Origin of the sequence: Clostridium sp. BJN0001 (assembly GCF_022869825.1) — a bacterium.
GTDB lineage: Bacteria > Bacillota > Clostridia > Clostridiales > Clostridiaceae > Clostridium.
Map to the genome: position 1 here is coordinate 359,404 of NZ_CP094971.1, position 115,343 is coordinate 474,746.

Genomic DNA, 115,343 nt, shown 5'->3' on the forward strand with positions numbered 1-115,343 from the left:
TATCTTCTTTTGAAATTAAGATTTGCACCTATAAATAATAAAGATGCAGAGGAATTTTCAAGCCATGTCCTTGATATATTTATTCAGTCTCAAAAAGAGAATAAAAAGGTTGAAGAACTTTTAAATACAGAAAATATTGATGTATTTGCAAATGAATTTATAGAGCAGAGTAGAAAGGATTATTCAATTTTTGAAAAAATATATTTTAAGATTAATTATATTCCGTTACTTCTTTTGATATTTACAGGAATTTTTGAAATGCTTGTTGGATATTTGATAAAAGCATGGATAAATAAAGAAACACTTTTTACTGTGCCAGTAACAGTTTCAAATATTTTAGATATTCTTATTGCATTTTTTGTATTAAACTTTTTCTTAAAGAATGCATATCATTTTTACAAAGTTTTTAATTCATCTGATAAGAAGAAAAATAAAATCTATACAGTAGGTTTATATGTTTTCTTTATAAGCCTTACAGGAATTTTTGTACTTAGTCAATTATTTTTAAATTATGTAGTATTTAAGCTTAATTATCTAATTTTTATGGGAGTTCTTATTGTAATTTGTATAATTCAGCATATATTTGAGAATAAAAATGATTAGGAGAGAGTGTTAAAATGAAAAATAAATCGCAGCTTCTTAAAGGATGTTTAGAAGGGTGTGTGCTTAAAGTAATTGAAAGCAAAAACGAGATATACGGATATGATATTTTAAAGATTTTAAATGAAAATGGGTTTAGTGATGTTACAGAGGGGACACTTTATCCAATGTATACAAGACTTCAAAAGCAGAAGTTTCTGTCTTTTAAAATAAAAAAATCCCCTCTTGGACCATCACGCAAATATTATAGCCTGACAGATGAGGGGAAAGAATATTTAAAAGAATTCACAGAAAACTGGAATTATATATCTAAAAAAGTAAATAAAATTTTAAAAAAGTAGAAATTATAATTTTTGAATAAGCTTGTCTAGCTTTAGATTTATAATCATTTCTTCGGAATATAATTCTCCACCCATGATTACTTTTATAACATCAGCTTTTCTGTAACCTTCCTTATGAAGTTTTAAATTTTTAGTTATACGCTTTAAAGTATTTTTTGGAATGTCAAGAATTGCAGAGAGTTCTTTAAAGCTGTAATACTCACTTTTTAAGATATCAAATAGATGATTTTGAAGATCTAATTTATATCTTAAATCGATTTCTTTAGAGTGGTGGGGACCATATTTTCCTCTGTGATGATACTTGCATAAATATTTATAATTCAATTTTATGTCAAATCCGCCCTCACTTCTATGGACAATGTGATGAATATCTGCTGGAGCATTACATATTTCACAAAAATACAAATTTAAAAGCCTCCTCTGTGTTATAGTTATGTTAATATTATAAAATAATATAACATAAATTTCAATTTGATGAATATAAATTTTAAAAAATGAGATAATTAAAGTTAGTTAGTAATATTCATCAGATTTTGAAAAACTATCTGCTTTAAATGGTAAATTTAAGGCTATTTACAGATTGAATAAATAGGGTGATTTACTATATAATAAAATATATACGATTAGACTAAGGAAGGTGAGTAAATTGAGAGAAAATTATAATTCATATTCATACTGGGAAGAAACTATAAGAAAAAACGAGAATAATGTTGCACATATTTTTATGGACAATGTACCAACTGAAAAAAGTTTATATCTTCATACACTTATCTTTACAAAAAACAAAGGTATAAAAAGCATATGGTGCTATTTTCCAAACATGAGAAGCCTCATAGGCTACTTGCAATACTCCTTTTTACGAGAAGCCTTTTATAAATGGTCTTTTTCAAGAGATTCAGAAGATTTTAAGATACCTTCAGAAACTTTAGACAAATTAATAAAAAAAGCTCTAAAGAAAAGAAAAATAGATAAAGAGACAGCAAGAAATATGGATGATGATTTTCAAATTCTTTCATCATTTTGGGAGATGTCATCATCAAAAATAAACATTCAGCTTAAAAAATTTGCTGCACTATTTAATAAAAAATGGATGGGAAACAATAGCGAATTTTTATATATAAAGTATTTTAGCACTGCAAAAGAACTTGGAGAATACGTAGTATCATCAAGTCTTATGACAAACACTGAAAGTGAACTTGAAAGAAAAATTGGAATGAGCATAGATGAATGGAACGACGTATGTACTAATGCAGCTAAAGATAGACTTAAAGGCGATAAATTTAGAGAAATATTAGTTAAAAATCTTACAGAAGTAATGTAATGTAAAATGACGTACTAAAGGACAAATGTTTAAAGGACAAAGGACAGTTACAAATGACAAATTGCTAAAGGACAAAGGACAAAGTAGGTGGAAATTCCGTAGGAATTTCATTTTATGTATTTTGCGATTCTCGCAAAATAATAAAGCTTTCGCTTGAAGCGAAAGCTAAATAAATTCAAAGTTTCTGCGACTTTGAGCAGAAACATCTTGATTTGTCATTTGTCCTTTGTGCTTTGTCCTTTGGTTTAAGTTCTACGTTTCTGCGATTTGAGCAGAAACAACCATAATTATCAATTATACATTAGCACATTATCAATTCTATTAATTTTTACAAAATATTAGAGCTTTTGCTTAAATGCGAAAGCTCTAGTATTTTCAGTTTCTGCGCCAAGCAGAAACCTCAAAATTTGTCCTTTGTTAATTAAAACGATCTATACACAGAACAGATACTTTGAGTTGACATGCCTTGTCCAACTCCTGTGAAACCTAGACCTTCCTCTGTAGTTGCTTTTATATTAATTTTATTAGTATCAATGTCAAGTGCGTCTGCGATATTTTTACGCATAGTTTCAATATAAGGTCTCATTTTAGGTGCTTGTGCTACTATTGTTGCATCAATATTATTTATTATATAACCATGGTTAAAAATAATATCTTTACTTTCCTTTAAAAGTTTAATACTTGAAATCCCTTTGTACTTATCATCTGTATCTGGGAAATGGCTTCCGATATCACAAAGTCCACATGCTCCAAAGATTGAATCTATTATTGCATGAATTAAAACATCAGCATCAGAATGACCTAAAAGACCTTTTTCATACGGAATATTTACACCGCCAATTACTAAATCTCTTCCTTCTACTAATTTATGAACATCATATCCTAATCCGACTCTCATAAAAAGCCCTCCTCTCATTAATTAAATTGTATCATGAACATGTTAAAAATCAATTAAAATCAATTTAAAAAATGTCGACACATCTAATATTATTCCCAATAGTAATAGAAATATACACCTATTAATAAATATATTGTTATTTATTATGATATAATGGTACAAAGCTTTTGTATTGGGGTGTTTTTATGTCGGAAAATAAATTTATAAAAAATAAATACAGTTTTTCATCACTGCCATCTGTTATATTAGTTGGGAAAAAGGCAGATGATATTCGTAAAAAACAGGTAATTTTATATATAAAAGAGTTATATTTTTTTAATATATTTGTAAAAGATCTTGTAAATGAAGACATAAATGTTTATAAGAGAAATTTAGCTATAAATGTTGCATATTTTATAATATCAGATGAAGATCTTGTAAAAGAAATATATAAAAAGAAAGAAATTCCTATTTTTAAGATTGCAAGAATGACAAATTTAAAGCCAATGGTTATAAGTGAATGTAAGGATTATATTACTGCATATTTTATTCTTATAAATAATCCTTTATATAAGGTAATTCAAGATTATGTAAGAGTTGTAGTTAATGAAAATGATACACAATCTTCTAATGAAGTAGAGATTATAAAAAAAGAAAAAAATAAGAATTTAAAAACAAGGGGACTTGTATTAAAAAGAAATTATTTTAGCACCTTTATGATTACATCATATGGTGAATTTATAAAAATCAAAAATGAAAAAAATTCTTTTAAAATTGGAACTCAAGCAGAGGGAAGAAAAAAGAAAAGTTTTAAACATTACAAAATAGTGATAAGTATCTTTTTGTGCGTAATATTGTTTGCAGGTGCTTATAAGATAGCAGATTATAAAAAGGTACAAAGCATAATAGTAATAGAAACTACATCTTCAATAAAGCTTCATGTAAACAGATATGGAAAAGTTATATATTTATATTCAGCAAGTCAAAAAGGAAAAGAACTTATATCAAAGGTGAAGTATCAGAAGAAAAATACTGATACTGTATTATCTGAGATATTTGATATTGCATATGAAAGCGATATGATAGATCTTTCAAAGAGGACTCTTATAACTGTATCAGGAACTCCTCTTGAATATGGACAACTTGAAAAGACTAATAAATTCGTAAAGGAAAATAAGATATCAATTATTATAAATAATGGTGGAAATAGACAGAGACTTCCAGATATTGTTAGTGAAGATGAGGAAAATTAGCAAATGATATAAGTTATCAACACTATCCACAACCTATTGTGGATAAGATGTTATTATTATGTTTATATCCATTTATTTACATGTTTATATAAAATAAATTGTTTGTATAATTTGAAATATAAGATAATATGTAGAAAATAAAAAGCACAATATATCCACAATATATATTAAAAATAAAATTTATGAACACATTATATTGTATTTTGTGCATAAACCACAGGCAAATAAAAGTTATTAACAGTTTATGCACAAATTATGTTATTAAAATTAAAAAAATCTAATTTCTGTGGATAAGCTGGGGAAAACTATTATTTTTTATCTCCTCTAAATCCAAAATTATCTGAGACAACCCTATTAAGCGTAAGGATCTTGCCGCTTATGCAATGACGACATTGTGAGGGTGTATCACCTGTGCATATTTTTCCTGGATATAGTGCATAAAGTTTTCTAAAATGTCCTTCTGTTACATTTGGCATTACAACATTTGCACCACTTAAAAGTGCTTTTTCACGTCCATTTTTCTGGAGTGATTCCATAGCAGTAGTTGCAGGAATATTTATATCAGGAAGCAGAAGCCTTATAATAGCTATCATTTTTAGAGACAGAGTTAAAGTCCCACCTTTAGCATCTTTAAGAGGGGTGTCCATATTAGGTATAAAAGGTCCTATTCCTATCATATCGGCATTAATTTCCTTAAAATATAATATATCATCAGCAATAGATTCAATTGTTTGACCTGGAAGTCCTACAAGAGTACCTGTACCCACTTCATATCCTAATATCTTTAAGTTTTCTATACATTTTTTCCTATTTTCAAAACTCATGCCGGGATCCATTTTTTCATAAAGATTTTTGTCAGTAGTTTCTATGCGTATTAAGTACCTATCTGCACCGGCTTCTTTAAAAGCTTTATATTCTTCAAAAGTTTTTTCGCCAAGGCTTAATGTGAGTGCAACATTTAACGATTTTATTTTTTTTATTATGCTTACCATTTTTTCTTTTGTAAAATAATCATCCTCACCACCTTGAAGCACGATTGTTCTATATCCATAACTTACAGCTTTTGATGCAAAATCAAAAATTTGATCTTCACTAAGTCTATATCTTTTAATTTTCTTATTTTCACGCCTAAGTCCACAATACATACAATTTCTTTTGCAGATATTTGTAAATTCAATTAGTCCTCTTAAATGGACAAAATTATTTAAATATTTTTCTCGCATATTATCAGCAGCTTTAAATAATTCTTCATTTATACTATCATCTTTCAAAATAGATATAATTTCACTCTTTGAAAGTAAATGGCTCTTCTGTGCTTTTAAAATTAATTTGTTCATTATACGCTCCTTATATTTAATTAAATTGATATAATAAGTATACTATCATAAAATAAGATTATAAAACAATTAAGAAATATATTTTAAAATGGACGTGAAATATAGTAAAATATAACTAATTAAATGAAATGGAGGGTTAATATGGATGCTTTTATGAATGATGCTGTACACAGCATTGTATTCGGAATAATAGGAATTGTTTTTCTTATTTTGGGATATGGCTTTTTTGATATAATACTTAAAAAAATAGATTTTAGTGAAGAACTTAAGAATAAAAATGTTGCGGTTGCTATAGTAATTGCAGGTTTTTTGATTGCTTTAGGAATTGTAATAGCAGCAGTTGTAGCGTAGGGAAAAGAACAAATCAATTGACAAAGAACAAAGGACAAAGGACGAATTAAATGACAAAGCACAAATGACAAATGACAAAGAGGGATGTTTCTGCTCAAAATCGCAGAAACTTTATATTGAGCTTTCGCTTTAGGCGAAAGCTTTAGTTTTTTGCGAGAAACGCAAAAAACCATATAATGAAATTCCTGCGGAATTTCCACCTCATTTGTCATTTGTCCTTTGAAAGTTTGTCATTTAGTACGTTATTTAGTTTAGTATCTCTTGTTTTTTATTTTAAATAAATGTTGGTAATAATTTAATAAAGTTTTATGAAGTTTACAAACAATATATAAATAACAACATTTAATTATAATAAAGTATTAAGACAAAAAATAGATACAAAATGTAAAGATAAAGTAGAAAAATTAAGAGCTTTCGCGTTTAAGCGAAAGCTCTTAGTATTTTGCAAAAACATTAGTCCAAATGACAAATCAATTGACAAAGCACAAATGACAAATGACAAAAGGGATGTTTCTGCTCAAAATCGCAGAAAACCATATAATGAAATTCCCACGGAATTTCCACCTACTTTGTCATTTGTCCTTTGAAAGTTTGTCATTTGCATTGTTCATTTTTACATGTTTTTTCTCTTATAATCTTAACAATTTGTATTATAACAGTTGGTATAAAGGCATTTAAATGAATCATCCAGAAATTTTGAGAAATAAGTGGAGTTATTTCAAAAAGATTCTGAAGAGCTGGAATTAAAAGTACAGAATCTACAAGAATAAGTCCTGCGAAAAATGCCATTATGCTATATTTATTTGTTAAAAGTCCTAATTTTGTAATAGGCTCTTTTCCTCTACAGTTAAATCCGTGGAAAAGCCTTGCTATACATAGTGTACTAAATGCCATTGTCATAGCAGTTCCATGTGATATATTAAGTCCTATATGATATGAAAGCATTGTAAATATTGCAATTATTATACCTTGTACTGATATATCTATTAAGAAATCTTTTGTAAGAATAGATTCTTTAGAAGATCTAGGCTTATCATTTAAAACATTTCTGTTTGATTTTTCCATTCCTATAGCTATTGCTGGAAGGCTGTCTGTTAAAAGGTTTATGAAAAGAAGATGAACTGCTGCAAATGGTATTGGAAGAGCGAGCAGTGATGCATATAATACTGATAAAATTCCTGAAATGTTTCCAGATAAAAGGAATTTTATTGAGTTTTTAATGTTAGAATATATGTTTCTTCCGTTTATTACTGCCTTTACGATAGTTGCAAAGTTATCATCTGTAAGAATCATTGATGCAGCATCTTTTGAAACATCAGTTCCTGTAATACCCATTGCAATTCCTATATCAGCTTGTTTTAATGCAGGAGCATCATTTACTCCATCACCTGTCATAGCAACTATATTATTTTTCTTCTGCCATGCTTTTACTATTCTTATTTTATGTTCTGGAGATACACGCGCATAAACTGAAATTTTTTCAAGATTTTCTGATAAGTATTCATCAGACATCTTATCAATTGAAGGACCATCAACTGCCATATCACCATCTTTAAATATTCCAATTTCTTTTGCTATTGCAGAAGCTGTAACTTTGTGGTCTCCTGTTATCATTACTGGTTTTATTGAAGCTTTTATACAGTCTGCAACTGCAAGTTTTGATTCTTCTCTTGGAGGATCTATCATTGCTATAAGACCTATAAATATAAAATCTTTTTCATCATCTAAAGAAATTTCTTCAGAATCATTTAAAATTTTATATCCAAAAGCTAGAACTCTTAAGCCTTTAGATGAAAGATTTTGATTCATATCAGCGATTTTTTCTTTATCATCTGATGTAATGTCACGTATTCCATCTTTAGTTAAGATTGATTTAAGTCTAAGTGATAAAACATCAACAGCACCTTTAGTAAACATTAAATTAGTTGAATCACATGCGTTTAATGTACTCATTAATTTTCTATCTGAATCAAATGGAATTTCAGATATTCTCTTAAATTTGTCACGCAAACTAATTTCATCAACATTAAAAATGTGTCCTACATTTACAAGAGCTGTTTCTGTAGGATCTCCTATTTCATTTCCACTTTGACAGGTTGAATCATTACATAAAATTGATGCTTCCATAAGAAGCTTTTGATTTTCATCATTTATATCAATCTTATCGGTATTAATAAGCGTGTCATTCACATAATATTTTTTTACTGTCATCTTGTTTTGAGTAAGTGTTCCTGTTTTATCTGAACATATTACAGAAACGCAGCCAAGTCCTTCAACAGCTTTTAATTTTTTAATTACTGCATGTTGTTTTGCCATTGATTGTGTTCCTATTGCAAGAACGATAGTAACAATTGAACTTAAAGCTTCAGGAATTGCAGCAACAGCAAGTGCAACAGCAAACATAAGTGCTTCAATTATAGGAGTTCCTCTATAGATAGTAAGAAGAAATACTACGATACATATTGCCATTATTGCTATTGCAAGCTTCTTTGAAAAATTATCAAGAGATACTTGAAGAGGGGTTTCCTTTTCCTTTGTATCTTCCATAAGTGATGCTATTTTTCCAAGTTCGCTATTCATACCAGTTTTAGTTATTAAGATAGTGGCACGTCCATAAGTAACGAGAGAACTTGAGAAAACCATATTTACCTGATCTCCTAAAGCTACACCTTCTTTATGTAATGTTTCTGAAGTCTTATCGACACTTTCAGATTCACCAGTAAGAGAAGACTCGTTTACTTTAAGTGAGAAGTTCTCTAAAATTCTTCCATCTGCTGGAACCATGTCTCCTGCTTCAAGAAGAAGTATATCTCCTGGAACTACGTATTTAGAATCAATTTCAATCTTTTCTCCATCTCTTATAACTTTTGCAGAAGGAGAAGAGAGAGCTTTAAGACTGTCTAAAGACTGTTCAGCTTTTACATATTGGACTGTTCCTAAAATAGAATTCATAGTTATTACGGCAATTATTACGATTGTGCTTTCAATATTTCCAGTTACAGCAGAAATTAAGGCAGCTATTATTAAGATAATAACAAGAAGATCTCTAAACTGATCTAAAAATATTGATAATATTGATTTTTTATTCCCTTCGTTTAAAACATTTTCCCCAACTTTGTCTAGAGTTTCTTTTGCCTCAGTAGAACTGAGACCTTTAGAAGAATTTACATTAAATTCTTTTAAAATTTCATCAGGGGATGTACTGTAATAAGATTTCAAAATAATCATCCTCTCTAAAATGTATTTATTATAAAAATTGTATTTGTTATAAATAGTGTCTGCATTAAATTTTAAGCTATACAAAAAATGAGACTTTTAATATAACTTTCTAAAAAAAATAAGAAAGCTATATTAAAAGTCTCATCACCACACGGGTATATAATACCAGACATAAAGCCGCGACTGTTGATATTATATTTAAGATTACTCCCCTTTAATATAAACACTACTAATTGATATAAATATATTATATTAAAGTAAAAAAGTCAATTACTATTTTGTAAAATATAAAAAAATAAAATAAAGTCTTGCAAAAAAATTATAAAAAGAATATTATTAATACAAACGGTTGCATAGAATAGAAAACCTTTTATTTTATGAATCCGTTAATATGTTTTTACGTAGGAGGAAATGAAATGAAAAAAATATTTTCGTTTGATTTTCTACAGAAATTAGGAAAAGTTTTGCTTGTAGTAGTAGCTGTAATGCCAGCTGCTGGACTTATGATAAGTCTTGGAAAAGTAGTAGAAATGCTAGGTGCAAACATAGCTTTAATCCTTACTGTAGGAAGTGTAATGGAGAATATAGGTTGGGCTGTTATTAATAATCTTCATATTTTATTTGCAGTTGCAATAGGAGGATCGTGGGCAAAAGAAAGAGCCGGTGGTGCTTTTGCAGCAGTAATAGCGTTTGTTTTAATAAATGTAATTACAGGTTCTATGTTTGGTGTTACAACACAGATGCTAAACACAGCAGGAGCTGTAACTCATACATTATTTGGTAGAGAAATAGCGGTAAATGGATACTTTACATCTATCTTAGGTGCTCCAGCACTTAACATGGGAGTATTTGTTGGTATTATTTCAGGTTTCGTTGGCGCAGTTATATACAATAAATACTATAATTTCAGAAAATTACCAGATGCGTTATCATTTTTTAATGGAAAACGTTTCGTTCCACTTGTTGTAATAGTATGGTCTGTAGTTGTTGGAGTTATTCTTTCAATAATATGGCCAGTAGTTCAGACAGGTATTAATAATTTTGGTATATGGATTGCAAATTCGTCAAGTACATCACCAATACTTGCACCATTTGTATTTGGAACACTTGAACGTCTTCTTCTTCCATTTGGACTTCACCATATGCTTACAATTCCAATAAACTATACTTCATTTGGTGGTACATATACAATAATGTCAGGTGTAAATGCAGGACAACAGGTATTTGGACAGGATCCATTATGGCTTGCATGGGTAACTGATCTTGCAAATTTCAAGGGTGCAGGAGATATGGCATCATATAATAATCTTTTAACTACAGTTACTCCAGCTCGTTTTAAGGTTGGACAGATGATTGGTTCTGCTGGACTTTTAATTGGTGTAGCAGTTGCAATGTACAAAAAAGTAGATAAAGATAAGAGAAAGAAATACAAATCAGTATTCTTCTCAGCAGGACTTGCAGTAATCTTAACAGGAGTTACAGAACCTCTTGAATTTATGTTCATGTTTGCTGCTCCACTTTTATATGGAGTTTATGCAGTTCTTCAAGGATGTGCATTTGCACTTTCAGGAATAATTCATTTAAGAGTTCACTCATTTGGTAGTATAGAATTTTTAACAAGACTTCCAATGACACTTCAAGCAGGACTTTTACCAGATGTAATTAATTTATTAATTTCATGTGTAGTATTCTTTGTGCTTGGATATTTTATTTCATGTTTTCTTATTGGAAAATTCAATCTTGCAACACCAGGAAGACTTGGAAACTATATAGATGATAATATAGATTCTGAAGATGCTTCTAAAAACACAAAAGCAAGCGGCAGTGAATTAGTAGAAAACATAATAAAATGTCTTGGTGGAAGAGATAATATAGTTGATGTAGATGCTTGTATGACAAGATTAAGAGTTACAGTAAAGAATCCTGAAATAGTTGGAGATAAGGATGAATGGAAATCATTAGGAGCATTAGGACTTATCAAAAAGGATAAAGGAATTCAAGCTGTATATGGACCTAAGGCAGATATATTAAAGTCAGATATTAATGATGCATTATAATAAAAGGTAAAGGTGAAAATAATGAAAATTATGACTCTTAATACTCATAGTTTAGTTGAAGGAAATGATAAAGAAACATTAATAGAATCTGCAGAAGCTATTATAAAGGAAGATTTTGATATAATTTCGCTTCAAGAGGTTAATCAGTCAATAAGCGCAAACCCTATATTAAAGGATGACGAAAGACTTAAATATTTTATATCAGCTGATGATACTGTAGTAATTAAAGAAGATAATTATGTATTAAGACTTGCTGAAGAATTATTAAAGCAGGGAAGAAAATACTACTGGTCATGGGTTCCATCACATATAGGATACGATAAATATGATGAAGGGATAGCTATTTTGAGTAAAACTCCAATATTAGAAGCAGATGGAATTTTTATCTCAAATATAAGAGAATACTCAAATTATAGAACAAGAAGAATTTTAAAAGTAAAGAGCAGAGTAAACGGAGAAATTAAAAACTTCTTTTCACTTCATTTTGGATGGTGGAATGATAAAGATGAACCATTTAAAAATCAGTGGGAAACATTCTATGAAAATGCTAAAAAGATAGAGAATGAACCTATTTATATAATGGGAGATTTTAATATTCCTGCAGACAACAAAAATGAAGGCTATGATCTCATAAAAAGTGAAAATTATTTTAAAGATACATATGTATTAGCTGAAAATCACGATGAAGGCTATACTGTAGAAGAAGAAATTGACGGATGGAGAAATTCTGACAAGAAGAGCAGAATGAGAATAGATTACATATTTAAAAATAGTGAAGACAGCGTAAAAGAATCCAGCGTCATATTCAATGACAAAAAGTATAAAAAAGTTTCTGATCATTTTGGTTTAATGATAGAAGAGTAAATAAAGTTCAAAAAATCCTCAAGCGGACGGTCAATGTCGTCAACTTAGTAGATTAAGCTATGCAAAAATAAATTGAAAGAAATCATTTTTGATGTCTATTTTAATTTATCTTAAAAAATGGTACACTAAATAAATCCACTGGATAAAGTGAATTTTAAATATGTATTTATTTATATTTAATATTAAAAACAGGATTTAATATTATGATGGTGCTTTTTTCTTGGATGTTTGTTTTTGCGCTCACAAGATCGGTTGCAACGTATTTGTGAGCGTATTTTTATAGCTTTTTCAAGTATTAATTCTAACAGCTTATTTCTTAATCTAGATTTAACTAATAAAGCTATAATTCGTTTGAATACCTGTCCCAAAATAAAATTCCTATTTGATTGATATATTGAATTTAAATCTTTATCCTTATTATCATTTGATATCGCAGCATCGGCATCTTTTTTTATAAGAGCTGCAATCATCGATAAATAAATAGAAACGTAAAAATCTTGCTTTATGGCAATTGGCTTAGTACCTGAAAATTCTTCGATTTTAAGACTGCATTTTAATTCTTTATATTTAGATTCAACGCCCCATCTTAAGAAATAGAGTTCTTTGAATTTTAAAGGCGTAATAGTATCATCATAGATGTTAGTCACTAAAGTTTCTGTCACCTCATCTGACAGCTTAACTTTTACTACTCTTATTTTTTTTATTTCACCTTTAACTTTATATTTTAAAATAAAGTCAGGGGAATCTATTGATTGTGCAAGTTTAAAAGATGTTGATACTCGCATTAAAAATAGTAATTCCTTGGAATTTAAATAATCAAACATATCATATGAAGGATAGCCTCTATCAAAAATAACAATGCTTTTTCGAGGACAGAATTTATCTCCTATTGACTCTATATGTTGTTTTGCAATATGTCTTTCACTTGTCTTATATTTAGTAATTCTAGAATCTACAATAATGTCATTTAATACATCATATAAGGCTGACGCCGTCGCAATAGCAGTTCTTGTCTTATTTTGATTACTGCTTAATCCAAAATATTCACCACATTCTTTTGTATCTGGCACTTGTAGACTAGTTCCATCTACAGCTAGAATATTAAAACCATTCCAAGTGTTTAAATTTTTATTTATACTATAAAATTTATCAACAAAAAGTCTGCATAATTCATTAAAGGCTTCTGGTGATATATTTTGTCTTGCCTTAGAAAATGCTTGTTTTGTTATTGACGGAAATTTTAAACATTTATGATCTTCAATAAAATTATCAATTTCAGAAGAGATGGATTTTCGCAATGCGGAGCAAATAAAATGAACCGTATTTGAAAAGGATAGTTTTCTATTCCTTGAGAATGAGTTACCTAAGCTGTATGCTTCTTTGTACTCACTTGAAGTAATTAAATCGTTTGTTTCTTTTAAAATTAAAGATAATAATCTAGTATTTTTCATAATGTAAAACCTCGCTATAAATTTATTTCTCTATAGCGAGGCTGCAAAATTTTCCACTATTGTCAAGTGTTTTTTTTATTAAATTATCATTTTCTCTTAAGTTGACGACATTGAGCGGACGGTTGCTTGGGGATTTTTTTAAAGGACAAAGCACAAATGACAAAGGACATATTAAATGACAAAGCAATTTGGTAATAGGTCAAGAGAAAAATGAAAATAATTTTGAATAATTTTTATAAAAAAAGTCAACACTAATAGACATACAGTCTGGCGGGAATGTATGTTCGCCAAATTATGTATTAAGTTATCTATCTACACTATCTGCAGAATAGAGTTGATTTTTAGCCAGCAATCCAAAAATCAAACGAATTAATTTACGAGATGTTAACGCAAGTGCTCGTTTATGTTGATGAGTAGTAACTTCAGCGTATTTCTTTTTATAGAATTTTTCATATTCCGGAATGTGTCTTATGACACTTGTAGTAGCTTCTATAAGATAATAACGCAAATATCTGTTACCAGCTTTGCTCATAGGTGTTTTTTCAGCTTTAAAACTACCGGATTGATTTTCCTTCCATACGATACCGGCATATTTTGCAACGGTATCATTGTTAGGAAAGTTTTTTATGCTACCTAGTTCGGCGATTATACCACTAGAGTATACAGGACCAAATCCAGGGATTGACATCAAGATTTGATATTCGTTAGCATTTAAACCCTTTACAGTTTTTTCGATAGCTCTGTTAATAGTTTTTAGTTGATTTTGAAATGCCTGAATACAGTTAAAAGAACAGGCAATAGAAGTTGTAAGGGGTTCATATAAACATTTATCAAGCCGATACGAGTTTCGCGCCGCTTGCTGCAGAATTTCAACAGTAAGTTCAGGATTAGAAATTTGTTTTCGGCTTTTTTTATTTACGAAATTCACAAGCTCCTCCATGGGAGTATTTGCGATATCTTCAGTAGACAAAAATTCTGTTAATATTGATGATGCAGTTGCTCCAAATTTGTCTGAAAAAGGATGCTTTTCATCATCTAATAAAGCAAATTCACTAAATTTGAGAAATACATTTGAAAGCATATAGGTTTTTTCTCTTGTTAAGGAATTTGCTATATGAAGCCTATGTCTTGTAAGTCTTTGCAAAGCAAGATATTGAGAGCCATGCCATGGTTCGATATGTATTCTCCCAACCCTTGCAAAATCAGCAATTACAAATGAATCTATACCATCATTTTTATTGAGGTCATTAAATGATTTTTTGTAGTTAGCAATCTCCTTTGGATTTAAACAATAAACATATGGTTTATATGGCATTAATATTTCACTTGTTGATAAAAAATTAGCGATGTGAACTCCGTAAAACGAAGTAGATTCTAATCCAATTATTACAGATTTATAAATATTATTTTTTAATACATCAACAAGCATAGTTTCAAGCTGCTTTGCACCGGTCTGCGTATTCGCGACCGCTTTCATTTTAATTAAAAAATCTTGATTGAAATTTAAAGCAGAAACAACATTTTCTCGTGAACTTATATCAATTCCTACAAATAGCGTTGATAAGTAATTTATATTCTTCATAAAATCACCACCTTTCAAATATAATAAGGAAGTTAAAAAGGAATTATCCTAATTCAGAATATTAACTGAACCCTCGCGTAATCAGCATTCATCCAAACCGAAATACCTTGCTGGCGGCTACGGTAGGAGATGCAACATTTGTGTAAGCAGAATTTGATATTCTGATTAGGCAGCAAGCTTTAAAGGCAATAACATAATGTTTTGCAGGACAAATGCGGCTGTAACCTTTGTTAATTTCCATTACGGATATTTTAACATTAGGATAATTCTTTATAAATATTTTTTTGAAATATAGATTTAGAAAGCAGATAAGAATGAGTAACAAAATATCGGGAGAACTCCCATAGGAAAAAAGACACTTTCTTTATTCTATATAATAAAAATAGGTTTATAATAAGAAAATTTCTTATTACAAACCTATTATACGAGGACAAAGGGGGATGTTTCTGCTCAAAATCGCAGAAACCCCAAATAAAAGGACAAAGAACAAATGACAAATGACAAATCAGGATGTTTCTGCTAGGCCGCAGAAACTAAAATATATGAGCTTTCGCTTCAGGCGAAAGCTTTAGTTTTTTGCGAGAAACGCAAAAAACCATATAATGAAATTCCTACGGAATTTCCACCTACTTTGTCATTTGTCCTTTGAAAGTTTGTCATTTGTACTGTTTGTTTTTTCTAAATATGGCAATACTAATACCTAACTTTATATTATAGGAGAAAATAAATTTTATGAAAGAAAACATTGCCGTATCGAAATCTTTTGATTTTGCTTTAAAAATCATTAAATCATCATATTATCTAAAGGAAAATGGTCATTATGTATTATCAAATCAGCTTTTACGATCTGGTACCAGTATAGGCGCTAATATAAAAGAATCAATAAACTCAATTAGCAAAGCTGAATTTAGAAATAAACTAAGCATTGCATTAAAAGAAGCAGATGAAACAGAATATTGGATAGAACTTATTGAATATAGCAATATATTAAGTAAAAACGAATGCGTTTTATTACTTAATGATTGTAGAGAACTTTGCAGGATACTAAGTTCTTCATTAAAAACACTTAGTAAATGACAAAAATAAATGACCAAAATAAATGACAAAGGACAAATGACAAATGACCAAAATAAAGGACAAAGGACAAAGGACAAATCAGGATGTTTCTGCTCAAATCGCAGAAACGTAGAACTTAAACCAAATGACAAAGCACAAATGACAAATGACAAAGATGGAAGTTTCTGCTCAAATCGCAGAAACATAGAATTTATTTAGCTTTCGCTTCAGGCGAAAGCTTTAGTTTTTTGCGAGAAACGCAAAAAACCATACAATGAAATTCCAACGGAATTTCCACCTAATTTGTCATTTGTCCTTTGAAAGTTTGTCCTTTGGTACTGGTTTCCACCTAATTTGTCATTTGTCCTTTGAAAGTTTGTCATTTGTACTGTCATTTGTCATTTGTATTCAGTATGGTATAATTAAAAAGATTGTTAATTTAAAATAAGGAGTGTAAATAAAAAATGGATGAAAGGATAATAATAGCAACGACCTTTGCATTGTATCTTGTTATGATGCTTTGGATAGGGCTACATTTTTATAAGAAAACGGAAAATATATCTGATTATACACTTGGAGGAAGAAAGCTTGGATTTTTAGGAAGTTCTATAAGTGCACAGGCATCAGATATGAGTGGATGGCTATTACTTGGACTTCCTGGAGCAGCGTTTGTATCAGGTCTTTCTGGCTCTGTGTGGATAGCAATAGGACTTGCTTTAGGAACGTATTTTAATTGGAAAATTTTAGCTAAGAAGTTTAGAATATATACTCAAAAGTATTCAGATTCAATAACAGTTCCATCATACCTTGAAAACAGATTTGATGATAAAAAAGGAATATTAAAATTAATTTCTTCATTCTTTATTATTCTATTTTTTGTACCATATACAGCATCAGGATTTGTATCAGGAGGAAAATTATTTACAACAATATTTGGAACTCCATATATACTTTCAGTAGTAATATGTGCAGTAGTTGTTGTTAGTTATACATTTTTAGGTGGATTTATGGCAGTATGCTATACAGATATTGTTCAAGGAAGTTTAATGTTTTTTACTCTTCTTATAATACCTATTATAGTAGTATTTAAGTGTGGAGGGATACAAAATGTTGTATCAGCTATTGATCCTGCACTTTTAGATCCGTTAAATCTTAAAATATTATGTGCAGATGGTTCAGGGAGCATTGCAGTTGCAGCTATAAGCATAATTTCATCACTTGCATGGGGACTAGGATACTTTGGACAGCCTCATATAATAACAAAATTTATGGCAATAGAGAACCCTGAAGAGATAAAGATATCAAGAAGAATAGCAGCAGTATGGGTTATTATTACACTTGCTGCATCTACAGCAATAGGACTTGTTGGACATTATTATTTCCCAAATCTTAATGGTGCAGATTCAGAAACAATATTCATACTTCTTGTACATAAATGTGTTCCAATACTTTTAACAGGAGTTCTTTTATCAGCAATACTTGCAGCAATAATGAGTACAGCAGATTCACAGCTTCTTATAATATCATCTACAGTATCGGAAGATTTATATAGATCGCTAATAAAGAAAGATGCTTCAGATAAACAGCTTGTAAAATTAAGCCGTATAACAATTTTAGTGGTTGCATTAGTTGCATTTAGTATTTCACTTAATCCTGATAGTTCTGTTCTTAAACTTGTATCATACGCATGGGCAGGTTTTGGATGTGCATTTGGACCAGTTATTCTTTTATCATTATTTTGGGAAAAGATGACACGTGAAGGTGCAATTGCAGGTATGGTTGCAGGAGGAATGATTTCGGCTCTATGGCCTATAATAAAAAATTATTCATCACTTCCTATATTTAAACTTTATGAAATAGTGCCTGGATTTTTTGGAGCATTAATAGTTGTATATGTTGTAAGCAAAATGACATACCAAATGACAAATGACAAAGGACAAATGACAAATTAGGATGTTTCTGCTCAAAATCGCAGAAACCTCAAATAAATGACAGAGAACAAATGAAAAATGACATACTAAATGACAAATGACAAAGGACAAAGGACAAATGTGGATGTTTCTGCGTAGGCGCAGAAACTAAAATATATGAGCTTTCGCTTCAGGCGAAAGCTTTTATATTTTGAGAGAATCTCAAAATACATAAAATGAAATTCCCACGGAATTTCCACCTCATTTGTCATTTGTCCTTTGAAAGTTTGTCATTTGTACTGTCCTTTGTCATTTAACAATTTGTCATTTTATATAAGTAGGCTATAATTAAAATAGGAATATTTAATTTTAAAAAAAGGTATTTTATATGAAAGAAAAGGTGATATTATGCAAGTTTATCAGTTAATGAACAAAGATACTTTAGTTTTAGAGTTTATAAAAGCAGATACATTAGAAGGACAATTTAAAGTAGTTAGTGAAAATACAAAGGCAAATTCACCATATCTTTTAAGAAATAATACTGGTGAGCTTGATACGTGGATTAATAATAGAGCAATACCAACAAATAGAGAACATATTGAAAAAGTTCTTTTAAGCCTTAATTTAGACAGCAGGGAAAGATTTAATTTATTAATTGTAAATCATGCTGCAAGTTTGAATGATACTTATTGGATAAAAGAAAAAAATGAACTTAATATTTATGGCGAAAAATTAGAGTGGAAAGATGTGAGCCTATATAGAGGTTTTAAAGAACAGTTGGGACTTATATCATTTTTTGGAAATACATCATCATTAGGAGGAAAAATTAAAACACCAGAGTTAACAACACAGGGAATGCTTAGAAAAGCATGGAGAATGGTAGGCACAGATATGTATTTATATAAAGCTAATACTTATGGATATGCTAATGCTGGTAATGAAATGTATTCAGAAATTGTTGCATGGCAGATAGCAGATATTTTAAACTTACCATATGTAAAATATGAGATTGAAAAATGGAATGATGTAGATTGTGTAAGAAGTAAACTTTTCACAAGTGAAGAAACAGGATACCTTACTATGACAGAATACCTAAGCAAACAGCTAGGAAGTAGAAAAAAATGGAGATATGGTGATGTATGTAGTGTACTACCTCAAAATTTCATAGAGGAGCTTAATGATATTATGGTATTTGATTTCATTATTGAGAACAAAGATAGGCATTTTAGTAATTTTGGATTTTTAATTGATAATGATAAAGGAAAATTAAAAAGCCTTGCTCCAATTTTTGATAATGGATATTCTCTTCTAAATTTTGAACTGGAGCAGGATTTGATTAATTACGATTATAATAAAAGCATGATTGGTACATTTGATATTGAAAATAAAATTCAAGCTAAAGAAATAATTAAGAAGAACCCACAAAAATATAAGAAATGGGCTAATATCTTAGCCAATAATATTAATAAAATTGATTTTTATGAAGTTTTGAAGTATAGAGCAGATGCGATGAAAAAACTTATTTTAAGTAGATGCAGAATGATACAGGAATTTTAAAAAATGATATACTAAATGACAAATGACAAATCAGGATGTTTCTGCTAGACCGCAGAAACTAAAATATATAAGCTTTCGCTTCATGCGAAAGCTTTAGTATTTTGCGCTAAAACGCAAAATACCATAAAATGAAATTCCGTAGGAATTTCTCAATGTCATTAAGTTAAGAAAAAAGTATATAAATTAACATTAAAACGAGATATTTATTATAATATCCCGTTTTTTTTACAAAAACTATTGACAAAGTAATAGAAAAATGCGGCGCAGCCCCTTAAATACCAGTATTTTTAAGGGGGAATATAAAATGAACAATTTTTCTAATAAAATGAAATCAGAATTGCTTTCGACAATAAAACAAATGGAGGAAAACAAAAAGTGTTTTGTAAAAAATTCATCAAAAGATTTTATCCGTAATCGAAAATTAAGTTTTTTTAATGTTTTAAAATTATTACTTTGCCTTGAGGGAAAAAATTCATTCATAACTATGGCTGAATATTTTAATTATAGTGAAAAAATGCCTTCGCAATCGGCTTTAATTCAACAAAGGAAGAAGTTAAATGAAATAGCAATGCCCTATTTATTTCATAAATTCACTTCATCTTATAATGCTTTAAAAAATATAAAAGGCTATAGATTGCTTGCCGTTGATGGAAGCAAACTAAACATACACCACAATCCTAACGATAAAGATACTCATGTAAAAACAGTCCCTGGATATAAAGGGCATAATAAGTTACACATTAATTGTATGTATGATTTATGTAATAAAATTTTTGTGGATACTTGTATTCAAGCGGTAAGAAAATGTAATGAATCTCGGGCATTAATAGATATGGTCAAGAGATTTGACAGCAATGAAAAAGCAATTATAATTGCCGACCGTGGATACGAATCTTATAACGTATTTGCAAATATTCAGGAGAAGGGTTTTAAATATTTAATTAGAGTAAAAGACATAACTAGTACTGGCATTAGCAGTACATTTAAATTCCCAGAAGCAGATGAATTTGATGCAACAAAAAGAGTAAACATAACAAAAAGAATGGGTAGAATTCCATTAGATAAGCGACATGAATATAAAAAGCTATGTAAAGTAAATCCCTTTGATTTCATCAAAGAAGGATCGTATGAAACCTACTCAATGGATATACGCTTTGTTAGATTTAAAATTTCAGATAGTAGTTACGAGACAATTGTAACTAATTTAGATGAAAGAGAGTTTGACTCAACAGAAATAAAAGAATTATACCAATTAAGATGGAAAATAGAAAATTCATTTAGAGAGTTAAAGTACTTGACCGGTCTTAACTCTCTAAACTCAAAAAAAGTGGAGCTCATAACCCAAGAAATCTATGCAAAACTCACGATGTATAACTTTTATTCAATTATCTCTACTAATGTTAAAATAAAAGATAAAAATAGAAAATATTCATATACAATCAATTTTTCAAAAGCAATAACTGTCTGTAAGAAATTTTTTAAATGTCCTGCTAATGAGAGACCACCTAACGTTGAAATACTAATCCAACGTTATATTTCACCCGTTAGGAATGGCAGAAAATATCCTCGTAATATAACTACTAAATCCTGGGTGAATTTTATGTATAGAATATCATAAAATATATCAAAAGTAAATTTTTTTTTGACGGCAATAATTCCGTCTTTTTTGCGTGCAGAAAAATAAGACTAGCACAATCAAAAATAGCATTAAAAATCATAAAATATAATTTTCAATGCTATTTTTATTTATGAGAATACTAACTTAATGACATTGAGGAATTTCTACCTCATTTGTCATTTGTCCTTTGAAAGTTTGTCATTTGAAAGGATTTCCACCACATTTGTCAATTGTCCTTTAACAATTTGTCCTTTGTACTGTCCTTTAACAATTTGTCCATTGAAAAAAAGCCCGCGCACAAAGCGCAGGCTTTTTTGGGTCAGAAATTGAAAATTGAAAATATAAAAGCAACAATAAAACTTTTATAAGTTATTTTATGTGTAGAGAGTTCTTGGAAAATTCAAAAATATACATTCAACTTTCAATCTATTTATATTATATCACAAGATAGTGAGAAAAGTCTCCTAATTTTTTTAAATAATTGATTTTTTTTGTAAAAAGCCGCAGAATAAGGAATATTTTTATGAGAGGCATATTGTTTTAATGTATTATTCTCAAAAAAGAGGATATAGACCATTTCTCTTTCTTCCTTTGTAAGAGAGAAGATTATTTTATGAATCTTCTTAATAGAAAGTCTTTTTATAAAATCATTTTCTAAATCTATTTCAGAAGTGAGCATTGTTTCGATTGATGGAGTAAAGAGAATACCTGTATCATCATTTCTAAATTTTTTACTTACATTAAATCTTCCTATATTATATACTTGATTTCTTATCGCATTTGTTGCGTAAGATACAAATCTGTGTTTCTTTGGATCGTAAAGTTTTACGGCATGAAAGAGTGCGCTGTAACATTCGTTTTTAAGATCATCAAAATCATAGCCGTGGATATGCATTTTACTTATTATACATATTATATTCTTTTCAAACTGCATCATAAGATCTATTTTTGCATCATTATCACCATTTTTTATTCTTTTTACAATTGATTCAATTTCATTATAATTCATAATATTAATCCCCCAATATATATTATTTTCATGATAATTTTTTACCATGATATGTAAAGTGGGCTGCCTGCTTTAAAAGAAAGCAGCCCTTTATTTTAAATGGAGTTAAAATATGAAAAAAAGATTTAAATGAATAAGGATAATGAAAAAAGAGTATTAAAAATTAATTATTTTACGTTAAGTTCAGTTGTTTCTTTCTGAGTAACTGCGGCTGATGAAATTGAAACAAGTGATCCTTTAGATGAATTAAAAACATTTTTGTCTATAATAAGCTGCATTAAAGATTTTACTTTCTCTGAAGTAACATCTTCCTTTACATCTGTAACAGATATTGTTGTTTTAAGCCCCTGAGTAGTTAAAAAAGTCATTGTTAAAGTATAGTGCATAATTTATATCCCCCTTTTTAAAAATTAAGCTCTTTGAATATTTGTTGTCTTGTTTATAAAGAAGTATCTAGTCTCCTTAGCTAAGACATCTTTAATTGCTTCTGCAATTTCATAGATATCTTCTGATGCTGCATCATTTTTGATGTTCTTAAAAGTCTTCTTTGCATAAGAGATCTTACCTGTTTGACCAACCTCTTTTACAAACTCAATTGATAAAGTAGTTTCATAAATACTTTCTTTTAATGATAAATCTGGCATAAAAAATTTCCCCCTAAAATTTTTTTGTAGCGCGTTACACTATTAATATACGGCAATTTCCAAAAAATTCAAGTAATTTTCTGAAAGTTACTAAAATAGCTATTTAGTAACACGTTCATTGACCAAAGTTGTAAGATTTGCGATTGATGTGTTTAATGATGAGAGCTGTTTTTCAAGCCTTATTAAGAGATATGTCGTTATTGCAGCAGGAAAACCAACATTCGCCATCATTGAAACAAACTCATTCATATCCATAAAGTCACCCCCGCTATTTATATATGGGATTTTATAAAAAAATTAAGTAATAAAATCAAAAAAATATATATGTGTTAGGAAAAAACGAGAAAACGTTAGAAAATAGAAGATAATTAGAGATATTTAAATTTAAAGGCTCTATTTAGAACTTGATAACGAATGCGTGAAAAGGTTAACATATAACCATACATTAAATTACATAAATGTAATTTAATACAATAACGAAACAATAAAATAAAAAGGTGATGGTGTGATGGACAAAGAAATGCTCAAAGAGATTTTAAAGAAAGATAATGCGTGGGCAGAATATATAAAGATGATAAAAGAGAAGAGCTTTGGAGAGAAACTTAAAATTTTAAGAGAACATCATAATATGACTCAAAGTGAATATGCTAAATTAGTTGATGCAGGGCAGAAGACAATATCGAACTGGGAGAAAAATCTTTCTTTCCCTAGAAAATATTATAGAGATATATTATTAGAAATATATGATAAAACATACGAATATCTAGTGTGGAATGAGATAACTACAAAAGAAAAAGATTAAATAATTAGAAAAATAAATAATTTTTTAAAAAAATTCTAAAAAAGGTACCCAAAAGAAATTTTAGATGTTGTATATTATAGCGTCTTAGGAAAGACAAGCAAAGTATCTTAATTTTATCTATTATAGCAAAAAGTATACTAAATATGGATAATAGAACTTTTTCTATTTACTTATTTGGACAAGCATGCTATAATTTATAAGAATTTAGAATTATTAGGAGGGAAAGAAAGATTATGTTAAAAAAAGCAAATAAAATCACAGCTTTATTAGTAGCTGCTGCCGCTGTTGTTTCAGTAGCACCTGCAACTGCAGTAAACGCTGCTACAAAATTAGGAACTAAAGATGGATATGTTGATAATGCAGTAGCATTCAACGGAAAGTATATCTATGATGGATATAAGACAGATAAAGACGGAGACGAAGAAGACAGAGCCGTATATTACAACAACGGAGAAAAAGAATCAGAAGTTGATGCATATGACGATGAAGATTATGACTTCACAAACGGAACTTATGGAGATAAATATGGTATCGCTAAAGATGGTAATGATGAATATTTAGTTGATTTATCATCAGGAAAAGTTACAGATGATACTGTAGAAGATAAGAAAGACGATACAGCTCATGCTTTAGAAAAAGCTATTAAAAACACTGATAAATTTGATGGAGCAGAAGTTGATGCTGATGAATTAAAAGACGTTCCTTCATATGGTTCATTCCAAGCTCCATACTATTATGTACAAAAAGATGGAAAGTACATCTTAACTGATGAAGATGGAAAATATGTAACAGCTGATAAGACAGCTAACCTTTACTACTATAGCACTAAGAGAGATAAAGTAGTAAAAATTGAAGAATTCAATAATGATGAAGACGATGATGATAAGATTGATGACAATAGTAAGTTAGGTGCTGCATTAAAAGACTTAACTCCAATTGCTCAAGATGATGATTATGTATATGCTATAGCTAATGTTGAAATTACTGATGAAGGTGCAGACCATGATTCAGCAAACGCAAAAGTAACAATTGATTTTGACAATGCTACAGTTGCTGATGATAAAGCTGCTAAATATACAATCGATTATACTACATCAGATGCAGCTGAAGGTTCTGAAGTAACTTATGATGGAAAGACTTATAAGGCTGGAACTGATAGCATAGTTACATTATATAATGCATTAAAAGACATGGATGGTTATGATGTAACAATTAAAGGAGACAACAAGATTGTTGCTGTAGCTAAGAAGACTGGAGAAGCTACTCAGTTAGTTAGTGGAAAAGGAGTTAGTTTCATACCTGGAACTAAGAGTGTTGCAACAGATAAATTTGTAGTTCATGGACAAAAATTTGTAAATGGTACTGACTATACAGATGTAGCTTCATTAAAGAATGCTGTTGCTTCTTATTTCATAAAGAATCCTATAGCTGGTTATACATTTGATGTTAGTGATTATTCATTCACAAAGACTGCAGTTGGAGACTTAACTGATGAAGAAAAAGCTGATTGGGCTACTTCAAATGTAGATATAGCTGATGGAGAAACTGCTGGAGCTGGAAAGACTGTAACAGTTAACTACTTACAGAAGATTTCTAAGGCTCAGGGAGACAAAGATGATAAAGCATATCTTCCAAAGAGCGTTGAATCTTACTTAATGGACACTAAGAAACTTTATGATAACGGAGACGTTAACGATGCATCTAACTGGTTAACTAGTGATAGCGAATATCCAGATATCGTAAATATACAGGTTGATGGAAATTCATTATATGTTTATAGAGCTAAATCTGACAAAGTTAAGGTTCTTAAGATTGACTTAAAGAGCATTAAAGAAAATCCAGCAGATAAATCTGTATATGGAGAAAAGAAATTAGACGGATACGTTGTAAAGAAAGACGGAGATACTGATCAAGATGCAGATACTTTTGATGTAGATTCAAACGGAGTTCTTTGGATATTACATGATGGTAATGTAATCAAGTTCAGCAAGAAGGACAAGACTACAGAATACAGAGTAGATTCAGGAATGAACAAATTAGATGTTTATGATGATGACAACTTAATCGCTTATACTGACGATGAAGATGCTAAAATCTACACAACTGTAACTGAAGGAAAGAAAGAAACTGTAGACGCTGGAAAAGAAATTGAACCAGCTAAACCAGTTGTAGTTGAAAACAAATGGGAACAACAAGCTGATGGAACTTGGAAGTACTTAGAAAACGGAACAGCTGTAGCTGGCTGGAAGTTTATCGGAAACGCTTGGTACTACATGGATCCTGCAACTACAGTAATGGTTAATGGATGGAAGAGCATCAATGGAACTTGGTACTACTTCAATGCAAGTGGTGCAATGGCAACTGGATGGCAGTTAATAGGTGGAAGCTGGTACTACATGGATCCAGTAAACTATAGCGGTGCTATGAAGACTGGTTGGTTCGTTGATACAACAGGTACTTGGTACTATGCTGATGGAAATGGCTGCATGTTATCAAACACAACTGTTGGTGGATATAAATTAGGAGCTTCAGGAGCTTGGGTTAGATAATCCATAACACTCTTGGGATTAAGGGATGGGGGTTTTTCCTCATCCTTTTTTTATAATATACTCAATTTAAAATATTTAAGGGGGAAGGAATATGAATAAGAGGATTAGAAATATTATAGCAATGACACTTACAATAGCTGCTGTTACTGCATTTGGACCAGTAGATTCAGCAAAAAATGTTTTAGGATCTTTTGGACCTAAAACTGTTTATGCTGATACTGTTTCAGATGTTACAGAGGTTTCTATTGAAACTTCATCTGGAGACAGCATGGATCTTTATACAGATGATGATTATGATGATGATGATGAATTTGATGGTAAGAATCCTACAGAGGGAAAAACATACTATGCTAAAACTTCAAAATCAGCAGTAAGAGTAAATATAGATGGAGCAGATGAAGACTGTGTAAGAATCTATAATGGAAGTGATGATTATGAAGAAGGAGATAAGATTTCAATCTCTGGAACAGATACTTTAAAAGTTAGAGTATATGATGAGGATTATGATGATTTAGATTCATCAGAAAGAAAAGATTCAGATAATTATGAGGAGTTTGAAATAAGGGTAAAATCAACTGCAGATAATGACGATGATGATGACGATGATGATGACGATGATGATGTATATTTATCAAGCATATCAGTAGATGGGTATTATGTTGACAATTTTGATGAAGACAAAAAATCATATAATTATAAAGTATCTGAAGACACAGATTCAATACTTGTAAAAGCAAGACCTAGCGATGAAGATGATGATACCGTTGAAATAAATGGTGAAGATGTTGATGAAGAGGATAAATGGAAGACTGATGTAGATCTTGAAAAAGGTAAGAATACAATAAAGATCGTTGTAGAAGACGATGATGATAATAAGAGAACTTATTATTTATATGTATATAGAGGAACATCAGATGAAGTAACTTCAACAGATGATACTGATAACGGAGTAAAAGAATCAAACGGTGGAATAGATAATTCTCAACATGAAGTTTATCTTGATTCATTAAATCTTGATGATGGAGATACTAAACTTACATTTAAGAAAAATATATCTGTATATAATGTAAAAGTAGATGAAAGTCAGGATGATATAGATATTTATGCACATCCAGAATATCGTGATTATACTGTAAAAGTAGATGATGAAGTTCTTGATGATGAAGGAGATGATAAATATGAATACACATATGAAGATCTCCATGATGGAATAAATACTATAAAGATAAAAGTATATCCTAATGATGATGAAGATGATGATGAATGCAGAGAATATACACTAAATGTATATAGAGATAAGAATATACCATCAAATTCTACTGCAGGAAATATTCAAAATACAACTTCACAGACAGGTGCACCATCAGCAGACGATGCTATTTTACAGTATAAAAATCAATGGACTAGAATTGGTGGCAGAGTTTGGGCTTACTATGATGAAAATGGAAACCTAGTTAAAAATCAGATTAAATATATAAATGGATCTTATTATATATTTGATCAAAATGGATATATGTTTGAAAACACATGGGTATTGTTTAATGGAACATATTATTATGCCCAAGTTGGCGGAGCTTTAAAGACAGGCTGGCTTCAGTATGGTGCAAACTGGTATTATTTAGATCCAAGTAATGCAGCAATGAGAACAGGCTGGATGAGAGATTCAAACGGAGTCTATTATTATCTATATTCTGATGGAAGCATGGCAGCTAACTGTATAATTGATGGAAAATTTCAGTTAAATGCAAGTGGAGCATACGTAAAATATATTGGATAATATTAGTGTTGAAAAAGGCTGATACCATTTCTGTTTGGTATCAGCCTTTTCTTTTAATGAGAATGTAAATTAGTTTGTGTAAACAAATATTTCTACATTCTCTTTTTTTTATGTTTATTGTCTAATTTGTTTTCTTATAACGTAGTTTATTGCTATTCCAGTTCCAAGTAGTACATAAAATATTGGTGCAACTGAAACTACTGAGTCATTAAATATTCCTGTAAATAGATATCCTACTATTCCAAGGAATGTTCCTATTCCATAAAGGGATTCTCTTGAATATTTTTCTTTAAAAGCATAGAGCTTAAAACTGTCTATTATATAAGTAAGCATAATAATTAAAAATGCAATTAATGCGATTACTCCACTATCTAGTGCTGTTTTTAAATAAAGGTTATGAGGCTTATCTACCATCATATTAGTTGTATTATAAGCTGCAAGCTTTCCTATAAGGTCATCTTGAGGGAACCTGTATATAAATGTATCAGCTCCTGAACCAAGCAAAATATTTTCCTTTAATAAAGGAAGAGATCTTGACCAAATGTATCCTCTTGCAGAACCTATTGTTTCTTTTCCTTTAAATCCTATATAAGGAGGATCTTTAAGCTCCATTTCAGTAAATGATGCCATATCAAAAAGTTTAAGAGTATCATCATCTTCATGTTTGAAATAGAAAGAATTTTGATTGTTATATAAAAGAACCAATCCTTGTGTCTCTTTATCTCCGTTTGTTAATGCACCATATTTAAATGAAATACTTTTAAATCGTTCATCTGTTGTTGAAATTACTCCATTTTTAGAATTAAAAATATATTCTACAGTTTTATCATTAGAATCTGTAAATGTACATTTTCCATCATTAAAAGCCATCTTTAAAATATCATTTTGAAGTGTTACTTCTATACCTGAATCTGTACTTTTAATATCTTTTATAGGCACTGTGTCTTTATAAGTTTTGTCTGAAGTTTTAAATAGCGATATAAAATCTGAACCCATCTGAGGTATTCTACTAAATATTTTTCCTTTAGATATAAAGTTAAGTCCTACAAGTAAAACTGCAATAACAGCAATAAATATTAAAAGACCTTTCCACTTTTTCTTTATCTGTTTAAAGAAAACTATTACTGCAAAAAGAATTGACATAAATACTCCGATAAGTCCACCTCTTGAACTACTACCTAATAATATAAGAGGACATAATATAACTGCAAATAAAAGAGCGAATTTATATCCTGCTTTATAGCCTTCTTTAAGTTCATATATAAATGCAAATATAAGAACTGGAATAATAAGTGCAATAAGACTTCCTATGTAGTTGTAATTTGAAGTCGTACCATATAGCTTTCCAGATTCAAATAGAAGATTCATTTTCATGTTTGGATTATAATCTTTAAGTGGTATAGTTAAAAGAATTCCTAATTTTGTTTTTATTAAATCTTCTCCAAGATATTGGAATAATCCTAAAAATGAATCTATAAAAACAATTATAATAAGCGGAACAGTAATATATTTAAAATCATCTGTCTTTTTAAAAGCATATATAGAGTAAATAAGAAGTATAAAATAACAGCATATTGTAATAAATCCTTCAGATCTATTGTAGAATCCAAAAAATGCTTCACCTTTATATGATGAAAATATAGCTGAAAGAAGAGTTAATAATAAAAATACAAATGATGATATTAATATTATATTTACTATCTTATCTTTCTTTGAGAATATTTTCTTGAAAAATACTGCAATAAGTAAAAGTAGTATTACAGAAAATATTAATAAAAATAAAGCTTTCTTTTGCGAAAATAAATCTGTTTTCGTAGCTACACCGTTAAGTTTTTCAGCAGCAGGTGTGAGTTTTATAGTCGTTTGTCTTACTATAAGTGGAACTATTGTAATAATAAATGCGATAGGAAAGAAAAAATCAATAGATTTATCTTTACATAATTTTTTAAGCTTGTCCAAGTTTATACACATCCTAACTAAAAATTTTTGCAAATTAACCTTACAAATATCTAATATTATAACATAATGAATGAGAATACTAAAGAGAATTGACAAATGGGAATTACTCAATTAAGAATTGATAATTTTGGTGGAAATCCAGTCAAATGGACAATTGACAATGGACAATTTAGGTGGAAATCCAGTCCAATGGACAATTGACAATGGACAATTTAGGTGGAAATTCTTTCAGAATTTCATTTTATGGTATTTTGAGATTTTCTCAAAATACTAAAGCTTTCGCCTGAAGCGAAAGCTAAATAAATTCTATGTTTCTGCGATTTGAGCAGAAACAACCATAATTATCAATTATCAATTAGTTCATTATCAATTTCAAGTTTCTGCGTAGCCAGAAACCTCCAAATTTGTCATTTATCATTTGTCATTTTTCCTTTAACAATTGTTTCGTTATTCCTAAACCCTTTAAATGCTGTTTTAAATAGTATCTCTATGTCCATTAGTAGTGACCAATTTTCTATATAATATATATCGAATTCAATTCTTTTCTTTATCGATGTGTCACCTCTGTAGCCTTTAATTTGAGCTAGTCCTGTTATTCCTGGCTTTACTTGGTGTTTGACCATATATAAGGGTATTTCATCTTTAAATTCATCTACGAAATGAGGTATTTCAGGTCTTGGACCTATAAGGCTCATATCTCCTTTTAGAACGTTAAAGAACTGAGGTGTTTCGTCTATTGAATATTTTCGTATAAAAGAACCAAATTTTGTTTTTCTGTTGTCATTATTGGTTGTCCAACCTGTAGTTTCTTCATTATTTACTCTCATGGATCTGAATTTATACATAGTAAATAACTTTTTATTAAGTCCAACTCTTTGCTGCTTAAAGAATATAGGACCTTTAGATGTCAATTTTATAAGCACTGCTGTACATATGTAAATTGGAGAGCAAAGAATTATAAGACATAAAGAACCTAAAATATCTATAATTCGTTTTAATATTGCATTACCAAAGTTATCAAGAGGTATTCTTCTAACGTTTATAAGAGGAATGTTTCCTATCTGATCTATGTAAGGATGAGCTGGTATATATTCATAGCAGAATGGAATTATTGATACTTTTGTACCTGTTTTTTCGCAATCTGAAATAACACTTTTAAGTATTTCAGATTCATTTGTTTCAAGAGCACAAATAACTTCATCAGGTTTTGTTTTATTTAAAACATTTAAAAGATTTTTATAATTTCCTAACTTTTTGCCTGTAAAATTATCTGAATCTGAAATATATCCAGAATATGCATATCCATAGCTTCTGTTTTTTATTATCGTATTTAAATATGACCTTGCAATATTGCCTGAACCTACTATAACTACATGCTTTAAGTTAAAACCTTTTGCTCTTAACGAAGAAAGCATTTTTCTTAAAGAAAATCTTTTAATTGAAATCAACAATATATTTATAAAATAAAAGAAGATTAAAACCCATCTTGATATATCAACTAATTTTAATATATATAATAATGAAAAAACAACACCAGTTAAGACTGTATTAGCTAGTACTATTTTTGAAAATTCTGCACTAAAGAGTGAAGTTCTAAAAGAATTATATAGGCTGCAGAAATGAAAAATCACTAAGTTAAAAGGCACTATAATAAAACAAAATTTAAAATATGTATTGAGTTTTACAAAATCTGCTGCATCTGATGAAAATATGTAAAATCTTACAAAATAGGCAACTGCCATTGAAAGAAATAGAAATATAATATCAGTAAATGCGTTTAGTTTATTTAAGAAATCTTGATTCTCTTTTATCATAATATACCCATCCTTTAATCTTGCTCATAAGTACATATATAATATCATTCAGCATAGAAAAAATCAACGTTATAAAGGTAGTAGAATAATTTGACTAAAGATAGCAAATAAATTATGATATAGATAGTTATATGTAATAGAATGTAAGAGAGGTGGAAAAAATTGACAAAAGGGATAGTTTTAGCAGGAGGAAATGGAACTAGATTATATCCACTTACAATGGTAACATCTAAACAGCTTCTTCCAGTATATGATAAACCTATGATTTATTATCCAATAGCAACACTTATGCTTGCAGGGATAAGAGATATTTTGATAATTTCAACTCCTAATGATTTACCGAATTTTAAAAATCTTTTAGGTGATGGAAGTTCATATGGAATACATCTTTCATATAAAGTTCAAGAAAAACCAAATGGTCTTGCAGAAGCCTTCATATTAGGAGAAGATTTCATAGCAGGAGATAGCTGTGCAATGATACTTGGAGATAATATTTTTCATGGAAACGGTCTTACAGAGCTTTTAAAAAAAGCAGTTAATGATACAGAAAATGCAACTGTATTTGGATATTATGTAGATGATCCTGAACGTTTTGGAGTTGTTGAATTTGATAAAGAGGCAAGAGCTGTATCTATTGAAGAAAAACCAGATAAGCCAAAATCTAATTATGCAGTAACAGGTCTTTATTTTTATGATAAAAATGTTTCAGAATATGCAAAAAGCATTAAACCTTCAAAAAGAGGAGAACTTGAGATAACAGATTTAAATAAAATCTATTTAGAAAAAGGAAAGTTAGATGTAATAACTCTTGGAAGAGGGTATGGATGGCTTGATACTGGAACAATGGACAGTTTAAGTGAAGCTTCTGAATACGTAAAAGTAATTGAAAAAGGACAAGGACTTATAATAGCATGTCTTGAAGAAATAGCTTATAGGAATAAATGGATTGATAAAAATACTCTGCTTATTAATGCGAAAAAATATGGTAAAAGCCCTTACGGACAGCATTTAAAAAAAGTAGCAGAGGGAAAGATAATATATTAATAATGGACAATTGACAATGGACAATGGACAATTAATAATTCACAATTGACAATTGACAATTGAGGTAGAAAATCCTTCGGATTTTCGATTTTATAATCTTTAAAATGTAGATTATCAATTTTAATATTTTTAATGATTTGAATTTTGAATGAAAGGTCGATTTTATGAAATTAACAGAAACAGAAATAAAAGGTGTTTATATAGTAGAACCACAGGTATTTGGAGATAACAGAGGATGGTTTATGGAAACTTATTCAAAGATAAAGACTCCTGAAATTGCACTTGATTATGTTCAGGATAATCAGTCTTACTCTAAAGAAAAAGGAATACTTCGTGGAATTCATTTTCAAAATGGAGAACATTCACAGGCAAAGCTTGTAAGAGTAGTAAGAGGAAAAGTTTTAGATGTTGCTGTGGATTTAAGAAAAGGCTCACCTACATACAAGAAATGGGTAAGCGTTGAACTTTCAGAAGAAAATAAAAAACAGTTTTTTATTCCAAGAGGTTTTGGGCATGGATTTGTAACTTTAAGTGATGATGTTGAATTTGTTTACAAAACAGATAATTATTACAACAAAGAAAGCGATAGAAGCATAAAGTTCGATGATCCTGAAATTGGTGTAGATTGGGGAATAAAAAATCCGATTTTATCAGAAAAAGATAAAAAAGCACCGAGATTAAGGGATAGTGATTGTAGTTTTATATATAGGGAGTAGAAATTGACAATTGACAATGAACAATTGACAATTGAGGTGGAAAAGATTTCATCTTTTCTGTGATTAGAAATATTTATTTTGGAAAATATTATAATGTTTGAATTAATAATATAAGGAGAATGTTATGAAAGAAAATAATATAATAATCAAAAAATCATTTGGCTTTGCATTATCAATTATAAAATTTACAGAGTATCTTAAAAGTGAAAAGAAACAGTATGTAATAGCAGATCAGTTATTACGTTCGGGAACAAGTATTGGAGCTAATGTTAAAGAATCAATTAATGCAATAAGCAGAGCTGACTTTAGACATAAAATGAGTATAGCATTAAAAGAAGCAGACGAAACAGAATATTGGTTAAGTTTAATATTATATAGCAATATACTTAATGAAGATAAATTACAAATTATGATAAATGAGTGCAAAGAAATTTGCAGAGTACTAAATAGCATAGTAAAAAATAGCAGGTAGTAAGGAGGAAACATGAAACAATGTATAATTTATAATGCAATTAAAAACATTCTTTTTAATTGTCAATTGTCCATTGTCCATTGAATTGATTATGAAGATAGTAGTAACAGGCGGAGCCGGCTTTATAGGTGGAAATTTTGTTCATTATATGCTAAACAAATACAAAGATTATAAAATAATCGTAGTAGACTGTTTAACTTATGCAGGAAATATGGAAACTCTTTCTGATGTTAAAGATAATCCTAATTTCTCGTTTTATAAAATAGATATTGCAGATAGGCAAGCTATCTATGATATGTTTTCTAAAGAGAAACCAGATATGGTGGTAAACTTTGCAGCAGAGAGCCATGTTGATAGATCTATAGTAAATCCTGAAATCTTTTTAAGAACTAATATTTTAGGAACATCAGTACTTATGGACGCATGTAGAAAATATGGAATAAAGAGATACCATCAGGTTTCTACAGATGAGGTATATGGAGATCTTCCACTTGATAGAAAAGATCTCTTCTTTACAGAAGAAACTCCTATACATACATCAAGCCCATATTCTTCAAGTAAGGCATCAGCTGATCTTTTAGTAGGTGCATATTTTAGAACTTATAATCTTCCAGTAACAATTTCAAGATGTTCAAATAATTATGGACCATATCATTTCCCAGAAAAGCTTATACCTCTTATAATAACTAATGCATTAGAGGATAAAGATATTCCTGTATATGGAACAGGTGAAAATGTACGTGACTGGCTTTATGTTGAAGATCATTGCAGAGCAATTGATTTAATAATCCATAAAGGTACTATTGGTGAAATTTACAACATAGGTGGACATAATGAAAAAAGCAATATTGAAGTTGTAAAAACAGTTCTAAGAGAGCTTAAAAAACCAGAATCACTTATAAAATATGTAACAGATAGAAAAGGCCATGATAGAAGATACGCAATAGATCCTACAAAGATTCATAATGCGTTAGGATGGCTTCCTGAAACTAAATTTGATGATGGAATTAAAAAGACTGTAAAGTGGTATTTAGATAATAAAAAGTGGCTTCAAAACGTAATTAGTGGAGATTATCAAAAATACTATGAGAAGATGTATTTTAGAAGATAGGAGGAAATTGATAATGAAAAATTGATAATTGATAATTATGGTGGAAAAGCTAAATGCTTTTCTTTGAATTTGTTATTGTATGTTTCTTTGCGTTTTCAAAGAAATTGCGAAGCAATTTCATTATGCATTATCAATTATACATTATCAATTATCAATTTATGATTAATAAACAAGTATCAATTCTATTAGCAGTATATAATCCTAATTATGACTGGTTTAGAAAGCAACTTATATCATTAAATAATCAGAGCTATAAAAATATTAATTTATATGTTTATGATGACTGCCCTGAAAATCCTTTTGATGAAGAGTATTTAAAAAAGTATATAACTAATTTTAAATATAAATTAATAAGAGGAAAAGAAAATAAAGGCTCAAATAAAGCTTTTGAATATCTCACAAAAATTGCAGATGGTGATTATTTTGCTTACTGTGATCAGGATGATATATGGGAAACTGAAAAAATAGAAAAGATGGTAGATGCGTTTAAAGATAAAGACGTTACTTTAGCGTATTGTGATCTTTCTATAATTGATAAAGATGATAAAAAAATAGCAGATAGCTTTACTGATATAAGAAAAAGAATTGTTTACTTGTCAGGTTTTAATCAGGCACAAAACATACTGTTTTCAAATTTTGTTACAGGGTGTGCAATGATGGTTAGAAGCGATATGGCAAAAAAAGCTGTTCCATTTCATGAAATGATTGTTCATGATCAGTGGATAGCAATAATTGCAGCATTAAATGGAAAAATAGAATTTATAAAAACGCCACTTATAAGGTATAGACAGCATAATAATAATCAAACAGGGATTTTAAAAGATGTATATGATAAGAAGTCATATTATAAAAGAAGAATAGATGATTATCTTGAATGTTATTATATATATAAAAAAAGATTATCTTCTTATAAAGAGATAAAAAAAACTATTGATGATACTATTTTGTGGATTGAGTCACGAAAGAGGTATTCAAAAAGAGTATCATTTAGTGATTTAAAAACAATAATTAAGTATAGAAAATTTCATAAAATATCAGCGATATTAGATATAGTATTACCATTTATACCTGATATTTTATTTAAAATAATTTTAAAATTGGCTAAGAAAGGAATCATATAGAGATGGTTTTAGTAACTGGAGTTAATGGACAACTTGGATATGATGTTATAAGAGAATTAAAAAAAAGAAATATTGAATTTACTGCTGCAGGCAGAGATGAATTTGATATTACAGATGCTAAAAAGACAGATGAATTTATAGAAAAACTCAAACCAGAATGTGTAATTCATTGTGCAGCATATACAGCTGTTGATAGAGCTGAAGATGAAAAAGAATTATGCGCAAAGGTAAATGTATCTGGAACGGAAAATATAGCAAAAGCTTGCAAAAAAATAGATGCAAAGATTGTATATATTTCAACAGATTATGTTTATGATGGAAAAGGCGATAAACCATTTGAAGTTGATGGAAATATAAATCCACTTTCAGTATATGGAAAGACTAAATATGAAGGCGAACTTAAAGTAAAAGAATATTTAGATAAATATTTTATAGTAAGAATTTCATGGGTGTTTGGCATTAATGGAAATAACTTTATAAAGACAATGTTAAGACTTGGAAAAGAAAAAGAAGAGATAAATGTAGTGTCTGACCAAATTGGAAGCCCTACATATACTAAGGATTTAGCGTATCTTTTATGTGATATGGTGCAAACTGAAAAGTATGGAATATATAATGCTACTAATGAGGGCTTCTGCTCATGGGCAGAGTTTGCTAGTGAGATTATGAATCAGGCAGGTTTAAAATGCAAAGTTAATTTTATTACTACAAGTGAGTATCCTTCAAAGGCTGTAAGACCTATGAATTCTAGAATGAGTAAGAAGAAACTTTTAGATAATGGCTTTAAGGTTCTTCCTGATTGGAAAGATGCACTAAAAAATTATTTGGGAGAGATAAAATGAGAAAAAAAAGAGCTCTTAAATTATTAATCATACTTGTAATGGCGATAATATCAAATATTTTAATAATTAAATACTGTAATCTAGGTAATGCAAATATAACTTTAACTTATAAAATAGTTGATGATTATTCAGATACTTTTCAATTATTTTATAGTAAAGATGGTCAATGGAATGAAAATGAAGTAGATAGTCAAAATTACAAAATATCGAATGAAAAACAGAAAATAAAATTTTCATTTCCACAAAATATAAAATACTTACGATTAGATCTTGGAAGCAAAACTTCAAATATTAAAATATCAGATGTAGAGATGAGTTTGTTTGGTAAAAACGTAGAGTTAGATCTTCAAGAAGTGTTTTCTAATCAAAATGAGCAAATAGAAAATGTGAGTATAGAGGATAATTCTCTTGATATAATTACGAATGGAGTTGATCCATATTGTATATATGAAATTAGTGCTGATACAATGAATAAAGTAATGCAAAATATGCTTTTGATAAATAAGCTTTTAAAGATATTTTTATGTATAATAGTTGATATTCTATGTTTTTTTATTGCAAAAAAAGCATACAGTATTTATACATTAATGAATGAATTAAATACAAGTAAAAGATTGATATGGAATTTAGCTAAAAATGATTTTAAAACTAAATATGCAGGATCATATTTAGGAATTACTTGGGCGTTTGTACAACCAGTGGTTACTATAGTTCTTTATTGGATTGTATTTGAATTTGGATTGAAAGCAGGATCTCCGACAAAAAATGTTCCATATATTTTATGGTTAATGACTGGATTAATTCCATGGTTCTTTTTTCAAGAGTCATTACTCAATGCAACTAATTGTTTGATGGAATATAGTTATTTAGTAAAAAAAGTAGTATTTAAAGTAAGTATTTTGCCTATTGTAAAAATAATATCAGCATTATTTATACATTTAGCATTTATAGTATTTATATTTTTAGTTAGTAGTATATACAAAATATATCCAACAAAATATATTATTCAATTGATATATTATTCATTTTGTACATTTTTTATTTCGCTTGCATTTTCATATATTACTTCATCAATCATAGTGTTTTTTAAAGATTTAGGACAGATAATTAGTATTTTATTACAGATAGGAATGTGGGCTACACCTTTAATGTGGAGTTATACGATTGTTCCTAAAAAATTTCAGTGGATTGTAAAATTAAATCCTATGTTCTATATAGCTGAAGGCTATAGAGATACATTTATTAATAAAATATGGTTTATTGATAAATATTTTCAAACAATATATTTTTGGGTAATAGTTACTGTAGTATTTATTATAGGAACAACAATTTTTAAGAAATTAAAGCCACATTTTGCTGATGTACTATGATAAATTGGAGGTTATGAATAATTATGGAGCAAATTAGTGCTATAAAAGTACAAAATCTTAATAAAGTTTATAGATTGTATAATAAGCCAATAGATAGAATGAAAGAAGCATTAAGTTTAACTAAAAAGAAATATGGAAAAGATCATTATGCTTTAAAAAATATAAATTTTGAAGTAAAAAAGGGAGATACGGTAGGAATTGTAGGAACAAATGGCTCTGGGAAATCTACGATTTTAAAAATAATAACTGGGGTTTTAACACCTACATTTGGAACAGTTGAAGTTAATGGTAGAATATCAGCTTTACTCGAATTAGGAGCTGGTTTTAATCCAGAATATACGGGAATCGAAAACATTTATTTGAATGGGACAATGATGGGATATACAAAAGAAGAAATGAAAAAAAGAGTACAACCGATAATGGATTTTGCAGATATTGGAGAATTTATAAATCAACCAGTAAAAACATATTCAAGTGGTATGTTTGCAAGACTTGCATTTGCAGTTGCTATAAATGTTGAACCAGAGATACTTATAGTAGATGAAGCTCTAGCTGTTGGTGATGTGAGATTTCAGATAAAATGCATGGATAGAATGAAGCATATGATGGAAGGTGGAACAACAGTACTTTTTGTATCACATGATATTACTTCTATAAAAAAGTTTTGCAAAAAAGCCGTTTGGTTAGATAGAGGAATTTTGAAATCTTATGGTGATGTTGATAGAGTGTGTGATCAATATTTGGATTTCTTAAAGTGTATAGAAAATAAGGATATTAATAAAGAGGTAACAAAAGAAATCCCTAAAAAAGTAAATGAAGAAAAGATAGAAAAAAAGCAAGTAAAAAATAATAATATTATTGCTGAAATAATAGATTTTCAAATATTAAATAAAGATAATAAAATAATAACGGAAACAAAATATAATGAGTTTACAAAAATAAGAGTTAAATATAATGTATATGATGAAAAAATAAAAAAACCAGTTTTAGGAATAGCATTAAAGAGAATTGATGATGAATATACATGTGGATTAAATACTTTATTAGATAATGTTGATATATCATGGCATAAAGGAATAAATATGTTTGAATTAGAATATGAAAAAGGAATTCTTGCTATTAGTGGTAAATATTATTTTGATGTTGCTTTATTTGAACAGACTGCAGTAGTACCAATTCAATATATTAGTAAAATAAAAACAATATTAGTTACTTCAAAATATATAGGTGAAGGTAGATATATAATCCCACATAAATGGAGGAATGTAGATTGAGTAAATATGATTTTGATCTTGATTTAGATAGTTCGAATACAATGTCAATTATTATAAAAATTATAAAACCAAAATCTAAAATATTAGAATTTGGACCTGCAAATGGAAGATTAACAAAGTATTTAAAAAATAGTATGAACTGTTGCGTTGATATTGTAGAGATAGATAACAATGCAGGTAAGGAAGCTTCACAGTATAGTAATAAAAGTTTTATTGGTTTGGAAAATGGAGATATTGAAAAATACATTTGGCTTGATTCTTTAAAGAATGAAAAATATGATTATATAATTTTTGCCGATGTTTTAGAACATTTAAGAAATCCTCAAAAAGTTTTATTTAAATGTAAAAAAGTATTAAATGATAATGGAGCTATTTTAATGTCTGTACCTAATATAGCACATAATTCTGTAATTATAGATTTACTTAACAATGAATTTAAATATAATAAATTAGGTTTATTAGATAATACTCATATAAGATTTTTTACTATTAAATCATTACTGAGAATGATTGATGAAGCTGGATATATAGCTACAATTCAAAAAGCATTATATTCAGGTGTTGGAACTAATGAGATTGTAAATACCTATAATGATGTTGATCGCCAAATATCAAAAGAATTAAAGAAAAGAAAATATGGAGAGTTATATCAGTTTGTATTTGAAATTAGAAAAAAAGAAATAATACAGAAAGAAAATATAAATATTGATATTAACTTAGAAAATAGATATTCATATAAAACAATGTGTTATATTATGGAAGACAATGATGAACAGTATTCAGATGATAAATCTAAAACCATATTAATAAATCCTAAAAACAGTAATGAGTTATGTTTCAATTTATCTGATTATAAAAAAATAAAACAATTAAGATTTGATCCTCTTACATGTAATTGTATTATAAAAATTAATAAAATATATGGATTCAAAGATGACGAAGAGATAGATGTGAAGATTACAACTGGTAATGGATTAAAAATTTATGATAATATATATATTTTTAATACAGAGGATCCACAAATTAATTTGAAAATAGTAAAGAATATTGATAAGTTGGTTATAGATTGTAATTTTATCGATTTTGATTGTGATATAATTGGTGATTATTACAAATTATTTTGTATAATAGGCGAAGATTATGATAGTCAAATTCATAAACTAGTTGAGAATTATGATACTAAAATTAAATTAGAAGAAGAAAAAATAAGTAAAGCTATTGAAGAAAAAAATAAGAACGTAAATTTGGTAGAAGAACAGAATAAAAAAATTGAAATGTTAAATAACATATTAGATAAAAAAACTCGATATATTAAGGATATTGAGGAAAGTAGAGGATGGAAACTTTTATGTAAGTTCAAATCTATTTTTAATAAATAGAAATATATTGGAGGTTAAGGAGATGTATGTGTCAAAAGTTAGTGTGATTATGCCATGTTATAATGATGGAAAATATATTTTGGAAAGTATTGCTTCTGTAAAGAATCAAACATATAAGAATATTGAATTAATAATTGTTAATGATGGTAGTACAGATGAATATACAAATAATTTATTAAAGAGTGATGAATTAAAAAATATAAAAATAATTAATAGCAAAAATTTAGGACCAGCTCATGCTAGAAATTTAGCTATAAAAGAATCTGAAGGCAAATATATTTTGCCATTAGATTCTGATGATTTGATTGATAAAACATATATAGAAAAGGCTGTAAAAATACTTGATGAAAATAATAATGTTGGAGTAGTATATTGCAGAGCAGATTTATTTGGAGAAAAACAAGGTAGATGGGATTTACCCGACTATTCTTTAAAAAAAATGTTATTAGATAATATTGTATTTGTTACATCTGTATTCAGAAAAGAAGATTGGGTTACAGTAAATGGATTTGATACTAAAATGAAGCATGGAATGGAAGATTATGATTTTTGGCTTTCAATATTAGAAATAGGCAGAGAAATATATCAAATACATGAAATATTATTTCATTATAGAATAAAAAAATCTTCTAGAACAACTGAATTTCAGAAAAATGTAAATACAGTTGTTGATACATATATGCAAATATATGATAATCATCCTATTTTATATAAAAAATATTATGATATTTATGCTAAAATTTTGAGGAAAGAGCTAATTAATCAAATATTTGCTAATAGATTATTAAAAGAAAGCACATGTGTTATCGAAAAAATGAGCAAAATAAGAATATTAAAGAAAATATATAAAAAAATAATAAAAAGAAGTTAGGAGAAAGTTATGGTTATTTGTACTTCAATTTGTGCTAATTATTTACCTAAAGCATTAGTACTAGCAAAATCAGTAAAAAAATATATAAAAGATGCAACTTTTGTAGTTTCATTAGTGGAAAGAGAAATTCCAAAGTATGCAAAAGAACATAAAGAGTTTGATTATGTAGTTCTAGGAAAAGATTTGGGATATGGAAATTTTGATAGGTTTATATTTAAGCATAGTATTGTTGAAGCTTCAACAGCAGTAAAAGGACAATTATTTAGATTTTTATATGAAAAATTTCCTGATGAAAATCAATTTATATATTTGGACCCAGATGTTAGAGTATATGATGACTTTACTGAATTAAAAGAATTATTAAATGTTAGACCTATAATTGTATGTCCACATTTATTAGAGCCTGGGAATGTAGATATGGAACTAAGTAGTACAGCACATGGTGTATATAATCTTGGCTTTTTAGCAGTAAATAGAAGTGAAGAAGCACAGAAGTTTATTAATTGGTGGGCAGAAAGATTACATTTGTTTTGTTATGATGATATTCAAAAAGGAATTTTTACTGATCAAAAATGGATTGACTTGGCACCATGTTTTTTTGATGTTGAAATCTTTAAACATAAAGGATATGATTTTGCAACATGGTCTCTTATGAATAGCGATGTTAATGTTAAAAATAATAAGATATATATAGGAAATGATCCATTACGATTTATTCATTTTTCAGGATATGATTCAGGAACAATAGATTGGGCTATAGATAAATGGTTACCTAATAAAGAAAAAAATCCTTTTGTTAATTTATATAAAGAATATTCAACAGAACTTTCCGATGCAGGACAAGCTCAAATAGGAAAATCATTATGGACTTATCAGAACTATAATTCAGGTGAAAAAATAAGTAATAAGATTAGAGAAGAATACAGAAAAGACTATGATTTACAATATAGTATAGAGAGTCCTTTTGAGTATAGTAATGAATGGTTTCAAAGCAAACTAAATATAAACACTAATTCAGGTGGTATAATCGCAAAGTCTATTAAGGTATGCAAAGAAGAGGGAATTATTGCTTTTATTAAAAAAGCTTTGAAAAAGTTATTAAAATAATTTATGGAGGGGGCTAATATATGAATATACGAAAATATACACTAAATTTTTATAGATATATATATAATAATAGAATTTCATTTTTAATTCCAACACTTTTGATTTTTCTTATTTATGGAAATGAAATTTACAAAATTGATATGAGAATAGATACAGAGAATATGATAAATCAGCCCAATAAATCGAGTGCGTTTTGTTCGCTTGGACGTCAAGGAATAGCACTTACTAAATTATTATTTGATCAATTAAATTTTAATCCTTATTTTTCAATGAGTATTGGATTGTTAGTATTAAGTTTCTCTATGATAACATTGTCATATTTATTAGATAAAATTGGAAATATTAAACCGTTGCATTCTATAATTATGTTTTTGATTTTTATTATTCATCCAATATGGGCTGAGCAGTTTTATTTTAGAAATCAATTTTTAGAGATTAATGTTGGACTGTTATTAACAATATTAGCTGTAGGTATATCATATTATTCAATTATTAAGCACAATAATTTATTTAAGTTTTTATCAATTATAATAATGATTTGGTCATTTTCGACATATCAAACTTTTGTAATATTATATATAGCACTGTGCATAATTTGTTTTATGCTGTATTATAGAAATAATATTAAATTAAATATTAATAAATGTAATATTAAATTGATATTTGAATTAATAGTATTATTTATGGTTGCATTTTTAATTAATACTATTATAACAAAGATGTTTTTTGTTAAGGATATTCCTTATTTGAATTCTCAAATTCAATGGAATCAAGAGAATTTTTTAATATGTATCAAGAACATTCTAAAAAATATTAAAAATATTATTTTGGGTAAAGGGATTTTTTATTCTATAACATATACTATTTCATTAATAATAATGTTAATATTTTCTTTTAATTATATTATTATAAATAGAAAGAAGAAAGATATTATTTTGTATTTGGTATCAACTATTTTACTAGAAATTTGTCCTTTCTTATTAACAATTTATACTGCTAATCAGCCAGTATATAGATCACAATTTGTTTTACCTTTTGTTATATCCTGTAATATTATTATAATATTATTATTTGTTTATAAGAAAAGGTATAGTCCTATTTTAATTTATTTTTTTATAGCAGTAACATTTATATTACAGATGCAAACTGTATTAAGATTAGAATATACAGATCAAGTTAGATATGAACAAGATGCAGTATTAGCAAATCAAATAGTTGATAGAATTAGTTTGGAAACCAATTCTAATATAAATAAGCCTGTAGCTTTTGTTGGAGCAATGAATGCAAAACTTAATGCATCATGTGTTGAAGGAGAAACTATTGGTAAATCTATATTTAATTGGAATGCAGAAGAATTACCACATTATCAATGTAGTTCTGTTAGAATATGTAGTTCAATAAATAATTTGGGAATAAACATTAGAAATGTATCAGTAAATCAAATGCAAGAAGCAAGAACAGAAGCGCAGAATATGACTTCATGGCCATCTAAAGGATGTATACGTGATAATGGAGATTTTATAATAATAAAATTGTCTGAAGATAAATGGTATTTTAGTGATATGGCTACAGCATATTCTACAAAATATAATAATAAAATTATTAAATTTGAAGATAAACAAACATATTCTATTGATAGTTTTAGTTTAGAGAATAATGAAGTTAAAATAGGGGGATGGTTTATAGATAAAGAAGTAGATTCTGATGACATAAAAATTAACATATATTTATTAAATGATGAAAATAGTAATATATTTGAAATTAATACAGGAAGACAAACAAGAACAGATGTCACTTCATATTTTAAAGATGGAACTAACTATGATAATAGCGGATTTATTACTAAAGGGGATTTATCTAATTTGGGTTCTGATATTTCAAAGTATAGAATTATTATTGGTTATACACATAATGATCAAGAAAAATTTGTGGACACAAAACATTATTTGAATAATTAATTGGGGGAATATATATGGACATACTTTCGCTTATAATTCCATGCTTTAACGAACAGGAATCTTTGCCTATATTATATGATGCATTATGTGATGTTACAAAGAAAATGAAAGAAGAGGAATTTGAATTTATTTTTATAGATGATGGTTCGAAAGATGAGACTGAAAAAGTTATTCAAGATTTTTATAAAAAAGATTCGAGAGTGAGATTTATTTCATTTTCAAGAAATTTTGGAAAAGAAGCTGCTATGTATGCTGGATTTAATGCAGCTAAAGGTGATTATGTGGCTGTTATGGATGCTGATATGCAGGATCCTCCAAGCCTACTTCCAGAGATGTACAAGTATGTATCAAGTGGAGAATATGACAGCGTAGCTACAAGAAGAGTAACAAGAGAAGGTGAACCTAAGATAAGAAGCTTTTTTGCAAGAATGTTTTATAAACTTATAAATAAAATATCTGATGCAGATATAGTTGATGGAGCAAGAGATTTTAGGCTTATGACAAGGCAGATGGTAAATTCTATTTTATCTATGAAAGAATATAATAGATTTTCTAAAGGTATATATGGTTGGGTAGGATTTAAAACAAAATGGATTGCTTTTAAAAATGTTGAAAGAGTGGCAGGAGAAACAAAATGGTCATTTTGGAAGCTGTTTTTGTACTCTCTTGAAGGAATAATAGGATTTTCAACAAAGCCACTTGCAATAGCATCAATACTTGGAATATTTTTGTGCTTTGCTGCTTTTATATTTATGATATATATAATTATAATTAATATAATTTATAGTAATCCAGTTAGTGGATGGGCATCTCTTTCATGTATGATACTTTTTGCAAGTGGAATTCAACTTTTTTGTATGGGAATAATTGGACAATATTTATCAAAGACATATTTGGAAGCTAAAAAACGTCCTATTTACATAGTAAAAGAAACAGAGATTACTTATAAAAATAAGATAAATAAAAATTTTGATAATTTAGTTGACCAGATTGAAAATATGTCAAATTAGAAAATATAAATTTTTATAATGGGTATAGTTAAGGAGAAAAAAAATGAAAAAAGAAGCATATGCAGAATTAATAAGAACCCAAAAAACACATTGGTGGTTTTGTGGAAAAAGAGCAATAGTACAGTATTTTTTTAAAAAATATAATACATTAAAAAATCCACGAATTTTAGATTTAGGTTGTGGAACAGGTGCATTATTAGAGATGTTAGAAAAAGATGGACAAGTATCAGGATTAGAATATGAAAAGAGTGCTGTTGAATATTGTAATAAAAATTTTGGCGATAAGGTTAAACAAGGAAGTCTTCCAGATGATATACCTTTCCATGAAAATGGATTTGATGTATTAGTTTCTTGCGATGTTTTAGAACATGTTGAAGATGATAAAAAATCAATAAAAAAAATTTATAATTTGCTTTCTGATGAAGGAATTGCAATAATAACAGTTCCAGCTTTAAAATGTTTATGGAGTTATAATGATGAATTTGTTCAACATAAAAGAAGATATGAAAAAGCTGATTTAATAGAAAAGATGGAAGAGGCTGGGTTTAAAATAAAAAGATGTACATATTATAATACGTTATTGTTTTTACCTATTCTTATTATTAGAAAAATTAAAAATATATTAAATATTAATAAACCTGATTTAAGTGAAACTCCGGATATGGGTATTATTAATAGTATATTAAAATTTATCTTTTTAAGTGAAGTAAAATTATTAAAAAAAATTAATTTGCCTATTGGTGTTTCGCTATTAATTATTGTATCAAAAAATAACTAATTTTTAGATGAGGTAAATTAATGAATATAAAAAATAAATTTAATAATTTAATTATTCAGTTTATAAAATTTGGATTAGTTGGTATTACTAATACAGTAATAACTTTAGGAATATATTATATATTAATTTATTTTGGTATTAATTATATGATATCATATACTAGTGGTTTTATTTTAGGAATTGTAAATTCATACTACTGGAATAACAAATATGTATTCGAAAAAATAAAATCAAATAATTTTAAATCTTTTATAAAGAATTTTATAAGTTATCTAGCTACATTTATTTTAAGTATTATATTATTAATGGTAATGGTTAGATATATGAGCATATCACAAGAAATTGCACCAATTTTAAATTTAATTATTACAATGGTGTTAAATTTTTTATTAAATAAATTTTGGATATTTAATTAACAATTACTCTTTATATAGAGTATGAAATGGAGGAGAAATATATGAAAAAGTTGTTTACTTCTGAATCAGTTACAGAAGGACATCCAGACAAAATGTGCGATCAGATTTCTGATGCAATACTTGATGCTATTCTTTCAGAAGATAAAATGGCAAGAGTTGCATGCGAAACATGTACAACAACAGGAATGGTCATGGTAATGGGAGAAATATCTACAAACTGTTATGTGGACATCCCTAAAGTAGTTAGACAAACAATAAGAGAAATAGGCTATGACAGAGCTAAATATGGTTTCGATTGTGATACATGCTCTGTTCTTACATCAATTGATGAGCAGTCATCAGATATAGCTCAAGGAGTTGATGGAGCTCTTGAATCAAGAAGCGGAGATAAAGATGAAGTAGATAAGGTAGGAGCTGGAGATCAGGGAATGATGTTTGGTTTTGCTACAAACGAAACAGACGATTATATGCCACTTCCTATTTCACTTGCACACAAACTTTCAAGAAGACTTACAGCAGTTAGAAAAAATGGAACATTACCTTATTTAAGACCAGATGGAAAAACACAGGTTACTATTGAATATGAAGATAATAAACCTAAGAGAGTTGATACAATAGTTATTTCTACTCAGCATAGTGAAAAAGTATCATTAGAGCAGATAGAAAAAGATATGAAACAGTATGTAATAAACGAAGTAGTTTCATCTGATCTTTTAGATGAAAATACAAAGTATTTTATAAACCCAACAGGCAGATTCGTTGTAGGAGGACCTCAAGGAGATTCTGGATTAACAGGAAGAAAGATAATTGTTGATACATATGGCGGATATGGAAGACACGGTGGTGGAGCTTTCTCAGGAAAAGATCCAACAAAGGTTGATAGATCTGCAGCATATGCAGCAAGATGGGTTGCTAAAAACCTTGTAGCAGCAGGAGTAGCTGATAAACTTGAAATTCAACTTGCTTATGCAATTGGAGTTGCTAGACCAGTATCAATTGAAGTTGAAACATTTGGAACTTCAAAGATTTCTGAAGAAGAAATTGTATCAATTGTTGAAAAAGTATTTGATTTAAGACCAGGTGCTATTATAAGAGATCTTGATTTAAGAAGACCTATATACAAGCAGGTTGCAGCTTATGGACATTTTGGAAGAAATGATTTAGATCTTCCTTGGGAAAAACTTGATAAAGTTGATGAAATAAAGAAATATTTGTAATTTTTAAGAAAGAAATAAATATGAAAATTTCAATAATCTGCCCACTCCACAATGGGCAAAACTACCTAAGAAAATTGAATAAATCCATTTTAAATCAGAATTTATTAGAGAACGCAGAGCTTGAGATAAAGTATGTTTTAACTAAAAGTCAGGATAAAACAAAAGATATTTTAGATGATATTGGAGCTTTTTATGTGGAGATAGAGCCATCAGAATTTTCTCATAGTAGAACACGTGAAATGATGTCTAAGAAAATTTCTGGCGATATTTTGGTTTTTATTTCCCAGGACATTAAAATTAAAGATGAATTTTGGCTAAAAAATTTGATTTCGCCTATTATATCTGGTGAATGTCAGGCAAGTTTCAGTCGTCAAGTTGGGATTGATAATGGAATTGAGAAATATACAAGAGAAAGAAATTATCCTAATGAATCGAGAATTGTATCTAAAGATGATATAGAAAAGTATCAGATAAGGACATTTTTCTATTCTGACGCATCTTCTGCTGTTAAGACTGAAATTTATAGAAAGCTTAATGCATATGATGGAAAGAATATGACAACTAACGAGGATATGTATTTTGCATACAAACTTATAAATGCAGGATATAAAATCAAATACTGTTCAGACTCTATCGTATATCATTCGCACAACTTTACATTTAGGCAGCTTTTTAAGAGATATTATGATACAGGAATATTTTTTAAAGATAATCCATATTTCTTAAATTTTAAGAGTAACGAAAGTGGATTTGATTTAGCAAGATATGTTTTTAAAAGGGCAGCTGAGGAAAGAAATATAAGAGTTCTTTTAAGACTTATTCCTGATTTTGCAACACGATTTATAGCTAAGTTTATTGGACAGCATTTTTCAAAGAGAAGATAGTGTTTTTTATATAAAAATATAATTACCTTAATCTACATAATACAAATATGTAGATTAAGGTAAAATTATTTAAAAATTTATTTGCCATATCTAGAATAATTATGTTTTTGTATTTCAGTAATTTCTATTCTTTTATTATCATCATGCTTTTTTAAGGCTTTATAAAATATTCTGCATGGAAATCCTGCTTTAGTTGAGAATGCAATATGAACTCTCTGCCCATCACTCATTTTGCCTCGATTACTTCTAAGTGCGTATGGATCTTTTGAGTCTTTTAATTCTTTTAGGCGACTTTCAATTATGCTCAAATCACGATATTGAAAATTTTTAACAACATATTTAATAACATTTAAAAAATTAATTGAATTTTTGTCTGCAGTATCTCTTTCTTTATCTGGGAGGTAGCTTGGAAGTTCTTCATATGATGGAGTGAATTTTCTGCCATATGTTTCTACGCTCAGCCATACGATTTGTGCTAATAATTTATAGATAAGTTTTTTGTTATTTTTGTATAGCATCAATCCTTCAATTCCTGCAAGAGCAATCCATCCAAAAGGTCCAGTAATAACTGCTAAAATTGATGTGGCAGTTGAATATGCTGCAAAGGGTATAGTTATTCTAATTTATTACTTTTAATGAAGCTATTTCATATCTTAACGTTTCATCATCCAGTTTGTTTAATCCATCAAATATATTAGGCATATTATCACATCTTTCTATAATTATGTAAAAATTTCATAATTATATTTTAGGACGTATATTGATTTTATGTCAACATTCAGTCCAAAAAGAGTATTATCTGGGAACTGATAAGCTATTTTAGGATATAATTACCTTACCTAAGCTACATAAAAAAATTATGTAACTTAAGGTAAAGTAATTATTTTTTTTATCTGGTTTACTGCATAAGTACCCCCGTAAACACTCCTGTCATTACGCCTTCTAAGGCACTGAGTTTTACCATCAATATTTTGTCCTTGATGTTTTAGTGTTAATATTTTTACTCAGCTTTACCCACTTAAAAAAAGTGCCAAAATACCACCGTGACTATTCATTTAAAGGCTCTATGGCTGCCACTCGCCCAATGTCGTCAACTTAAGAGAAAATGATAATTTAATAAAAAAAACACTTGACAATAGTGGAAAATTTTGCAGCCTCGCTATAGAGAAATAAATTTATAGCGAGGTTTTACATTATGAAAAATACTAGATTATTATCTTTAATTTTAAAAGAAACAAACGATTTAATTACTTCAAGTGAGTACAAAGAAGCATACAGCTTAGGTAACTCATTCTCAAGGAATAGAAAACTATCCTTTTCAAATACGGTTCATTTTATTTGCTCCGCATTGCGAAAATCCATCTCTTCTGAAATTGATAATTTTATTGAAGATCATAAATGTTTAAAATTTCCGTCAATAACAAAACAAGCATTTTCTAAGGCAAGACAAAATATATCACCAGAAGCCTTTAATGAATTATGCAGACTTTTTGTTGATAAATTTTATAGTATAAATAAAAATTTAAACACTTGGAATGGTTTTAATATTCTAGCTGTAGATGGAACTAGTCTACAAGTGCCAGATACAAAAGAATGTGGTGAATATTTTGGATTAAGCAGTAATCAAAATAAGACAAGAACTGCTATTGCGACGGCGTCAGCCTTATATGATGTATTAAATGACATTATTGTAGATGCTAGAATTACTAAATATAAGACAAGTGAAAGACATATTGCAAAACAACATATAGAGTCAATAGGAGATAAATTCTGTCCTCGAAAAAGCATTGTTATTTTTGATAGAGGCTATCCTTCATATGATATGTTTGATTATTTAAATTCCAAGAAATTACTATTTTTAATGCGAGTATCAACATCTTTTAAACTTGCACAATCAATAGATTCCCCTGACTTTATTTTAAAATATAAAGTTAAAGGTGAAATAAAAAAAATAAGAGTAGTAAAAGTTAAGCTGTCAGATGAGGTGACAGAAACTTTAGTGACTAACATCTATGATGATACTATTACGCCTTTAAAATTCAAAGAACTCTATTTCTTAAGATGGGGCGTTGAATCTAAATATAAAGAATTAAAATGCAGTCTTAAAATCGAAGAATTTTCAGGTACTAAGCCAATTGCCATAAAGCAAGATTTTTACGTTTCTATTTATTTATCGATGATTGCAGCTCTTATAAAAAAAGATGCCGATGCTGCGATATCAAATGATAATAAGGATAAAGATTTAAATTCAATATATCAATCAAATAGGAATTTTATTTTGGGACAGGTATTCAAACGAATTATAGCTTTATTAGTTAAATCTAGATTAAGAAATAAGCTGTTAGAATTAATACTTGAAAAAGCTATAAAAATACGCTCACAAATACGTTGCAACCGATCTTGTGAGCGCAAAAACAAACATCCAAGAAAAAAGCACCATCATAATATTAAATCCTGTTTTTAATATTAAATATAAATAAATACATATTTAAAATTCACTTTATCCAGTGGATTTATTTAGTGTACCATTTTTTAAGATAAATTAAAATAGACATCAAAAATGATTTCTTTCAATTTATTTTTGCATAGCTTAATCTACTAAGTTGACGACATTGGCCACTCGCCTAATTTATACATATTACCTAACGCTGCAGTTTTTAACAGGAGAAGTTTCTGCAGAAGATATATAAATGATTATTTTTTGCGTAAGCTAATCAAACTACCAGAATTTTTTTAAATTGCTCTGGTGCAAAGGCAATCAACCTATATCTTTCCTAAAAAAGAGTATAGGAAATAAAGCTATTGAGCTTCTAATTTTTAAAACTCAATAGTTTTATTTTTCTATATTTGATTTTTTATAATATATTAGGGAAGTTTTTAAAGAATATTTTTGATTTTTCTGTCTCAATTTTTATATATGCAAAAATTGAGATTTTTTAATGTAATAGATAATATGGTTTTGCTATAAATATGATATAAATTTATTTTGATGGATTTTTTAGATAATAAACATATGATTTGTAAAATAAGTATAAAAAAATTATAATATACTTAGACCAGTTTCACTAAATTGGCAGTATTATAAAAAAATACATGTAATATCATTTACTTAATTTAAATATTAAAATAATGCTGTTAACTATGAAAAACAATGTAAAAACTAAAAAATTAGGGGGAAAATAAAATGTTTTGTAAAAATTGTGGAAGCAAAATTAAGGAAGGGGACTTATTTTGTGAAAACTGTGGGACACCATTAGAAGACAGTGGTAGCGGTAGCTTTAATAATAGTAGACCGTTTAATCAAAATTATGCTCAAAATAATATTACTAAATTCTTTAAGCTATATTTCTCAAAACCTCTTTCAGCATTTGGAAAGTACAAAAATAAAGATTCAATATCAATTTCAGTATTTTCAATAATTATTATTGCAATATTAAGTGGATTGCTTAATTTTATTCATGGCTCATTGGTTGTTAGCTCACTTGTAAGTTCTTTCTGCAAGTTTCCATCTATATTAGCAAAAGCAGGAATTATTAGTCAAAATGAGGCGCTAGATGCAATTACTGAATTACAAACAGGTCAAGTAAGTTTAAGATTAAAACAAATGTTAGATTCGAATATTGATAAGAAAGGTCTTTTTATTAATGGAATTTTTCTTATGGCAGGAACAATAATTATAACAGCAGTAATACTTGCATTAATAAATGCTACTTTATTAAAAAATAATATAAGTATTAATAATATAGTTTTTATATCATCAATTTCTTATATTCCTTTAATAATTTTTGAATGTATTTCTTGTTTAGTTACACCTTTAAGCATTATTATCGGATTTATAATGATTGCTTTTGGATATTCTCTATCATTTGTATCAATGTACAAATATTTAGAAGATGCATCTGATTTAGATAAGGACAAGTTATTATTCGTAATGGCTATAATATTTATAGTATTTGCAATTATAATAGGTATTGTATATATTAAGTATATTAATTCTGCATTAGCATCTTTTTATGAGCTAATACAAGATTTTGGATATGCATTTTAAAGGGGAGTAAGGTATGAAATATTGTAAAAAATGTGGAAGTCCTCTCCGTGAAAATGCTAAATTCTGCGCTAAATGCGGAGCTAAAGTTGAACAGGATACTGCAAAAAAAGAGTATGAAGATGCTGCAAAACAAGTATATGAGGATACTGCAAAACAAGAGTACGATGATACTATGAAACAAGAGTATGAGGATACTGAAATTAGAGATTTTGATGATGAAGAGGATTTTGATGATATGCCTTCTTCTGATATTCATAAAAGTAATAAAAAAAGTAAAAAACCATTAATATTATTTGGAATTTTTTCATTTATAATTGTTTTAATAATTGTTGTAGGATTTATTTTTCAAGATAAAATAAGAGGAACTTATTATGAATATAAGGCACTAGATAAGCTTAACACAGTTGAGCAGAAGATTGATTATGCTTCAAAGGCAGTAAAGCTTTTGAAAAATGAGAAATCAAAGGATATTTTAGAAGAAGCATTACTTGATGGATCTGATGGAGATGTAAATGCTGCTTTAGAGACACTTGACAGTGTAAAAAGTGTTCTTGAAACAGATGATTATAAAAAAATAGCTGTTAAGCTTGAAAATAGAAAGATTGATTTGCTTTGCAAAAATAATCAGTATCAGGATGCATTAAAAGAATTTGAAAATATAAAAAATCTTGATGGTGATTTTAGAGAAAATCAAAATTATGAGGACATAATGATTAATGCAGCAATAAAAGCTACAGGGTGTAATAAAGTAAACAGCAAAATTGAACTTTTAGATGATAGAAATATAGTATTTGATAAATTTGATGATGATTATGATCAAATAATTCAAGTTAAAAATTCAAATGGCAAACTTAAAATTATTCTTTATAAGTATAGTAATGGTAAGTATACATTAGATTATACAAATGTAATAGATAATGCACATTTAGACGGAAAAATTGAGGGTGTTTACGATTATGCAAAAGATAAGAAAGGAGTATATATTTCTTTTGAAACAGAAGAAAGAGATAAAACAGGGGTATCTGTATTTGCACCTTCTGAGAATAATTCTCTTGTCTGGAAAGGAACTGTCTTTTCACAAGATAAAGCTGAAATTCAAGACTGTGACAATGATGGACTATATGAAATTAAATCTTTAGTATTAAGTACAATTACATTTAAGGAAACTACTACATGGTATAAAATAAATGAAAATGGAGGGCGTGCAAGTAAAGTAAGTTCTTCTCAATCAGTTAATGAAGATGTTAAAGAGAACTTTAAAAATGACTATATATTGCCATATAGTGATTATATCTATTTAACTGACAATGATTTAAAAGATTTAAATAAGGAAGAACTTGCTCTTGCACGAAATGAGATTTTTGCAAGACATGGTTACGTATTTAATGAAAAACAGTACAAGGACTATTTTGAAGCTAAATCATGGTATTTTCCAAATCCTGATTTTAAGGGAACAGATTCTGAACTTAATGATCGTGAAATAGCAAATTATAAACTTATACTTGAATGGGAGAAAAAATAGTAATGAAAAGAGTAATTGCTTTTTTAATGACAGTTATGTTTGCATTTATGATGATTGGGTGTAATCAGAAACAAGAAGATACTACTGAAACTCAGTCAAGCAGTGAAGAAACTACAGTTGCAAATATTAATGAGGATAATCCGAAACCCTCTACTGAGGAGCCTAAAAAAGAAGAAAATGACAAGAAGTCTGAGAAGAATAATCCTTCTAAAAGAGTAATAGTTATAGATCCAGGACATGGAGTTAACGGAAACAAAGGAATGGAAAAGCAGTCTCCAGATTCAAATAAAATGAAAATAAAAGATCCTGGAGGAGCTCAAGGGAATACTACAGGAACTCCAGAATATAGAGTTAACTTAAAAGTAGCTCTAAAGTTGAAAAATCTTCTTGAGCAAAATGGAATGACTGTTGTTATGACTAAAAATACTGAAAAAGAGGCTCCGGGAAATATAGAAAGAGCTGAAGTTGGAAACAAAAACAATGCTGCTCTTGAAATAAGAATACATTGTGATTCTTCTACAAATTCCAAGGCTTCAGGGGCATCAATGTTAGTACCTGATGAAATTGGATATGTAAAGAATGCTGCATCATTAAGCAATAGATATGGTGAAACAATTCTTAATACAGTTGTTTCAGAAGTAGGAATGCATAATAGAGGAGTAGTAAAAAGAAACGATATGACTGGATTTAATTGGTCAAAAGTGCCAGTAGTTCTCATAGAAATGGGATTTATGTCAAATACAACAGAAGATAAACTCTTAAGCACAGATAATTATCAGAATAAGCTTGCTAAAGGATTATGCGATGGAATAATTAAATGTTTTGCTTAAGTTTTGCATAAGTAATTTTATAACCTATTCTATTTTTTTTAATAAATGTTGGTAAGATAAAATATTAAAATTAGTATGAGATTGACTTTATGTCTGAATTAATAATTTTCAGCATGAGTCAATCTCATATTATTTATTGATATATACAATCCATTTTTTAAAATTTCAGAAAATAAATCTATGTAGTCAAATTCCTCCTCAGCATAAACTAGAGAAAAGAAGTTATAATAATGATTAATATATTTTGTGGCAATTCCTCTGAATTTCTTCTTCCACATATTTAAGAATGCTATAAAATTTCTGCATTCACTATTTATATTAGATTTGCTTTCATATTTTTTCCTTATTTTTTTGTTAACTTTAGCGTTAAAATGTTTTATACTTTGTGTTAGATCCCATCTATTAGTCCTATAAAGTTTCATATAACAATTTTTATCTGCTATATTAAGAATATTATTTTCAAAATTTTCACTATTACTTTCACTTGGTTCTGTTCTTCTTACAAAGCATATTTTCTTATCTTCTTTAACCATGAGGACATCTATTCCATGGGGAAGTCGATACCTTCTAGTAATTCTATTAGATTCTTTTTCTTCGACAGTATAATGTTTATTTCTGCTACCTTTATAACATTTATTTGTCATATATACACAGATTTCAGCACTATTTTCAAGTGCTTTTATTTTATAAGTTTTTTCAATTGCATGAAAAAATTTATGTCTCCAATAAAATGCAGTAGTAATGGACATACTTAATATTTCAGAACATCTTTTTAAAGTTTTCCCCTCTAATGTAAGTTCAATGAATTGAATCCATTTCTCGGGTTCTTTTTTAAGATATTTCCAAGCAGAATTTGTAGTATTAGAAAATGTTTTTTTACATTCTTTACATATGTATCGTTGAATTCCATTATATTTACCATATCTAATAAAATGTATTGAATTACAAAATGGACAGCAGTAGTAAGTACTCACATTTTTACTTCTATAAATATATATTTTTAGAAGATTTCTTTTTAAGTTATTGAATTTTTTAAAATCTAAATCTGTTTTTAACATGGTACAGCTCCTTAAGTAAATTTATATTTATGATTATTGACGGATTAATGATTTTTTATAACAAAATTTATTTTACCAACACGTTATTAAAAAAATGGAGTAGGTAGAAAAAAATAAGATATATTACATAAATATTAAGAATAGTTAATTTACTGTAAACATACTTCTATTACATTGACTTATTGATTTCAAAATTATATTATATTGTCGGTACAATAAATTTTCAAAAAAGAAACAAATTGATAGGAAGTGCATTTATGTCATTTTTACAAGCTGGATTTTGGGGATTTTTATGCATTTTATTAGCAGTATATTATTTTATGCCTAAAAAGAAATATCAATGGGTAATATTACTTATTGGAAGTTATGTTTTTTATCTTTATGCGGGAGTAAAAACTTCAATATACATATTATTAACCACACTTACAACATGGTATGGAGCATTATTAATCACTAAAATAAGTGAAAAGAAGAAAGCCAATTTAAAAATTACAGAAGATAAGCAGGAAAAAAAGAATATAAAAAAGATAGCAAAAAGCAGGCAGAGAAAAGTTTTCTGGTGCATTTTATTATTTAATTTTGGTATTTTAGCATTTTTAAAATATTTCAATTTCTTAATGATAAATATAGCATCACTTATGAGTATTACATCTGGAAATTATATAAAGCCACTATCTTTAGGTCTTATGCTTCCTCTTGGAATATCGTTTTACACATTTCAGTCTATGGGATATCTTATAGACGTTTATAATGGAAAATATAGTGCAGAGACAAATTTATTTAAATTTGCACTTTTTGTTTCATTTTTTCCTCAAGTTATAGAAGGACCAATAAACAGGTTTGATAAGATTGCATCCGATCTTTATAAGGAAAAGAAATTTGATATTACAAGAGTAGAATATGCGCTTCAGCTTATATTGTGGGGACTATTTAAAAAGATAGTTATTGCAGACAGAGCAATTTTAGTTGTCAACAAAGTCTTTGACAATTATAACGATTATGGTGGAGCTATAATTGTATTTGGAATACTATTTTATTCACTACAACAATATGCTGATTTCTCTGGTGGAATTGATATGGCTATTGGAATTGCAGAACTTTTTGGAATAAAAATGTCTAAGAATTTTAAAAGACCGTATTTTTCAGTGTCGCTTGCAGAATTTTGGAGAAGATGGCACATTACTCTCGGAACATGGATGAGAGATTACATATTTTATCCACTTGCTCTTACAAAGACAATTTCAAAGATTGGGCGTGTGACTAAGAAGCGTTTCGGAAAAAATGTCGCTAAAATTCCAACAGTTGGTTTTGCAAATATAGTTGTGTTTTTAGTTGTAGGAATATGGCATGGACCATATTGGCATTATGTTGCATGGGGATTATATAATGGTTTAATTATTGCATCAAGTGCAGTTTTAGAACCGATTTATGAGAAATTAAAGAAATTTACAAAAGTTAATACAAAATGTTTTTCATATAAATTATTTATGATACTTAGAACGTTCTTTATTGTAAATATTGGTTGGTATTTTGATCGAGGAAATAGCATTAGAGCATCATTTAACATGATGTATATAACAATAACTAAATTCAATTTAGGTCAAATCTTAAATGGAACTATTTTAAGTCTCGGACTTAATAAGATTGATTTTATTATCTTACTTTTTGCAACACTTATTCTATTTACAGTAAGCGTTATGCAGGAAAATAATATAAAAATAAGAATATTTCTATCAGAGCAGAATCTTGTATTTAGATGGGCTGTGCTTTATGGTTTTATATTTATAACTGTAGCTCTTGCATATGCTTCAAAAGATTCCTCAGGTGGATTTATGTACGCACAATTTTAGCTTTGCACGAAAGAAGGAAAAAATAGTGGAGAAGAGCATTTTATGCTATCTTGAAAAGACAGAAAAGAAGTTTGGTGAAAAGGTAGCTTTCTTTGACAAAAACACAAAAATAACATATACCGATCTTAAATGTTATGCAAAAAATATAGGAAGTGTTATTTTAAATAAAATAGGTCATAAAAAGCCTATATTTGTATATATGAAAAAAGGTCCTAAGAATATATGTGCATTTATGGGAGCTTTATATTCTGGTGGTTTTTATGTTTCACTTGATTCAAAAATGCCGCTTGAACGTATTAATAAGATAGTTAGTACATTAAAGCCGGGAGCAATTATTTATGATAAAACTACTGAAAAAAATCTAGATAAGATAGATGTAGACACAATAAAACTTTCTTATGATGAAATAGTAAGTATACCATGTCAAGAAGATAAGCTTTTATCTGTTAGAAATAAAATGATCGATACAGATCCTATATATGTACTATTTACAAGTGGCTCAACTGGAGTTCCTAAAGGAGTTGTAGTCTGTCATAGATCTGTAATTGATTATGCCTTATGGGCTACTAAAACATTTAATATAGATGAAAAAACTGTATTTGGAAACCAGACACCATTTTACTTTAGTATGTCTGTTTTCGATATTTATTCAACTATTTTAAGTGGTGCATCACTTTATGTTATTCCTAAAATGATGTTTTCATTTCCTGTAAAACTTCTTCAGACTTTAAAAGAAAATATGGTAAATACAATTTACTGGGTTCCTTCAGCACTCTCTATTGTTTCAAACTTTGGAGCACTTGAAGAGGGACCGCTTCCAGATTTAAAGAGAATTTTATTTGCAGGAGAGACAATGCCTGCAAAATGTCTAAACAGATGGAGAAAGAATATTAAAGATGCTCTTTATGCTAATCTTTTTGGACCTACTGAAATTACTGATATAGGTATATATTACATAGTTGATAGAGAAATAAAAAATGATGAGGCAGTTCCAATTGGAAGAGCATGTGATAATGTAGATGCGTTTATAATAGATGATAAATTAAAAGAAGTAACAGAAAAAGGCGCTGTTGGAGAGCTTTATATAAGGGGTTCATTTTTAGCATGTGGATATTATAATAATCCTGAGAAAACAAAAGAAGCTTTTGTTCAAAACCCATTAAATAATAGCTATCCTGAAATAGTCTATAAAACAGGAGATCTTGTCTACCTTAATGAAAGAGATGAATTTATGTATGTATCAAGGAAAGATTTCCAGATAAAACATATGGGAAATAGGATAGAGCTTGGCGAGATTGAAAATGCACTTAACTCAATAGATGGGATAAATACTGGTTGCTGTCTTTATGATGAAAAAGAGGATAAGATAGTTGCTGTGTTTACAGGAAATATAGAATCCAAAGATATTCATGAGTATATGAAAAATAAGCTGCCACACTATATGGTTCCAAATAGATATGAAAATTTAAAGAGGATTCCTCTTAATATGAATGGCAAAATTGATAGAAAGAAATTAAAAGAAGAATTATTTAAATAAAAGGAGATAATAAATATGGAAGAGTTAATTGAATTATTAGAAGAAATAAGAGACGATGTTGATTTTGAAAATTGCAAAACTTTAATTGAGGACGAAATATTAGAATCATTTGATATTATTCAGATAGTAAATGCAATTGATGAAAATTATGATATAGAAATACCAGCAAATGAAATAATGCCAGAGAACTTTAATAGTGCAGATGCAATGCTTAAAATGATTGAAAGATTAAAGGAAGACTAAGCGTTTTAAGGAGGCTAAATTAATGAGTTTTCCAAAAAATATTCTTAAAGGTAAGTGGACTAAAGCTATTATATTTATTGTAGTTTTAATTCTTATAAATGAGGCTTTAATTTTCTTATTATGTCCTAGAGGAATTTATGAGAGAAGTAACATGAAGGATATGTATTGTATGAATGAAAATCCAGATGTTGTTTTTGCAGGCTCTTCATATACTACAAGGGGCATTAATACAGATATAATGGATGAAAAACTTCAGAAAAACACATTAGATTATGCGTTTGATGGACAGATTTATATTGGAACATATTACTCTTTAAAAGAGCTTTTTAAGTATCATAAGCCACAAACTATTGCTTTAAGCACAGATTGGAATAACTATACATGTAGTGCTGAATCTGAAAAATATTACGGTGGAGTTTATTTAAATATGAAGCCATCATTAAATAAACTTGAATATTATGTTGCTTCATCAGAGCAGAATAATTCATTTTTAAGCAGATATTTTTTATGGACAAAATATCATTGTAATAAAGTGTCAGATCTAATTGGAAATATTAAAAGTAAGCTCACAGTTAAGTATAGAGATTATCCACATTACGGAAATATAGATGGAAAAGATACAGGCTCTAAATATATGAAAAAAGGATTTATAGATATAGATCCAAGTAAATCTTTTAATAGGCTAGATAGTAATAAGCTTGGCAAAATGGAAAGTTTAGAAACAGGTGTAGATGATATAAAACCTGAAAATATCGAGTATTTTAAGAAGATTGCAGCTCTTTGCAGAGAAAATAATTGCAATCTTATGCTTGTTCAGTTTCCTATTCCAGTTTATGAAATCTTTAAAGAAAAAAATTATTTCGATTTTAATCAGAAGATTAGTGATATAGCTAAAGAAGAAGATGTTCCATACTATAATTTTAATCTTGTAAAATCTGATATTTTTAAGACAGATATTTCAGATTTTCATGACAGATTTCATTTAAATGGTAAAGGTGCAAAAAAATTTAGTGACTTTTTTGCAGACTTTTTAAATAAAAAAAGTTGTGGCGAAGATGTTGATAATTTGTTTGAAACACCTGATGATTATTTTAATTCAATAGATTATATAAATAATACATGGTTTGATGCTAAAAAAGAAGATGGAAACAAGATATTATTAAAGGCAGATTCATTTCATGGACCAAAGGTTTCGCCAGAGTATCAATTTGTATTGACAGATTTAGATGATTCGGAAGAAAAAGTGCTTAGTGATTATTCAGAGAACACAGATTTAACTATAGATAAACCTAATTTTAAAGATTATAAAATTAGAGTAAATGCAAGAGAAAAAGGCTCTAATAGGGATTATTCATGTTATTATGAGCAAGAATTTTAAAATAATAAGTATATAAAGAAAGAAGGTTGTACTTTTTATGAACTTTAAAAAGTATGACCTTTTGTGATTTTAGAACATATCTTATGGTTATTATTTTACATTTGTTGTATGATTTATATATTAGTTTTATTATTTGAGAATGGTATCCAAAATTTAAGATAAGAAATTTGGGGGAAATCTTTTGAGAAAGATAGCTTTAATTTTTAATGTAATACTTCTTGTGATTATTGTGACAATCTCAGTTACTAAAGCATATGAAAGAATGGAAAGCAGAAATTTTTCAGATGCTGTAGAAGATGATAACATAAATTACAGAGAAAAAATGATGGAGCTCGTTGAAGGAATAAGTGCATATGCAAAAGAAAAAAATCCTGATTTTGAAGTTATATCACAAAATACAGAAGATATTCTTTTAAATGATCCTTCCTATGACATAAAGTATATGGGAAGTATTGATGCTGTAGGAAGAGAAGATACTTTTTTTGGTATTGATGGTTATGATACAATTACGGATCAGAATGCACAAAATGCAATGATAACAAAACTTAATTTATTCAAAAATAACAATAAACCTGTTTTTTCGATAGATTATTGCTCGGGAAATAATATAAAAAAAGCACAGGATAATTGTAAAAAATATGGGTATGTATCTTTTGCAGCAGAGTCGTTTGATTTAAATACAATTCCTGAAAAAGTTAATGATGAAAATAGTAATGATATAAATACTCTTAATGATGCAAAAAACTTTCTTTATGTAGTAAATCCAGATAATTATAAAAATAAAAATAAATTTTTACGTGCTCTTAAAAAGACAAATTATGATGTTATAGTTATTGACTGTTTTTTTAATAGTAAAGTAGTAACTTTTTCAAAAGATGAAATAGAGGAACTTAAAACTAAAAAAAATGGAGGAAAAAGGCTTGTATTAAGTTATATGAGTATTGGTGAATCAGAAGGATATAGATATTATTTTGATAATGATTGGAAAAATGATAATTCTAAACCTTCATGGATTTTATATGAAAATAAAAACTGGAGTGACAATTACATAATTAATTATTGGGATAGTAGATGGCATCATATTTTGTATGGAAATGATGATTCATATGTATCAAAAATAATAGATTCTGGATTTGATGGTGTATATCTTGACGTAGTTGATGCATATTATTATTTTGAATAAATAATAAGAAATAAGGTTGGTGAGGAAATAGAAATGAAAATTCTCATAATAGGAGGATACGGTCTAAATGGAGTCAGTATAGCAGAAAGGCTGGATAAAGAAGGCGTTCAAATTTATGTTTTAGATAATTTGACTTCTAATAAAGTAACGAATTATAAATTTAAGCATAAGATTTATAAGGTTGATGTCTGTGATAAAAAAATAGAATATGTTTTTGACAGCAATAGGTTTGAATGTGTAATATATCTTGCACAAGCTACGGGAAATAAACTATATGGATTAAAAAATGCATTATATTTAGCTAAAAAATCAGGAGTTAAAAAATTCATATCTTTATATGTACCTTCAGAAAATGAGGATATTAGCTTAAAGGCAGATCATGAAGCTGCTTTCTCATATCTTAAAAGTTTTAACTGCGAAAATATGATAGTTAAGATTCTAAAAATCAATGGAACTTATGGAATTTTTCAAAATGTAAGAGATGGTTATATTTATGTAAAAGATGTATCAGATGCAATTTATCGTTTAATTAATGATACTTCTCTTTCAAAAGATAATATTATGGTAGAATGTGAAGACTTAAAGAAGATAGGCTGGAAAAAGAAGTACAGCTTAGAAGATGGATTAAAGGAAAATGATCTATGGAATAAAGAAAATAGAAATATTATAAAAGCTTTAAAAGTTAAAAAGAAAAAGAGCAAACCTAAGTTTAAGTTTATTATTCCGTATTTTGAAAATATACTTTCTTTTATAATTTTATATTTAATAAATTTATATTTAGTTAAAAATGGGATAAATATTACGTTTGAATTAAGTCTTATATATATAGTCGTATTTTCAATAGTATATGGGACAAAACATTCAGTAATTTCTGCTGCATTTTCATCTGTTTTATGTATAATCTCTGAACTTAATAATGGTGAAATACCTATTATGCTTATATATAATGCTGATATGTTTATTGTAATTATTTCATATTTGTTTACTGGATTTACGCTTGGTTATATTACTGATTCAAAAACTCAAAGAATAATGGAACTTGAAAATGAAATAAAAAGTCAAAAGAATGAATTTGAGTTTTTAATCTCAATCTTTGAAGAAAATAAGAAGGAAAAGAGAAAACTTGCAAATCAGATTATTAATAATGAAGATAGCTTTACAAAAATTTATGAAGTTACAGAAAAGCTTAATCTTTTAAGTCCTGATATTATATTGGACAAATCTATAGAAGTAATATGTAATATTATGAAGGTAAAAGAAGCGTGTATATATATTGTACAAGAAGGTCAGAAATATCTAAGGCTTATCTCACAATCTGATGTATATTTTAGTAGTATAAATAAATCAATAAATCTTGATGAGCATGAAGATATAAGAAAATGCATAGAAGATAAAGCTATATTTATAAATAAAAATATGGGCAGAAATATACCTGTGATGATGTCGCCTATATTAATTAAGGGAGAGGTAATTGCGCTTATAAGTATAGGAGATATTGACTTTAATGAGCTTGATTTATATAAAGTTAATTTATTTAAGGTTGTATCATATTTGATAACAAGTGCATTATCTAAAGCATATCTGTATGAAAAAGCTATTGAAGACGAGAAGTATGTTAAGGATACTGAGATACTTACACCTAAGTATTTTGATGAGATTCGTAAAAATAAGAGTGGTAATTTTGTAATTTTAAAAGCAGATAGAAAAGATTATGAAAAGATTATAAAACTTACAAGAGTTATAGATTGTGTTGGAATAGATGATGATGGAAGTTTTTTTGTGTTTCTTACGAATACTAAACATAATGAAGCAGAAAATGTTGTAAAAAGACTTTTAAGTAATGGAGTAAAGACGTCAATTAATGTTTAAAAAATTCTTATTTTCATTTATAATAGAAAAAAAGGGGAAATAGTAAAATATCTATATGAGGTGGGTAAAAAATGAAGAAAAAATTTTTGAATAAAGTTTTTATTAGCTTTATTGCAGCAGCTTGTTTTGTTACATCGTCAGTATCCGTTTGTGCAGATGAGAGAGAGGACAATCGAGTTTTCAATTATTTAACAAATGAGGATACGAGCTTTGATTTTAGATATACAGGTGGATCTCCTCTTGATTATTTAAAAGAAATTTCGAAGCGTGATGGATATACAAAGCTTAATCTTAAATATCTTGAATGTAGACAGTTTGGTTTTTTGGTATATGCAACTATTGAATACAGAACAACAAAGGAGCAGGAAAACCTTGTTGATAGAGAAGTTCAAAGGATATATAAAGAAATAGTAACTGAAAATATGACTGATTATGAGAAGATTAAAGCTATAAATAAATTTATGGTAGATACTTTTTCATATGATGAAACTGCTGAATCTAACAATGCCTTTACAGCTATTACTACAAGAAAAACAGCATGTCAGGGTTATACAATGTTAGCTTGTAAATTACTAGATATGGCAGGCATAGAAAATAAGGCTATATCAGGAGATCTTAATGGAACAGCTCATGTATGGAATTTAGTGAAATTAGATGGATCTTGGTATCATATGGATGTCACAAATGATGATTCTAATTTTGGAAACGAGGCTTTTTTATTAAAAGATGATAATACTTTAAAAAAATATGGTTTCAGTTTTGATGAAAATGAATATCCTGCGTGCCAAGAGTGTTATGGGAAAAATATTGGACAGTGGTATAAAGAAGGAACATCATGGAAATTTAAGCTTGGTATTGGAGAAAATGCTACTGGATGGAATAAGATAAATGAAAAATGGTATTATTTCAATTCTAATGGCCTAATGCAGACAGGCTGGGTAAGTATAGATAAGGTATGGTACTATTTAAACGATAGTGGAGAAATGGTACATGATTGTTATATTGGAGTTAATAAGTTAGATTCAGATGGAAAACTAACTTTATAATTTTTGCTTTTTTTACCAAATAAACTGATTAGTTTACACTATATTGGCAAAAAAGTACCATAATATCTTCATAAATTGGTATTATATACAGATAAAGAAGTTAGTATATCTAACGATAATACTTATAGATTAGCAAAAAAAGTGTTGTGATATCTAGAAGCAGAAAATACTGATAGACTTGGAGGAGAATATTAAATGAAATTTAAAAATGTTAAATTGAAAAGAGTTGTGTCGAGTTTTTTATCTTTAGCAGTTGTATTTTCACTTGTTCAATTTGGAAATACTGTAAGTGTAAAAGCAGCAGATTCTGAAGGCACAGGAGACACTACAGGTACTTCATCAGAATCTACTTTAGATGACACAGATACATCAGAAAAAGATGAAAGTCTTATTGATAAATTTACTGTATCTCTTGGAAATGATGAAGAGATAAAGATAGTAGATAAAGTTGGCGGACAGTATGTTGCAGAATATATACCAGTAGGAAATCTTCCTATAATAGTAAAGCCAAAAGTTGGCTATACAATAAAAAGCATAACTACTGATAGTGCAAATGTTACATTTAGAGCTGCAGGAACTAAAAACTTTCAGGCTACTGATATAACTAATTACAGTACATTTATAATGAAAGTCGTTCTTGATGATGATAGCGGAAATGGTCCATATACATATTCTGTAAAGATGAGATTTGATGTAGATGCATCACTTCAATTTAGCAAAATCTTAATATCAAACGATGAAAATGCAAATGAACAGATTAGCTTAGATTATGCAAACGATAAGAATAAATATGGTGAATATGTTGCAAATGTTTCTGATAATATGAAGTCTGCAAAAATAGAATTACTTGATGATTCAGGTGATACTATTAAAGATGGTGTAGAAATAAATGGCGAAAACAACAATGTTGTACCTCTTAGTGGTGGAGACAATGAATTTGTAATTTCTATTACAAGTAATGGTATAAGTAAAAAGTATACATTAATACTTCATAAAAAAGGAAAAGCATTATTACAGTCTCTTGAACTTTCAGACGGTGAAATTAATCCTGAATTTAATCCTTCAGTTACAGATTATACTGTAAATGTTGGACCTGAAGTTTCAAAGATTGCGATTACGCCTACAGCTGTTGATAACAGCTCATCAATAAGTGTAAATAGTGTAAATGTTCCAAGTGGATCAAAGAGCCGTGATATTAAATTAAAAGAAGGTTCTAATGATATATATGTTTCATTAAAAACTGAAGATGGTGATTCTGAAACTTATGTAATTACTGTTATAAGAGCAGAAACTGAAAGAAGCAGCAGGTTATCTGACTTAAGTTTAAGCTCTGGAGAACTTTCGCCAGAATTTAATCCTGGAATTTATGACTATACAGCACTTGTAGATAATAATACAGATAGAATTCAGGTTACTCCTACAACTGAATTTGAAACTTCTACTGTAGAAGTAAATGGGGAAGAAGTTCAAAGCGCAAATCCTACTCCATTTATTGAACTTGAAGAAGGAGCAAACATTATAACAGTAGCAGTTACAGACAGTAAAGGTTCATATTCTACTTACACAATAGTAGTTACAAGACAGTATCCTGAGGATAACGTTAATTTATCATCACTTACTGTTACAGATGGTACATTATCTCCAAGCTTTGATCCATACACATATATGTATAAAGTAAAAGTTGGACGTGCTGTCAGTAAGGTAAGAGTTAAGTTTACAACTCAGAATACAAAATCAACAATTAAAATAGGTGATAAAACTTATGAAAGTGGACAGCAGTCTAATTATATAAATCTTGAGCTTGGTCCAAATCTTGTGACAGTAGAAGTTACTGGAGAAGATTCTACATCTACAACAAAATATAGATTAAGCATCATAAGAGGAGATGTAACAGGACACGATGACTGGGTTGTTGACGGCGACAATATGACATATTACAACACAGCAGGTGTTCTAGTTAAAAACGACTGGGTACATTATAATAATAAGTGGTACTATATGGATATAAATGGATATATGCAGACAGGATGGCAGTATATAGGAAAAAGATGGTACTATTTCAATGAAAATGGAATTATGATGACAGGCTGGCTATATTACAAAGGATACTGGTATTATCTACAAGGAGATGGCTCAGCTAAGACAAACTCATGGGGAGCATATGATGGAAAATGGCACTATTTCAATGAATATGGACAGATTAAAACATCTGGTTGGATATATTACAAAGGATATTGGTACTACTTCAATTCAAAAGGTGAAATGCAGATAGGCTGGCTTTATTATGATAAGAATTACTATTATTTAAAATCTGATGGAACTATGGCATATGGCTGGATGTATACTGGGACAAGCTGGCGCTATTTAGGAGAAAACGGAGCTTCAGTAATAGGATATCAGTGGATAAATGGTAAGCAGTATTATTTTGACAGTAATGGAATGATGTATAAAGGAATGCATTTTGTTGATGGTAGATGGATAGATTTTAACAACTTATAATTAATTGGAGGGATTTTAATAATGAATAAAAGAATTAAAAAAATTATTGCTATGACACTTACAGTGTGCGCATTTTCTGCAGTATCTCCGATGACTTTAAAAAGCGGATTTATGATGCCTCAGGCTGTATCTGCCTCAGAGGATTCTTATGGAATAACTGATTTGAATTTTTATCAGTATGATAAAGAAGAAGATGATGATACAGAACTTAAGTTATACGAAAATAGCAGATGCGATTCATCAGATGAATTAGATTTTAGCAGACGTGAAAAGACTTACTATACAAAGACAGACGGAAAATTTATAAAAGTTGATGCTGAAGCTGAACAAGGTTATACTGTCAAGATATTTAAGAATGATTCAGATACAGCATATGATTCAGGCGAAAAGGTATCTCTTTCATCAGGAGACAATATAATATATGTAAGAACTTATGAAGATGGAAAATTTGATAGAGAAAATATAAAAACAGGTGTTGAAAAGACTTATAAAATTTATGTAAAGAGAAGTTCAGAAGATGATTTAAGTCTTAAAGATATACAGGTTCAGTATGGAAACATAGCTTTCTCAAAAGATGAAACAAGCTATGATGTTAATGTTAAAGATAGATCTCAAATTGAAATTACAGCTATTCCACAAAACTCTGATAATAAAGTAAGAATAGATGGAAACACTACTGATTCTGATAATGTAGGAACTGTTGATTTAAAAGCTGGAAAAAATAAGATAGATATTGATGTTGAAGACGAAGATTCAAATGTTAAAACATATGTTTTAAATATATATAGAGGCGGCGGAGCTCCAAACGATAAATCAGATTTAATCGATAACGAGCAGGATAAAGTTTATTTAGATGAACTTAACATAACTGATTCTGATGATAAGACTTATGATATTCATTTTAGTAAGTATATAACATCATATGATTTTAAAGTTGATTCAGATGTAGATAATATTACTATTTCAGCACTTCCATATATAGATGAAGATTATGAAAATGATGATTATAGAATTAGAGTTAATGATTCTACAGTTACTTCTGAAAAAACAGTTGATCTTGAAGAAAATGAGGAAAATACTATAGAAGTAAGCGTTGAAAATAGAGAAAATGATAAGGTTAGAACTTATAAACTCAACGTTACAAGAGGAACCGTAGAAGATAAAGACGATGACGAAGATAAAAAAGATGAAAACACAGATGAAGATTTAGGAAAAGATAATAAAAATTCATGGGCATTTAATGATAGTACTCATACATATAGGTATTATGATGCAAATGGAAATATTGTAATAAATAAATGGATACAAATTGATGGAAAATATTATTATGCTGATCAAAATGGAGACAGAAAATCAGGATGGTTAATGTGTAATGGAAAATATTATTATATGGATGAAAATGGAGTAATGCAGACTGGATGGAAGGTAATAGGACCTACTTACTATTATTTAAATTCTAATGGTGACATGGCTACAGGATGGATAAAACCTTCAGGAAATGAATGGTACTATATGGATTCAGACGGTTCAATGCGTACAGGTTGGAAACAGATAGGAGACAGCTGGTATTACATGAACAGTTCAGGAGCTATGGTTACTGGAAAACAGATAATAAACGGAAAGAGCTATAATTTTAGTGATAGTGGAATACTTCTTTAAACAAATGGACAATTGACAATTGTGGAGGTTTCTGCTTGGTCGCAGAAACTTGGAACTAAAATAAATGACAAAGGACAAAGGACAAATTAGGAAGTTTCTGCTCAAAATCGCAGAAACGTAGAATTTATTTAGCTTTTTCTAAAAGCGAAAGCTCTAAGCATTTTGCGAAAATCGCAAAACACCATAAAATGAAATTCCGAAGGAATTTCCACATTCATTGTCAATTGGGATGAATTTTCACCACATTTGTCATGTTTCTTTATTTTAAATAAATGTTGGTAATAATTAAGGCAATATGAAATGGTTAAAATTAGTATATAAAAAACAACATTTATTTAAAATAAACTACTAAGAGAAAAATAATAGAATTGGTAATTAATAATTGCGAAAGTTTTGGCTAAGGCGCAGAAACTTGGAACTAAAATAAAGGACAAAGGACATATGACAAAGGACAAAGATTGGTGTTTCTGCTCAAAATCGCAGAAACGTAGAATTTATTTAGATTTCGCTTCAGGCGAAACCTTCAAGTTTTTTACGAGAATCGCAAAACACAATAAAATGAAATTCCACAGGAATTTCTACCACATTTGTCATTTGTCCTTTAACAATTTGTCATTTAAAAACGGGGGTGAATTTAATGAACTTGAGAGGTAAAAAGCGGACCGCTTTTTTATTTCTTTTATCTGCAGCACTTTGTACTGCTTCTTCACAAGGTGTATCAGCTTATTGGAGAAAAGGATATGAAGGTGATTATTTCTATGCAGATAAATATTATAATGCTTATACAGGCTGGCAAACAATAAATGGGAAAGAATATTATTTCGATAAGAGCGGAGTAATGCAGACTGGATGGGTAAATTCAGGAGACTCTGAATATTACTTTGATAAAAATGGAGTAATGCAGACTGGATTTATATATGATAATTTAAACGAATATTATTTAGATGCAGAAGGTGTAATGCAGACTGGAATTATTGAAGTGGACGGATCTATTTATATAATTTCAGATAACGGAGTAGTAAGAAAAGGAAATGTAATTATTGATGGACAGTTTTATACATTAAATGATTATGGGCAGGTTATAAGTAGAATAAAACCAACTCCTAAAAAAAAGTTTAATTCATTTGGTGTATGTACTTTAGTGCTTCATTCATCATCAAGTTTTGATGATCCTGAAGATACATCATTTTATTATGGAGTGAATAACTGGGACAAAGTTAGACGTGATACAGATAATATTGAAACTTATGAAGTAGAATTTGAAGATTCTGATGATGACTTTTCGTATACTAGAGAAGTTCAAGAAGGACATAAAATTGTATTATTTGAACCTACAAAATCTGGATATACATTCGAAGGATGGGAATATGACGGAAAGATGTACTATGCAGGTGAGGAGCTTTATATATCAGATGATATTACATTTACAGCAGAATGGGAATAAAATTTATTTGGAGGATTTATTTTTATGAAACGTAATTTTATAAGTAAACTTACAGCACTTGCACTTCTATCTTCTGCTATAACTACAGCTTTTCCAAAAGGTGTTTCAGCAGAATGGATGAGAAATTATAATGGAACATGGAATTATATAGAAAGCGGCGTAAGTTCTATAGGATGGAAATATATAGGCGGAAGATGGTATTACTTTGATAAAAACCGCCAAATGCAGACTGGAGTAATACAGATTGAAGGAAAAATATATATATTTGGAGAAGATGGAGCGCTTTTATTAAATAGTGCTGCAATTGATGGAGAATTTTATAATATTAATAGCAGAGGAGAAGTAAAAGGTGATAATCTTCCTACTCCTAAAAGAGCATTTAATGCACTTGGAGAAAATGCTGTTATAATTATGCCAGATCATATTATGGAAGATGATGATTCAAGAGGTCCTGATGTAACTCCTAAGAAAAGTGATGATGAAGAAGAGAGTTCATTATACTCTGTTACATTTAAGGATGATGATGGAGATAAGCTTAGAACATCAATGGTTAAATACGCAAATGAACTTACATTATATACTCCTTATAAATCTGGATACAAATTTATTGAATGGAATACTGATGATGATGGAGACGGAACAAGCTACGATGCAGGTGATAAGATAAAGATAAAATCAAAAAAGACTTTATATGCAATATGGGAAAAATCAACTTCTGATGATGATAATAAAGATGAAAAAATTGAAATCCCAGTATCAAGCATTGAAGTTACAGCAGCAGATAATAAGATTACTACATCAAAGGGTACACTTCAGTTTACTGCAAAAGTTTTACCTGTAGATGCAACAAAGTCAAATGTTACTTGGTCAGTTGAAGATACAACAGGTCATGCAACTATAGATAGTAATGGTTTATTAACAGCAGTTAATAACGGTGAAGTTGTAGTTAAGGCGACTGCAAATGATGGATCTGGAGAATATGGCAGAATGCTTGTTAAGATTACAGGACAAGCTACATCAGGAACAGAACCTGATAATCCTGATACACCAGTTACTCCAAAAGTATCAGATGTATTCTTATCAAGAATGAGCGATGCTTCTGCACTTAATGGAAAAACTTATAGCGTTATAAGAATTATTGCAACAGATCAAAATCAAGATTACGTTCTAGATAATGTAACTGCTGATCATATTGTAATTAATGGTGGAAGTAGTCTTAAATTAAATAACTGTAATATAGGAGATATTGAATTCTATAAATCTGGAGTAAATACAAAAGATTCAAAAGAAAGTCCATTTACTATAAATTCTGCAGCATCAACAGTTAAACAGATTAGTGTTTATAATGAGGAAGCTACAATTATAGGAAGTGGAATTTCAAAGGTCAATGTATCAACAAAAGAGAGAGTTAATATAGGAGATGGATCGACTATAACATCAATTCCTGAAGTTAACTTAAATGAAAGTTCTTCAAAACTTATTGTAAATAATAGTGCACAAATTGCAAAGGTTAATGTAAATTTAGATGCAGAAAATTCAATAATAACTGGAGATGGAATAGTTTCAGGTATAGATGCTAAGGCTACAACAAACGTATATCTTAAGAATTCAGCAGATAATATCTCTGGAATTATAAATAATAAAAATGAAGATGGAGATGTAGCTATAAATAAACAGGCAGCTATCGATGCAGTTGATAAGGCTGAAAATAGTAGCGATACTCAGTTTATTAATGAAGCTGTCGATGCAATAAGTAAGTATATAGGTTCATCTTATGAAATAGGAAATTATACTGGAAATGATGATTTTGTTAAAGCGCTTAATGATAGACTTGAAATTGTTAAGAACGGAAATTCAATAGATAGTAATACATCTAAGGCTCTTGAACTTATAAATAAACTGGATTCAAAAATTTCAGAAGCCAAAACAACATATAGAAATCCAGAGTGTAGTGAGCTTACACAAGATGCTGATTACTCATTCAGTGATGGAATTGTAAATGAAACAGATGGAGTAACAGAACCTAAGAGGCCAGAAATTAATTTCGCTGACTTATTTAATGAGGCTTATAAGCCTATAAAAAATGTAGAAGCACTTAATGAGAAAACTTATCTTGAGCTTATAGCAAAGCTTGATGCTGAAAAAGATAAATATGATTTGATTTATAATGTATATAAATTTAAAGATAATACTATAGATGAAAATGCAACCAAAGAAGAGGTGGTTGAAAAACTTTCAGCTATAGGTTTAAAAAGTACAATTGAAAATATTCCACAGGAAAAAATACCTGGATTTTTAAAGAGACTTAATGTACAGATAGATCTTTTAAAACCAAGCGAAGACTTTATTAATGAGCCAATTGCAGACAAGCAGCAGGATATAAACTATGCAGTTAATACATCATTAACAGCAGAAGATGCAATAGAAACTGCTAAAAATGATACTGAATCAGGTATAAACGCTGTAAAAGCTTTATATAGATCAGATGAAAAAACTTTAATTTCAGGTATAGATGAATCTAGGATAGCTAGTGTAAAGACATATATAGACAATGCTCTTTATTCTATAGACAAGAGTATAAGTTTAGATGAAAGTCTTAATATGACTAAACCTTATGAAGCAAGTAAGCTTTTAAATGATGATTCAGCTACCAACAATGATCTAAATGAGTATGTTCAGAAGTATGATGACGCAGCACTTAACTATTACACAAATGAGATTAAAGATGGTTTATTTGAAGATTATGACAATGAAGTATTAAAGAGTGGAATTGATATATCAAAAATAGATGATTATAAGAGTCTTATAAATAATTTTAGGTCAAATGTATATGATATATCTGAAATAACAGGGTATGAATATTTTGCAGATGATCAGGCTAAGAAATTAACTGATGATTATATAAATAAAGCTAAAGAACTTCTAGCTCTTAAGCAGAAAGCTATAGAAAATCTGTGGAACAGCATAAATGTAACTGGTGCGCTAGATGCAACATCAGAATTTTCAGTTAAGACAGTTTCTGCAAATAAACAGACATACAGTATTAAGATAACAATACCAGAAATAAGTTCATTTACGTATGATAATAACGCGACCGATCCTGATAAAAAAGGAAAACTTTATCTTGGATCAGAAACTCCATTTTATTATAATACAGCATTAACTGAAGCTTATCTTAAACTTAACCCTTTAAATGCAGAAAATATTAAGATATTTGCACGTTCAGGTGCAGATAAAGACTGGAGTGAATATTCAACATATCCATCATTAAGACCTATGGTTATTAATGGAGATTCAAGTGGTAAATATGAATTCTCAGATGATGATGGAAGAAAATATTCTGTTATATTTAAGATAGGATATTCAGTTTCAAGTAGTGGAAGAGTTTATACAATAATAATGACACCACAGTAGTAAAGGACAAAGGACATATTAAATGACAAAGGACAAATGACAATTGTGGAGGTTTCTGGCTGACGCAGAAACTTGGAATTGATAATGAGCAAATTGATAATTGATAATTATGGTTGTTTCTGCTCAAAATCGCAGAAACCTAAAATTAAGTAAAAATTGACAATTGACAATTGACAATTGTGGAAGTTTCTGCTGGGCGCAGAAACCAAAATTTATGAGCTTTCGCTTCAGGCGAAAGCTCTAATTTTTTGCGAGAATCGCAAAAAAACATAAAATGAAATTCTGAAAGAATTTCCACCTTCATTATCAATTATCCATTATGAATTTTTAATTCCATTCTCTTGTTTAAAAGCAATTTAAATTAAATTCATTTAGTGCCATAATTTACATAATAATAATAATATAATAAGTCCCAAAATGTCATATTTAGATTGTATTATATAATAACTGATGTATTATCAGAGAAAATAATGTAGGGAGGGAAAGAATGTTTTGAAAATTAAAAGGAGACTCGTGTCATTTTTAGCTACAATTGTTTTATTTATGGGGTTAATACCCTCTATAAAAATAAGTGCTGCAGTAAAGTATGCGGATATAAACATAATTTCAAGTACAAAAATTACAGCAGAAGACGCAGCTAAATGGGCAAAGTCTAAAAATGCTACAGATTCTTTTATAAGTCTTGCGGATATTTACTGGGAATATTATAAGTCTTGTGGAAATGTAAATCCTGCAATTGCTTATGTTCAGGCAGCTAAGGAAACTGGATATGGACGTTTTGGAGGAGTAATAAACGAAACGTATAATAATCCATGTGGAATGAAGACAAGCTCAGGTGGAAATGATTATGATCCTAACGCTCATATGAAATTTAATTCATGGGATGAAGGTGTACAAGCACATCTTGATCATCTTGCATTATATGCAGGTGCAACAGGATATCCTAAGTCAAATACATATGATCCAAGACATTTTGTAACTATAAAAGGAAGAGCTAAAACAGTTAACGCTTTAGGTGGAAACTGGGCACCAAGCTCAACTTATGGTGAAGAAGTTAACAAAATGTATAATGATTTATTATCATATTCAGGATATACTCCTGAATATGCTGAAGATTATCAGGCAGAAGAAGATGAGGATAGTTCTTCAAGTTTAGATCCAGTAAAGCCAGATACGTCAAAACCAGAATCTTCCGATGCAGTAAAACCTTCAGAAGAAGACAATAAGACAGCTTCATCAAAAAATGTTGGCTGGAAAAATGTTGGAGGATATTGGTACTATTATACATCTCAGTCAAGTAAGGCGACTAGATGGCAGAAAATTGATAATAAATGGTACTTCTTTGATAATTCAGGTAAGATGATTACAGGATGGTTAAATTACGGTTCATGGTATTATCTTCAAAAAGACGGTTCAATGTTCACTGGTTTCGGTGATATAAATGGTGAAAAATATTATTTTGTATCTTCAGGAGAAATGAAAACCGGATGGCAGATGATGGACAATAATTGGTATTATTTCTGTTCAAGTGGAGCAATGCTTACAGGTTGGATAAAGCCATATAATACATGGTACTACATGTTTGAAAATGGAACTATGGCAACAGGACTTCGTGAAATTAATGGACAGCAGTATTATCTTGATTCATCAGGTGCTATGGCAACAGGTTGGAAGATGCTTGATAGCAAATGGTATTTCTTTGATTCAAGCGGAGCTATGTACAAAAATGGATGGTTTATGTATGGACAATCATGGTATTACATCTATGATACAGGAATCATGGCAACAGGCTGGTTTAATCAAAATGGAAACAAATACTATTTTAAAAATAGTGGAGAGATGGCAACAGGTTGGACAACTATAGGAGACTCTACATACTATTTTGATTATTCATCAGGACATATGCTTAAAGATAGTGAAATTGATGGATGGATTATAGACAGCGAAGGAAAAAGAGAAGAAAGAGATCCAAGCTATGAAGGTAGAGGAGTAATAGTAGTTGATCCAGGACACAGTACTCCAATTGATGAAGGTGCAATTGCTACAATAAATGGTGTAACATATAATGAAAGAGAGCTTAATATGCAAGTTGCAATAAAACTTAAATATGAGCTTGAAAGTAGAGGATACACTGTTTATATGACAAGAACTGCATTTGATACTGAAACAGTAAGTGTTTCTAATTCTCTTAGAAAGAGAGTAATGGTTGCAAATAATAATAGTGATGTTGATTTCTTTATAAGCATACATCACAATTCGGCTACAGCTGCAGCCCATGGTGTAGAAACATATTATTCAAGCTATACTCAGGATTCAGCGTTTGGTGGAAATTACGATTTTAATAGAATTGCAAAGAGTAGAGCTATGGCAACAGCGATAAATAATTCTTTAGCAGCGAAAACAGGAGCATATAATAGAGGAGCAAAAGATGCAAATTTATATGTATGTAGAAATACAAATGTTCCTTCAGTTTTAGTTGAATGTGGATTTATAACAAATTGGTCAGATGCAACAAATTGTGCCGATTCGTCTTATCAGAATATTGAAGCACAGGCTATTGCAGATGCTATATCTCAAGGAATAAATTAACAAAGGACAAGTCAAATGACAAATGACAAATGACAAAGGACAAAGATGGATGTTTCTGCTCAAAGTAGCAGAAACTCCAAATTAAATGACAAAGAACAAATGACAAATGACAAATCAGGATGTTTCTGCTAGATCGCAGAAACGTAGAATTTATTGAGCTTTCGCTTCAGGCGAAAGCTCTAATTTTTTGCGAGAATCGCAAAATATCATAAAATGAAATTCCTTCGGAATTTTCACCACATTTGTCATTTGTCATTTAACACTTTGTCATTTAATATGGTCGCTTTTTATATTTTCATTGAATAAGTTTTTTATATTAATTATAATGATTTTAATAGACATAAAAAATGAAGGGATGGTATTTATGAATTTTTTTAGAAGATTTATGCAGGGACGTTATGGATTTGATGCACTTTCGTTAGGTCTTTTATTCATGTGTGCGCTTATATCAATGATTGTAAAGATTCTGCCTGAAAGTCTGAATTTTTTATTATCGTTATCATTTATTCCATTAATATTTTATTTTTATCGCATATTCTCAAGAGATATTTATAAAAGAAGAATGGAAAATGAAAAGTTTTTAAAAAAGATAAATAGCTATATAATGCATATTAAAAAAGAAAGATTTCTTTTAAGAGATAGAAAAATATACAAGTATTTTAAATGTCCAAATTGCAAACAGAAATTAAGAATACCAAGAGGTCAGGGAAAGGTTACAATAACATGCCCAAAATGCAAACATACTTTTAAGGGAAAGGCATAATTTGAGAAAAGTACCGTATTTTTATAAAAAGATTGTATTTTAATTAGAAATGTTTTTAGAAAAGTTTAAAGAAAGAGAGGAGATACTCGAAAATTATAGTATGTATAAAAAGAAAATGGGGGAATAAATAAGATGAAAAAAATGGGAAAGAAATTAATAGCATTAACAGCAGTTTTTGCGTGTTTAATGTCATTTTTGCCACTACCGTTTAATAATAATGGTACTTCTGTAAAAGCAGCGAATGCTCCTGATAACATAACAGTAACTGCTGATAATCAGACGGTAGAGCAAAGCGTAACAGACGATGGAGGACAGCTTGTCAAAAGTAACGACTGGGCAAACAGTTTTGTTGTAAGTGTTGATACATCTGATGTACTTTCAGAGAGTGAACTTAACTCACAGGTTGCAGTAGGTGAAACTGGAGTTCTTGAAAGAAAAATAATAATTAAATCAATAGATGGAATCGATGTTACTCAGAATGTAGATGGAACATATCAGATGGCTCAGGAAATAGGATGCAGTATTGAGGAAAAGCCAGCTAATAAGAAGATGACAATTATAATTAAAAATCTTCCTCTTGGAATGAATACAATTGAGTATGTAATTCAGGAAAAACAGGCAAAAAATGAAGGTCTTGATGATTCTGGAATTCAAAACAGCTATAGGTTTTCTACATCAACTGTAAATACAAATAGTGCAGATCCACTTCCAAATAAGCTTTATATAGAACATGGTAATAGCTACGTTCAAAATAAGATAAGCTCAATAGATTTTGATGCATATATAGGTCAAAAAGCAGCTTATAGAGAAGATAGTACAGATAATACAGTACCATTTTTATATACTATTCCTGGTATATCAGATGAGGAATGTAAATTAAAATATAGTCTTTATGCTTCAGATAAAGTTGATGAAATGTCATATCATATGAACTTTGGTAGTTCATCTATAAATTTTGATGATGCACAGTTTTTTAGAAAAGGACAGAAAATTGATATTTCAGTAGATAAATCCAGTGCTACAGTTACAGGATCTATAAAAGATCCAAGAGGAAAAGAAATGATAGTTTTATATCTTCCAAATGATAAAACTGATGGTTTCCCTAAGACATATGCAATGGAAATAAATATTAAAACATTAAAAACAACATATGATGCCACACTTAGAAATGCAGGAATTACTAAGTATAAATATAATGATGATTCATCAGTTAAGGCATATATAGGCAAAAAATTTGTACAAGAAGAAAATACAGGAGTGGTTCAGGGAGAGGATAATGTAAATGGAAATGATTATCCTGTTTATGATGGTACTATAAATGTAGATTCAAGGGCAGGTCTTATATCACTTGAGCCTAAACTTGGTAAAGAAGCAGATGAAACTGCGTTTAAAATAAGAAATAATTATTCGGGAAGCAGTGGAAATGGTACTTCACAGTCAAGGCTTATAGATGGAAAACAGTATGTTGATTTTATGGCTGGTGAAAATAATACTATACAGCTTGATGTTTATGAAGGAAATGCTGGAAATCCTACAGGAAAGATACTTGCACGATATAATTTAAAAGTTAATATAATTAAAAACGGAACTTCTGATGTTGAGTTTGAATTTCCAAATGGAGTGCTTACTCAGCCAGGAAGACCTATAAGTGAGAGCCTTACTTTTGATCAAGATAGGCGTACTTATAATCTTTATAGAAATACAGGGGAAGATGTAAAAATAAATCTTACTAAACCAAGTACAGAGGATAATGGAAAAAGAAGAGAATTCATAAAAGCATGGGCAGGATCAGATCTTGATAGTGACGATGGTACTTTATTAACAAGTGATGAGAATCCAACTGCTTCAATTGTAATTCCAAAAAGTAAAATTGAAAAAGCAAAGAAGATTATTCTTCAAGCATGTTATGAGCAGAAAATAATTTCAGATGATGGAAGTATACAAATAACAACAAGTAAAATAGGACCTAAATATATATTCTATCTTCCTGAAAATATAGATGATGATGAGAATGTAGATACAGTTAAATCAGATGATGCATCTCTTAAAGATTTAGATTTACAAGTACCTGATGGAACTCTTAGAGATACTGATGGAAATACAGGATTTAGCAGCGATTCTACAAATTATGTAGTTACAGTTCCTAAAAATACAGAGGATGCTAAGCTAACAGTTACAGCAAATAGCAGCAAGGTTTCTTCAATCAGTTTAAAGATAAGAGAGACTGGTGAAGAATATAATATCGAATCAGGAAAGCGTTTATCAATTGCACTTAATGAAAAAGGAAAAACTTCAATGGTTATTACAGTAACTGCAGAAGACAAAATTACAACTAAAAAGTATGAAGTTATAATAAGTAAGGATATTAGAAATTCAAGCTCTACTCTTAGAAATATAATCTTAAATAAAGGTTATTATACATTTAATCCTGATAAAGATGACAGAAACACAATAGTAAGAGTTGATACTTCTGTATCTGAAATTAAAATTCTTCCAGTACCTGAAGAAAGTGGAGCAAGAATTAAAGTAGATGGTACAAACTTTAAAGGAAGCCCTATTGTTGTAAGCTTAAGAGGTGAGCAAAAGACAAACGTTACAGTAAAAGTTACATCAGAAGATGGAACTAAGAGTACAGTTTATACATTAGACATATATAGAAGTGATTCAGAACTTCCAGATGACATAAAAGATGATGACGATGACGATGATGTTTTCTATGATGATATAGATGATGTATGGGTTGATAAATCAAAGTATGAAGAATGGGGAAAAATAGACGGAAAAGAGATTTACTTTGATAGCAGAGGTAGACAATCTAAAGATAGATGGGTAAAGCAAAAATATAATTTATACTATTATCTTGATTCAGATGGATATAGAAAAAAAGGTTGGTTCACTGAAACAGATGGTAAAACTTATTATTTAGATGAAGAAACTGGTGCGTTAAAGACAGGCTGGATATATCAAAATAATAACTACTACTATTTAGATGATATGGGAGTTATGCACAAAGGCTGGCTTAATATGGACAATAATTGGTACTACTTCACACCAAATGGACAACTTGTTACAAATAAAGAGATGTTTGTAGATTATATGACTTATAGATTTGGACCAGATGGAGCCATATATTAAAGGACAAATGAAAAAGGACAAATGACAAATGAGGAAGTTTCTGCTTGAGCGCAGAAACTTGGAATTGATAATGTGCAAATTGATAATTGATAATTGTTGAAGTTTCTGCTCAGTCGCAGAAAACCCAAATTAAATGACAAAGAACAAATGACAAATGACAAATCAGGATGTTTCTGCTCAAAATCGCAGAAACGTAGAATTTATTGAGCTTTCGCTTCAGGCGAAAGCTCTAATTTTTTGCGTAAAACGCAAAAAACCATACAATGAAATTCCTGCGGAATTTCCGCCATCTTTGTGCTTTGCACATGATTTTTACTACCTTTATCATTATTTCAAATAAATGTTGGTGATAATTAAAATCAATAATACAGTTTTAAATTATTTATACATACCAACATTTAATGATAATAATGTGCTAGGTGATAATTTAAGAATATTTTTTTGCTTCAAATTACAAAGAAGAATCTAAATGATAAAGAACAAATGACAAACAATATATCAAAGGACAAAGAACAAAGGACAAAGGACAAATCAGGAAGTTTCTGCTCAGTCGCAGAAACTAAAATGTATTCAGCTTTCGCGTTCAGGCGAAAGCTTTTATATTTTGAGAAAATCTCAAAATACATAAAATGAAATTCCTGCGGAATTTCCACCTAATTTGTCATTTGTCCTTTGAAAGTTTGTCCATTGTACTGTCATTTGTCCTTTAACAATTTGTCATTTGAATTGACTTTGTTCATTCTATAAACTATACTAATTATATATAGTTCATAGAATGAACAATAATTTTGAGGGGGTTTATCATGATTGATGATAAGATTAGAATTTTAAAGGAACTTAATGAGAATTACAATATAAATCAGAGGGAATTAGCACAGAAAACTGACATATCTTTAGGAAAGGTAAATTCTATATTAAAGAATTTTACAGAAGAAAAAATTATAGAAAGAATAAGCAGCAGCAGTAAGAATGTTTTATATAAAGTAACAGATGAGGGAATTAAATATTTAGAAAAGAATATAAGTGATGCTAAAAATACAAGAATTAAGATACATGATGAAGACAAAAAGAAGCAGGTAAAGACAGCCGTTATCTTAGGCGCTGGGAAAACTAAGGATTTTGATGAGCCTGTAGGACTTCTTAAGATAGAAGATTTTACTATTATAGATAGGACAATTAATATATTAAAAGAAAACGGAATAAATAAGGTCATACTTGTTGTTGGATACAAGGGTGAAAAGTATGAAGAATATTTTGCAAAATCTAAGAATGTACATATTGTAAAAAATGATATGTATAAATGGACAGGAACTATGCAGTCTTTAGCGTTAGCAAAAGAGTACGTAGATGATGATTTCCTTTTGATAGAAAATGACCTTGTTTTTGAAAAAAGAGCAATAAAGGATCTTGTAGAGAGCGATGATCATGACTGCATATTGTTTACTAATGAAAGCGGTTCAGGAGATGAAGCTTTTGTAGAGATAAGAAATAATTGTTTATTTAAGATGTCTAAGGATATTCATCAGTTTAATAGAATTGATGGAGAGATGATAGGACTTACTAAAATATCATTAAAGCTTTATAAAATGATGCTTGAAGAATTTAAATCTAATGTTAATCCATACTTAAATTATGAGTATGTTTTATTAGATGCTGCAAGAGATTATAAGATTGGATATGTAAAGATAGATGATTTAGTATGGAAAGATGCTGATAAATTAAGTGAATATAAGAATATTAAGAATTATGTTTACCCAACTATAAGAAGAAGAGAGCTTACATATGAGATTGAAGGAATTAAGAAAATAGTAGCAGAAGCTTTCTCTATGTCTAAAGATAAAGTTACAGATGTTGAACGTGCAGGTGGAATGACAAATAAGAATTATAAGGTGACAGCAGATAATCAAAAATATATATTAAGAATTGCAGGGGCCGGCACAGAGGGCATGATAAATAGAAATACTGAAATGATTAATTCAAAAATCGCTTCAGAAAAAGGATATAATGTTGATATCCCATATTTTAATCTTGAAACAGGAGTTAAGATATCTAAGTTTATTGAAAATGCAGAAACTTTAACTCATAGAAGCATAAAGAAAGAAGAAAATCTAAGGAAGGTATGTGATATTTTAAGAAGCCTTCATACTTCAGAAGATTTTAATATGAAAAATGAGTTCAACGTATTTGAAGAACTTAAAAAATATGAAAATATATTAAGAGAAGATAATGGAGAATTTTTCAGTGACTATGATGTAGTTAGAGAAAAAGTAATTGCTCTTGAAGATGAAATGGAAGAATGCGGCAGAGTACATGTTCCTTCACATAATGATCTTGTTTCTGAAAACTTTGTTAAAGATACAAACGGAAGAATTTATTTAATTGACTGGGAATACAGCGGAACAAATGATGATATGTGGGATTTAGCTGCTCTTTCACTTGAAAATGAATTTTCAGATGATGATATAGAACTTATGTTTAGGTTATACTTTAAAGGAAAAGATCCAGATAAAAACACAAGAAAAAGACTTATAATGAATATGATTTTCCAAGATATGTTATGGTCAGTATGGACTCTTATTAAAGAAGCAGAAGGCGATGATTTTGGAACATATGGAATAGATAGATATAATAGAGCAAAAGAATATTTAAATAAACTTGAAACAGAGTACAAATAAAGGAGATCAAAGATGAGAGCAATATTAATGGCAGCAGGACTTGGAACACGATTAAGACCACTTACAAATGATACACCAAAGTCTTTAGTTAATGTAAATGGACTTCCTCTTTTAGAAAGACAGATTATAAATTTAAGAGAGAATAAAATAGATGAGATTGTAGTTGTGACAGGCTATTTAAATGAAAAGTTTGACGAGCTTGTTAAAAAATATAATCTTATAAAGATTGTAAATGAAAAGTATGCTGAATACAATAATATTTATTCTATGTATGTTGCACGTGATTATTTAAGTGATGCATATGTAATTGATGCTGATAATTATATAAAAAATAATTTTCTAAAAGAAAAAAAACCTGAAAACTCTATGTATTTTTCTGCATGTAAGGAAAATATAGAAGGCGAATGGATATTAAGATATGATGATAATAAAAAAATATATAAAGTAGATATAGCAAAAGATACCGATAAAAATGAATATATAATGTCAGGTGCTTCATATTGGACTGAAAAAGATGGAAAACTTTTAAGTGAAAAAGTAAGAGAAGCTGTTGAAGATGATAAGAGATTTCAAATTTATTGGGATGATATTGCTGTTGAAAATTTAAAAGATATGAATGTAACAATAGAGAAAATAGGCAGTGATGATATATATGAGATTGACTCTATTGAGGATTTAAGGAAATTAAATGAAATTTTAATGAAAAATTAAGTATTTTTGAATTTACTCTAAAGTTCTAACATGCTACACTAAAATTATAATAATATTATAAATAACGGGTTTGAGGTGAGGTGTTTGAATAAAAAATTAAAGCATTTGGCTTTAATAGGAATTTTTACGTCTACATTTTCGCTTTTGGGAATGTATGGAAATGTTTTGAACTGCCCTAAAAGTGTCTATGCACAAGAAACTCAAACTTACAGTTCAGATGAAAATAATGCATCAACGTATCTTAATAATGTTACTATTAATGGAGAGAATATTGGATTTTCTTATATAGAGAGCGAATATACTTTAAGAATTGATAATCCTTCAGGAAAATTTTTACTAAAGGTTTATCCAGAGAGTAGTGATACTACAATTAAGGTAAGTAACACTACTTTAAATTCAAATAATAGTATTATTTTGAGAATGAGTAAGTTTGGAATTTATAAAATACCTATTACTGTAAATAATAAAATAACTAATAAAACAAGAACATATGTTATTAATATATATAGAGGGGTAAATATTGAAAATGATACCGAAGATTCTGACATAACTACAGGCTGGATTAAGGATGAAGAAAATAGTGAGTGGAAATATGTCTATGGAAATGGCGAAGAGGCAAAAAGTGCATGGATCTATGATAGTAATTTTAAAAATTATTACTATTTTGATGAGTTTGGATATATGCAGAAAAACTGGGTATCAGATAATGAAGGAACGTATTTTTTAGATGGAAGTGGAGCATTATATAGAGGATGGATTAATCTTTATTCATCATGGTACTATTTAGATGAAGATACAGGACTTGAAAAAGAGTCTGAATGGTATAAAGACAAGAATAATGTGTATTACTATTTTAATGATGATGGAGTAATGCAGACATCATGGGTTTTAGATAATGATAAATGGTATTATCTTGATTATAATGGAAAGATGCAAAAAGGTTGGCTATATTATAAAAATGATTGGTACTATCTAAATGATTCAGGAGATATGCAAGAAGGCGGATGGAAATTTATAAATGGTACATGGTATTATTTTTATGAAAATGGGAAAATGGCCAAATGGTGGATTGAATATAATGATGAATGGTACTATCTAAATGATGATGGTTCTATGAAAACAGGCTGGTTTTATTATAAGAATGAGTGGTATTTTCTTAAATCTGATGGCAATATGACATCAGGTGAGTGGTATTTCGACTCAAATGACTGGTACTATATAAATTATAGTGGAACTATGAGAACAGGCTGGCTTTCAAAAGACGGGAAGCTCTATTATCTTAATGAAGATGGCAAAATGGAGAAAAATGGAGTCCTAATTGAAGGGGTTTATCTTAGATGTAATAGCGATGGTTCTGTAGAGATGATTTAGTAATGTGATTCTTTACGACAGGGTATGGTTATGATATACTTATTTAGTTAAAGATTTATATGGGACGACCACAGAAAGATGTTAATAATTGATAATGAATTAGTAATTGACAATTGATAATGAATTAGTAATTGACAATGGACATTGCAAATGACAAATTGTTAAAGGACAAAGGACAATATAAATGACAAATTGTTAAAGGACAAATGACAAATGAGGTGGAAATTCCGCAGGAATTTCATTTTATGGTATTTTGCGATTCTCGCAAAATACTAAAGCTTTCGCCTGAAGCGAAAGCTCAATATATTTTAGTTTCTGCGACTTGAGCAGAAACATCCTGATTTGTCATTTGTCACCTGTCATTTGTCATTTCAAATGTGGCGCCTTTAATACAAATAGGAGGATTTAGCGTTGGCTGATTATATAAATGAAATTGAAAAAAGAAGAACTTTTGCAATAATATCACATCCAGATGCTGGTAAGACAACACTTACAGAAAAGCTTTTATTATACGGAGGAGCAATAAGACTTGCAGGTTCTGTAAAAGCTAGAAAGACTTCAAAACATGCGGTATCAGATTGGATGGAAATTGAAAAACAAAGGGGTATTTCTGTAACTTCATCAGTTATGCAGTTTAATTATGAAGGTTATTGTATAAATATACTAGATACTCCAGGACATCAGGATTTCTCAGAAGATACATATAGAACACTTATGGCAGCAGATAGTGCTGTAATGGTAATTGATGCAGCTAAAGGTATAGAGGATCAGACAAGAAAACTCTTTCAAGTATGTTCATTAAGAGGAATTCCTATTTTTACATTTATAAATAAGATGGATAGAGAATCAAGAGATCCTTTTGAATTATTAGATGACATTGAAGCTGAACTTGGAATTAAGACATATCCTATAAACTGGCCTATAGGTTCAGGAAAAGAATTTAAAGGTGTTTATGAAAGAGATAGCAAAAAAGTTTTAGCATTTAATGGAGGAAATCATGGTCAGACTGAAGTAAAATCAGTTGAAGGTGAAGTTGATGATGAAATTTTTAAAGATCTTTTAGGAACAGCTCTTCACGATAAATTAAAAGAGGATATAGAGCTTTTAGATATAGCAGGCGATGAACTTGATTTAAATCAGGTAAGAAAAGGAAATCTTACACCTGTATTTTTCGGATCTGCTCTTACAAATTTTGGAGTTGAGCCATTTTTAGAGCATTTCTTAAAGATGACAACATCACCTCTTGCAAGAAATTCAGATAAAGGTGAAGTTGATCCATTTGATAAAGATTTTTCTGCATTCGTATTTAAAATTCAGGCAAATATGAATAAAGCGCATAGAGATAGAATTGCGTTTATGAGAATATGTTCAGGAAAATTTACAAAAGGTATGGAAGTATTCCATATGCAGCAAAATAAAAAGATAAAATTAGCTCAGCCTCAACAGTTTTTAGCTCAAGATAGAGAAATTGTTGAAAATGCTTATGCTGGAGATATCATAGGAGTATTTGATCCTGGTGTATTTTCAATAGGAGATACATTATGCAGCAGCTCAAATAAATTTAAGTTTGAAGGAATACCTTCATTTGCACCAGAACATTTTGCAAGGGTAAGACCTGTTGATACAATGAAGAGAAAGCAGTTCATAAAAGGTGTTACACAGATTGCACAAGAAGGAGCAATACAAGTATTTAAAGAAATCCATATAGGAATGGAAGAAATAATTGTAGGTGTTGTAGGTGTACTTCAGTTTGAAGTATTAGAATATAGACTTAAGAGCGAATATAACGTTGATATAAAGATGGATAGACTTACATATAGATTTGTAAGATGGATAGAAAATGAAGGTATCGATATGGATTCATTAAATCTTACATCAGATACTAAAAAAGTTAAAGACTTAAAAGAAAATAACCTTCTTATATTTGAAAATGACTGGGGAATTAATTGGGCACTTGATCATAATAAGGGAATTATTTTGTCGTCTGTTGGTAAAAGTGAGCAATAGTGTTTATTAAATAGGATATATATATTATAATAGTAGTATATTATCTAAAAATAAGGGGTTGAATGAGTATGAAAGTAATTAAAAAAAGTGGAAAGATTCAAGATTTTAATCTAGATAAGATATCATCTTCTGTAAAAAATGCATCATATGAAACAAAGCAGGCTCTTGCAGATTCAGATTTAAAACTTGTCAGAAAAGAAACTTTGGATATTTTGGGAAAATTAGGGAAAGACAGAAATACTTCATCATATGAAATTTTTGGAGTAGTATTAGACGTTCTTGATTCACTTGGTTTTAAGGACGTTGCAAAAAAATATATAAGTGGTTCATTTGAAATATAATTTGATTATAAAAACTAGAGGATAAAGTTCTAAACGATAATTATAAAAATAAATTTTATAATTTTTAAATAGTCTTTGTCCTTTTTTTCTAAATTAAAGGAGGGACAAGCTTTGAGTAATGTAAAGAAAGTGATGCTTTTGGTCTTTTCATTATTTGTTATGTTTGCAGTTATGCCGTCTGTTACAGTATACGCATACAGCAGTGATTATGAGATAATATCAGATACAAAAGTTAAAGCAAACGATTTAAAAGAATGGGCTAAAGCAAGAGGAGCAACAGATACTTTTGTAGATCTTGTAGACTTATATTATAAATATTCGAAAGAATGTGGTGATGTAAATCCTGCTATTGCTTATGTACAAGCAGCTAAAGAAACAAATTTTGGACGTTTTAATGGCGTTGTACCTGAAAAGTATTGTAATCCTTGTGGACTTAAGACATCAGCAGGTGGAGCTAATGACGATGTTAATGCACATCAGCAGTTTGACAGCTGGGATGATGGTGTAAAGGCTCATCTTGATCATCTTGCATTATATGCAGGAGCAGAAGGCTACCCAAAATCTGGAACAAAAGATCCAAGACATTTTAGAACACTAAAAGGAAAAGCAGAGACTGTATCATCTCTTGGAGGAAAATGGGCACCAAATACATCATATGGTGATGAAATAGTAAGCTCATATAATGATCTTCAAAAATCAGTAGGAATAGAAGATACTGCTCCTAAAGACGATAAGAATGAAAATTCTTCAAATGCAGTTATAATGGACAACCCTCCTGGATATAATGATTCAGACAATAATACAAATAAGAATACAAATACTAATATAAATAATAATACAAATATCATTTCTTCAAATGTTCTTAAGTATTCAAATACTACAGGATGGGTTAAAGATAAAGATGTATGGTATTATTTTGAAACAAATACAAATAAAAAAACAGGATGGCTTAAATATAAAAATAACTGGTACTATCTTGATAAAACAACAGGAATGATGCAGACAGGATTTATTAATGATGGTAGTTTTGATTATTATTTAAACCCTGATGGAATTATGGTAACAGGATGGAAAAGTGTAAATAATACATGGTATTATTTCAATCAAGGTGGCTCTATGCTTGTTTCTTCATGGGTAGGATCAGATCCAAACTGGTATTATGTAGGAAGTAATGGACAGATGGTAGAAGGCTGGATAACATATAAAGAAAGCAAATACTATTTAAATAAAGGTTCAGGACTTATGGCAGCAAATGTAGTTGTTTCTGGAATAAAAATAGGAAAAGACGGAAAAGCTATTATAGATAATAGTAAAGAGATTGTAGAAAATGAAGAAGATAAAAAAGATCAAGAAGACAACAATACTAGTAAAAAAGATATAACAATAGTTATAGATCCTGGTCACAATAATGGCGGTGATGGTTCTGCACAAAATGTTATAAATGGAGTTTCTTATTCAGAACTTGAACTTAACATGGAAACAGGACAAAAGATAGCTGATACATTAGAATCTAAAGGATATAATGTAGTGCTTACAAGAAAAACTGGAGAAATTCAAAATCGTTTACTTACAGATAGTTTAAAAGAAAGAGTAAAGATTGCAAATAATGCAGATGCAGATTTATTTATAAGCATACATCATAATTCTTATAAGGTAAATTCTTCTGTGCATGGAGTTGAAGTATTATATGATACAGCAAAGCCAAATGGTATCTTTGAAGGTGAAACATTAGATAGTAATAAAGTTGAACTTAGCAAAAAGATTGCAGCTGATTTAAGCGCTAAGATAAGTGATGAATTTAACACTAATAATAGAGGTGCAAAAGAGCAGTATCTTGCAGTTTGTAGAAACACCAAGATGCCAGCGGTACTTATAGAATGTGGATTTATCACAAATGAAGATGAAGCTAAAAGATGCTCAGATTCACAGAGTCAGCAGAAGCTCGCAGATGTAGTATGTGAAGTTGTTGAAGAATACTTTTAAGAACATACTAAATGACAAAGGACATACTAAAGGACAAATCAAGATGTTTCTGCTCAAATCGCAGAAACGTAGAATTTATTTAGATTTCGCTTCAGGCGAAACCTTCAAGTTTTTTGCGAGAATCGCAAAAAACTATATAATGAAATTCCTGCGGAATTTCCACCTCCTTTGTCATTTGTCCTCGTATAATAGGTTTGTAATAAGAAATTTTCTTATTATAAACCTATTTTTATTATATAGAATAAAGAAAGTGTCTTTTTTCCTATGGGAGTTCTCCCGATATTTTGTTACTCATTCTTATCTGCTTTCTAAATCTATATTTCAAAAAAATATTTATAAAGAATTATCCTAATGTTAAAATATCCGTAATGGAAATTAACAAAGGTTACAGCCGCATTTGTCCTGCAAAACATTATGTTATTGCCTTTAAAGCTTGCTGCCTAATCAGAATATCAAATTCTGCTTACACAAATGTTGCATCTCCTACCGTAGCCGCCAGCAAGGTATTTCGGTTTGGATGAATGCTGATTACGCGAGGGTTCAGTTAATATTCTGAATTAGGATAATTCCTTTTTAACTTCCTTATTATATTTGAAAGGTGGTGATTTTATGAAGAATATAAATTACTTATCAACGCTATTTGTAGGAATTGATATAAGTTCACGAGAAAATGTTGTTTCTGCTTTAAATTTCAATCAAGATTTTTTAATTAAAATGAAAGCGGTCGCGAATACGCAGACCGGTGCAAAGCAGCTTGAAACTATGCTTGTTGATGTATTAAAAAATAATATTTATAAATCTGTAATAATTGGATTAGAATCTACTTCGTTTTACGGAGTTCACATCGCTAATTTTTTATCAACAAGTGAAATATTAATGCCATATAAACCATATGTTTATTGTTTAAATCCAAAGGAGATTGCTAACTACAAAAAATCATTTAATGACCTCAATAAAAATGATGGTATAGATTCATTTGTAATTGCTGATTTTGCAAGGGTTGGGAGAATACATATCGAACCATGGCATGGCTCTCAATATCTTGCTTTGCAAAGACTTACAAGACATAGGCTTCATATAGCAAATTCCTTAACAAGAGAAAAAACCTATATGCTTTCAAATGTATTTCTCAAATTTAGTGAATTTGCTTTATTAGATGATGAAAAGCATCCTTTTTCAGACAAATTTGGAGCAACTGCATCATCAATATTAACAGAATTTTTGTCTACTGAAGATATCGCAAATACTCCCATGGAGGAGCTTGTGAATTTCGTAAATAAAAAAAGCCGAAAACAAATTTCTAATCCTGAACTTACTGTTGAAATTCTGCAGCAAGCGGCGCGAAACTCGTATCGGCTTGATAAATGTTTATATGAACCCCTTACAACTTCTATTGCCTGTTCTTTTAACTGTATTCAGGCATTTCAAAATCAACTAAAAACTATTAACAGAGCTATCGAAAAAACTGTAAAGGGTTTAAATGCTAACGAATATCAAATCTTGATGTCAATCCCTGGATTTGGTCCTGTATACTCTAGTGGTATAATCGCCGAACTAGGTAGCATAAAAAACTTTCCTAACAATGATACCGTTGCAAAATATGCCGGTATCGTATGGAAGGAAAATCAATCCGGTAGTTTTAAAGCTGAAAAAACACCTATGAGCAAAGCTGGTAACAGATATTTGCGTTATTATCTTATAGAAGCTACTACAAGTGTCATAAGACACATTCCGGAATATGAAAAATTCTATAAAAAGAAATACGCTGAAGTTACTACTCATCAACATAAACGAGCACTTGCGTTAACATCTCGTAAATTAATTCGTTTGATTTTTGGATTGCTGGCTAAAAATCAACTCTATTCTGCAGATAGTGTAGATAGATAACTTAATACATAATTTGGCGAACATACATTCCCGCCAGACTGTATGTCTATTAGTGTTGACTTTTTTTATAAAAATTATTCAAAATTATTTTCATTTTTCTCTTGACCTATTACCAAATTGCTTTAACAATTTGTCCTTTGTAACTGTCCTTTGTGTTTTGAACATGTTGTTTTGAACAATGAACAATGTTATTATAAAGATGTTCAAAAAATGAACTTAATAATTTTGATGATTAAAGGAGAATATTGAGATATGAAAAAAGGATATAGTAGTGGAGTTTTTAATGGAATTTGTTCTGCTGCAATGTGGGGAGCAGATACGGTACTTTTAAGTGTATTTCTTCCAGGGGATACAGCTTTTTTAGCACCGTTTATTACAACATTTTTTCACGATAGTTTTTCAGCAGTATGGACATTTTTATACCTTTTGTTTAGAAGACAGCTTGGAAATTTAACAAAAGCACTTAAGACAAAAAGTGCATTATATGTAGCTCTAGCAGCACTTATGGGAGGACCTATAGGAATGACAGGATATCTTTTTGCAGTAAAACTTATAGGACCTTCATATACAGCAATTATTTCTTCGTTATATCCTGCAGTTGGAGCTTTTCTTTCATATGTAATTTTAAAAGATAAACTTAATAAAAAAGCGTGGATTGGTCTTATCGCTGTAATAGTGGGTATTGGACTACTTGGATTTACACCATCTAACGGAAGTCTTAATTTACCTGGAGTTTTATGTGCATCTTTATGTGTTATAGGATGGGGAAGTGAATGTGTAATATGTGCATATGGAATGAAGGATAAGGAAGTTACATCTGAACTTGCTCTTCAGATAAGACAGCTTACATCTGGTCTTACTTATGGATTTTTAATCATACCTATTGTAGGAGGACTTGGTCTTACAGCTGAAATGGCAAAGAGTAACATTATTTTTGGAATAGGAATAACAGCACTTACAGGAACAATTTCATATTTATGCTACTATGCAGCAATATATAAAATAGGTCCAACAAGAGCTATGGGAATAAATATTACATACGTAATATGGACAATTGCAATTAACATGTTTAGAGGAGAAATGCCAAGTGTTATTGCGGTTTTAAGCAGTATACTTGTTATATCAGGTGTTTATTTTGTAGCAAAAGAACCAGAACCAGAACTTAAAGAAAATAAATCTTTTATTTAGAAAATATATTATTGGGGGCTATTTAAATACAAATTTCAGTTATGAGTTAAAAGAGAAAATGAGAAATATGGGGTTAAAAAAGACTTTTATAGTAAAAATACTTACTGTAAAAGTCTTTTTCTTGTTATTATATTATGGAAAAATAAAATATAAATTTCATAAAAAGAAATATAATTAATAAATGGTTGTTTATTGATAAAATCACCAAAAAGATGTAATATAATAGTATATGACTTTATAATCGAAGGGGAGATGGGAACATGAAAAAAGATAAGAATAATATATTTACTGGTTTGAATATTACAATCTTCATAATAGTTGCTTTTTTAATAGCTGCAGTAGAAATCGTTTTATCTTTAATTCCTTCAATGGGAATAAAGATTGCACTTACAGTTGTACTAGCTGTTATCGTTACAATAACATTTGTAGTGGTTATATCTAAGTTAACTGGAACTGATTTAAAAGGGATGACTGACTGCATTATTAAAATATCAGACGGAGATTTAAAGCAAAGAATGCCTGAAAATGGTAAACTTAAAAAATTAGGATCTGATTTTAATCTTATGATGGATGGACTTTATCAGCTTATATATGAAATTAATAGTATGATAAATAAGTTCTCAGAATCTGCGGTAAACATTTCAAGTATGTCTGAAGAAACAACAGCTTCATTATCAGAAGTTTCAAAAGCAATTGCAGAAGTTTCTGAAGGTGCAACAAATCAATCACATGCTGTAATTGATGCAAATCAGAGTGCTGAAACATTAGCTTCTCAGATTGATGATGTTGACAGACAAACAGATTTAATAAACAATTTATCAACAGATACAAAAAAACTTAGTGATAAGGGAACAAATATACTTACTGCTTTAATTAGCAAAACTGAAGAAACAAAGGAAAGTTTCAACAAGTCAGCGAGTGTAGTAAAAGAGATGGCAGAAAGCATAGGAAAAGTAAATTATATGTCAGATGCTATTGCCGATATAACAGAACAGACTAATCTTTTAGCATTAAATGCAAGTATTGAAGCTGCAAGAGCAGGAGAAGCAGGAAAAGGCTTTGCAGTTGTAGCAGAAGAAATAAGAAAACTTGCAGAAGCATCTAAGGATTCTACAGATCAAATAAAGAGTATAGTAGAAGATATAAATGAAAAAGTAAAAGATACTCAAGCAACTATGGAACAAAATAAAGAAATGCTTAATACTCAGGACAAAGCAGTTTTATCAACAAAAGATATAGTTGTAAATATTACAACTTCTATAACATCACTTTCAGATGCAATATCTAAGATAAAAGGCTTAAATACTGATATGAATACAAGCAAAAATAATGTTAGATCACAGATAGAAAGTATTGAAAAAGTATCTCAGGATACAGCAGCTATTTCAGAAGAAGTTAACGCTTCAGCTCAAGAAGTAACTGCAACAATGACAAGCCTTTCACAGTGTGCAGATGATCTTCAGCAGATGGCTGAACAATTAAAGCTTGGAATAAAACAATTTAACATATAAAAATATACGTTACATTTTTAAACTTAAAGAAATATGATATTACACTTTAATTTAGTGTGATATCTTATTTTTTTATCTAAAATTATATTCACATATATGAAATTAAAGAATAATAATATATTGACAAATGCAAATAATAATTATACTATTACATTAAGAACTATATAAGGATATAATTATATAGTTATGTAAATGCAATATAATTTTAATTTCATTATATGAGGAGGTAAGTTATGAATGGGATAGGAAAAATATTTGTTTTTCTTAATGATCAGCTTTTAAAAATGACATGGCTATCAAAGCTTGTACGCTTATTTATAGAAAATGTTTTTGGGCTGTCAGTTGAAGAAAAGTTTGGACAAAGCCTACATTTTTTTATTTATGATACTATAAAGATATTTATTTTATTATCAGTTCTAATCTTTATTATTTCATATATACAAAGCTATTTTCCACCGGAGAGAACAAAAAAAATCCTGGGAAATATTAAAGGTGTAAAAGGTAATATATTAGGAGCGCTACTTGGAACAATAACACCGTTTTGCAGCTGCTCAAGCATACCAATTTTTATAGGTTTTACTTCATCCGGACTTCCGCTTGGAATAACATTTTCATTTTTAATATCTTCACCATTAGTTGATATAGGCTCATTTTTAATCCTTATGTCGTTTTTTGGTGTAAAAATATCAATAGCATACGTTGTTGTTGGACTTGTACTTGCAGTAATTGGTGGAATAATTATTGATAAGCTTCATATGGAAAAATATATAGAAGGATATGTTAAAGAAATAGAAAATGTTGATGCAGAGGTTATAGAATTAACACGAAGAGAAAGAATATCGTATTCTAAAGGACAAGTACAGGATATAATTCGCAGAGTTTGGTTATATATATTAATAGGTGTAGGGATAGGAGCAGTAATCCATAATTTTATACCTCAAACTGTTATAGAAAATGTAGTTGGAAGCAAAAATCAATTTGCGGTAATACTTGCAAGCATAGTAGGAATTCCGATGTATGCTGATATATTTGGAACAATTCCAATAGCAGAAGCATTAATAGGAAAAGGAGTTCTTCTTGGAACAGTATTATCATTTATGATGGCTGTAACAGCATTATCACTGCCATCACTAATTATGCTAAGCAAAGTTGTAAAGAGAAAGCTACTCTATGTATTTGTATCGATAGTAGCAATAGGAATAATACTTATAGGTTATTTGTTTAATATGTATGCATATATTTTTATGTAATTAAAATAAAATTTAGAGGAGGAAAATATTATGATAATTAAAATTTTAGGAAGTGGATGTGCTAATTGTAAGAGATTAGAGCAGAATGCAAGAAAGGCAGTAGAATCACTTGGAATTGATGCGACTATAGAAAAGGTTACAGATATAAAAGACATAATGTCATTTGGAGTAATGAAAACTCCAGCATTAGTAGTTGACGGAAAAGTAAAGATAATGGGCAGAGTACCATCAGCAGATGAAATAAAGAAGTATCTTTAATAAAAACTAGGGAGGCTATTAATTTGAACTTTGATGAATTAACAATAAATTTGCTTAAAGCTATGGCACATCCTGTTAGATACAAGATTATAAAATTTCTTTATGAAGGGCCAAAGTGTGTTTGCAAACTTAATGAAGAGTTTAATTTTAGTCAGGCAAATCTTTCACAACATTTAAGAATTTTAAAAGATGCAGGAATACTAAAGAGTGAAAAAGTAGGACTTCAAACACATTATAGTTTATATGATGATAATATAAAAAGTATAATAATAAGTGTGGAAGATTATGTTAAGATTATCTGCAAAATAGATAAGAAATAAATGAAAATAGAGGATATAATTTACAAATATCAGTTCAAAGGACAAAGGACAAATGACAAATGGGGAGGTTTCTGCTCAAAATCGCAGAAACGTAGAATTTATTTAGCTTTCGCTTCAAGCGGAAGCTTTATTTTTTGCGAGAATCGCAAAAAACATATAATGAAATTCCGTAGGAATTTCCCAATGTCATTAAGTTAGTATTCTCATAAATAAAAATAGCATTGAAAATTATATTTTATGATTTTTAATGCTATTTTTGATTGTGCTAGTCTTATTTTTCTGCACGCAAAAAAGACGGAATTATTGCCGTCAAAAAAAAATTTACTTTTGATATATTTTATGATATTCTATACATAAAATTCACCCAGGATTTAGTAGTTATATTACGAGGATATTTTCTGCCATTCCTAACGGGTGAAATATAACGTTGGATTAGTATTTCAACGTTAGGTGGTCTCTCATTAGCAGGACATTTAAAAAATTTCTTACAGACAGTTATTGCTTTTGAAAAATTGATTGTATATGAATATTTTCTATTTTTATCTTTTATTTTAACATTAGTAGAGATAATTGAATAAAAGTTATACATCGTGAGTTTTGCATAGATTTCTTGGGTTATGAGCTCCACTTTTTTTGAGTTTAGAGAGTTAAGACCGGTCAAGTACTTTAACTCTCTAAATGAATTTTCTATTTTCCATCTTAATTGGTATAATTCTTTTATTTCTGTTGAGTCAAACTCTCTTTCATCTAAATTAGTTACAATTGTCTCGTAACTACTATCTGAAATTTTAAATCTAACAAAGCGTATATCCATTGAGTAGGTTTCATACGATCCTTCTTTGATGAAATCAAAGGGATTTACTTTACATAGCTTTTTATATTCATGTCGCTTATCTAATGGAATTCTACCCATTCTTTTTGTTATGTTTACTCTTTTTGTTGCATCAAATTCATCTGCTTCTGGGAATTTAAATGTACTGCTAATGCCAGTACTAGTTATGTCTTTTACTCTAATTAAATATTTAAAACCCTTCTCCTGAATATTTGCAAATACGTTATAAGATTCGTATCCACGGTCGGCAATTATAATTGCTTTTTCATTGCTGTCAAATCTCTTGACCATATCTATTAATGCCCGAGATTCATTACATTTTCTTACCGCTTGAATACAAGTATCCACAAAAATTTTATTACATAAATCATACATACAATTAATGTGTAACTTATTATGCCCTTTATATCCAGGGACTGTTTTTACATGAGTATCTTTATCGTTAGGATTGTGGTGTATGTTTAGTTTGCTTCCATCAACGGCAAGCAATCTATAGCCTTTTATATTTTTTAAAGCATTATAAGATGAAGTGAATTTATGAAATAAATAGGGCATTGCTATTTCATTTAACTTCTTCCTTTGTTGAATTAAAGCCGATTGCGAAGGCATTTTTTCACTATAATTAAAATATTCAGCCATAGTTATGAATGAATTTTTTCCCTCAAGGCAAAGTAATAATTTTAAAACATTAAAAAAACTTAATTTTCGATTACGGATAAAATCTTTTGATGAATTTTTTACAAAACACTTTTTGTTTTCCTCCATTTGTTTTATTGTCGAAAGCAATTCTGATTTCATTTTATTAGAAAAATTGTTCATTTTATATTCCCCCTTAAAAATACTGGTATTTAAGGGGCTGCGCCGCATTTTTCTATTACTTTGTCAATAGTTTTTGTAAAAAAAACGGGATATTATAATAAATATCTCGTTTTAATGTTAATTTATATACTTTTTTCTTAACTTAATGACATTGAGGAATTTCCACCTAAATTGTCCATTGTCCATTGTCAATTAGATTGGATTTCCACCTAAATTATCCATTATCCATTATTAATTCTCAATTGCACAGGATTTCTACCTCCTTTCTCATTTGTTTTACATGAACTTGTTGAATTGAACTATGAACAATGATATCATCATAATTGTTCAAAAAATGAACTTTAAAAGATGATAATTAACTAAAATACAAGGGGGATTAGTTTAATGAATAAGTTTATAAAGAGAATGTGTGCAGCGGTTGTTATGGGCTCAATGATGGCAACATTTGTAGGATGTGGTGCAGATTCTTCTAAAAATGCAAAGAAGACAGATGATGGAAAAGTAGTAATTGAATATTGGTATGGTCTTGGAGGAAAACTTGGAGACAATATGGAGAAGATAATAGATGAGTTTAATGCTTCTCAGGATAAATATGAAGTAAAAGGGGTAGCACAGGAAGATTATAAGACTACATTTAAAAATCTTCAGGCAGCAATTTCTGCTAAAAAAACTCCAGCTTTAGCTCTTCTTGAAGCTGATAAAGTTAAGGCTCTTTCAGATAAGAAAACTCTTACAGATTTAAATAAATATTTAGAAAATGATTCAGACTATAAAGAATCTGATTATCTTGAATCATTTATCTCTTTAGGTAAAAATAAAGATGGAGGAACATACGGCTTTCCTATATATGGAACAACACAGGTTCTATATTATAATAAACAAGCCTTTAAAGATGCAGGGGTTTCAGAAGATTCTTTAAAAACATGGACAGGATTTACACAGGCTTTAAAAAAGCTTACTAAAAAAGATGGTGATGAGGTATCATTTTATGGCTGGGAACCTATGTGGGGAGAGGATAATTTAATAGATGCAGCATTAAGTAATGGTGGAAAAATTTTAAGTGATGATGGAAAACAGGTATTAATTAATTCAGATGAATGGGTTCAGTCTTGGAATTATTTCAGAAAAGCTATTTTTGAAGATAAAACAATGAGAATTCATTCAGGTGGAAGCGGATGGGAGTACTGGTATGCTACTGTAGATGATGCTATGAATGATAAAGCAGCAGGCTATATAGGTTCATCTGGAGATCAAGGAGATCTTGATTTTGATAAGCTTGCAGCACTAGAGCAGCCAGCATTTACAGATGGAAAAGAAGCAAAACCAGTTGCAGAAGGAAGACTTTTATCTGTTCCAGAAAATGTTTCAGATGAAGAAAAAGAGGGCGCATATGAATTTATAAAATTCTTTACAAGACCTGATATAAGCGCTGAGTGGTCAATTGCATCAGGATACATTTCAGTAAATAAAAATACTCAAGATGATGAAAACTTTAAAGAGTTTATATCTAAAAATCCACAAGCAGCAGTACCATTAAAACAAGCAATGCACGCAAGTGAAATGTTTATAGATCCAACTAATGGAAAGATATTAGATGCTCTTAAAGTTGCAGCAGACAAAGTTGAAATTGAAAATATTGATGCAAAAGAAGCTTTAGATGAAGCACAAAAGATAGCACAGGAAGAACTTGATAAATTGAAATAATTGACAAAGCACAATTGTGGAGGTTTCTACTTAGGCGCAGAAACTTGGAATTTGATAGAATTGATAATGTGCTAATGTATAATTGATAATTATTGAAGTTTCTGCTCAAAATCGCAGAAACGTAGAATTTATTTAGCTTTCGCTTCAAGCGGAAGCTTTATTTTTTGCGTGAAAACGCAAAAAACATATAATGAAATTCCGTAGGAATTTCCACCACATTTGTCCTTTGCACTGTCCTTTGTCCTTTAACAATTTGTCATTTAGTACGTAGTACGTTCTTTGTACCGTTTTGTGATAGAAATAGTCCTGTTAGTGCTAGACTTGTTCCGATAAATGATAATACTGTGATTTTTTCATGTAAAATAAGTATTGAAGCTATAACGGTAATGACTGGAACAATGTAAATATAAACACTTGTTTTTACAACTCCTAAAATTTTAACTGCAAAATTCCAAGATACAAAACATATGGCAGACGCTCCAAGTCCTAAGAATATAATATTAAATAAATACACAGGATTTGTGAAACGAGTAAGTTCAAAACGGAAATCAAATAGAAATAATGCAGGTATAATAAAGAGAATGCCATAGAAGAATATCCTTCTTGTAGTAAGAATAGTATTGTAACCATAAGCACTTATCTTTTTTATTAGTATAGAATAACATGCCCAAACTAATGCAGCTAGTAGGGCTAAAATATCTCCTATAGGATTTAATTTAAGATTTGATCCGTTAAAACTAATAAGGAAAATTCCTAAAAGTGCAAGAACAAATCCAACAAAGAAGTTTGCACTTAATTTTCCCTCTTCTTTTAAAAACAGACGACTTAAAATTGCTGTAAAAAACGGTGCTACTGATACTATTACAGCTATATTTGAAGCCATTGTATATGTTAAAGCGATGTTCTCAAAAAGATAGTATAGGCAAATTCCACAAAAACCTGCTGCTATAAAGGTCATCTCCTGCCTCAAAGTAGTATATTTCATACTGTGTGGGTAAATTATTAGTAAAGCAACTAAGCCTATAACAAAGCGAAAAAATAAAATTTCTACCGGCTGAAAGCTTACCAATAAAATTTTTGTTGATATAAAAGTTGTTCCCCAAAGTAGTATTGTAAGCAGAGCTATTAAGTGCCCATTCGCATTTTTATTATTCATTTGTTTTCCCCCATTTTTACTTATTGTTTAAAATATTTTAGCATACAATTTTCAAAAAGAACATACTAAATGACAAACTAAAGGACAAAGGAAAAAGGACAAATGACAAAGATGGTTGTTTCTGCTAAAACGCAGAAACTAAAATATATTGAGCTTTCCCTTCATGCGAAAGCTTTATTTTTTGCATAAAAACGCAAAAAACATATAATGAAATTCCGTAGGAATTTCCCAATGTCATTAAGTTAGTATTCTCATAAATAAAAATAGCATTGAAAATTATATTTTATGATTTTTAATGCTATTTTTGATTGTGCTAGTCTTATTTTTCTGCACGCAAAAAAGACGGAATTATTGCCGTCAAAAAAAAATTTACTTTTGATATATTTTATGATATTCTATACATAAAATTCACCCAGGATTTAGTAGTTATATTACGAGGATATTTTCTGCCATTCCTAACGGGTGAAATATAACGTTGGATTAGTATTTCAACGTTAGGTGGTCTCTCATTAGCAGGACATTTAAAAAATTTCTTACAGACAGTTATTGCTTTTGAAAAATTGATTGTATATGAATATTTTCTATTTTTATCTTTTATTTTAACATTAGTAGAGATAATTGAATAAAAGTTATACATCGTGAGTTTTGCATAGATTTCTTGGGTTATGAGCTCCACTTTTTTTGAGTTTAGAGAGTTAAGACCGGTCAAGTACTTTAACTCTCTAAATGAATTTTCTATTTTCCATCTTAATTGGTATAATTCTTTTATTTCTGTTGAGTCAAACTCTCTTTCATCTAAATTAGTTACAATTGTCTCGTAACTACTATCTGAAATTTTAAATCTAACAAAGCGTATATCCATTGAGTAGGTTTCATACGATCCTTCTTTGATGAAATCAAAGGGATTTACTTTACATAGCTTTTTATATTCATGTCGCTTATCTAATGGAATTCTACCCATTCTTTTTGTTATGTTTACTCTTTTTGTTGCATCAAATTCATCTGCTTCTGGGAATTTAAATGTACTGCTAATGCCAGTACTAGTTATGTCTTTTACTCTAATTAAATATTTAAAACCCTTCTCCTGAATATTTGCAAATACGTTATAAGATTCGTATCCACGGTCGGCAATTATAATTGCTTTTTCATTGCTGTCAAATCTCTTGACCATATCTATTAATGCCCGAGATTCATTACATTTTCTTACCGCTTGAATACAAGTATCCACAAAAATTTTATTACATAAATCATACATACAATTAATGTGTAACTTATTATGCCCTTTATATCCAGGGACTGTTTTTACATGAGTATCTTTATCGTTAGGATTGTGGTGTATGTTTAGTTTGCTTCCATCAACGGCAAGCAATCTATAGCCTTTTATATTTTTTAAAGCATTATAAGATGAAGTGAATTTATGAAATAAATAGGGCATTGCTATTTCATTTAACTTCTTCCTTTGTTGAATTAAAGCCGATTGCGAAGGCATTTTTTCACTATAATTAAAATATTCAGCCATAGTTATGAATGAATTTTTTCCCTCAAGGCAAAGTAATAATTTTAAAACATTAAAAAAACTTAATTTTCGATTACGGATAAAATCTTTTGATGAATTTTTTACAAAACACTTTTTGTTTTCCTCCATTTGTTTTATTGTCGAAAGCAATTCTGATTTCATTTTATTAGAAAAATTGTTCATTTTATATTCCCCCTTAAAAATACTGGTATTTAAGGGGCTGCGCCGCATTTTTCTATTACTTTGTCAATAGTTTTTGTAAAAAAAACGGGATATTATAATAAATATCTCGTTTTAATGTTAATTTATATACTTTTTTCTTAACTTAATGACATTGAGGAATTTCCACCTAAATTGTCCATTGTCAATTGTCTTGGATTTCCACTTCGGAGGGCTCCCCGTTAAATGGACAATATTAAGTTAATACTCGTTAATTCTTAATATTCTGTAATTATGCTGCTAATTTCATTAGATAGTAATCATGAGGAGGAATATATCCAATAGATGAATGTATTCTCTCATGATTATATCTATAAACAAAATCACCTACATCATTTTTTATGTGATCTAAATTCCAATATATCATTCCGGTAAGGCATTCATCTTGAAGATATCTATGATATGATTCTATGAATGCATTATAATTTGGACTGTGTACTGGAATTCTTTCATGAAGAACACCTTCATCAAGGCATCCTTTCTCAAAAACTCCACTAATAAATTGACTACCGTTATCGGTACGAAGTACTACTGTTTTATCTTTAGCATAGTTTAAGCCTCTGTTATATAGAGCTTCTAACATAACTTTTTTAGCAACAGAACCTGTAGCAGATAAGTCAATTGAATATGCCACTATTTCTCTATCAAAAACATCGATTATTGAAGTTATATAGGCTGTTTTCTTATTACCAGCAATAAATGCATATTTGATATCCATTTGCCATAATTGATTAGAAGCTGTAACTTTTCTGCTTTCGCAGGTACGTGACATTCTTCTTTTCTGTCTTTTATAGTAGTTTCCTAATAAATTTAAATTTTTCATTAGTCTTCTAACTTTCTTCTTATTAATTTTTAAATTGTACTTCTTTCTAAATCTTAACTCACCGGTAACTTTTTTATATCCATATTTTCGCGATGTTTTCTTACTTCTAATTTCTGTTATATACTTTTGAATAGTTATATCAGATATTTTGATATTATCGAATGTTAAACTGTATCCAGGGACCTTTCTACCTACGTTAGCGTAGCTTCTTTTAACAATATATTTCTGTTTTGAATAATATGTGGATCTAGAAATCCGTAATATTTTAAGTACTATTGTTACTTTATATCCAAGTTTAATCCATTTGTGGGCACTTAAAATTTTATATTCTAGTGTTATTTGTTTTTTTTTTAGAAGATCTTCAAGAATAGCTATTTTTAGTTTTTGCTCCTCAATTTTTTCCTGAGCTTTTTTGTATTCACGCTTATAATTAGGTATCAATTTTGTATCTTTTGGTTCTTTTGGTTCTAGTGTTTGCCTATATCTACGGTAATTATTTACCCAATAGCTTAATTGTACAGCATTAATATCATATTTTTTAGCAATAAGTATATTGCTTCCAGACTCTAAAACTTCAGTAACAAATTTAACTCTTTCTTTCTCTGTAAATGTTCTTCTAAATTTAATTTTCTCCATATAAAAAGACCTCCTAATTATCATATTTATATATTAATTATTTTAATTAATATTGTCCAATCTAATTAGGGGGGCTATAAGACTTAAATTATCCATTATCAATTCTCAATTATTTTTGTGTTATAATAATCATGAATAATATTTAAAAGGAGCAGGTGCTTATGAATAAAAACATAATTTTTTTTGATATTGATGGAACGCTTGTAAGCGAAAAAACGCATACAGTATGTGATAGTGCAAAGAAAGCTTTAAAGATGGCAAAAGAAAAGGGAAATCTTATATTTATTAATACAGGAAGACCTGTAAGTGAGATAGATGATGAACTTAGAAAGCTTGACTTTGATGGGTATATATGTGGATGTGGAACATATATAGAATATGAAGGAAAGGTTCTTTTTTATAAGGGCTTAGGAAATAATCTTTCAAAGAAGGTAGCTTCAGAGCTTAAAGAACTTAAAATAGATGGAATACTTGAAGGCAGAAATGATATTTACTACGATAGAGAAGAAAATATAAAATCAAGCGAGGTAAAAAGAATTCTTAAAGAACATAGAAGAGCTGGATTTTATAAAGGTTCATTATGGGACGATAGCAATATAAATTTTGATAAGTTTGTTGTTTGGTATGAGAAAGAAGAACAATTTAAGAAACTTTATGAAGAATTTTCAAATTTATTTGATTTTATACATAGAGATGATAAATTTTATGAGATTGTACCAAAGGGATTTTCAAAAGCAACTGGTATAAGAGATGTTATAAAACTTCTTGATATTCCTAAAGAAAATACATATTCATTAGGTGATAGTACAAACGATCTTGAAATGCTTGAATTTTCAGAGCACAGCATAGCAATGGGAAATAGCCATAAAAAACTATTTGACATATGCTCATATGTAACAGATGATATTGAAGAAAATGGAATTTATAATGCACTTGAACATTATAGCTTAATTTGAACATATTGTAATGAACAATAAACCATGCTATTCTAATTTTGTTCATAAAATGAACTTAAAAGATTAGAAGTTTAATAGGATGGTGTTTTTTATGTTATATAAGAATCAAAATATATTTTCAAAAATTCAGATAAAGAAAAAGCTTGCGGTTCTTCTTTTTGTTATGCCCACTTTAATTCCTTTATTTGTTTTTTGGATATATCCTATGTGTAAGGCTGTATTTATTAGTTTTACAGATTGGGATTATATGACATCGGATTTTGATTTTATAGGTTTTTCGAATTATATTAGTCTTTTTCATGATTCTATGTTTTTTGAATCTTTAAAAAATACGCTTGTGTTTACTTTTGGAACTTTAATTCCTACAGTTGCAGGTGGACTTGCCCTTGCAGTTTTATTGAAAAAGAAGATAGCTGGCTTATCTATTTATAAAGCTATCATTTTTTCTCCGTGGATTACACCTACAGTTGCAGTTTCTATAGTATGGAGCTGGATTTTTGAGCCTGAGTATGGTTTTGCAAATTACATATTAAATCTTTTAAATCTTCCAAAATCTCAGTGGCTTCAAAGCTCTAAAACTGCGATGTTTGCTGTAATTATAGTTACCGTATGGAAAGGTGTAGGCTGGGCAATGATATTTTATCTTACTGCTCTTAATAAAATCTCTAAATCTTTATATGAAGTAGCGTCTGTAGATGGTGCAGATTCATTTCATAAATTTTTTCATATAACACTTCCTTTAGTATCTCCAACAACTTTTTTTCTTACAATTATTACAACGATAGATTCTCTTAAGGCGTATGATCAGATTCAGGTTTTAACTCAAGGAGGACCTTCAGGAAGTACAAGAACCATATTATATTTTTATTATCAGACGGCTTTTGAAAACTTTGATACAGGTAAGGCAACAGCAATTGCAGTTATTATTCTTTTAATTGCAGGTGCACTTTCTGGTATTCAGTTTATAGCGTCTAAAAAATGGGTTCATTATTAAAGAAGAGAGGAATATAGATATGGATATTTTAGCTAATGAGAGTAGAAAAGATGATTTTGAAGAAGTAAAGGTGCAAGTAAATTTAAAATATAATAAAGTGACACATTATATAAAGCAGATTTTAAGACATATTACACTTATTTTTATTGGAATTATAACTTTCTTTCCATTTATATGGATGATATCAAGTGCATTAAAGACTAAAGATGAAATATTTTCTTTTCCACCAAAGCTTATTCCATCTACATTTGAATGGTCAAATTTTGCAAAGGTATTTTCTGATTCGTCTTTTGCAGTTTACATAGGTAATAGTTTTTTTGTAGCAGCTATAGATGTTACAATTCAAGTTATAACAGCCGCAATGATAGCTTATGCATTTACTCAGATGAAATTTAAAGGAAGAAAGGTTTTATTTGCAATTATTATGGCAACATATATGCTTCCTTCTGCAGTAACATATGTGCCATGCTATATTTTACTCGCAGATTTAAATTTAATAGATACACTCACAGGTCTTATTATAAGTAATTCTATTAATATATTTGGAATATTTTTAATGAGGCAGGCGTTTTTACAAGTTGATAAAAGCTTTGTTGAAGCAGCAAGAATTGAAGGCGCTTCGCATTTTAAAATATTATGGAAGATAATGTTTCCTCTTACAAAGCCAACATTTATAACTCTTATTTTATTAAATTTCGTAACATGCTATAACGACTATATGTATCCGTCATTAATTTTAAAAAGTCCAAAAAAATTTCTTATTTCAGCAGGCTTAAGACAATTTTTTATAGAAGGTGGAGCATATGGAATAAACTGGCCTGAAATAATGGCTGCAAGTACAATAACAGTTCTTCCACTTCTTATTTTATTTGTAATATGCCAGAAGTGGTTTATGAAAGGCGTTATGGGAGACGCAGGAGTTAAAGGATAAATGAAAAACCAAAGGACAAACCAAAGGACAAACCAAAGGACAAAGAACAAAATAATTGACAATGGACAATTGACAATTGTGGATGTTTCTGCTCAAAGTCGCAGAAACTTTGTATTTAGCTTTCGCGTTCAGGCGAAAGCTTTAGTTTTTTGCGAGAATCGCAAAAAATCATATAATGAAATTCCGAAGGAATTTCCACCTTCATTGTCAATTGTCCATTGTCAATTTTTCATTTGAAAGAATTTCTACCTTAATTATCCATTAATAATTATCAATTGATAATTATTAAAATTGACAACCAATTATCCTAAAGGTAAAATATACAGAGATATTTAACTTAATATTGGAGGACAATTTATGGAAAAGTCAATTACCAAAAATGCTGCATTTAAAGGAATTCTTAACCTTTTCAATATAATTTTACCGATAATGGTTACGCCATTAGTATCAAGATCAATAGGTAAGAATTTATATGGTTTCATAGGGTATGGAGATTCTTTAACACAGTATTTTCTTATTTTTGCGAGTTTTGGAGTGTACAATTATGGACTTAGGGAAATAAGTAAAGTAAGAGAAGATAAGAATAAACTTCAAAGGACGTTTACGAGTTTATTTTTATTCACTACATTTACTAATATTGTAACTACACTGGTTTATGTTTTATATACCATTTTCACAATGAAAAATGATCCAGCGTTTTATACATGTCTTGTAATGGGACTTAATATTGTCTTTAATTTATTTTACGTAGAGTGGGTAAATGAGGCACTTGAAAATTATGACTTTATCGCTGTAAAAACAATGGTTGTAAGAATTGTTTATTCAGCACTTATACTTTTATTTGTAAGAAATACAGATGATTATCTTTTCTATCTTTATGTTTTAGTTATTTTTAACTTTATAAATAACATAATAAGTTTTATTTATGTAAAGAGGACAATTAAATTTGTCTTTAAAGATCTTCATTTTTTAAAACATATAAAACCGATGTTTTATGCTGCTATTTTATCAAGTACAGCGCTTTTATATACACAGCTTGATAAGATAATGTTAAAACCAGTTGGTACTACAGAAGTTGGTTTTTACTATATGGCGCAGAGGATTGTAACTATAATAAGTACGCTTATGCTTACTGTAATTCAAGTTACTATGCCGAGACTTTCAAATTACCTAGGAAATGATTCAAAGAGTGAATATCTAAAACTGCTTAAGAAAGTTATAAAGATATATTTTTTATTTCTATTCCCAGTCTCGATAGGTTTATGCTGTCTTTCAAAAGAGGCAATGGTGATTTTTGCAAGCTCTGAATTTCTTCCAGCAGTGCCTGTTCTTGCTGTTTTTTCAATACATATGCTATGCACAGGAATAGAAAGTGTAATAGCCCAGCAGATAATATATCTTCACAGAAGAGAGAAAAAAGATACAGTGCTTGTACTTATTGGAGGAGTAATAAATCTTATATTAAATGGAGCACTTTTATATTTAGGAATGTTAACTACAGTTTCAGCTATAGTAACAACCCTTATAGCTAATGTAATAATTTTAATACTTGAATACAGAATGGTTTTATGCGATATAAAACTTGACATAAAGTTATTTTCATTTGAAAATATGAAGTATTTAATATATTCTATTCCATTTATTCCGATAACACTAGCTATTAAGTTTCTTATAAAAAACATGATAATATCTTGCTTTATACAAGTTATATCATGCGTTATATTATATCTTTTGATTTTGATAATAAGAAAAGACGAACTCTTTATTGAACTGTCAGGTGTGATAATTAGAAAAATAAAATCAAAGATAGGAAAATAAACCAAAGGACAAAAATAATTGATAATGTGCTAATGTATAATTGATAATTATGGAAGTTTCTGCTCAAAATCGCAGAAACGTAGAATTTATTGAGCTTTCGCTTCATGCGAAAGCTTTTATATTTTGAGAGAATCTCAAAATACATACAATGAAATTCTGAAAGAATTTCCACCTTCATTGTCATTTGTCATTTAATAATTTGTCCTTTGTACTGTCATTTGTCCTTTAACCATTTGTCATTTAGCATTATTTTACATCAAGCATATCCACAATAAACATATATAAAGGTATAGAAAGTAACAGTCCCCATATTCCCATCAGTTTTTCGCCCATAAGTAATAGAAAAAAGGTCATGAATATAGGTATATGGGCTTTATCTGACATAAGTTTTGGGTTTATAACGTAGCTTTCACATGCGTGTATTACAATAATAAGAATTATAACTTCAATAACTTTCTTTATTCCACCAATCTCAAATGCGATAAGACTTAATGGAAAAAGTGATATTATAACTCCAAATACAGGTATTAATGATAAAAAGAATATCATAAATCCAAGAGCCATAGGTTCAGGAAATGATAGAAAATATAAACCTATTACCGATATTGTTGAATTTATTATCGCTATTATCAATTGTACCTGCATAACTTGTCCAAAAGAGTTAAGAAACTTTTTGAAGAAGTTTCTATATATTATGTACAAAAATGATACTTTGCTGTTAGCAAATTTTCTGCAATATTTTATCATAGAGTCTTTACTTAATAAAAATAATGAACTTAATATGATAGAAGAGAGTAGTGTCATCGTTCCATCTTTAAAAGTTGAAATAGTTTTTAATATGTCAGCTGTATTATCTTTAAAGCAATTTACAAAATACTCTGAGTCTGATAATTTTGATATGTAATGATTTAAAAAAGTATTTTCCATCTGCATATTATCGAGCATTTTAAATAATTGGTGCTGTAAAATTAAAAGTTCTTCTATTAATTTTGGAATATATATGTAGCCAGATATAATAAATAATAAAAGTATACCTAAAAGTACAATGTATGTTATTATCTTATTATTTATGTTGAGTTTAATTTTTTTATTTATAAAATAATTTATAGCATTTTCTATCTGACAAAAAATATAAGAAATCATAAATGTCAAAAGCAGCATATCTTTAAATGGTGTTAAGCATAATGCCACTAAGGCAAGTATAATAAATGCAATTATCTTTTTTGTCATATTTGCTTTTAAAAATTCATGTATTTGCAATACAACTTCACCCCAGTGCGTATTAAATTGTTATTAATTTTTTAAATAAACTGTCCAGTTATCCTTAGTTGCGTTTATTGTTATTCCATTAGGATTTGAATATGTATAATATCTTCTAACTCCAAGTGTATTATAAACGTCATCAGGATTACTATGTTTTGGTATATCATCTTTTCTTGGCACAACTACTATGCTTGGATTTAAATATGATACAAATTCATATGAAGATGATGTATCAATTCCATGATGTGGTGCTTTTAATACATCTATAGAACAACTATCGCCAAGTCTTTTATTATCGAAGAAATCTTTCTCTGCGTTCCACTGTATATCACCAGTAAATAATTCATCAAGATCACCATATTTTAAATATACGATGTCACTATTATCATTAAGAGCCCAATATTTTTCTGATATTCTATCAAGTGTTCCTTCATTTGTAAAGTCATTGTTAGAATTTACAAACTGCAATATCTTTTCATCATCAACATATGAGCCTGATTCAGTATTAAGCACATCTATATCGTTTTTCTTAATTTTATCTATAGCATCTTTATATACTTTATAATCTGTTTTAAGAAGACTTAATTCTTCTTTATTAGATTCAGTTTCAGCTACTCCTATAGTCCAGTCCTTCATATCATAAAAACTATCTGGAATAAATAATTTTCCTATAGTAAAGTTATCAATAAGAGCTGAAATTCCTCCTATATGATCTGAATGAGGATGTGTTAAAACTATATAATCAATAAATGGCTTTCCATCTTTTTTCTTTAAGTTTTGACTTTTTAAAAATGATAAAAGCTTGTCTACTGTAGAGACATCACCAGTGTCAATTAATGCGACTTTTCCATCTGGAAGTTTTATATAGTGGCAGTCAGCAGTACCTACATTTAAAGAAGTGACAGTAAGAATATCCTTATCTATTGTAGAAGATATATTTTGTAAAATCCCATCATCATTAAATGTGTAAAGCAGATCATCTAAATATAATAGACCTGTTGCAATAGAACCATCTGATTTTATATAATACTGTCCATTTGTTTTTTCAATCCATTTATCAAATAGCATTTCATTATTATCATCAGAATAATATGTCTTGCCATTATATTCATAAAAACCATTCTGGAGCTGCCCCTTATCATTAAAGAAATACCAGATCCCATCAATTAAGTTCTTTTGTACAGCCATTTGTCCATATTTATCGAAGTGATAAGTGTATCCATCGATATCTTTCCATCCAGTCTGCATAACTCCATATTTATCTGCATAGTACCATCTGTTATTTGCAAACCATCCAGTTTGAAGAACACCATTTGCATTGAAAAAGTACCAGTTACCATCTATGTCTTTCCATCCTTTTACAAGTGAATGATCATCATTTAGGTAATATTTATAATTGTACTCATCTGATTCAGCATCAAGATCTTTATTTTCATCTTTTTCATAAAACCAGCCTGTTTTTTTGAGGATTTCATTATTTACAATATAGTATGTTTTGCCATCTATATCTTTAAATCCATGTTCTATGAATTCTTCTTTATTCTCTTCATTCTCATTTTCCGTATCTTTCTCATAGTCTGTTTCAATATTTTTATCGGAATTTTTTCCGTCTTTAGAAGTTTTATCTTTATTTGTTTCTAAAGATTTTTCCTCATTTTGTATGGTTATAGAAGCAGAAGTTTTTTCTGCGCTATAAGACCTAATTGGAAAGATACTTAAATTTAAAAGAAATATTATAAGAAAAATCAGTAGTTTTTTTATTAATTTAAAATTCATTAAGTTTCCTCCTTGATTTGTTTTTTATTTTAAGACTTTTAAAATTGTGTTATATAATGAAGGACTTATTTTAAATATTTTGAAAAGTATTATCCAATGCATCTGTTTTTCACTACTTTTTAAGTATTTTTTATAAGCTTCATCAAATTTTGACTTTATTGAATCAATATAAATAGTGCATTCATTTTTAGAAACAGCACATCCATTAAAACAATATATTAATTTAAACATATACCATTTAAGTGTTTTTGAATATAGATAAGTAAGATTCTTATCTACTATAAATTTGATTTTTTCTTCGTATACATCTATTATATCGAGATTCTTTTTGCTAAACTTACTATTAGTTATACTTTCAGGATTGACTCTATAATAATAAAATGCTTTATCTATATAAACTGTTTTTTCTGCTTTATAAAAAAGTTTATATGTAGTTCCTTCATCTTCATGGATTTTTCCTTCAGGATAACGTACGTCTAAAAATAATTCTCTTTTATAGAGCTTATTCCAAGCAACTATTGTATATACTGATAGATCAGTATAAAAATTATTCATTCCTTCTTTATTGTTAAAAACTGATATTTTATTTTCATTTTCTTTAGGAATTTCTGAAGTTTCGTTAGATGTTTTAAAGAATTTACAGTAGGATATATCAGCATCATTTTTAATTAAAATATCATAAAGAGTTTCATACATATTAGGACTTAGCCAGTCATCACTATCAACAAACCCTATGTAGCTTCCTTCTGCATATTTTAATCCTTCATTTCTTGCAGAACTTAAGCCGCCATTTTTTTTGTGAACTACAAATATACGGCTGTCTTTTTGTGATAATTTTTCACAAATCTCTCCTGAACTGTCTTTAGAACCATCATCTACAAGGATTATTTCGATGTTTTTATACGTCTGATTTATAAGTGAATTAACACACTTCTCTAAATATTTTTCTACATTATATACTGGGACTATAATACTTATTAATTTATTCTCATTATTCATTAATATTATTCTCCTAATCTATAAGAATTTACACGCTATAAATTATACCATAAGTAAAGTTTAGGATGAACTTTTTTTGCTATATTGATATAATGTATATAGTTTTTACAATTTTAAAAGTTTTAAGGAGAAAAAAATGAAAAATAATAAATATTTAGGTTATGAAGATCTAAGCTTAAGAGATGCTCAGCTTATGATGACTAAGATATTAAAAGATATATCTATAATTTGTGATAGACATAATATAAGATACTTTCTTGATGCAGGAACTTTAATAGGAGCAGTTCGTCATAAAGGATTTATTCCATGGGATGATGATATTGATATTGGAATGCTTAGAGAAGACTATAATAAATTTATAGAGGTAGCAAAAAAAGAGCTTCCAAAGCACCTTTTTCTTCAAACTCATGAGAATGAAAAAGAATACGATATTTATCAAGTCCCTTGCAAGATAAGACTTAATGATACTCTTTTTATAGAGGCAAATATAAAAGAGAATGATAAGATGAATAATGGTCTCTTTGTAGATATACTTCCATATGATAGTATGCCTAAGAGCAGACTTATTTATAAAATTCAAAGAAAGATAAGCACTTTTATTTTAAAAAGCTTTATAAGACTTAGAGAAAAGCCTGATAAGCTTACTATAAAAAATAAGATAACACATACAATTTATAAAATAGTAACACTTATCTTTACAACTAAAAGAAGAAATAAATTTTTTGATTTTCTTATAAAATTAAATGATAAAAATTCTCCATATATGGGCTATGGGGTTGATACAATATGGAGCGAATATATATATAAAAAGAAAGATTTCTTTGATCTTATAAAACTTGATTTTGAAGGCGAAAAGTTTTATGCACCTAGAAATTATGATAGAGTTTTAACAAAGCTTTATGGAGACTATATGAAACTTCCAAAAGAAGAAGATAGAGTATGGCATGCAAAAATAATAAAAGAAAAAGTAAAATAGATATTTAAATTCTTAATTTTAAATTAAGAATTTAAAATGTTATCAAAAATTTTATTTATGATATAATAAAACGGAGAGCGTGTTTTTATAGTAGATATAATATTGAATAAATATTATATTGTTAGTATAATTCAAAGGGAAAACAAGAATGACAAAATATTAATGAATGGAGTGATTGAGTATTGGCAGAGGTAAAAGTATCGATAGTTACTCCTGTTTATAATGTAGAGAAGTGTATAAAAAAGACAATAGAGTCAATAATAAATCAAACATATAAGGATTTTGAACTTATTTTAATAGATGATGGATCACCGGACAAAAGCATTCAGATAGCAGAAGATACTTTAAAAAATACAGATGTACAGTATAAAGTCATACATCAGGAAAATTCAGGAGTAAGTGCTGCTAGAAATAGAGGCATTGAGAAGTCAGAAGGCGAGTATATATTTTTCTTAGATTCAGACGATTATATACATAAAGATTTTTTAAAGGAAATGGCAGATAAAATAGATGAAACATCATGTGATATTTTATTTTCAGGATATAGCGAAGTTGATGCAGAGGGAAATGTTATTACATATAACAGAACTAAATGGATAGAAGGCTCAATAAGCGGAGTAGAGGCTGCAAAAAGACAGCTGCTTGATGAAATAGTAATAGGTATGAGAAATACTATGTATAAGTCATATATTATAAAAAATAATGATATTAAGTTTGATTCTAAAAGAAAATACGGCGAAGATATGGTTTTTGTAATAAAAGCTCTTATCTACGCTTATAAAGTATGTAGTGTAAATAAAGTACTAGCTTATTATGTAATATGGGAAAGTGCAGTAAC

88 protein-coding genes and 2 pseudogenes (2 of these 90 only partly in view) are annotated in these 115,343 nt (G+C 29.0%); 69 read left to right on the forward strand and 21 right to left on the reverse strand.

Translation table 11 applies throughout. The annotated features are described in order from the left end of the window. Both MTX53_RS01815 and MTX53_RS01820 read left to right on the forward strand, forming a co-directional pair. A protein-coding gene (locus MTX53_RS01815; protein ID WP_244834486.1) for a hypothetical protein crosses the window boundary here: on the forward strand, nt 1-603 show its 3' portion. It extends 78 nt beyond the left edge of the window; 603 of the gene's 681 nt are visible here — the last part of the coding sequence; the start codon falls outside the window, past its left edge; the stop codon is at nt 601-603. 14 nt (nt 604-617) lie between these two features. Beyond that, nucleotides 618-941, forward strand: coding sequence for a PadR family transcriptional regulator (locus MTX53_RS01820; protein ID WP_244834487.1), 324 nt, complete (start codon nt 618-620; stop codon nt 939-941). Between the two features lie 3 nt (nt 942-944). On the opposite strand, the gene MTX53_RS01825 is transcribed toward MTX53_RS01820, so the two are convergent. After that, nucleotides 945-1,346: an HNH endonuclease signature motif containing protein gene (locus MTX53_RS01825; protein WP_244834488.1), complete on the reverse strand. Its 402-nt coding sequence runs from the start codon at nt 1,344-1,346 to the stop codon at nt 945-947. A 232-nt stretch (nt 1,347-1,578) separates the two neighbouring features. Here MTX53_RS01825 and MTX53_RS01830 point away from each other — a divergent pair, with 232 nt between their 5' ends. Next, complete coding sequence (locus tag MTX53_RS01830) at nt 1,579-2,262, forward strand: hypothetical protein (RefSeq protein WP_348521795.1); 684 nt, start codon at nt 1,579-1,581, stop codon at nt 2,260-2,262. Between the two features lie 421 nt (nt 2,263-2,683). On the opposite strand, the gene ispF is transcribed toward MTX53_RS01830, so the two are convergent. Then, the gene (gene ispF / locus MTX53_RS01835; RefSeq protein WP_244834489.1) at nt 2,684-3,160 is read right to left on the reverse strand and encodes a 2-C-methyl-D-erythritol 2,4-cyclodiphosphate synthase; all 477 of its coding nucleotides are present in this window, start codon (nt 3,158-3,160) and stop codon (nt 2,684-2,686) included. Between the two features lie 185 nt (nt 3,161-3,345). Between ispF and MTX53_RS01840 the strand changes: the two genes are divergently transcribed. Then, the gene (locus MTX53_RS01840; protein ID WP_244834490.1) at nt 3,346-4,392 is read left to right on the forward strand and encodes a hypothetical protein; all 1,047 of its coding nucleotides are present in this window, start codon (nt 3,346-3,348) and stop codon (nt 4,390-4,392) included. Nucleotides 4,393-4,700: 308 nt separating this feature from the next. On the opposite strand, the gene hydE is transcribed toward MTX53_RS01840, so the two are convergent. Next, entirely contained in the window at nt 4,701-5,729 is a 1,029-nt protein-coding gene (gene hydE, locus MTX53_RS01845) for a [FeFe] hydrogenase H-cluster radical SAM maturase HydE (protein WP_244834491.1), read from the reverse strand. 141 nt (nt 5,730-5,870) lie between these two features. On the opposite strand from hydE, the gene MTX53_RS01850 reads away from it, so the two are divergent. After that, nucleotides 5,871-6,080 (forward strand): DUF350 domain-containing protein, encoded by a 210-nt coding sequence (locus MTX53_RS01850; RefSeq protein ID WP_244834492.1) that lies wholly within the window; start codon nt 5,871-5,873, stop codon nt 6,078-6,080. Nucleotides 6,081-6,674: 594 nt separating this feature from the next. On the opposite strand, the gene MTX53_RS01855 is transcribed toward MTX53_RS01850, so the two are convergent. Next, the gene (locus tag MTX53_RS01855; protein WP_244834493.1) at nt 6,675-9,299 is read right to left on the reverse strand and encodes a cation-translocating P-type ATPase; all 2,625 of its coding nucleotides are present in this window, start codon (nt 9,297-9,299) and stop codon (nt 6,675-6,677) included. A gap of 416 nt (nt 9,300-9,715) precedes the next feature. Between MTX53_RS01855 and MTX53_RS01860 the strand changes: the two genes are divergently transcribed. Both MTX53_RS01860 and MTX53_RS01865 read left to right on the forward strand, forming a co-directional pair. Next, entirely contained in the window at nt 9,716-11,356 is a 1,641-nt protein-coding gene (locus MTX53_RS01860; RefSeq protein WP_348521796.1) for a PTS transporter subunit IIBC, read from the forward strand. Nucleotides 11,357-11,377: 21 nt separating this feature from the next. Next, the gene (locus tag MTX53_RS01865; protein ID WP_244834494.1) at nt 11,378-12,220 is read left to right on the forward strand and encodes an endonuclease/exonuclease/phosphatase family protein; all 843 of its coding nucleotides are present in this window, start codon (nt 11,378-11,380) and stop codon (nt 12,218-12,220) included. Between the two features lie 182 nt (nt 12,221-12,402). On the opposite strand, the gene MTX53_RS01870 is transcribed toward MTX53_RS01865, so the two are convergent. Next, nucleotides 12,403-13,671 (reverse strand): IS4 family transposase, encoded by a 1,269-nt coding sequence (locus tag MTX53_RS01870; RefSeq protein ID WP_244833863.1) that lies wholly within the window; start codon nt 13,669-13,671, stop codon nt 12,403-12,405. A 304-nt stretch (nt 13,672-13,975) separates the two neighbouring features. Continuing rightward, entirely contained in the window at nt 13,976-15,253 is a 1,278-nt protein-coding gene (locus tag MTX53_RS01875) for an IS110 family transposase (protein ID WP_244834495.1), read from the reverse strand. A 732-nt stretch (nt 15,254-15,985) separates the two neighbouring features. Here MTX53_RS01875 and MTX53_RS01880 point away from each other — a divergent pair. From MTX53_RS01880 to MTX53_RS01895, 4 genes are all read left to right on the forward strand, one after another. Next, the gene (locus MTX53_RS01880; protein WP_244834496.1) at nt 15,986-16,330 is read left to right on the forward strand and encodes a four helix bundle protein; all 345 of its coding nucleotides are present in this window, start codon (nt 15,986-15,988) and stop codon (nt 16,328-16,330) included. A 443-nt stretch (nt 16,331-16,773) separates the two neighbouring features. After that, nucleotides 16,774-18,261, forward strand: a complete 1,488-nt coding sequence (gene putP, locus MTX53_RS01885) for a sodium/proline symporter PutP (protein ID WP_244834497.1) — start codon at nt 16,774-16,776, stop codon at nt 18,259-18,261. 366 nt (nt 18,262-18,627) lie between these two features. After that, nucleotides 18,628-19,776, forward strand: coding sequence for a hypothetical protein (locus tag MTX53_RS01890; protein ID WP_244834498.1), 1,149 nt, complete (start codon nt 18,628-18,630; stop codon nt 19,774-19,776). Nucleotides 19,777-20,080: 304 nt separating this feature from the next. Beyond that, nucleotides 20,081-21,394, forward strand: a complete 1,314-nt coding sequence (locus MTX53_RS01895; RefSeq protein WP_244834499.1) for an IS4 family transposase — start codon at nt 20,081-20,083, stop codon at nt 21,392-21,394. 430 nt (nt 21,395-21,824) lie between these two features. Here MTX53_RS01895 and MTX53_RS01900 read toward each other — a convergent pair whose 3' ends face one another. The 4 genes from MTX53_RS01900 to MTX53_RS01915 form a co-directional block, all read right to left on the reverse strand. After that, nucleotides 21,825-22,403, reverse strand: a complete 579-nt coding sequence (locus tag MTX53_RS01900) for a sigma-70 family RNA polymerase sigma factor (RefSeq protein ID WP_244834500.1) — start codon at nt 22,401-22,403, stop codon at nt 21,825-21,827. 167 nt (nt 22,404-22,570) lie between these two features. Further along, entirely contained in the window at nt 22,571-22,789 is a 219-nt protein-coding gene (locus tag MTX53_RS01905; protein ID WP_244834501.1) for a DUF2922 domain-containing protein, read from the reverse strand. Nucleotides 22,790-22,813: 24 nt separating this feature from the next. Beyond that, on the reverse strand, nt 22,814-23,047 hold the full coding sequence (locus MTX53_RS01910) for a DUF1659 domain-containing protein (protein WP_244834502.1): 234 nt from the start codon (nt 23,045-23,047) through the stop codon (nt 22,814-22,816). Nucleotides 23,048-23,146: 99 nt separating this feature from the next. Continuing rightward, nucleotides 23,147-23,302 carry a YvrJ family protein gene (locus tag MTX53_RS01915; protein ID WP_244834503.1) on the reverse strand — a complete coding sequence of 52 codons (156 nt, stop codon included), beginning with the start codon at nt 23,300-23,302 and terminating at the stop codon, nt 23,147-23,149. A gap of 253 nt (nt 23,303-23,555) precedes the next feature. On the opposite strand from MTX53_RS01915, the gene MTX53_RS01920 reads away from it, so the two are divergent. From MTX53_RS01920 to MTX53_RS01930, 3 genes are all read left to right on the forward strand, one after another. Then, nucleotides 23,556-23,849, forward strand: coding sequence for a helix-turn-helix transcriptional regulator (locus MTX53_RS01920; RefSeq protein WP_244834504.1), 294 nt, complete (start codon nt 23,556-23,558; stop codon nt 23,847-23,849). Between the two features lie 233 nt (nt 23,850-24,082). Beyond that, nucleotides 24,083-26,398, forward strand: a complete 2,316-nt coding sequence (locus MTX53_RS01925; protein WP_244834505.1) for a hypothetical protein — start codon at nt 24,083-24,085, stop codon at nt 26,396-26,398. 91 nt (nt 26,399-26,489) lie between these two features. After that, nucleotides 26,490-28,175, forward strand: coding sequence for a cadherin-like beta sandwich domain-containing protein (locus MTX53_RS01930; RefSeq protein ID WP_244834506.1), 1,686 nt, complete (start codon nt 26,490-26,492; stop codon nt 28,173-28,175). Nucleotides 28,176-28,289: 114 nt separating this feature from the next. Here MTX53_RS01930 and MTX53_RS01935 read toward each other — a convergent pair whose 3' ends face one another. Beyond that, nucleotides 28,290-30,134: an O-antigen ligase family protein gene (locus MTX53_RS01935; RefSeq protein WP_244834507.1), complete on the reverse strand. Its 1,845-nt coding sequence runs from the start codon at nt 30,132-30,134 to the stop codon at nt 28,290-28,292. Between the two features lie 407 nt (nt 30,135-30,541). Further along, nucleotides 30,542-31,948 (reverse strand): undecaprenyl-phosphate glucose phosphotransferase, encoded by a 1,407-nt coding sequence (locus tag MTX53_RS01940; RefSeq protein ID WP_244834508.1) that lies wholly within the window; start codon nt 31,946-31,948, stop codon nt 30,542-30,544. A gap of 162 nt (nt 31,949-32,110) precedes the next feature. On the opposite strand from MTX53_RS01940, the gene rfbA reads away from it, so the two are divergent. The 17 genes from rfbA to MTX53_RS02025 all read left to right on the forward strand — a co-directional run bounded on the left by rfbA (nt 32,111) and on the right by MTX53_RS02025 (nt 49,518). Next, on the forward strand, nt 32,111-32,992 hold the full coding sequence (gene rfbA, locus MTX53_RS01945; RefSeq protein WP_244834509.1) for a glucose-1-phosphate thymidylyltransferase RfbA: 882 nt from the start codon (nt 32,111-32,113) through the stop codon (nt 32,990-32,992). 164 nt (nt 32,993-33,156) lie between these two features. Further along, complete coding sequence (gene rfbC / locus MTX53_RS01950) at nt 33,157-33,708, forward strand: dTDP-4-dehydrorhamnose 3,5-epimerase (RefSeq protein ID WP_244834510.1); 552 nt, start codon at nt 33,157-33,159, stop codon at nt 33,706-33,708. Between the two features lie 124 nt (nt 33,709-33,832). Beyond that, on the forward strand, nt 33,833-34,180 hold the full coding sequence (locus MTX53_RS01955; RefSeq protein WP_244834511.1) for a four helix bundle protein: 348 nt from the start codon (nt 33,833-33,835) through the stop codon (nt 34,178-34,180). Between the two features lie 91 nt (nt 34,181-34,271). Further along, complete coding sequence (rfbB, locus tag MTX53_RS01960) at nt 34,272-35,291, forward strand: dTDP-glucose 4,6-dehydratase (protein WP_244834512.1); 1,020 nt, start codon at nt 34,272-34,274, stop codon at nt 35,289-35,291. Between the two features lie 53 nt (nt 35,292-35,344). Continuing rightward, complete coding sequence (locus MTX53_RS01965; protein ID WP_244834513.1) at nt 35,345-36,412, forward strand: glycosyltransferase family 2 protein; 1,068 nt, start codon at nt 35,345-35,347, stop codon at nt 36,410-36,412. Nucleotides 36,413-36,414: 2 nt separating this feature from the next. Further along, the gene (rfbD, locus tag MTX53_RS01970) at nt 36,415-37,254 is read left to right on the forward strand and encodes a dTDP-4-dehydrorhamnose reductase (protein ID WP_244834514.1); all 840 of its coding nucleotides are present in this window, start codon (nt 36,415-36,417) and stop codon (nt 37,252-37,254) included. Further along, a complete protein-coding gene (locus MTX53_RS01975) occupies nt 37,251-38,624 on the forward strand; it encodes an ABC transporter permease (RefSeq protein WP_244834515.1) in 1,374 nt (457 codons plus the stop codon). Before rfbD ends, MTX53_RS01975 begins: the two co-directional genes overlap by 4 nt. A gap of 23 nt (nt 38,625-38,647) precedes the next feature. Continuing rightward, nucleotides 38,648-39,898, forward strand: coding sequence for an ABC transporter ATP-binding protein (locus MTX53_RS01980; protein ID WP_244834516.1), 1,251 nt, complete (start codon nt 38,648-38,650; stop codon nt 39,896-39,898). Then, nucleotides 39,895-41,277 (forward strand): methyltransferase domain-containing protein, encoded by a 1,383-nt coding sequence (locus tag MTX53_RS01985; protein ID WP_244834517.1) that lies wholly within the window; start codon nt 39,895-39,897, stop codon nt 41,275-41,277. Before MTX53_RS01980 ends, MTX53_RS01985 begins: the two co-directional genes overlap by 4 nt. A gap of 22 nt (nt 41,278-41,299) precedes the next feature. Continuing rightward, a complete protein-coding gene (locus MTX53_RS01990; protein WP_244834518.1) occupies nt 41,300-42,148 on the forward strand; it encodes a glycosyltransferase family A protein in 849 nt (282 codons plus the stop codon). A 9-nt stretch (nt 42,149-42,157) separates the two neighbouring features. After that, a complete protein-coding gene (locus MTX53_RS01995) occupies nt 42,158-43,255 on the forward strand; it encodes a glycosyltransferase (RefSeq protein ID WP_244834519.1) in 1,098 nt (365 codons plus the stop codon). A 20-nt stretch (nt 43,256-43,275) separates the two neighbouring features. Continuing rightward, nucleotides 43,276-45,213 carry a glucosyltransferase domain-containing protein gene (locus MTX53_RS02000; RefSeq protein ID WP_244834520.1) on the forward strand — a complete coding sequence of 646 codons (1,938 nt, stop codon included), beginning with the start codon at nt 43,276-43,278 and terminating at the stop codon, nt 45,211-45,213. A 14-nt stretch (nt 45,214-45,227) separates the two neighbouring features. Then, nucleotides 45,228-46,223 carry a glycosyltransferase family 2 protein gene (locus MTX53_RS02005; protein WP_244834521.1) on the forward strand — a complete coding sequence of 332 codons (996 nt, stop codon included), beginning with the start codon at nt 45,228-45,230 and terminating at the stop codon, nt 46,221-46,223. Nucleotides 46,224-46,266: 43 nt separating this feature from the next. Continuing rightward, nucleotides 46,267-47,001 carry a class I SAM-dependent methyltransferase gene (locus tag MTX53_RS02010; RefSeq protein WP_244834522.1) on the forward strand — a complete coding sequence of 245 codons (735 nt, stop codon included), beginning with the start codon at nt 46,267-46,269 and terminating at the stop codon, nt 46,999-47,001. 20 nt (nt 47,002-47,021) lie between these two features. Continuing rightward, a complete protein-coding gene (locus tag MTX53_RS02015; RefSeq protein ID WP_244834523.1) occupies nt 47,022-47,417 on the forward strand; it encodes a GtrA family protein in 396 nt (131 codons plus the stop codon). Between the two features lie 41 nt (nt 47,418-47,458). Further along, the gene (gene metK, locus MTX53_RS02020; RefSeq protein ID WP_244834524.1) at nt 47,459-48,634 is read left to right on the forward strand and encodes a methionine adenosyltransferase; all 1,176 of its coding nucleotides are present in this window, start codon (nt 47,459-47,461) and stop codon (nt 48,632-48,634) included. A 20-nt stretch (nt 48,635-48,654) separates the two neighbouring features. After that, nucleotides 48,655-49,518: a glycosyltransferase family 2 protein gene (locus tag MTX53_RS02025; RefSeq protein ID WP_244834525.1), complete on the forward strand. Its 864-nt coding sequence runs from the start codon at nt 48,655-48,657 to the stop codon at nt 49,516-49,518. A gap of 77 nt (nt 49,519-49,595) precedes the next feature. On the opposite strand, the gene MTX53_RS02030 is transcribed toward MTX53_RS02025, so the two are convergent. Beyond that, the gene (locus tag MTX53_RS02030) at nt 49,596-50,036 is read right to left on the reverse strand and encodes a hypothetical protein (RefSeq protein WP_244834526.1); all 441 of its coding nucleotides are present in this window, start codon (nt 50,034-50,036) and stop codon (nt 49,596-49,598) included. 677 nt (nt 50,037-50,713) lie between these two features. Here MTX53_RS02030 and MTX53_RS02035 point away from each other — a divergent pair. From MTX53_RS02035 to MTX53_RS02050, 4 genes are all read left to right on the forward strand, one after another. Continuing rightward, nucleotides 50,714-51,982 carry an IS4 family transposase gene (locus MTX53_RS02035; RefSeq protein WP_244833941.1) on the forward strand — a complete coding sequence of 423 codons (1,269 nt, stop codon included), beginning with the start codon at nt 50,714-50,716 and terminating at the stop codon, nt 51,980-51,982. A 720-nt stretch (nt 51,983-52,702) separates the two neighbouring features. Further along, nucleotides 52,703-53,566 carry a zinc ribbon domain-containing protein gene (locus MTX53_RS02040; RefSeq protein ID WP_244834527.1) on the forward strand — a complete coding sequence of 288 codons (864 nt, stop codon included), beginning with the start codon at nt 52,703-52,705 and terminating at the stop codon, nt 53,564-53,566. Nucleotides 53,567-53,579: 13 nt separating this feature from the next. Next, nucleotides 53,580-55,088: a YARHG domain-containing protein gene (locus tag MTX53_RS02045; protein ID WP_244834528.1), complete on the forward strand. Its 1,509-nt coding sequence runs from the start codon at nt 53,580-53,582 to the stop codon at nt 55,086-55,088. A 2-nt stretch (nt 55,089-55,090) separates the two neighbouring features. After that, nucleotides 55,091-55,918, forward strand: a complete 828-nt coding sequence (locus tag MTX53_RS02050; RefSeq protein ID WP_244834529.1) for an N-acetylmuramoyl-L-alanine amidase — start codon at nt 55,091-55,093, stop codon at nt 55,916-55,918. A 98-nt stretch (nt 55,919-56,016) separates the two neighbouring features. Here MTX53_RS02050 and MTX53_RS02055 read toward each other — a convergent pair whose 3' ends face one another. Then, a complete protein-coding gene (locus MTX53_RS02055) occupies nt 56,017-56,976 on the reverse strand; it encodes a transposase (protein WP_244834530.1) in 960 nt (319 codons plus the stop codon). Nucleotides 56,977-57,233: 257 nt separating this feature from the next. On the opposite strand from MTX53_RS02055, the gene MTX53_RS02060 reads away from it, so the two are divergent. The 27 genes and pseudogenes from MTX53_RS02060 (at nt 57,234) to MTX53_RS02190 (ending at nt 97,087) form a co-directional block, all read left to right on the forward strand. After that, nucleotides 57,234-58,826: an MBOAT family O-acyltransferase gene (locus MTX53_RS02060; protein ID WP_244834531.1), complete on the forward strand. Its 1,593-nt coding sequence runs from the start codon at nt 57,234-57,236 to the stop codon at nt 58,824-58,826. Nucleotides 58,827-58,851: 25 nt separating this feature from the next. After that, complete coding sequence (locus tag MTX53_RS02065) at nt 58,852-60,363, forward strand: amino acid adenylation domain-containing protein (RefSeq protein ID WP_244834532.1); 1,512 nt, start codon at nt 58,852-58,854, stop codon at nt 60,361-60,363. Nucleotides 60,364-60,378: 15 nt separating this feature from the next. After that, nucleotides 60,379-60,606: an acyl carrier protein gene (locus MTX53_RS02070; RefSeq protein WP_244834533.1), complete on the forward strand. Its 228-nt coding sequence runs from the start codon at nt 60,379-60,381 to the stop codon at nt 60,604-60,606. A gap of 22 nt (nt 60,607-60,628) precedes the next feature. Further along, nucleotides 60,629-61,984 (forward strand): hypothetical protein, encoded by a 1,356-nt coding sequence (locus MTX53_RS02075; RefSeq protein WP_244834535.1) that lies wholly within the window; start codon nt 60,629-60,631, stop codon nt 61,982-61,984. A 181-nt stretch (nt 61,985-62,165) separates the two neighbouring features. Continuing rightward, nucleotides 62,166-63,167 (forward strand): endo alpha-1,4 polygalactosaminidase, encoded by a 1,002-nt coding sequence (locus MTX53_RS02080; protein ID WP_244834537.1) that lies wholly within the window; start codon nt 62,166-62,168, stop codon nt 63,165-63,167. A 33-nt stretch (nt 63,168-63,200) separates the two neighbouring features. Continuing rightward, a complete protein-coding gene (locus tag MTX53_RS02085; RefSeq protein ID WP_244834539.1) occupies nt 63,201-65,036 on the forward strand; it encodes an NAD-dependent epimerase/dehydratase family protein in 1,836 nt (611 codons plus the stop codon). A gap of 422 nt (nt 65,037-65,458) precedes the next feature. Beyond that, nucleotides 65,459-65,656: pseudogene (locus MTX53_RS02090) on the forward strand (transglutaminase-like domain-containing protein); the annotation flags it as partial. A 246-nt stretch (nt 65,657-65,902) separates the two neighbouring features. Beyond that, nucleotides 65,903-66,022, forward strand: a pseudogene (locus MTX53_RS02095) (cell wall-binding protein); the annotation flags it as partial. A gap of 255 nt (nt 66,023-66,277) precedes the next feature. Further along, nucleotides 66,278-68,581, forward strand: a complete 2,304-nt coding sequence (locus MTX53_RS02100) for a cadherin-like beta sandwich domain-containing protein (protein ID WP_244834540.1) — start codon at nt 66,278-66,280, stop codon at nt 68,579-68,581. Between the two features lie 21 nt (nt 68,582-68,602). Beyond that, nucleotides 68,603-70,240, forward strand: coding sequence for a cadherin-like beta sandwich domain-containing protein (locus MTX53_RS02105; protein WP_244834542.1), 1,638 nt, complete (start codon nt 68,603-68,605; stop codon nt 70,238-70,240). 637 nt (nt 70,241-70,877) lie between these two features. Further along, nucleotides 70,878-71,684 (forward strand): InlB B-repeat-containing protein, encoded by an 807-nt coding sequence (locus tag MTX53_RS02110; protein ID WP_244834544.1) that lies wholly within the window; start codon nt 70,878-70,880, stop codon nt 71,682-71,684. 24 nt (nt 71,685-71,708) lie between these two features. Continuing rightward, nucleotides 71,709-75,098 (forward strand): InlB B-repeat-containing protein, encoded by a 3,390-nt coding sequence (locus tag MTX53_RS02115; RefSeq protein ID WP_244834546.1) that lies wholly within the window; start codon nt 71,709-71,711, stop codon nt 75,096-75,098. A gap of 492 nt (nt 75,099-75,590) precedes the next feature. Continuing rightward, complete coding sequence (locus MTX53_RS02120) at nt 75,591-77,687, forward strand: N-acetylmuramoyl-L-alanine amidase (RefSeq protein ID WP_244834548.1); 2,097 nt, start codon at nt 75,591-75,593, stop codon at nt 77,685-77,687. 364 nt (nt 77,688-78,051) lie between these two features. Next, nucleotides 78,052-78,450: a zinc-ribbon domain-containing protein gene (locus MTX53_RS02125; protein WP_244834549.1), complete on the forward strand. Its 399-nt coding sequence runs from the start codon at nt 78,052-78,054 to the stop codon at nt 78,448-78,450. A 132-nt stretch (nt 78,451-78,582) separates the two neighbouring features. Next, nucleotides 78,583-81,585, forward strand: coding sequence for a cadherin-like beta sandwich domain-containing protein (locus MTX53_RS02130; RefSeq protein WP_244834551.1), 3,003 nt, complete (start codon nt 78,583-78,585; stop codon nt 81,583-81,585). Between the two features lie 803 nt (nt 81,586-82,388). Next, nucleotides 82,389-84,260: a winged helix-turn-helix transcriptional regulator gene (locus MTX53_RS02135; RefSeq protein ID WP_244834553.1), complete on the forward strand. Its 1,872-nt coding sequence runs from the start codon at nt 82,389-82,391 to the stop codon at nt 84,258-84,260. 12 nt (nt 84,261-84,272) lie between these two features. Continuing rightward, the gene (locus MTX53_RS02140) at nt 84,273-84,971 is read left to right on the forward strand and encodes a sugar phosphate nucleotidyltransferase (RefSeq protein WP_244834554.1); all 699 of its coding nucleotides are present in this window, start codon (nt 84,273-84,275) and stop codon (nt 84,969-84,971) included. 84 nt (nt 84,972-85,055) lie between these two features. After that, nucleotides 85,056-86,342, forward strand: coding sequence for a cadherin-like beta sandwich domain-containing protein (locus tag MTX53_RS02145; RefSeq protein ID WP_244834556.1), 1,287 nt, complete (start codon nt 85,056-85,058; stop codon nt 86,340-86,342). Between the two features lie 411 nt (nt 86,343-86,753). Beyond that, a complete protein-coding gene (locus tag MTX53_RS02150; protein ID WP_244834557.1) occupies nt 86,754-88,349 on the forward strand; it encodes a peptide chain release factor 3 in 1,596 nt (531 codons plus the stop codon). Nucleotides 88,350-88,417: 68 nt separating this feature from the next. Further along, nucleotides 88,418-88,690 carry an ATP cone domain-containing protein gene (locus tag MTX53_RS02155; protein WP_244834559.1) on the forward strand — a complete coding sequence of 91 codons (273 nt, stop codon included), beginning with the start codon at nt 88,418-88,420 and terminating at the stop codon, nt 88,688-88,690. 111 nt (nt 88,691-88,801) lie between these two features. Continuing rightward, nucleotides 88,802-90,673 carry an N-acetylmuramoyl-L-alanine amidase gene (locus MTX53_RS02160; RefSeq protein ID WP_244834560.1) on the forward strand — a complete coding sequence of 624 codons (1,872 nt, stop codon included), beginning with the start codon at nt 88,802-88,804 and terminating at the stop codon, nt 90,671-90,673. A 609-nt stretch (nt 90,674-91,282) separates the two neighbouring features. Beyond that, entirely contained in the window at nt 91,283-92,560 is a 1,278-nt protein-coding gene (locus tag MTX53_RS02165; protein WP_244834495.1) for an IS110 family transposase, read from the forward strand. Between the two features lie 252 nt (nt 92,561-92,812). Further along, a complete protein-coding gene (locus MTX53_RS02170; protein WP_244834562.1) occupies nt 92,813-93,748 on the forward strand; it encodes a DMT family transporter in 936 nt (311 codons plus the stop codon). A 260-nt stretch (nt 93,749-94,008) separates the two neighbouring features. Beyond that, the gene (locus tag MTX53_RS02175) at nt 94,009-95,259 is read left to right on the forward strand and encodes a HAMP domain-containing methyl-accepting chemotaxis protein (protein ID WP_244834564.1); all 1,251 of its coding nucleotides are present in this window, start codon (nt 94,009-94,011) and stop codon (nt 95,257-95,259) included. A gap of 233 nt (nt 95,260-95,492) precedes the next feature. Further along, nucleotides 95,493-96,509 carry a permease gene (locus MTX53_RS02180; protein ID WP_244834566.1) on the forward strand — a complete coding sequence of 339 codons (1,017 nt, stop codon included), beginning with the start codon at nt 95,493-95,495 and terminating at the stop codon, nt 96,507-96,509. A gap of 30 nt (nt 96,510-96,539) precedes the next feature. Further along, entirely contained in the window at nt 96,540-96,767 is a 228-nt protein-coding gene (locus MTX53_RS02185; protein ID WP_244834567.1) for a thioredoxin family protein, read from the forward strand. Between the two features lie 23 nt (nt 96,768-96,790). Further along, on the forward strand, nt 96,791-97,087 hold the full coding sequence (locus MTX53_RS02190) for a metalloregulator ArsR/SmtB family transcription factor (protein ID WP_244834568.1): 297 nt from the start codon (nt 96,791-96,793) through the stop codon (nt 97,085-97,087). A gap of 337 nt (nt 97,088-97,424) precedes the next feature. On the opposite strand, the gene MTX53_RS02195 is transcribed toward MTX53_RS02190, so the two are convergent. Continuing rightward, a complete protein-coding gene (locus MTX53_RS02195; RefSeq protein ID WP_244834499.1) occupies nt 97,425-98,738 on the reverse strand; it encodes an IS4 family transposase in 1,314 nt (437 codons plus the stop codon). 384 nt (nt 98,739-99,122) lie between these two features. Between MTX53_RS02195 and MTX53_RS02200 the strand changes: the two genes are divergently transcribed. Beyond that, nucleotides 99,123-100,442, forward strand: a complete 1,320-nt coding sequence (locus MTX53_RS02200) for an ABC transporter substrate-binding protein (RefSeq protein ID WP_244834570.1) — start codon at nt 99,123-99,125, stop codon at nt 100,440-100,442. A gap of 256 nt (nt 100,443-100,698) precedes the next feature. On the opposite strand, the gene MTX53_RS02205 is transcribed toward MTX53_RS02200, so the two are convergent. The 3 genes from MTX53_RS02205 to MTX53_RS02215 all read right to left on the reverse strand — a co-directional run bounded on the left by MTX53_RS02205 (nt 100,699) and on the right by MTX53_RS02215 (nt 104,792). After that, nucleotides 100,699-101,598: a DMT family transporter gene (locus MTX53_RS02205; RefSeq protein WP_244834571.1), complete on the reverse strand. Its 900-nt coding sequence runs from the start codon at nt 101,596-101,598 to the stop codon at nt 100,699-100,701. A gap of 385 nt (nt 101,599-101,983) precedes the next feature. Then, on the reverse strand, nt 101,984-103,297 hold the full coding sequence (locus tag MTX53_RS02210) for an IS4 family transposase (RefSeq protein WP_244834499.1): 1,314 nt from the start codon (nt 103,295-103,297) through the stop codon (nt 101,984-101,986). A 268-nt stretch (nt 103,298-103,565) separates the two neighbouring features. Then, on the reverse strand, nt 103,566-104,792 hold the full coding sequence (locus MTX53_RS02215) for an IS3 family transposase (protein ID WP_244834573.1): 1,227 nt from the start codon (nt 104,790-104,792) through the stop codon (nt 103,566-103,568). Between the two features lie 161 nt (nt 104,793-104,953). Between MTX53_RS02215 and MTX53_RS02220 the strand changes: the two genes are divergently transcribed. The 4 genes from MTX53_RS02220 to MTX53_RS02235 all read left to right on the forward strand — a co-directional run bounded on the left by MTX53_RS02220 (nt 104,954) and on the right by MTX53_RS02235 (nt 109,491). Then, the gene (locus tag MTX53_RS02220; protein ID WP_244834575.1) at nt 104,954-105,748 is read left to right on the forward strand and encodes a Cof-type HAD-IIB family hydrolase; all 795 of its coding nucleotides are present in this window, start codon (nt 104,954-104,956) and stop codon (nt 105,746-105,748) included. A 91-nt stretch (nt 105,749-105,839) separates the two neighbouring features. Continuing rightward, the gene (locus tag MTX53_RS02225) at nt 105,840-106,742 is read left to right on the forward strand and encodes a sugar ABC transporter permease (RefSeq protein ID WP_244834577.1); all 903 of its coding nucleotides are present in this window, start codon (nt 105,840-105,842) and stop codon (nt 106,740-106,742) included. Nucleotides 106,743-106,755: 13 nt separating this feature from the next. Beyond that, nucleotides 106,756-107,673, forward strand: a complete 918-nt coding sequence (locus tag MTX53_RS02230) for a carbohydrate ABC transporter permease (RefSeq protein ID WP_348521807.1) — start codon at nt 106,756-106,758, stop codon at nt 107,671-107,673. A gap of 357 nt (nt 107,674-108,030) precedes the next feature. After that, nucleotides 108,031-109,491: an oligosaccharide flippase family protein gene (locus tag MTX53_RS02235; RefSeq protein WP_244834581.1), complete on the forward strand. Its 1,461-nt coding sequence runs from the start codon at nt 108,031-108,033 to the stop codon at nt 109,489-109,491. A 246-nt stretch (nt 109,492-109,737) separates the two neighbouring features. Here the strand turns inward: MTX53_RS02235 and MTX53_RS02240 are convergent, their stop codons facing one another. From MTX53_RS02240 to MTX53_RS02250, 3 genes are read right to left on the reverse strand one after another with little or no spacing between them, the layout of a single operon-like run. Further along, the gene (locus MTX53_RS02240) at nt 109,738-110,751 is read right to left on the reverse strand and encodes an AI-2E family transporter (protein ID WP_244834582.1); all 1,014 of its coding nucleotides are present in this window, start codon (nt 110,749-110,751) and stop codon (nt 109,738-109,740) included. Nucleotides 110,752-110,784: 33 nt separating this feature from the next. Next, nucleotides 110,785-112,530 (reverse strand): MBL fold metallo-hydrolase, encoded by a 1,746-nt coding sequence (locus MTX53_RS02245; RefSeq protein ID WP_244834584.1) that lies wholly within the window; start codon nt 112,528-112,530, stop codon nt 110,785-110,787. 24 nt (nt 112,531-112,554) lie between these two features. Further along, nucleotides 112,555-113,529 carry a glycosyltransferase gene (locus MTX53_RS02250; protein ID WP_244834586.1) on the reverse strand — a complete coding sequence of 325 codons (975 nt, stop codon included), beginning with the start codon at nt 113,527-113,529 and terminating at the stop codon, nt 112,555-112,557. Nucleotides 113,530-113,665: 136 nt separating this feature from the next. Here MTX53_RS02250 and MTX53_RS02255 point away from each other — a divergent pair, with 136 nt between their 5' ends. Beyond that, on the forward strand, nt 113,666-114,505 hold the full coding sequence (locus MTX53_RS02255) for a LicD family protein (protein ID WP_244834587.1): 840 nt from the start codon (nt 113,666-113,668) through the stop codon (nt 114,503-114,505). Between the two features lie 182 nt (nt 114,506-114,687). Then, nucleotides 114,688-115,343, forward strand: the 5' portion of a protein-coding gene (locus MTX53_RS02260; protein ID WP_244834588.1) for a glycosyltransferase family 2 protein. Its footprint extends 349 nt past the window's final position; 656 of the gene's 1,005 nt are visible here — the first part of the coding sequence; its start codon is at nt 114,688-114,690; its stop codon lies beyond the right edge, outside the window.

What these genes read in the sequence shown, in the direction of transcription:
- MTX53_RS01875 (WP_244834495.1), bottom strand. Translation starts at nt 15,253, where the DNA reads ATGAAGAATATAAATTACTTATCAACGCTATTTGTAGGAATTGATATA.
- MTX53_RS02140 (WP_244834554.1), top strand. Translation starts at nt 84,273, where the DNA reads ATGAGAGCAATATTAATGGCAGCAGGACTTGGAACACGATTAAGACCA.
- MTX53_RS02000 (WP_244834520.1), top strand. Translation starts at nt 43,276, where the DNA reads ATGAATATACGAAAATATACACTAAATTTTTATAGATATATATATAAT.
- rfbD (WP_244834514.1), top strand. Translation starts at nt 36,415, where the DNA reads ATGGTTTTAGTAACTGGAGTTAATGGACAACTTGGATATGATGTTATA.
- MTX53_RS02005 (WP_244834521.1), top strand. Translation starts at nt 45,228, where the DNA reads ATGGACATACTTTCGCTTATAATTCCATGCTTTAACGAACAGGAATCT.
- MTX53_RS02155 (WP_244834559.1), top strand. Translation starts at nt 88,418, where the DNA reads ATGAAAGTAATTAAAAAAAGTGGAAAGATTCAAGATTTTAATCTAGAT.
- MTX53_RS02055 (WP_244834530.1), bottom strand. Translation starts at nt 56,976, where the DNA reads ATGTTAAAAACAGATTTAGATTTTAAAAAATTCAATAACTTAAAAAGA.
- MTX53_RS02060 (WP_244834531.1), top strand. Translation starts at nt 57,234, where the DNA reads ATGTCATTTTTACAAGCTGGATTTTGGGGATTTTTATGCATTTTATTA.
- MTX53_RS02235 (WP_244834581.1), top strand. Translation starts at nt 108,031, where the DNA reads ATGGAAAAGTCAATTACCAAAAATGCTGCATTTAAAGGAATTCTTAAC.
- MTX53_RS02205 (WP_244834571.1), bottom strand. Translation starts at nt 101,598, where the DNA reads ATGAATAATAAAAATGCGAATGGGCACTTAATAGCTCTGCTTACAATA.
- MTX53_RS01940 (WP_244834508.1), bottom strand. Translation starts at nt 31,948, where the DNA reads ATGATAAAAGAGAATCAAGATTTCTTAAATAAACTAAACGCATTTACT.
- MTX53_RS01840 (WP_244834490.1), top strand. Translation starts at nt 3,346, where the DNA reads ATGTCGGAAAATAAATTTATAAAAAATAAATACAGTTTTTCATCACTG.
- MTX53_RS02125 (WP_244834549.1), top strand. Translation starts at nt 78,052, where the DNA reads ATGAATTTTTTTAGAAGATTTATGCAGGGACGTTATGGATTTGATGCA.
- MTX53_RS01980 (WP_244834516.1), top strand. Translation starts at nt 38,648, where the DNA reads ATGGAGCAAATTAGTGCTATAAAAGTACAAAATCTTAATAAAGTTTAT.
- MTX53_RS01905 (WP_244834501.1), bottom strand. Translation starts at nt 22,789, where the DNA reads ATGCACTATACTTTAACAATGACTTTTTTAACTACTCAGGGGCTTAAA.
- MTX53_RS02170 (WP_244834562.1), top strand. Translation starts at nt 92,813, where the DNA reads ATGAAAAAAGGATATAGTAGTGGAGTTTTTAATGGAATTTGTTCTGCT.
- MTX53_RS01900 (WP_244834500.1), bottom strand. Translation starts at nt 22,403, where the DNA reads ATGAATTATAATGAAATTGAATCAATTGTAAAAAGAATAAAAAATGGT.
- MTX53_RS02210 (WP_244834499.1), bottom strand. Translation starts at nt 103,297, where the DNA reads ATGAACAATTTTTCTAATAAAATGAAATCAGAATTGCTTTCGACAATA.
- MTX53_RS01915 (WP_244834503.1), bottom strand. Translation starts at nt 23,302, where the DNA reads ATGGATATGAATGAGTTTGTTTCAATGATGGCGAATGTTGGTTTTCCT.
- MTX53_RS01865 (WP_244834494.1), top strand. Translation starts at nt 11,378, where the DNA reads ATGAAAATTATGACTCTTAATACTCATAGTTTAGTTGAAGGAAATGAT.
- MTX53_RS01975 (WP_244834515.1), top strand. Translation starts at nt 37,251, where the DNA reads ATGAGAAAAAAAAGAGCTCTTAAATTATTAATCATACTTGTAATGGCG.
- MTX53_RS02130 (WP_244834551.1), top strand. Translation starts at nt 78,583, where the DNA reads ATGAAAAAAATGGGAAAGAAATTAATAGCATTAACAGCAGTTTTTGCG.
- MTX53_RS02050 (WP_244834529.1), top strand. Translation starts at nt 55,091, where the DNA reads ATGAAAAGAGTAATTGCTTTTTTAATGACAGTTATGTTTGCATTTATG.
- MTX53_RS02255 (WP_244834587.1), top strand. Translation starts at nt 113,666, where the DNA reads ATGAAAAATAATAAATATTTAGGTTATGAAGATCTAAGCTTAAGAGAT.
- MTX53_RS02250 (WP_244834586.1), bottom strand. Translation starts at nt 113,529, where the DNA reads ATGAATAATGAGAATAAATTAATAAGTATTATAGTCCCAGTATATAAT.
- putP (WP_244834497.1), top strand. Translation starts at nt 16,774, where the DNA reads ATGGATGAAAGGATAATAATAGCAACGACCTTTGCATTGTATCTTGTT.
- metK (WP_244834524.1), top strand. Translation starts at nt 47,459, where the DNA reads ATGAAAAAGTTGTTTACTTCTGAATCAGTTACAGAAGGACATCCAGAC.
- MTX53_RS02180 (WP_244834566.1), top strand. Translation starts at nt 95,493, where the DNA reads ATGAATGGGATAGGAAAAATATTTGTTTTTCTTAATGATCAGCTTTTA.
- rfbC (WP_244834510.1), top strand. Translation starts at nt 33,157, where the DNA reads ATGAAATTAACAGAAACAGAAATAAAAGGTGTTTATATAGTAGAACCA.
- MTX53_RS02200 (WP_244834570.1), top strand. Translation starts at nt 99,123, where the DNA reads ATGAATAAGTTTATAAAGAGAATGTGTGCAGCGGTTGTTATGGGCTCA.
- MTX53_RS01930 (WP_244834506.1), top strand. Translation starts at nt 26,490, where the DNA reads ATGAATAAGAGGATTAGAAATATTATAGCAATGACACTTACAATAGCT.
- MTX53_RS02100 (WP_244834540.1), top strand. Translation starts at nt 66,278, where the DNA reads ATGAAATTTAAAAATGTTAAATTGAAAAGAGTTGTGTCGAGTTTTTTA.
- MTX53_RS02015 (WP_244834523.1), top strand. Translation starts at nt 47,022, where the DNA reads ATGAATATAAAAAATAAATTTAATAATTTAATTATTCAGTTTATAAAA.
- MTX53_RS02115 (WP_244834546.1), top strand. Translation starts at nt 71,709, where the DNA reads ATGAAACGTAATTTTATAAGTAAACTTACAGCACTTGCACTTCTATCT.
- MTX53_RS02040 (WP_244834527.1), top strand. Translation starts at nt 52,703, where the DNA reads ATGTTTTGTAAAAATTGTGGAAGCAAAATTAAGGAAGGGGACTTATTT.
- MTX53_RS02070 (WP_244834533.1), top strand. Translation starts at nt 60,379, where the DNA reads ATGGAAGAGTTAATTGAATTATTAGAAGAAATAAGAGACGATGTTGAT.
- MTX53_RS01880 (WP_244834496.1), top strand. Translation starts at nt 15,986, where the DNA reads ATGAAAGAAAACATTGCCGTATCGAAATCTTTTGATTTTGCTTTAAAA.
- MTX53_RS02105 (WP_244834542.1), top strand. Translation starts at nt 68,603, where the DNA reads ATGAATAAAAGAATTAAAAAAATTATTGCTATGACACTTACAGTGTGC.
- MTX53_RS01895 (WP_244834499.1), top strand. Translation starts at nt 20,081, where the DNA reads ATGAACAATTTTTCTAATAAAATGAAATCAGAATTGCTTTCGACAATA.
- MTX53_RS01890 (WP_244834498.1), top strand. Translation starts at nt 18,628, where the DNA reads ATGCAAGTTTATCAGTTAATGAACAAAGATACTTTAGTTTTAGAGTTT.
- MTX53_RS02085 (WP_244834539.1), top strand. Translation starts at nt 63,201, where the DNA reads ATGAAAATTCTCATAATAGGAGGATACGGTCTAAATGGAGTCAGTATA.
- MTX53_RS01870 (WP_244833863.1), bottom strand. Translation starts at nt 13,671, where the DNA reads ATGAAAAATACTAGATTATTATCTTTAATTTTAAAAGAAACAAACGAT.
- MTX53_RS01990 (WP_244834518.1), top strand. Translation starts at nt 41,300, where the DNA reads ATGTATGTGTCAAAAGTTAGTGTGATTATGCCATGTTATAATGATGGA.
- MTX53_RS02135 (WP_244834553.1), top strand. Translation starts at nt 82,389, where the DNA reads ATGATTGATGATAAGATTAGAATTTTAAAGGAACTTAATGAGAATTAC.
- MTX53_RS02030 (WP_244834526.1), bottom strand. Translation starts at nt 50,036, where the DNA reads ATGCTATACAAAAATAACAAAAAACTTATCTATAAATTATTAGCACAA.
- MTX53_RS02165 (WP_244834495.1), top strand. Translation starts at nt 91,283, where the DNA reads ATGAAGAATATAAATTACTTATCAACGCTATTTGTAGGAATTGATATA.
- MTX53_RS01925 (WP_244834505.1), top strand. Translation starts at nt 24,083, where the DNA reads ATGTTAAAAAAAGCAAATAAAATCACAGCTTTATTAGTAGCTGCTGCC.
- MTX53_RS02225 (WP_244834577.1), top strand. Translation starts at nt 105,840, where the DNA reads ATGTTATATAAGAATCAAAATATATTTTCAAAAATTCAGATAAAGAAA.
- rfbB (WP_244834512.1), top strand. Translation starts at nt 34,272, where the DNA reads ATGAAGATAGTAGTAACAGGCGGAGCCGGCTTTATAGGTGGAAATTTT.
- MTX53_RS01955 (WP_244834511.1), top strand. Translation starts at nt 33,833, where the DNA reads ATGAAAGAAAATAATATAATAATCAAAAAATCATTTGGCTTTGCATTA.
- MTX53_RS01920 (WP_244834504.1), top strand. Translation starts at nt 23,556, where the DNA reads ATGGACAAAGAAATGCTCAAAGAGATTTTAAAGAAAGATAATGCGTGG.
- MTX53_RS02220 (WP_244834575.1), top strand. Translation starts at nt 104,954, where the DNA reads ATGAATAAAAACATAATTTTTTTTGATATTGATGGAACGCTTGTAAGC.
- MTX53_RS01910 (WP_244834502.1), bottom strand. Translation starts at nt 23,047, where the DNA reads ATGCCAGATTTATCATTAAAAGAAAGTATTTATGAAACTACTTTATCA.
- MTX53_RS02175 (WP_244834564.1), top strand. Translation starts at nt 94,009, where the DNA reads ATGAAAAAAGATAAGAATAATATATTTACTGGTTTGAATATTACAATC.
- MTX53_RS02075 (WP_244834535.1), top strand. Translation starts at nt 60,629, where the DNA reads ATGAGTTTTCCAAAAAATATTCTTAAAGGTAAGTGGACTAAAGCTATT.
- MTX53_RS02245 (WP_244834584.1), bottom strand. Translation starts at nt 112,530, where the DNA reads ATGAATTTTAAATTAATAAAAAAACTACTGATTTTTCTTATAATATTT.
- MTX53_RS01995 (WP_244834519.1), top strand. Translation starts at nt 42,158, where the DNA reads ATGGTTATTTGTACTTCAATTTGTGCTAATTATTTACCTAAAGCATTA.
- hydE (WP_244834491.1), bottom strand. Translation starts at nt 5,729, where the DNA reads ATGAACAAATTAATTTTAAAAGCACAGAAGAGCCATTTACTTTCAAAG.
- MTX53_RS02110 (WP_244834544.1), top strand. Translation starts at nt 70,878, where the DNA reads ATGAACTTGAGAGGTAAAAAGCGGACCGCTTTTTTATTTCTTTTATCT.
- MTX53_RS02035 (WP_244833941.1), top strand. Translation starts at nt 50,714, where the DNA reads ATGAAAAATACTAGATTATTATCTTTAATTTTAAAAGAAACAAACGAT.
- MTX53_RS01965 (WP_244834513.1), top strand. Translation starts at nt 35,345, where the DNA reads ATGCTTTTCTTTGAATTTGTTATTGTATGTTTCTTTGCGTTTTCAAAG.
- MTX53_RS02025 (WP_244834525.1), top strand. Translation starts at nt 48,655, where the DNA reads ATGAAAATTTCAATAATCTGCCCACTCCACAATGGGCAAAACTACCTA.
- MTX53_RS01820 (WP_244834487.1), top strand. Translation starts at nt 618, where the DNA reads ATGAAAAATAAATCGCAGCTTCTTAAAGGATGTTTAGAAGGGTGTGTG.
- MTX53_RS02185 (WP_244834567.1), top strand. Translation starts at nt 96,540, where the DNA reads ATGATAATTAAAATTTTAGGAAGTGGATGTGCTAATTGTAAGAGATTA.
- MTX53_RS02045 (WP_244834528.1), top strand. Translation starts at nt 53,580, where the DNA reads ATGAAATATTGTAAAAAATGTGGAAGTCCTCTCCGTGAAAATGCTAAA.
- MTX53_RS02010 (WP_244834522.1), top strand. Translation starts at nt 46,267, where the DNA reads ATGAAAAAAGAAGCATATGCAGAATTAATAAGAACCCAAAAAACACAT.
- MTX53_RS02195 (WP_244834499.1), bottom strand. Translation starts at nt 98,738, where the DNA reads ATGAACAATTTTTCTAATAAAATGAAATCAGAATTGCTTTCGACAATA.
- MTX53_RS02215 (WP_244834573.1), bottom strand. Translation starts at nt 104,792, where the DNA reads ATGGAGAAAATTAAATTTAGAAGAACATTTACAGAGAAAGAAAGAGTT.
- MTX53_RS01850 (WP_244834492.1), top strand. Translation starts at nt 5,871, where the DNA reads ATGGATGCTTTTATGAATGATGCTGTACACAGCATTGTATTCGGAATA.
- MTX53_RS01860 (WP_348521796.1), top strand. Translation starts at nt 9,716, where the DNA reads ATGAAAAAAATATTTTCGTTTGATTTTCTACAGAAATTAGGAAAAGTT.
- ispF (WP_244834489.1), bottom strand. Translation starts at nt 3,160, where the DNA reads ATGAGAGTCGGATTAGGATATGATGTTCATAAATTAGTAGAAGGAAGA.